Raw genomic sequence first — 113,837 nt, forward strand, 5'->3', positions numbered from 1 at the left:
CCGGTATCAGGTTCTTCTTCGTCGATGAACCATCTACCGGAGACCTCGCCACATCCCGGGCACCAACACACCCCACCCGGATTTCAAAACACGCCCTAACGCCTGGTGCCGGTCTGCTCCGCGCGCATCAGCCGGAGCTGCCGGATCTCAGCCCCGGCGGGTGAGACCCGCGGCGGCGCGCTCCACGATCAGGCAGCGGTCCTCCACGTAGTCGATGCCGGCCTCCTCGGCGATCCGCCGGGCCTGCGGCGAGACGATGCCGAGCTGCAACCACACGGCGGGGGCGCCGATCGCGACGGCCTCGCGCACCACCTCCACCGCGTCCTCGGCCGGCCGGAACACGTCGACCAGGTCGACCGGGTGCGGGATGTCGGCCAGGGACCGGTACACCGGCTCGCCAAAGAGTTCGTCGGCGGTCGGGTTGACCGGGATGATGCGCCAGCCGTACCGCTGCATCTCCAGCGGAACGCGGTGAGCGGCCTTGAAGGGATCGCGGGACGCGCCCACGACGGCGATCACGGCGGCGTCGGCGAGGATCTGCTGGGCGGAACGCACCCGACGACTGTAACCGGGTGGCGTGGCCGGCGCTTCAGAGCAGGCTCAGCTGCTCCGGTGCCGGTACAGGCTGTGGCGCGTTGCGGTGCTCGCCGGCCCCGGACCGGACCAGTCCGTGGCGACGGGCGGCGACCCGTACCCGCGCGGTCAGTTCCCGCTGGTACGACTGCGGAGCGTACGCGCCCGCCCGGAACAACTCCCGGTATCGCGGAACGAGTCGGGGATGCTCCCGCGCGAGCCAGTGCGCGTACCACTCCCGGGCGCCGGAGCGCAGGTGCAGCGGAAGCGGCGTCACGCTGGCGGCTCCTGCGGCGGCGATCGCCGCCACGGTGGCCTCGATGGACTCGTCGGTGTCGGAGAGGCCGGGCAGGATCGGCGCCATCAGTACGCCCACCTCGAAGCCGGCGTCGGCGAAGCGACGGACGGCGTCGAGCCGCCGGCTCGGACTCGGCGTGCCAGGCTCGACCGAACGCCACAGTTGTTCGTCGAGGAAGCCGACCGAGAAGGAGACGCCCACCCGGGCGACCTCGGCCGCCTGCCGCAGCAACGGCAGGTCACGCTGGATCAGTGTGCCCTTGGTCAGAATCGAGAACGGGTTGGCGAAGTCACGCAGCGCCTCGATGATCGGCGGCATGAGCCGGTAACGCCCCTCGGCCCGCTGGTAGCAGTCGACGTTGGTGCCCATCGCCACGTGCGCGCCCCGCCAACGCGGCGCGGCCAGCTCACGACGCAGCAGCTCACCAGCGTTGACCTTGACGACCACCCGCCGGTCGAAGTCCGCCCCCGCGTCGAAGTCGAGGAAGGTGTGGGTATTGCGGGCGTAGCAGTACAAGCAGGCATGGCTGCATCCGCGGTACGGGTTGACGGTCCACTCGAAGGGGACGCGGGAGGTGCCCGGGACCTTGTTGAGGATCGACTTCGCGCGCACCTCGTAGAAGGTCATGCCGGCGAAGTCGGGGGTGTCGAAGGTGCGCACGATCGCCTCGGGCAGCGCCAGCGGCAGGGGTGGCGTCGCTGGCGCTGCCCGTCCGGGAACTCCCTCGACCGGGGGAGCGGTGAGGTTCTCCCAGCGCATGGCCAGTATTCGAACACATGTCCTATCGCCGTGCAAGTGACCCGCCGGACACCCGCGTGTGGGTCGGCCGCCGTGGGGGGAGGATGAAGGCATGTCGACCTTCGTCTACGACGGGGACTGCGCCTTCTGCACCCGCTGCGCGGAGTTCATCGAGCGCCGGATCCCCACCGGCGCCCGCGTGGTGCCCTGGCAGTTCGCCGACCTCGACACGCTCGGCCTGACCGAGGCGGAGTGCGAGGAGGCGGTGCAGTGGGTCGGCTCCGACGGCAGCCGGGCCGCGGGCCCGGACGCCATCGCCGCGTTGCTCGGCAGCAGTGGCCGGCTGTGGCGGATCGCCGGGGCCGGGCTACGGATCCCGCCGATACGCGCCGCAGCCTGGCCCGCGTACCGCTGGGTGGCCCGCAACCGGCACCGGATGCCCGGCGGTACGGCCGCCTGCTCGCTGCCCCAGGAGACCCGGGACCGCCTCTACGGCCCCTCCCGCGGCTGACAACGCGCCAACGCGGAACAACGCCCGCACGCTCCGCGGCGTTCCAGGTCGCGCGCCGCGATCTTGGACACTTTCGGTTGAGCCCAAGACGCGAACGAAAAACTGTCAAGGTCTACGGGTCGGCCCGTCAGGGCGCCATCCGGTCCCGCGTTCCCGCGGTCGGCGCGGTGTCCGGCCCGCCCCCCGAAGCGGAGGCGGCATCGACAGGCGGGGCATCGGCCTCTGGCGTTGGGCTCCCACTCGGCGGGGTGTCGGCCGACGGCGGGTCCGAGTCGAGCCTTCGCTGATCGGGCGTCGAGCTGCGGGCCAACAGCCGGCGCAGCGCGATCACCGGGCGGATCTTCTCCAGCGGCAGGAAGCTGGTCATGGCGACCAGGTGTGGTGCGAACGAGATGGTGATGGTCGCGATGGTCACCGCGTGGAACGAGTAGAAGAAGCCGACCGCGGCGATCCGCCAGCGCTCGGGCAGCACGAAGACCAGGGGGCTGAGCAGTTCGAAGGCGAGGATGCCGAACTGGGCGACGAGCAGTAGGTGGGGGACCTGGGCGATCAGGTCGGCCAGCTCGGTGCCACGTCGGATGATCGCCTTGGCGAGCACCGAGCCGGTCGCCCAGTCCAGACCGCCGAAGCGGAACTTGGCCCAGGCGGCGAGGAAGTAGGTACAGATCACCGAGATCTGGGTGACCCGCAGCGCCCAGCCGCCGGCTTCCGTCCTGGTCGGGTCACCGTGCCGGGCCCGGCCGGCGGTGGGCAGCACGGCCAGCGCGACGAGCAGGGCGAACCGGTCGTGGTCCACCTTGCCGTAGCTCATCGCGATGATCATCCACTCCAGGTAGAGCGCGAAGACCGTCCAACCCAGCAGTCGAGGTGCCCGCCCGGTCGCGGCGAGCAGGGCCAGCAGCAGCAGGGCCCAGAAGATCACGCTCACCAGCGTCGCGGTCGGGGTGGGCAGCGGCAGTACGCGGCCGACGAAGAGCGGCTGGTACAGGTTGCCGGGCACGTCGACGCGGTCGCGCACCCACGGGGTGAAGATCACCAGGTCGGCGGCGACGAAGAGGTAGACCAGGGTGCGGAAGGCGGCGACGCGACCGCGCGGCACCGCCTCGGTGAGCCAGCGGATCATGGCGTGACCTGCCAGCTGACGACGGTCTCGTCGACCCAGCGGCCGGTCGGCCGGCGGTCGGTGATGTCGTGCCAGCGGATCACGATACGGACCTCGGCCAGGTCCGGTGCGTCGGGATTACGTCGGCCGTACGCCTCGGCGACCTCGCGCAACCGGCTGGGGTCGGCAACGTACCTGCTCTGCTGGCCTTCGATCTCGGCCCGGCGGATTCCGGTCGCTCCCTCGCCCAGGTCGACGAGGTTGCCGCCGAGGTCGACCCCCTCCACCCGGGTGTCCGGGGCGTCGGCGTCGGCCGGATCCGAGGTGGAGTACATCCGGAAGGGGCCGAACGGGAAGTGGTCGTCCTGGCCCCAGATCGTGCCGGCGAGCAGGACTGCCAGGCCGAGTGCCGTCACCGCCACCCGGACCGTGCGGCCGCGGCTCGTCAACGCATCCATCGCGTGCCGAAGATACGGCACCGGTGCTCGCGGGAGTGGTCCGGTCGGCCCGGCTGTGTCCCACCTGTGACGGGTTTGCTGTCAGGCGGTGGCGCTGACGCCGACGGCCGGCCCCACTGGGGCCGGCCGTCATGTCGGTGTTCGGTCAGTGCTTGTGTTCGGCGAGCTTCTTGCGCACGTCCTCCATGTCGAGCGCCCGAACCTGCTCGATGAGGTTCTCCAGGGCCGACTCGGGCAGCGCACCCGGCTGGGCGAAGACGATCACGCCGTCGCGGATCGCCATGATGGTCGGGATGGACCGGATGTCGAACTTGGCGGCGATCTCCTGCTGCGCCTCCGTGTCCACCTTGCCGAAGGTGATGTCCTCGTGCTTGTCGGAAGAACGCTCGTACACCGGAGCGAACCGCTTGCAGGGACCGCACCAGTCGGCCCAGAAGTCAACCAGCACGATGCCGTTGCCCTCGGTCACCTGGTCGAAATTTGCCGTGGTCAGCTCGACGGTTGCCATGTGAGTCTCTCCGATCACGCGGAACAGCTGTGTCTGGTGGAACCCGGGCGTACCCCTTCGCATTCCCGCCGTGGTGCCACCGTAACCCTGGCCACGGTCCGGTTGGGGTCTTTGTCCGCATCGATCATCGTCGGTCTCCAGCAGCGTCCGCAGATCGCACATGCATGTCGCATTTGCGTGACCGCCCGTGATGGGAGCGTTTCCAGTGAGATCAACCCCTTGACCGGGTACGTAGCAGTAACTTTGCCCTTGACTAGCGGCGATTCGACCTGCGGAGATCGCTTTTTGGCCGATGATCGGTCACTCAGCGTAATGTAACAAAAAGATAAATGTGACCTCGGTCTCTGTGCAGCCGGATGGGCGTACGGCAGAATCTTGAGACATCAGAGCGTGGGCGGCGGGTGCCGGGGAGGGCCCCGCCGCTCATTGCGTCCGGCCTCGGTCCGCGGTGGCGACACGGCACGGTCGTCGCCTCGAAGAGGGCCGGCCGAGCGGCCCTCCGGCACCGAGCGGTGTGACATTTCGACGCCCGCCGCGCCCCGCCACTCACCTTAACCGTCGATAAGGCATGCTGTGCCGAACTCCGTCGCCTCCCGTCGAAGGGGACCAGGATGCAGTTCGGCCGCTACTACGAGGAGTTCGAGGTCGGCGCGGTCTACCGGCACTGGCCGGGCAAGACGGTCACCGAGTACGACGACCACCTGTTCTGCCTGCTCACCATGAACCACCACCCGCTGCACATGGACGCGCACTACGCCGAGACGGCGAGTCAGTTCAAGCGCAACGTCGTGGTCGGCAACTACATCTACTCGCTGCTGCTCGGGATGTCGGTGCCGGACGTCAGCGGCAAGGCCATCGCGAACCTGGAAATCGAGTCGCTGCGCCACGTCGCCCCCACCTTCCACGGCGACACGATCTACGGCGAGACCACCGTGCTGGACAAGCGGGAGTCCTCCTCGAAGCCGGATCGGGGCGTGGTCGCGGTGGAGACCCGCGGCTACAACCAGGACGGCACGCTGGTCTGCGTCTTCCGGCGCAAGGTGATGGTCCCCAAGCGGGAGTACGCGGCTGCGGCCGTGCCCGACGGCGTCGATCCCGAGCGGCCCAGCTTCCCCGAGCCCCGCTGAGCGAGCGGCCCAACTTCCCTGAGCGCGTATGTCGGTCTCCCGCCACCGGGAGCCCGTCGCGTCCGGTGGGCGAAGTCGCGACGGCGCGCCGTTACCGGTTCCCGCCGGAGCGGTTCGGTCCCTGGTCCGGGCGCATATGCTGGCGCCGGAGGTCCCGCCATGAGCGAGCGAATCACCACCGCCACCACGTATTCCGCCACCGAGTGGGACCTGCTCACGAGCCTGCCCGGGCGGGTGATCGTGGCGGCTGCCGAGCCGGGCCCGGGACGTCCGCACCGGGGGGTGGCCGCGGGGCTGGCCGGGCTGGACGCGGTGGCGGCCGGGCGGGCCTTCGACAGTGACCTGGTCCGGGCCGTGGTCGCCGCGATCTACGCCCGGGACGACGGAACGTCTCCGCCCGCGGCCCAGCTCGCCGACCTGGTGGACCTGCTCGCCGCCTGCCGGGCCGTGGTGCGGGTGCTGGACCGTCGGGCCGATCCGGCTGACTCGGCCGCCTACCGGCAGTGGGTGCAGTCGGTGGCCGCCCGCGTCTGCCGTACCGCGTCCTCGCTGGTGCCCGGCGGCGTGCTCGCTCCCGTCGACCGTCGCTTCCTCGACCGGCTCGGCGACGCGCTCGCCCTGCGCTGACCGACACGGTCCGCGTGGCCGGCGCGGGCTGGCGGTGTACGACGCAGGCCGGCGGTGGCCGGCGCGGGCTGGCGGTGGCCGGCCGGTGGGCGGTGATCCGGGTGGCGGGGCGTAACCTGCGTGACCGTGACCGGTGAGCAGCTAGACGTCGGCGTGGGGCCCTGGCCCGGAGATCCGCCGGAGGACCCCCGCTACGACCCGGAGCTGCTCGCCACGGGGGATCGGCGCAACGTGGTCGACCGGTACCGGTACTGGCGGCGCGAGGCGGTCGTGGCCGACCTGGACCGGCGCCGGCACGACTTCCACGTGGCGATCGAGAACTGGCAGCACGACCTCAACATCGGCACGGTGGTCCGCAACGCCAACGCGTTTCTCGCGGCCGAGGTGCACATCGTGGGTCGACGCCGCTGGAACCGGCGCGGTGCCATGGTCACCGATCGCTACCAGCACGTACGCCACCACGAGACGATTGAGCAGTTGGTCGCCTGGGCGGCGGAGCGCGACCTGCCCCTGGTCGGGATCGACAACCTGCCCGGCTGTCGACCGTTGGAGACCGCCACGCTGCCCCGCCGGTGCGTGCTGCTCTTCGGCCAGGAGGGCCCGGGCTTGTCCGACACCGCGCGCTCCGGGTGCGACCAGCTCTTCTCCATCGCCCAGTACGGCTCGACCCGCTCGATCAACGCGGGGGTGGCGAGCGGAATCGCCATGCACGCCTGGATCCGCGCCCACGCCGACCCGCCACCCTCCACAGCCGCGGTCGATCATGAAGTTGTTGCCGCGACACGCCGGGAGGCCGGGAAACAACTTCATGATCGTGCCCCGGAGGCGGGTGGTGGATCCGGATCGGGACGGGGGTAATGAGGGTGCTCGGCTTGACGGGGCGCGGCCGTGGAGTGACGGTGGAGTGGTGACGGTTGCGGTGAGTTGTCCCAGATGCGGTGGGTCGGTCCGGCCGCCGGACCTGATGCACGCCGAGTCCCGCTGCCCCGACTGCGGCCCGGTCGCCCCGCTGCACGTTCCCGAGCACATCGGCGCGGAGATTGTGGCGAGCGTGGTGGGGCAGATCCAGGCTGCGGCGCAGGCGCAGCAGGCGGTGGCACCGCTGTGGTGCCCGTGGCCGCTGCCTCCGGGTTGGACCACGACCGGCGTGGCGTGGGCCGGTGACGATCGGCTCGGGGTGCGTGCCACGGCGGTCGCCTGCGCCGGTCCCGCACCGCTGGGCGGTGGGCCTGCGGACCTGGTCTTCGTGGCCGAGGAACCAGGCGTGGGCCTGGGTGCGCGCTACGCCGGGGTGCTCGGGCCGGACGCCGGGCCGGAGCTGGCCGAGGCGCTGACCGAACCGGGGCCGGGACACCCCGGGCATGTCGGACGCGCCGGGATCAGAGTGGCCGGACACCCGACTCCACTGTGGCTGGTGAACTCGCTGCCGGATCGAAGCGCGTACGCCGGCGAGGCTCGGGGAATGTGGCTGTATGCGATAGCCTGGCCGGCGAGTGCGGGGCATCTGCTCGCGGAGGACGTGCTACTGCACGACCTGGTCGAGTGGACGCCATCCGAGCTCGTGTACGGCGCACCATCTCCGTACCTGCACGGGAAGGCTTGACAAGCGTCCCGGAATGTCGGAGAACGGACGCAGATATTCACGGTAAGACACCACGCTGATACTCTGGGTGCCGCTGCGGTAATGGGACCCGGCGCCGCGCGAGAGGATGGCCCGCCATGGTCAAGAAGGTCCTCACCTGGGCCGGAATCGCATTCTTGATCTTCTTCGTCGCCTACCGGCCAAATTCCGCCGCGGACGTGTTCAAGTCGCTGGGCGGCGGCATCATGGACATCGCCCAGGGCTTCGGCGACTTCTTCACCTCACTGGTCGCCTAGCCTCCGATGGGAAGCCCCTCCGGCCCGCCCTTCGATCCCGACGACCCCGACCGGGCCCGCCGGGAACGCGACACCGAGCCGATCCCTCGGATCGATCCCGACGACGGGCCGGGCTACGGCTCCGGCCCCCGCCTCTCCGACGGTCCGTCCTTCTCCGACGACGCCGGCTACGGCGACGGTCCGGGGTACGCCGGCGAAGGCCGGTCGGGTCGCGCCTGGGTGCGCGACCCGGAGGCCGGCCATCTGCCGCCGCAGATCTCCGAGGAGGAGCTGGCCGGCCTGCGGACCGACGCCAGCGGTGCCACCCCGCGCCGGGTGCTGCCGCTGGAGGACGAACCCAGCTCGCTGGTCGCCCGGTACCTCTTCCCCACCGAGCGGTACCGAGGCGAGTGGAAACGACACTGGATCCACCTCGCCACGCCGATCATCGTCGGCATCGCCGCCACCTTCGTGCTCGGCTACCTCTCCGGCTTCCTCGCCGGACAGGACGTCGGCGCGCTCACCACGATCGCGGTGCTGCTCTGGTTCGCGGTGATGGGATGGGTGGCGTGGCGGGTCGCGGACTGGTGGTACGACCGGTTCATCCTGACCAACAAACGGGTCATGGTGGTCAACGGGATCATCACCCGGCGGGTGGCGATGATGCCCCTGGTCCGGGTGACCGACATGAAGTACGAACAGACGCCGGCCGGTCGGGCGCTCAACTACGGCACCTTCGTGCTGGAGTCCGCCGGTCAGGAGCAGGCGCTGCGCGAGGTCAAGAATCTGCCCAACCCCAACGAGCTGTACCTGCGCGTCGTCGAGGAGATGTACGAGCCGCAGGCGGTCGAGGCCCGGCTGGGCAAGGAGCAGGACGAGGCCAAGGCCGACGACGGGGCCTGAAGACTCTCGGCCGAACATCGGAGACGTTGCGCACCTTCCGTCCTCGACCCGCTGGTCACGCTGTGGCAGGCTGCGGCAGGATCAGGCACGGAGGTGGTGTGTGGCCAGCAGCAACCCGCTGGAAGAGGAGTTCCGTGACTTCGTCGCGGCCCGCTCCGGCGCTCTGCTGCGGACCGCGTACCTGCTCACCGGGGACTGGGGTACGGCCGAGGACCTCCTCCAGACGGCGCTGACCAAGACGTACCTGGCGTGGAAGCGACTGGGCGGGATCGAGGCGATCGAGCCGTACGCCCGACGCGTCATGGTCAACACGTCGACGAGCTGGTGGCGGCGGCGCTGGCACGGCGAGCGCCCGACCGAGGTGCTGCCCGAACAGGCCGCCACCGACGAGATCGAGCGCCAGTTGGACCGGGACGTGCTCTGGCGGCACCTGCGCGCGCTGCCCGCCCGGCAGCGCGCGGTGCTGGTGCTGCGGTTCTACGAGGACATGTCGGAGGCGCAGACCGCCGCCCTGCTCGAGATCTCGCCGGGCACCGTGAAGAGCCAGACCTCCCGGGCCCTGGCCACGCTGCGCCGACGGATCGGCGCGGAAGAAGCCTTCGAACTGCGCGCCGGGCGGCCCGACCCGGCCGCGCAGCCGGCCGGACCGGTGCAGCGGGTCGAGCCGCCGGCCAGCCGGACCGCGAGCGGGAAGCCGCAACCGGCGGACGCCGGTCGGTCGGGGAGAGCGCCACGTCAGGTGAGGGGTGGAACCCCCGCCGACTGGGCCGCCCCGGCCAGCGGAGCGGGTTCCAGCGACGCGGCGACCTCGCGCGCCACGGCGGCCGCCAGTGCGTCGACGGACCCGCGTGGTGCCGTGGCGACCGCCGGTGCTGCGGCGGACCCGCAGTGCGCCACGGCCTCCCGGGACGGAGATGCTTCGCCCGGCTCGCCCACCCCGACCCGAGCCGGTGGGCGCAACGACCCGGCGTCCGTGCCGGTGGCGCAGCCGGGCGGCGCGTTGGTCGGTGAACGACGGTGAGGCAGGTACCGACAGCTCATGACAACCTGAGCCGCTCCCCGGATCGTTCATTGGACGTGCCGCGCAACGAGCTGGAAGGTGCCCTCCGGGAGATGTTGTCCCAGCGGGCGGCAGCCGCGCGCGCGGTCGCCGGCGATCCGGCCGGTGCGGCGATCCGACGGGCCAACCGGATCCAGCGGCGCCGCGCGGTGGCCGGGATGGGCCTGGCCGCGCTGGCGATCGCGGTGGTCAGTGTGGGCAGTGTGCAGCTACGCGTCGACCGCCCGCCGGCGGGCGGCACGGTGGTGATCGGCGACCCGGATCAGGCACCGTTCGTCAACCGCACGATTCCGCCACCCGGCCCGGACACCGGGCCCCCGCTGGCCGAGGTCGACCTGGTGGTGGACGGGTCGATCGCCACCGCCCAGGGCCGACGGGTGCAGCTGCACGGCACCGGCGTGGTGGAACGGGCGCATCGCCTCACCGATGGGCGTGGCTGGTTGGCCGTCGGGGCACCGACCCTGGCCGGGCGATTCCTGTGGGCGGTGGCCCCGGACGGTACCGCGCAGGTGCTGCTGGCCGGTGCCGACGAGATCGTGCTGGACCGGGACGGTCGGCAGGTCGCCTGGAAGCAGGGCGGGGTGTTGGCCGCCGCCGGGATCGTCAACGGCGAACTCGCCACCACCGTACGGGCCGAGGCGCCCGCCGAGGCGGTACCGCTGCGGTTCGTCGACGGTGCCGTGGTGGTGAGGCTGGCACCCGACCGCCCCGGGCACGTCCTGTGGGCGCTGCGCCCCGGCCCACTGGACCAGGGCGGCGACCGGGCCAGCACCCACGTCTTCGGCGAGCTGCCCGACGGACGTCTGGTCGGCGAGGTCACCGAGGACGGCGGACGTTCCGCCTGTCTGATCCTGCTCGACCCGGCTCGGGATCTCGCACCCGCCCAGGTCGACTGCGGGCCGCAGCTGCGCGGTGACGGCCTGGGCTCGGTGTCACCCGACGGGCGTTGGCTGCTGGTCAACGGGCGGTCCGAGGGTGAGGACTCGGCGCTGCTGGTGGAGCTGGCGAAGCTCGGCCCGGCCACCGAGGCGCGGCCGGCCGGGCCGGCGATGAAGGGCGCCGTGGTCTGGAAGGCGCCCGACACCGCCTACTACGCCGACGCCGCTGGCGGCCTGGTGCGGGTGGCCGTCGACCGGGTGGCCGCCGGCCGTCCCGCCGCGCCGTCCGCCCTCCCCGGCCTTCCCGCCGGCGAGCTGCCGGTGGTGGTGAGCGGTGGCTGACCGGGCATCCGGTGACGCCGGGTGATGACCTCCCGGATCGACCTGCACACGCACTCCACGGCCAGCGACGGCACTTTGAGCCCGGCCGAACTGGTTCGCGCCGCAGCCCAGGCGGGCCTGGACGTGGTGGCGCTCACCGACCATGACACCACCGACGGTTGGGAACCGGCGCTGCGTGCCCTGCCACCCGGACTCGGCCTGGTCCGTGGCGCGGAACTCTCCTGCCGGTGGGGCGGCGAGCGGCCCCCGGTGTCGCTGCACCTGCTGGCGTACCTCTTCGATCCGGAACACCCGGAACTCGTCGCCGAGCTGACCCGGATGCGGGCGGCCCGGTCGGCACGGGGAGAACGGATGGTGGCGCTGTTGCGGGCCGACGGCATCGACGTGGACTGGGCACAGATCCTCGCCCTGGCCGGCGGCGGAACGGTGGGCCGACCGCACATCGCGCAGGCACTCATCCGGGCCGGTCTGGTCGCCACCACCACCGAGGCGTTCGGGCCGGACTGGCTGGGGGAGCGGTACCGGCTGCCCAAGGAGGACATCGACGTGTTCCGGGCCGTCCGGCTGATCCGGGCGGCGGGTGGCGTGCCGGTGTTCGCCCATCCGCGAGCCAGTCGACGCGGCCGGATCGTGCCGGACGAGCTGATCGCCGACCTGGCCGCGGCGGGACTGGCCGGCCTGGAGGCCGACCACGAGGACCATTCGCCCGCCGAGCGGGCGCACGTACGCGGACTGGCCGCCGAGTTGGGCCTGCTGGTCACCGGTTCGTCGGACTTCCACGGCACCCACAAGACGGTCCAGCTGGGCGCCTTCACCACCGGCGTCGAGGCGTACGAGAGGATCGTCGCCCTCTCCTCCGGGGTGACCGAGGTCGCTTCGCGCTGACCTGGGTTTCGGCTACCACGGTCACGGCTACGGTGACCGGGTGGATCTCAAGCTCTTCGGCGAGGTCTTCGTGACCCTGCTGGTGATCGTCGACCCGCCCGGCATGATGCCGATCTTCCTGGCGTTGACCGGCCCGCTGTCGGCGCGGGAGCGGAACCGGGCGGCCTGGCAGGCGGTCGCGCTGGCACTCGGCGTGATCGTGATCTTCGCGGTGGCGGGTCAGACCCTGCTCGCCTACCTTCACGTCGACCTGCCGGCACTGCAGGCGGCCGGCGGACTGCTGCTGATCCTGGTCGCGCTGGAGCTGCTCACCGGCAAGACCGACGACCCGACCAAGCAGGCCACGGCCAACATCGCCCTGGTACCGCTGGGCACGCCGTTGCTGGCCGGGCCCGGCGCGATCGTGGCGACGATGCTCTTCGTCCAGCGGGCCGACGGCGCGGGCGACTACTCGGCGATCGCCGCCGCCATCGTCGCGGTGATGCTGACGGTCTGGATCGTGCTGCGCTTCTCCGGCGGCATCGTGAAGGTGCTGCGGCCGGGTGGGATCGAGGTGCTCACCCGGATCGCCGGCCTGCTGCTGGCCGCGATCGCCGTTCAGCTCATCGCGGATGCGATCGCGGCCTTCGTGGCCCAGTACAACGGCGTCGGCTGACCGGCTCGTCGGTTCTGTCGGGGGTGGATGGCAGGATCAGCATGTGCGACGAGCCTCCCCAGCCGGACGACCCGCCGCCGGTGGCCGCGCGCCCCGGTCGCGCGACGCGCAGCCCGAGCAGCTCGGCTTCGAGGGCATGCCGGAGCGGCTGTTCGTCTGCACGCCGAGCCGGCTCGGCGCGTACGCCGACTGTCCACGGCGCTACCGTTACTCCTACGTCGACCGTCCGGCGCCGCCGAAGGGCCCGCCCTGGGCGCACAACTCTCTCGGCGCCAGCGTGCACACCGCCCTGAAGAACTGGTACGCGCTGCCTGCCGACCGGCGTCACCCGGAGGTCCTGCCCACCCTGCTCAAGGGCACCTGGGTGCGCGACGGCTACCGCGACGACGAGCAGGAACGCGTGGCCTACCGGCGGGCGCTGGGTTGGCTGGAGGCGTATGTCGGCGGGCTTGATCCGGCCGACGAGCCCCTCGGGGTCGAGCGGGTGGTCGCGGTGAAGACCGGGGTGCTGGCCTTCAACGGCCGCGCCGACCGGATCGACTCGCGGCCCGGCCCGCACGGGCCCGAGCTGGTGATCGTCGACTACAAGACCGGCCGCACCGGGCTGGACGGCGACGACGCACGCGGCTCGCAGGCGCTGGCGCTCTACGCGTACGCCGCCGAGCGGGTGTTCCGCCGGCCGTGCCGCCGGGTCGAGCTGCACCATCTGCCCAGCGGCACCGTCGCCGCGCACGAGCACAGCGTCGAGTCACTGGCGCGGCAGGTGAGCCGTGCCGAGGAGACCGCCCGCGACATCATGGCCGCCGAACGCTCGGTCGCCGACGGCGCTGATCCGGACGAGGTCTTTCCGACCGCCGCCGGGCCGCGCTGCGCCTGGTGCGACTACCGGCGCGGCTGCCCCGCGGGTGCGGCCACGCCCGGCAAGGAGCCGTGGGCCGCGGTCGAACGGCTCGCCGCGCCCGCATCCGAGCAGGACTGACGTTCAGGTGGTGTCGAGGCGGTGCTCAACTGGGCGGCGCGCTCCTTGGCGGCGCGCTGCATGGGGCCTTCCCGCCAGTCGCGGGGCAGCGCGGTGAGGGCCAGCCGCAGTGCGCGTACGGTCACGTCGGCCGACAGCGCGGTGGTCGGCAGGCCCAGTCCGCCGTACAGCCGCCGTGCCCACCCGGGAAGAAGCGCGAGCGCGGTACCGGCGATCCCCAGGTACGCCCAGCGGGGCGGGCCGAGGTTCAGCCCGATCCGGGCCGGCAGGCTGAGCTTCCACGGCAGCGGCGGGGCGGTCAGGAACAGGGCGGTCTCGGCGGCCTCGCGGGTCATCCGCAGCTCGGGCCGGATCCGCTGGTAGTAGTCGGCCACCTCGGCGGCGGTGCCGGGTACGGTCTCCGGGTCCAGCCCGACGAGAGCGGCGGTGCGCCGCTGTTCGGTGTAGTAGCGGTCCACCTCGTCGGCGTCCAGTGGGACGCCGGCCCGCCGCGCGGTGTCGAGGAACGACTCGACCTCGGTGACGTGGACCCAGCGCAGCAGGTCCGGCTCGTCGATCCGGAACCGCTCACCGGTGGCCGGATCAACGGCCGTCATCCGGGCGTGCAGTCGGCGTAGTCGCTGTCCGGCCCGCTCCGCCTCCAAGGTCGTGCCGTAGACGGTGGTCCCCACGTAGTCGGCGGTGCGGATCAGGCGTCCCCAGGCGTCCCGGCGGTAGTTGCTGTTCTGTGCCACGCCGGCCATCGCCCGTGGGTGCAACGCCTGGAGGTAGAGCGAACGCAGACCGGCGACGAACAGAATCGGCTCCTGGTGCAGCTTCCAGGTGACCGAACCGGGACCGAACAGGCCGACGTCGACGGTGTCCACCAGTCAAGGGTGCCACGCCCACCGGCTGAACCCGTTCGATCGGAGCTGCGTGTGCAGCAGCGAGGCGTTGGGCGATCAACCAGTGGCCCGTACGCTGACTCCCACGATCACCTTCGGAGGTGCCGATGTTCGAGAAGGCGCTGGGCCTACCCCTACACGTGCTGGTCGTGCACGCGGTCGTCGTCTTCGTGCCGCTGCTGGTGCTGCTCGCCATCGCGTACATCCTGCTGCCCCGCTTCCGCGCTCGGCTGGACTGGGCGGTGGCCGGCCTGGCGGTGGTCGCGCCGATCACCGCATGGGTCGCCATGGAGTCCGGGAGGGCGCTCGAGGCCCGGCAGATCGCGCGGGGCTTCTCCGGCGAGATCCTCGACAAGATCAGTGAGCATGCGGCGCACGGCGAGATCCTGTTCCGCGTCACGCTGGGGCTCGGCCTGGCGGTCATCCTGCTGCTGGTCGCCACCAGCAACCATCCCCGGGTGCCGAGGCTGCCCGGCTGGGTGCCTGCGGTGCTGTCGGTCGTGGTGCTGGGGCTGGGCGTCGCCGCCCTGGTCTACGTCTGGTTGAGCGGCCACTCCGGTGCGGAGATGGTCTGGGGCAACACCTTCGAGTAGGCCGTCCGGGATCGGCTCAGAACAGTAGCCGGGTGCAGAGCAGGCAGCTGAGCACCACCATGACGGCCCCGGCGACCGCGCCGACGGCCCAGGTGACCCGCTGCGCCCGTTGTTCCCGCGCGTCCAGGTCGATCATGTCCTGCGCCGGCAGTTGGCGCGGCGGCGCCGGCTGCAGGTGCACGGGAGGCCGCCAGCCGGGCGGTGGCGCGATGGTCGGTGGCGGCCCGCCGTACCCGACTGCCGGGTCCGCTGCCGAGCCACCGGCGATCCGACCAACTCCGCCGCTCGGGTTGGTGGTGCCGCTCGCGCCGGTGGGGTTGACGGACCCCGCCCGGTCGGCGGCCGCGCCGGAGGCGGACGAAGCGGTGGGCGGGGGGTGGTCGGCGTCCGCCGGTGCCGGCGTGCCGTCCGGTGAGGCGCCGGACCCGTCGCCGGTGGCGGGCCGGCGCCAGGCAGCGTCTGGGTCCGGTCCGGGTCGCGGGGTCGTCACGCCGTCCGACGCTACCAACCACCCCACCGCGACCCGGTCAGGCCGCGCCCGGACCGGTCATGATCCGGACAACTTCCCTGATACTGCTGCCTCCGGCGGACGGGAGGCAGCAGTATCGCCGAAGTTGCTCGGGTGCGGCGAGCGGTCGGCGGCGAGCAGTGGCTGCGTTAGTCTTGCGGCTCGTGAGGATGAGCGAACCGGGTGGGCGGGGCGATGATGACCGCGCGGTCGAGTTGACCGACGACTTCGTCGTGCTGCCGGAGCAGACCGCCGACGACACCGACCATGGTTGGGGCGAGCGGGCCGGCGGCAACGACGACCGGCTGCTCGCCGAGCGTCCGCCGCACTGGGACTGAGCGCCTCCCCCGCACCGGGACCGCCCGCGCCCTCCGTGCCCTCCGTGCTGGGACCGGGTCCGTCGCACCGGGCTGAGCGCGCCCGCCGCGCTGGGACTGGATGCCGGGCGCGGCGGGCTGGGCGGGCCGTGACTCAGGACGTGCTGGCTGCGGCCGGCGCCTTGCTCGTGCCGCCGGATGAACCGCCCGACGAACCGGAGGAACCGCCCGAGGAGCCGCTCGCCGAGCCGGAGCCGGACGAGGTGGACCCGGTGGACGAGGAGTTCGAGCCGGTCGAGCCCGAGGACGACGACTCCGACTTGCCGCTGGAACCGCTCGACGTGGTGTCCGAGGCGGAGGAGCGGGAGTCGGTGCGGTAGAAGCCCGAGCCCTTGAAGACGATGCCGACCGAGTTGAACAGCTTGCGCAGTCGTCCCTCGCACGCCGGGCAGTCGGTCAGCGGCTCGTCAGAGAAGGACTGCACCGCCTCGAGCTGGTGACCGCACGCGGTGCAGGCGTACTGGTACGTGGGCACGTTCTCCTCCGGATCTGGCACGGCCGGTTGGCACTCGACGTATTCGAGTGCCAATGGTGCGTCATCGGCCCCCGGTTCGTCCAGCGGAAGTGTGGGGCACGACACCCGAGAGGGTCGTCAGGCCGTCAGCCGGCGTGACGACCGCCCGTACCGGCCGGTCGTGCGGCTCGGCCGGCAACTGGTCCAGCAGCTCCCCGTCGTGCAGCGGCACCACCGTGAGGATGCTCGCCGGCACCCGCGCGAGGGCCCGGTCGTACGAGCCGCCGCCGCGACCCAGGCGTACGCCGCGACGGTCCACCGCCAGCGCCGGCACCACCACCAGCTCGGCGGCGGCAATCGCGGTGACACCGAGCCGGGGCCCGGTCGGCTCCCGCACACCCCGCCCGGCGGCGACCATCGCCTGCGGCCCGTCCCAGGCGGCCCAGTCCAGGTCGAGGTCGTCGCGAAGCACCGGCAGCAGCAGGTCCGCCCCGGCGGGCAGCGCGTCGGCGAGCGCCGCCGGCAGGTCCGGGCCGCCCGGCTCCCGGCCGACCGGGGCGTACGCGGCCACCCGGCGCGGCCGCAGCCGGCGTACCAGGGAGGTCAGCTCGGCCTGGACGCGTGCTGCAGCGGTCGCGCGCTCGGCTTCGGTGCGGGCCCGGCGGCGCGCCAGCAGCCCGATGCGCACGGCCCGCTTCGCGTCATGCGTCACTTCCGCTCCTTCAGCAAATTCCGGCACGCAACACTCCTCACGCAACGCTTGCCTCACCGTCGCTCTGTGTCAGCATCGCAGGCAACGGTCACGCAACTTCCGGGGGGAAGGGGAAGCGTTGACGCTACGCGGGCGGTTGACCGCAGCCTTCCTGGCGGTGGCGTTCGGCCCAGTCCTGCTCGGTGCCGTCTTCGTCGCCTCCACCGTCGCGGCGGTCGACCGCACCCGCGCCACCGAGCGCCTGGCGGTCGCCGCCACTGCCGTGCGTACCTCGATCGACGCCCTCTGCCAGCAGCTGCGTGCCGCCGCCGACGCGGTCGCCGTCACCGCCGACCACGCCGGGACCGCCGTGCAGGTGGTCAGCCGGGGCCTGGCCGCCGCGGTGCTCGTCACCGACGTGACCGGCCGGGTCAGCTACGCCACCCCGGACGCACCGCCGGCTCCCTGGCGGGACTGCGCGGCGCCGGCGTTGCCCGGTGGACCGGTCAGCGCCCTGGTGGTCCGGGTGGAGCTGCGCGACGCCGCCGGCACGGCCCTGGGCACGGTGGCTGCCGCACAACCGGTCGACCCGGCCCTCGTCGCGCGACTCGCCGCGGTGACCGGGGTCGCGGTGACCCTGCTCGACGGCGCCGCGCCCGTGCAGGTGGCGCACACCACCGAGTCCGCCAACGGTCGGGCCGCGGTGCTCGCCGCCGCTGCGTCCCTGCGCGACGAGCATGTCACCGGCACCAGCGACGGCCGGTACGTGCGCCGCGCCGGCCCGGCCGTCGGGCAGCCGCTGCCCCTGGTGCTCTCGGTACCCAGCGACCAACCACCCGGCCTGCACGCGGTGCTGGTCGCCGTGGTGCTGCTGGCGGCTCTGCTGGGGGTGGCCGCCGCCTGGCGGCTGGCGCGGGTCACCACCCGTCCGCTGGTGGAACTCGCCGGTGCGGCGGACCGGGTCGCCACTGGAGACCTCACCGCCCGGGTACCGGTACGCAGCGGCGACGAGATCGGTCGGCTGGCCGTTGCGTTCAACCGGATGACCCGGGAGACGGGTGGCTACCTGGCGGCGCTGGCCAGCAGCCGGGACCAGCTGCGCGGACACCTGGCGGTACTCGGCGACACCCTGGCCAGCACGCACGACCTGCCCCGGATCCTGCGGGTGATCCTGCACAGCGCGCTCGCCGCGACCGGGGCGCGGGCGGGCGCGGTGCTGCTCACCGAGCACGGTGAACTGCTCGTCGCCCGCTGCAGCGCGGGGCTCGACGGGCGTTGGCCCGGTACCGAACCGCTGCGGGTGCCGCTGGGCAGCGGAATGCTCGGTGCGGTCGCGGCGACCGGTCAGCCCCGCCGGGGCCGGGTGGAACCGACCGCCGCGACCTCGGACGAGCCGCGCTGCCGGACGTACATCGCGGTGCCGTTCGCCGCTCCCGAGGCGACCGGTGGCGATGCGCCGGGCATGGCCCCGACCGCCGCCCCGGGCCGGCCGACGGAGGCGGTGCTCGGCGTGCTGGCCCTCTACGACCGCCTCGGCGGTGCGGAGTTCGACGACGACGACCTCGCCACCCTGCGCACCTTCGCCCGGCACGCCGCGGTCGCGGTTCACAACGTGCGGGTACACGAGGAGGCGCAACGGTTGTCCCTCACCGACCCGTTGACCGGGCTGTGGAACTACCGCTACCTGCGCGAGTCGCTGCGCCGGGAGGTGGAGCGGGCCAGCAGGTTCGGCCGCATGGTCAGCGTCCTCGCCCTCGACCTGGACCGCTTCAAGAAGGTCAACGACACGTACGGGCACGCGGCCGGGGACACCGTGCTGGCCGAGTTCGCCCGGCGGGTACGCGGCGAGATCCGCGAGGTGGACCTCGCCTTCCGTCGGGGTGGGGAGGAGTTCGTCGTACTGCTGCCGGAGACCGACGCGCGGGGCGCGACCATCGTCGCCGAGCGGCTCGGCGCGGCCGTCCGCGACACCCCGGTGGCGGTGGTGGGGCACGCCGGGGTACGGGAGGCGATCCCGGTGACCGTTTCCGCGGGCATCGCCGTGTTCCCCGACCACGCCGACACCGGCCCTCAGGTGCTGGAGGCGGCGGACGAGGCGCTCTACGCCGCGAAGGCCGCCGGCCGGGACACCTGGCGGCTGGCACCGCCCAGGCCGGCGTCACCGATCCGGGAGGTGCCGGTGCCGTCGGCGGCCCGCAGCCCCGCCGACGGCCTGCCCCGCGCCGGCCCTGGCGACCTGGCCACCGGCGACCCGCCTGCCGGGCGGGGCACCATCGGCACCGGCAGAACCGGTCCGGCGGGCGGCGCGTCTTCCGGTCCTCACCCGCCGAGTCACGGCCATGGCCGATAGTCTCGCGACATGTCGGAGCACTCAGCGAACCCCTCAACGGCCGCCGCCACCGGCCGTCCCCGTGCCGTCAAGGCCGTCATCCCGGCCGCCGGCCTGGCGACCCGGTTCCTGCCGGCCACCAAGGCGGTACCCAAGGAACTGCTGCCGGTCGTCGACCGTCCGGTGTTGCAGTACATCGTCGAGGAGGCCGCCCAGGCCGGCATCGGCGACGTGCTGCTCATCACCGGCCGGGGCAAGACGTCGATGGTGGACCACTTCGACCGTCGCCCCGACCTGGAGGAACGGCTCGCGGAGAAGCCCGACCTGCTCGCCGCCGTCAAGCGGACCGAGGAACTGGCCTCCATCTACACCTGCCGTCAGCCGGAGCAACTCGGGCTCGGCCACGCGGTCGGGTACGCCGAGTCGCACGTCGGCGACCAGCCGTTCGCGGTGCTGCTCGGCGACGAATTCGTCAATCTCGCGGAGCCGCTGCTGCCGGCCATGCTGGAGCTTCAGGCGCGTACGGGCGGTGTGGTGCTCGCCTTCTTCGAGGTCGACCCGGCGGAGACGAAGCGGTACGGGATCGCCTCGGTCGAGCCGGCCGAGTCCGAGCTGACCGACATCGGCGAGGTCGTCAAGGTGACCGGCATGGTGGAGAAGCCGAAGCCGGAGGACGCGCCGAGCAACCTGGCCGTGCTCGGGCGGTACGTACTGCCCGGCAGCATCTTCGACGCCATCCGCCGGACCAAGCCGGGCAGCGGTGGGGAGATCCAGCTGACCGACGCGATGGAGATCCTGCGTACCGAGGGCACACCCGTGCACGCGATCGTCTACCGCGGCATCCGCTACGACACCGGTATGCCCCTGGGCTACCTGCAGACCGTGGTTCAGATCGCCGCCGAACGCGAGGATCTCGGCGGTGAGTTCCGCAAGTGGCTGGCCGAGTTCGTCAACTCCGACGCGTCGGGCGGTCCGAATACATGACCGCGACGGCCGACGCCGAGGCGGCCGAAAACGGGTTGACGCCGCTCGCCGACTACCTGGGCAGCGTGCTGCGCAGGTTGCGCGCGCTGCCTCCGCTCGACCTCGACCTCACCCAGGCGTACGGCAACGTCCTCGCCGAGGACGTCGTCGCACCGCACTCGTTCCCGGCCTTCGACCAGGCGGCCGTGGACGGGTACGCCGCGCGCTGGGAGGACATCTCAGGCGGTGGCCGGGGCGTGGGTTACGTCCCGGCCCAGGCCAGCCGGCCGGGCGGTCGCACCGTACGGCTCAACGTCGTCGGTGACCTCGGTGCGGCGAGCTGGCGACCGGTACGGCTCACCCCGGGTTCGTGCTTCTCGGTCGCTGCCGGCGCGCCCCTGCCCATCGCCGCCGACGTGGTCGTTCCCGTGGAGTGGACCGACCAGGGCATGGCGGCGGTGGAGATCTTCCGGGTGCCGAAACGGGGCTACGGGGTACGCCGGACCGGCGAGGAGGTGGCCGCGGGCGCCCTGCTCGCCCGCTCCGGCACCTACGTGTCACCGGCACTGGTGGCGGTGCTGGCGGCCACCGGCATCGGTCACGTGGTGGTCCGCCCGAGCCCCCGGGTGGTCATCGTGGCCACCGGCGACGAACTGGTCGACGTGGGTCGGGGCAGCCAGCCCGGCCAGGTCGTCGACGCCAACTCGCACGCCCTGACGGCCGCGGCGGCGGAGGCGGGTGCGCTGGCGTACCGGGTGGGCATCTGCGACGACGATCCGGAGGGGCTGCGCGGGCTGCTGGAGGACCAGACCCTGCGCGCCGACCTGATCATCACGACCGGCGGCACCGGCACCGGGCCGGGGGACATGGTCCGCCGGATCCTGTCCCGGCGGGAGGGAAGCCGGGCCGGCCCGGTCACCTTCACCGACGTGGCGCTCTATCCGGGCACCGCCCTCGGCTTCGGCACCGTCGGCGCCGAGGAGGTGCCGGTCGTCTGCCTGCCCGGCGACCCAGGTGCCGCGATGATCGGCTTCGAGGTGCTGGCCCGGCCCGCGATCAACCTGCTGGCCGGCGCCGAACCGGTGTTTCGCCCCAGCGTACGGGCGCATCTGCTGGAGACCGTCTCCTCGCCCGCCGGGTTACGGGAGTTCCGGCCGGCACACGTCGCCGAGCGGCGCGGTGGGGGTTACACTGTGCAGCCGCTCAACGGCGGCCCGTTCACGCTCTCCGGCCTGGCCGAGGCGAACGGCCTTCTCGTTCTCGGTGAGCGGGTGACCGCCGCCGCCGCCGGCTCCACCGTGGACGTGTTGCTGCTGGACCGTCGCAGGTGACTGGTGGTGACGCTCGGGAGTGGAGGTTCGGTGTTCCGACGGGCGCCTGGCTGGCCGGCGGTGCTCTCCGACGGTCCGGTGCTGCTGCGGCCGTACCGGCGGTCGGACGCGGCGGCCTGGTCGCAGGTGCGCCGCGCCAACCGTGACTGGCTCGCTCCCTGGGAGTCGTCGGTACCCGGTGACTGGGACGACCTGAACTCGCCGGCCACCTTCCGCTGGGTCTATCGGGACCAACGACGCTCGGCACGGACGGGCGAAGGGATGCCGTTCGCGGTCTGTCTTCACGAGGACGGTGTGGAGCGGTTCGTCGGCCACATCAACGTGGGCAACATCGTGCGCCGCGCGTTCTGCTCCGGATACGTCGGCTACTGGGTGGACCGTCGGGTCGCTGGCCGGGGTGTCATTCCCACCGCGTTGGCGCTGGCGGTCGACCACGCGTTCGGTCCCGGCGGACTACATCGGATCGAGGTCAACATCCGCCCCGAGAACCGTCCGTCGCGCCGGGTGGTGGAGAAGCTCGGCTTCCGCGAGGAGGCGTACCACGCGCGCTACATGCACATCGACGGCGCCTGGCGCGACCACATCGGATACGCGATGACCAGCGAGGAGATCGCTGCCGAAGGTGGCCTGCTGGCCCGCTGGCACCGGCTGCGCGCCCGCACCCCGTGAGCCGTCCCACGTGCGGGATCGGCGCGGCGCGGCGGTTCCGGCGACGGTGACCCGTAACCTCAGGTAACTGCAAGCTGCGGCAGGCGCTGCCCGCCCCGCATGATTCACGTCGCCGACGCCGATCGGTGAAAGATCCTGCGGCCGGTCGGCGCTTGCTCCGAATCTGGTGACGGGAGGGGTGAGGGTGCCGACCTCGGTGCTCCTCGCCGTCCTCGCCGCCGCCGGGCTGCTCGCCCTCGCTCCGGCGCTGGTCCGCCGGTACGACGCCGCCGAGCGGCTGGTGGCGGAGCGGGCGCAGTCGACGGCGCGGGTGCTCCAGCGCCGCCGACGGCGGCGCACTGTCCCCGGCCGGCGCCCGGTCAACCCCTCCCGCGCTCTGGTTATCACTCTCAGCGAGGACACCGGCTCGGGAGAACTGGCCGCCCCGGTCTCCGGCCCGCCGGCTCTGCGCCGCTCGGTCCCTCCCACGCCGCGCCGGTCGGCCGACACGGCCGGATCGCCGCGTTCAGGGGCCGCCGGTGAGTCAGGATCGGACTCCTCCCGTGCGACGGGCGAGCGGCCGTTGCCACGCCGCTCCGGCCGGCCGAGCCGGTTGCGTGCCGTACCGGAGGGTCGGGGTCGACCGCGCCGCCGCCCCGACCGGCGGCACCACCACACTCCCGCCATCTACCGCCGTCGTCGGGTGCTCGCCGCGCTGGTGCTGCTCAACGCCGTCGAGTTGATCGGCGTGCTGGTTGTCGGCCCCGGATTCTGGATCAGCTTCGGCGTCACCGCCACCCTGCTGATCGTGTACGTCGTACATCTGCGGGCCCGCGCGGTGGCCGACCGCCGGCGACGCCGCGCCGCAGCTCGCGAGGCCGCGTGGCTAGCCGCCCGCCAGGCCGAGGTGCGCCGGGAACAGGCCCGTCGGGCAGCGGCTCGCCGCGAGGCGCAGCGCCGCCTGGCAGCCCAGCGGGAGTCCGTGCGGCGCAGCGCGATGGGCCTGGACCGCCCCGCCGACCTGCCGCAGGCCGCCAACGGCGGCTCGGTTTCCTACCGCCGAGCCGGCGGCCTACGCGGCCGCCCCTACGAGACCGGCCCCGGCTCCCACACCGCCTGACGCCGCTCGTCGCGCCGGGGCTGCGCTCCGCGCCGGTGGGTGCGCTCCGGCTCCGCGCCGGGTGGGATGAGGCGCTCGGGCTCCGCGCCGGGGGGACGAGGCGACAAGTTCGGGGAAAGTGCTGCCTCAGCCGGTCTGGTGGCAGCAACATCGGGGAAACTGCGCGGATCTTGCTGGGGCCGGCGCGGCGGGGTGGTTCGCGGCGGAAGCGCTCGACCTGTTAGCCTTGTCGCCGGCCCGCCCGGTGACAGCCGGGTGGGACCGACGCCGGTAGACCGGCGGAGGGGCTGTGGCGCAGACCGGTAGCGCACCTCGTTCGCATCGAGGGGGTCAGGGGTTCAAATCCCCTCAGCTCCACCCAGCTCAAAGGCCGTTTCCCGTGATGGGAGACGGCCTTTTTCGATCTTGTGCAGCAGGTTGAGTCGCCTCTTCCTGGCGTTCCTCTCCGAATTTCGTCTGGCCAGGGAGGCAAGCGCGCCGGGTCTCGGCGCGATGGTCGACGGCGACGGTGCCGGCAAGGCGGATCGGACGGGAGCAGCCGGCGTCGTCAGTCGAACAGCCGGTCGAGCGCTTCCTGTTCGAGGTCGCGCCAGCGCTGGGAGTCCTTCAGCGCCTTGGCGATCTCCTTATCGTCGAGGTGGTGGGCACCCTCCTCGCGGATGCACGCGACGCTGAACGGCCCACCGACCGACGGCGAGGTCCGATCCAGCGCCTCCAGCACCCGTACCACGCCCACCACGCCGTACTCGACGGTGCGCGTGGTCATCCGGAAGTGGGACAGTAGCGCGCCGGCCTGCTGGGCCATGGGCGCGCCGGAGCCGACGGCGTGGAAGCCCACGTCCTCGTAGCGGCCGATGAGCCCGTTGGGGTTGATCTCCACGATCCACGGCCCGCCCTGGCTGTAGCCGGCCGCGAGCAGGTACGCCGACACCCCGCCGCCGTCGTCCTCGCCGGGTACGTCCGGGATGTAGCTCTCGTAGTGCTTCTTGAAGACGGGCAGGACGCGCTCCCGCAACTCGTCGCCGATGTCGGGTGCTTCGAGGATGGCGGTGGCCGAGTCCTGGAGGAGGGGGCGCAGGTCGTTGAGTACTCCCCGCGCGCCGCTGCCGCCCCAGGCGGCGCAGGAGCCCAGCGGGTGCAGCTTCTGGGCGGGGAAGCTCAGACCGCGGTCGCTGTCGGTGATCTGGGAGTCCGCGCCGATCACCACCCCGTCGCTGCAGACGACGGCGAGTACGACGGTCATGGCGTCCTCCTGGGCAGGGGTACGGGGGTTGGGCGCGAGGTACCCGGCATCCCGCCTGCCTACACCCCGACCGGTGCCGCAACCCCCATCGAGGAGAACTCGGTCCTGGCGGGGGAGTGCGCGAGAACGGCCGTGGGTAGACAACGGCCATGACGACGAGCAAGGACGCGATTCTGGTAGGTGGCCCGAGCGACGACACGCTGGTCACGGGGGACGGTGCCGGCCTGGTCGAGGTGCAGATCGATGGCCTGATCCACCGCTACATCCGTACCACCGAGCAGCGGCAGCGTGACGGTGCCGCGCTGACGGTCTACAACTACGACGGCGCGGTGGCACCGGAGGGCGGCGAGTCGGGTTCGGAGAACGCGAGCGAGCGTGCGGCCTCCCCGCTGGCCTCCGGTCTGGCCACCGACCTGCCATCCGACGAGCCCGGCGAGGCGTCGCGGGCCACCGGAGCGTGAGTTCTGGGCCGGTCGAGGCCCGCGGGTGATTTGTAAGCCGGTCGTTCGACAGCGGCGATGATCGTGACGAGTCACGGTCATCGCCGTTGCCGGGCGCGGGGCCGATCGGGCGGGGCGGCACCGCCGAGCCGGCGTACGCGACAGCGACGGTCAGCCCTCGGCCTGCTCCGGGGCGCCACGGCGGGCGGCTGCGGGGCCCGGTACCGCTGCGGGCGCGGGTTGCTCCGGCGCAACCCGTTGCTCAGGCGCGACGCCCTCTGCGCCCACGGAGCCGGCCGGCCGGGCGGGGGCCGGAATCTGTTGGTCCGCTGCCCCGGTGCCCTGCCGCAGGGCGGTGCGGGCCAGCACCTGTTGCAGGGTGACGGTCCGCTCAGAGCGGCCCCGCCCGATGAAGCTGACGAACCAGTGCAGGACGGCCGTGACCCGGTTCTTGAAGCCGACCAGGTACAGCAGGTGTACGGCGAGCCAGAGCAGCCACCCGGTGAAGCCGGCCAGCCGCAGCCGCCCGACGGTGGCCACCGCCGAGAAGCGCGAGATGGTGGCCATGCTGCCCTTGTCGCGGTACCGGAAGGGCTGACGCGCCGGTTCGCCGCGCACCTGTCGGATGATCTGCCGGGCCGCGTGCTGCCCGCCCTGGATCGCCACCTGGGCGACGCCCGGCAGCCGGTCCAGCGCCATCAGGTCGCCGATGACGAACACCTCCGGGTACCCGGGGAGGGTGCAGTCGGGCTCGACCTTGACCCGGCCGGCACGGTCGGTCTCGGCGCCCGCTGCGGCAGCCAGGCGCGCGCCCAGCGGGGATCCCGACACCCCGGCCGCCCAGATCTTCGTCATGCATGCGATCCGGCTCCGCTGACCGTCGCGGTCGACCAGATCGATGCCGGTGTCGTCCACCCCCACCACGGTCGTGCCGAGCGTCACCTCGATGCCGAGGCGGCGCAACTGTCGCAGTGCCTTGGTCGACAGTTGTTCGCCGAACGTGCCGAGTACGGAGTCGGCCGCGTCCAGCAGCACGATTCGTGCCGTGCGCGGGTCGATCCGCCGGAACTCGCCCGGCAGGGTCCGGTGCGCCAGCTCGGCGATCTGCCCGGCCATCTCCACGCCGGTCGGTCCGGCACCGACCACGACGAACGTCATCCACCGTTCGATCGCCGCCGGGTCGGACTCCAGCTCCGCCAGCTCGAACGCCCCGAAGATCCGCCCGCGCAGTTCGAGCGCGTCGTCGATGCTCTTCATGCCGGGCGCGTGTTCGGCGAACTCGTCGTGACCGAAGTACGACTGTGCCGCGCCGGCCGCGACGATCAGGCTGTCGTACTCCGTGCTGAAGGTGGTCAGCGGAGCGTTCGCGGTGACGGTGCGGTGTTCCAGGTCGATGTCGGTGACCTCACCGAGCAGGACCTCGACGTTGCGCTGTCGGCGCAGGATCTCACGGGTCGCCGGTGCCACCTCGCCGGGCGAGAGGATGCCGGTGGCGACCTGGTAGAGCAGCGGTTGGAACAGGTGGTGGGTGGTGCGCGCGACCATGGTGACGTCCACCGGCGCGCGGCGCAGTGCCTTGGCCGCGAACAGACCGCCGAAGCCGGAGCCGACGATCACCACCCGGTGCCGCCGCTGTCCGGTCTCCGCGCCGTTCGCGGTCCTGCTGTCCTTCACTGCGTCCTCCGTCCGGTTGACCTGCGCCATCGGCACGACCCGTGAGCCGTGCCCGGCCTAGCCGCGGCGTCTGGTGATCTTCCTGACGGCGGCGAACGCGATTCCCCCGGCCAGCAGCCACGGTGCCGCCACGATGATCGGGTCGAGCGGGTGGTGCGCCCGGTCGGCGCGCCGCCCACGGGTACGCGAGGCGAGTCCGTGATGAGAGAACTCGCTGAGCACTCCGGTCTGGGTGATCGGGTTGTCGGGCCGCCCGCTCAGGAACGACCGGAAGACGCTCTCGGCGGTGTCCACCCGGTCGGCGGCCAGCAGGAGCAGCCAGTGCGCGGCCCGTCCCTCGCTGTAGGTGCGGTAGGCGTACCTGCGGATCACCCCGGAGAGCCCTCTGGGCGGGCAGGACGTGCCGAAGACCGGGGTGAGGAACTTGTGCTCGATCGACCTCTCCCGGGGCCATTTCTCGGGCTGCCGTTCCGGGAACTGCCACCGCGCGCCGTTGAGGTTCGGGTCGAACTTCTCCCGCGGCACCGAGGGGCGGTCCTTCGGGTCCAGGTCGGCACCCCACCCGGGGATGCGGGCGCGTAGCTCGTCACTGGAGTGGGCCAGGGGCGGTTTGTCGGGCGTGTACGGCATCTCCGGCTCCCGGTCTGGTCAGGCGGCGTTCGGGACGATCAGCGGCTTGATGCATCCATCGAGCTTGGCGGAGAAGATGTGGTAGGCCTCCGCGATGTGCTCCAGCGGGATCCGGTGGGTCACGATGTCGCTGGGTTTGAGGTAGCCGTTGCGGATGTGCTCGAACAGGCGAGGCCACTGTCGCTTCACCGGGCACTGGTTCATTCTCAGGGTCAGCCCCTTGTTCATCGCGTCGCCGAACTTCACCGCGCTGAACATCGGCCCGTACGCGCCCATCACCGAGACGGTGCCGCCTTTGCGTACCGAGTCGATCGCCCAGTTGAGGGCGACCGGCGAGCCTCCCTGCAACTTCAGCTTCGCGGCGGTCACGTGCTGGAGGAAGTTTCCGTCGGCCTCGGCGCCGACCGCGTCGATGGCCACGTCGGCACCGAGGTGGTCGGTGATCTTCTTGAGATGCACGACGATGTCGCCGTACTCGGCGAAGTTGTACGTCTCGGCGTGGGCGAACGAGGCCGCCTTCGCCAGGCGGTAGTCGAGATGGTCGATGACGATGACCCGACCGGCTCCCATGAACCACGCCGACTTCGCGGCGTACAGGCCCACCGGCCCGGCGCCGAACACCACCACGACGTCGCCTTCGACGATCTCACCGAGCTGCGCCCCGAAGTATCCGGTGGCGAGTGCGTCGGTGAGCAGGACGGCGTCGTCGTCGTCCATCCATTCGGGAATGATGCTCGGACCGACGTCGGCGAAGGGCACGCGGACGTACTCGGCCTGGCCGCCGTCGTAGCCGCCGCAGGTGTGGGAGTAGCCGTAGATGCCGCCCACCGCCGTCGCGTTCGGGTTGACGTTGTGGCAGTTGCTGAACAGGCCCCGGGCGCAGTAGAAGCACGAGCCGCAGAAGACGTTGAAGGGTACCATCACCCGGTCGTTCGGTTTGACGTTCTGGACCGACGGGCCCACCTCGTCGACCACGCCGATGAACTCGTGGCCGAAGGTCGTCCCGACCCGGGTGTCGGGCATCATCCCGTGGTAGAGGTGCAGGTCCGAGCCGCAGATCGCGGCGCGCGTAACCCGTACGATCGCATCATTGGGGTGTTCGATCGACGGGCGGTCCTTTTCCTCCACCCGGATCCGGTACGGGCCGCGATAGACCATTGCTCGCATCAAGCTGCCTCCTGGGCCAGTGCGCTGATGGACCACTCAAATCCCTGGCCCTCGGCAGCCTGATACCCCCGGGATCCACCCGAAAACTGCGCCTTCGCCCCTGAACCGCGCGGTGGTTCGTCGCCAACCAGCTCGAGTGGGCGGGAGTGATCACCTCTGCGAGGGGTAGGAGGCATCCGCCCGAAGGGGGCGAAGCGGCGACGTGTGGAGGAAACATGACCGACAGCAAGATGAACGGCGACGTGGTCGACGTCCTGATCAGCGATCACCGCGACATCGTCGCCCTGGTCGGTGAGATCAAGTCGGTGACCGATCCGATGATCCGGCGGGACCTGACCGACACGGTCATCAGTGAGCTGGTACGGCACGCCGTCGCGGAGGAGATGTACGTGTACCCGGCGATGCGCAAGCACCTGGCGGACGGTGAGAACGCCGTCCGGCACGACATCGAGGAGCACGACGAACTCGAGCGGACCATGAAGCGGCTCGAGGCGCTCGACGTGTCCGATGCCGAGTTCGACGACGCCCTGCGACGCCTGGAGAACCTGCTGGCGGACCACGTGCGGGACGAGGAGACGGAGCAGTTCCCCGAGTTGCGCCGCAGGGTGCCCCGCGAGGAGTTGGTGGAGCTGGCCGGCAAGGTGGAGACGGCCAAGAAGCTGGCGCCGACGCGACCTCACCCAGGCGCACCGAACAGCGAACTGTTTCACAAGCTGGTCGGCCCCGGGGTGGGCATGGTGGATCGGCTGCGGGACAAGATGACCGGGCGCGCTACTCGCTGAGGGCAACGGTCAGCGCCGCCGGGCGGACGGCGACCTCGCCTACGCGGGTCTCCGCCGTCCGGCGGCCGGCTCCGACGCGGCCGGTCGACATAGATGCGCGTCTGTTGACAGCGGGAGAATGTTAACGCTATCAATGAGGCCAGGCGAGTGCCTTCGGCTGGCGGGCCCCGGTCTGGTGCCACCACGGGTCCGCCGTACGGATGACCCGGTTTCCGGGCGGCGAGAGGGCGGTAACCATGGCGCGTGCACGGCTCCGTGTCAGCAGAGGTGCGGCCGCGCTCGCCGCGCTGGTCATGGCGGCGACGGCCGTGCTGGTGGCGCCGGCCGCCCCGGCGCGGGCCGCCGCCGTCACCTTCACCAACCCGATCGCCGAGCAGCGCGCCGACCCGCATGTTCACCGGCACACCGACGGCTACTACTACCTCACCGCGACGGTGCCGGAGTACGACCGCATCGTGCTGCGTCGCGCCACCACCCTCCAGGGCCTCGCGACCGCGACCGAGCGGGTGATCTGGCGTCGTCACAGCAGCGGCGAGATGGGCGCGCACATCTGGGCCCCGGAGATCCATTTCATCGACGGCCGGTGGTACATCTACTTCGCCGCCGGGCGCACCGACGACATCTGGGCCATCCGGCCGTACGTGCTGGAGAGCAGCGCCGCGAACCCGCTCGACGGGCCGTGGGTCGAGCGGGGCCAGCTTCAGCCCGCCCGCAGCAGCTTCTCCCTCGACGCCACCACCTTCGTGCACAACGGCCAGCGCTACCTGGCCTGGGCGGAGTACGCCGGCAGCAACTCGAACATCTACCTGGCTCGGGCGGTCAACCCGTGGACGTACGCGGGCACCCCGACCCTGATCGCCACCCCCACATACGCCTGGGAGACCCGGGGGTACCGGGTGAACGAGGGGCCGGCGGTGCTGATCCGCAACGGGCGGGTGTTCATGACCTACTCGGCGAGCGCCACCGACGCCAGTTACGCCGTCGGGCTGCTCACCGCCTCGGCGAACAGCGACCTGCTGAACCCGGCGTCGTGGAGCAAGCGGGCCACGCCGGTGCTGGCCAGCGACAGCCGGACCGGCCAGTACGGTCCCGGGCACAACTCGTTCACCGTCGCGGAGGACGGCAGCGACGTGATCGTCTACCACTCCCGCAACTACGAGCGGTATCTCGGCAACGGCTACGACCCGCTGAACGACCCCAACCGGCGTACCCGGATCCAGCGGGTCTACTGGAACGCCGACGGCACGCCGAACTTCGGGGTACCGGTGCCGGACGGTCTGACGCCGGTCCGGCTGCGCTCGCACGACCTGCCGGAACGCTACCTTCGGCACTGGGAGTTCCGGGTCCGGCTGGAGCCCAACGTCACCAACCTGGCCGACTCGCAGTTCCGGATCGTCGCCGGGCTGTCCAACGCATCGGCGATCTCGTTGGAGTCGACCAACTACCCCGGCTACTACCTGCGACACCGCAACCATCAGCTCTGGGTGGAGCGCACCGACGGGTCGAACCTGTTCCGGCAGGACGCCACGTTCACCCGCCGAGCCGGCCTCGCGGACCCGGCGAAGATGTCGTTGGAGTCGGTCAACTTCCCCGGCCAGTACGTCCGACACCGCGACGGGCTGCTCTTCCTGGAAGCCGTATCGGACGTGGCGGGGCGGGCGTCGGCCACCTTCGCCCTGGAGTAGACGGTCGCGGCCGCGCCGGACCGGACTGTCGGAGGGCGTACCTAGACTCCCCCGACATGGCGACGGTGACCTTTGTGGACGAGAGCACGGCCGGTGCCCGTACCCCCGCGTGGGCCCTGCAGATCTTCGAGGAGCGGCTGACGCTGCGCGAGCTGATCCGGCGGCGGATCCACCAGGAGGTGGCCGAGCACAACGCGGCCAGCCCGGAGCCACGCAGGCTGCTGGTGCAGCCCACCTCGACCGAGCGGGCCCTCAACGGGGACCGGGGCGAGCGCCCTCGCCGCCGCGTCGACCCGCAGCGGCAGATCGCCCTCGCCGAGGAGGCGTTCCGCCGCAACGGCTTCGTGGTGCTGGTCGACGACCGGCAGATCGAGGAGCTGGACGACGAGGTCGACCTGCGCCGCGACACCCAGGTCACCTTCCTCAAGCTCGTCCCGTTGGTCGGTGGCTGATGACCACCACCACCGACACCGTCTGGTATGCGACCCGCGCCCGCGACCTGGTCGCCGCGAACGATCTGGACGCCCTGGCAGCTCACCTCTACACGCACGCCCGCCTCTGCCGGGACGATCCGGAGGTACGCGCCGCGCTGCGCGCGCTGTCCCGTCCGGACGTGGCGCGTCTCGTGCAGGCCATGGCCACCCTGGTGCGGCAGGACCGGGTCCACACCTGGCCGCCGCGCGATCTGATCGGGCAGCTGGCCCGACGACTGCCCACCGAGCTGGCACCGGAGCAGCTTCAGGATTTCGCCGCGTTCGCCGTCGAGGAGCCGTACGCGTTGTCGCCGACGGCGCTGGAGACCGTGGCCCGGGGTCTGGCCGCCAGCGGCCCGATCTCCGCGGAGCTGATGGACGTGCTGGTCGACCGGTCCGACGAGAGTCAGCGGCTGCGACAGTTCGTCGTCGAACTGGCCGGGCCGCGTCTCGACCCGGCGGATGCCTGGGCCCGGCAGCTCCTCACCGAGCTGCCCACCCTGGATCCGGCATGGCGGCAGCTGTTCGCCCACGCCAGCACCGCCACCACGGCCCGCCCGACGGCCGGCTGGTCGACCACGGCGGCCCGGCTACTCGCCGAGGTCGACCTGAGCGAGGCCGGGCAGATCTTCGACCGGTGGCTGGCCACCGCCACCCGCACCCCGCCGGATCAGCCGAGTTCGGTGAACGCCGACCTGCTGCGCGGCCTGCTCTGGCTGGTCGAGCGGACCGGGCCGACGCCCGAGCAGGTACGCCGCATCGGCGGCCTGGTCGAAGCGATGCTGCGCCGTCTGCCCGGCGTCGGGCCGGCCTGCCCGAAGGTGGCCAACGCCGCGGTCGGGGTGCTCGGGCGACTCGACGGCGATCCGGCGCTGGCGCAACTCGCCCGCCTCTCGGCCCGGGTCACCTACAAGGGCACCCGCAAGGAGATCGACAAGGCGCTCGACGCGCGCGCCGCCGCCCTCGGCATCGGTCGCGACGAGATCGAGGAGCTGGCCGTACCGGACTACGGCCTGACCGGAGTGGGCCGGCACGAGGCGCTCCTCGGCGGCTGCCGGGCCGAGCTGTCGATCGTGTCCACCAGCGTCGTCCTGGACTGGTACACCGAGTCCGGCCGGCAGGTGAAGAGCGCGCCGGCGGTGGTACGCCGGGAGCATGCGGTGGAGCTGGCCGAGCTGAAGGGCCTGGTCAAGGAGATCACCAGCATGCTCGCCGCACAGGTGGCCCGGCTGGACCGGCTCTTCCTGGCCCAGCGCACCTGGAAGCTGGCTGACTGGCGGCAGCGCTACCTGGACCATCCTCTGGTCGGCGCGCTGGCCCGCCGGCTGCTCTGGCTGGTCGACGGGGTGCCCTGCGGTTGGGCCGACGACGCGCTGCGCACCGTGGACGACACCCCGGTCATCGCGGTCGCCGACGCCGAGGTCCGGATCTGGCACCCGATAGACCGGCCGGTGGCGGAGGTCGTCGGCTGGCGGCAGTGGTTGGAGCGGCGTGGGATCGTCCAGCCGTTCAAGCAGGCACATCGGGAGGTCTACCTGCTCACCCCGGCGGAGGAGGCCACCGCCACGTACTCCAACCGGTTCGCCGGGCACATCCTGCGCCAGCACCAGTTTCACGCCCTGGCCGCGGTCCGGGGCTGGATGGACCGGCTCCGGCTCATGGTCGACGACTCCTACCCGCCGACCTTCCGGGAGCTGCCCGGGTGGGGGCTGCGCGCCGAGTACTGGGTGGAGGGCATCGGCGACGAATGGGACACCGACACCACCGAAAGCGGATCGTATCTGCGGCTCGTCACCGACCAGGTGCGCTTCTACCCGATCGCCGCCGCGCAGAACTGGTCACATGCCTCCGGTGGTGGCTACTCGGCGGAGCGGTGGACGGACGCCCGGCCGGCCGACCCGCTGCCGCTCGACCGGGTTCCACCGCTGGTGTTCAGCGAGATCATGCGGGATGTCGACCTCTTCGTCGGGGTGGCCAGCGTCGGCAACGACCCGACCTGGTCGGACGGGGGACCGCAGGGACGCTTCCGGGACTACTGGTCGTCGTACAGCTTCGGGGAGCTGTCCGCGACCGCCGAGACCCGCCGGGAGCTGCTGACCCGGCTGCTGCCGCGGCTGGCGGTGGGGCAGCGGGCCCACATCGACGGCCGGTTCCTGGTGGTCCGGGGTGACCTGCGCACCTACCGGATCCACCTGGGCTCGGGCAACATCCTGATGAGCCCGAACGACGAGTACCTCTGCATCGTGCCGGAGCGTGGCGCGAGCCGGACGGGGGAGCAGCAGTTCCTGCCGTTCGAGGGGGACGGCATGCTCGCGGTCATTCTCAGCAAGGCGATCATGCTGGCGAAGGACACCGCGATCACCGATGCGTCGATCACCCGCCAGATCGGCTCCGCCGGTTAGCGGAGGCGCGGGATCGCGGTGCCGGTGCTCTGCCGCGCGATACCGTGATCGGGTGCGAGGCGAAGCGGCCACCACCGGGCGATGGCTCCGGTTCATGCTGCTGGCGTGCACCCTGTTCGGGCTGGCCGCGATGCACAGCCTGGGCCACGACCCGATCCTCGGGCACGCCGGGCACGCCGGACACGGCGGCCAGGCCGTGCACGGCGGCCAGGCCGCGCTGGCCGTGCCCATCGCCGTCGGCGACTGTCACGGCGACCGGTGTGTGGCACAGGCGGCGCCCACCACGGAGCAGCCGGGACCCGGGCACCTGTCGGGCTGGGCGGTCTGCCTGGCGATCGCCGCCGGCTTCGCATTCGCCGTCGTGCTCGCCGTCCGTCTCCTTCGGCGTACGCGGAGCCTGCTGCGACGGGACCGTCGGTGCGCCCGGGCCCGGGGCGGCCGCGCCCCGCCGGCGTTTCCCCTGATCGGCTTGACCACGGCCTCGGTGTCGGTGCTGCGGATATAGGAGCGACCGGCGCGCACCCCGAGCGGGTGACCGCGCCGACACGTTTCCGTCCACCGACTTGGAAAGGCCCTGTGACAACCATGAATCGCACCTACCCACGCCGCTTCCTCCGGTTCGGCGTGAGCCTCACCGTTGCGATCGGCCTCGCCGGCTGCGGCTCCGGCCACTCGCCCGGCACCGGCCACACCATGCCAGGCAACCCGTCGGCAAGCGCGATCAGCGGGGACTCCGCCACCAGCAACGCGGCCGACGTGATGTTCGCGCAGATGATGATTCCCCACCACGAGCAGGCGGTGGAGATGTCCGACCTGGCGGCAACCCGTGCCGCCGACCCGGAGGTGAAGCAGCTCGCCACGCAGATCAAGAATGCTCAGGCGCCGGAGATAGCCCAAATGCAGGGCTGGCTGACGCTGTGGGGGGCACCGATGCCGATGGCCGACGGTGACGGCCACGGGATGCCCGAGATGGACCACGAGATGCCGGGCATGATGTCCGAGGCCGACATGGCCCGGCTCGCGGCCGCCTCCGGCACCGAGTTCGACCGGCAGTTCCTCACCATGATGATCGCCCATCACGAGGGGGCCATCACGATGGGCGAGGAGGAGGCCGCTCAGGGTGCCAATCCGGATGCCAGAGCGCTGGCGCAGCGGATCGTCACCACGCAGCAGGCCGAGATCGACACCATGAAGAAGATCCTCGCCCGGCTGTGACGCCGTACCCGGTGCCCGGGCCTTGCGCCGCCCGGGCACCGGGTCGCGCCAAGGCCGAAGGGTCCCACTGTCGGTGGCGGCCCTAGGACCGCCGGCAGGTCGCGTCGGGCACCTCGGCGCGACCTGCCGGCGGGGCTCACCCGATGGTGGGGCGCCGGGTGAGGGCGAAGCCGACCACGCCCGCGACCGCGGCCAGCATCCCGCCGGCAGTGGTCCAGATCCAGCGGGAGCCGGCCTCGGGCAGCCAGCCGGTGAGGCTCAGCTTCCAGCCGTCGTCCTCGTCGTCCTGCGGGGCGGCCGTCGGTTCGGCGTCGAGGACGGTGCCGGCGTTGGTCGGTGGCACCAGCGCCGCCTCCAACGTGCCGTCGTCGGCGGAGACCCCAGCGTCGTCGATGGTGGAGACCAGTAGGTCCACGTCGATCGGCAGGCCGAGATCGGGCTCGGGGACGTCGACCACGGACAGCCGTACGTAGTACGTGCCGGGCAGTGGGTCGCCGGACCACGGCTCGGCCCACGGACGCACCCGCCGCAGGGTGCAGCCGATGCCGACGGTACGCGCCGAAGCGTCGGCGGTGGGCGTCTGCGCGCCCGCCGTGCACGCCTGCCGGCGGCGCAGCCCGTCGAAGACCTCGACCGACCAGATGGATCGGCCGCTACGGTTCTGCGCCAGCGTCACCGTCGCGGTGATCTCGTGGATCTCACCCGCGTCGGCCGCGAACGACCAGTAGAGGTACTCACCGGTCGAGGCGCCGACCCGGACGGGTTGCCCGGCGGCGACCGGAGTGGCGCTCAGGAACGAGGTGCCCGCCTTGGTGACGGTGGCGGCACCGGGGGAAGGGGTGGGGGTGGGCGCGGCCAGGGCCGTGCCAGGGGCCAGGGCGACACCGGCGGCGATCAACGCGGCAACGGTTGCCGAACGGGTGAGCATCTCTCAGTTCCTCCAGGTGGCTACCCACCAGCGGGTGAGCAGGCCGGCGACGAGCCCGGTGAGCAGACCGGCCAGGGTCAACAGGAGCAGCAGCACCCAGCCACGGCCCAGGTCCGGCCCGTTCGGGGCGGACGACGCGGCGACCACGTCGACGGTCAGTTCGACGGGCATGCCCGGATCGGCCGCGGTGCCCGCCCGGGGCGAGAACATGTTGCTGACCACCAGGCAGACGGTGGTGACGGCCGGTGCCGCGCTGGCCGCCGGAGTCGCCTCGGCTTCCTCGTCGCGCTCGGCGTCGTCCCCGGCCGACCAGCGCAGGCCGGCGGAGATCACATCGGTGCGCCCACTGCCGGCGTCCACGCCGCGGACGAGTTCCCGTCCGTCGGTCGCGGTGGCCCGCAGCAGTACGCCGTAGTCGGGATTGACGGGTCGGTCGAGCGCCACGCTGACCGAGGCCCGCAGCTCCTGTTCCGGTCGCACCGGCACCCGGTACCAGCGGTGCTCGGAGAAGGTCTCCCGGTCGGTGTACACGCCGGGCGAGAGCAGCGGCGCGCCCTGGCAGGCCTCCGCCCCGTCGACCTTCGCCGGGGTGGTGGCGTACGTGTCGCGGGCCCGGTCCACCAGTTGCTTCAGCCGGTCGGTCAGATCCTCGGCGCTCTGCGCGGCGGTGTAGGTGCCGCCGGTGGCTGCGGCGATGCAGAGCAACTGCCGGCGTACCTTCTCGTCCGGCGCGAGGCCGAGGGTGTCGACCACCAGGGTGGTGCCCTGGGCGGCCAGTTCCCGGGCCACCTGACAGGGGTCTGGCGGGGCGCAGGTGTCCTCGCCGTCGGTGATCAGCACGATCCGTCGGGCGGTGGTGCCGGTCCCGAGGTCCTTGGCAGCTTCGCGCAGGGCGAGCCCGACCGGGGTGAAGCCGGTCGGGCGCAGTGTCGCCACGGCCGCCTTGGCCTTCGCCCGGTCGACCGGGCCGACCGGCACGATCTGCTGGGTGTCCAGGCACCCCTGCTGCTTGTCCTTGCCCCGGTAGGTGGCGCCCAGTACCCGGATGCCCAGCTGTGTCTCGTCGGGCAGGGCGTCCACCACCTCGCCGAACGCCTGCTGGGCGACGGAGATCCGGCTGCGCCCGTCGATGTCGGTGGCCCGCATCGAGCCGCTCACGTCCAGCACCAGCTGGACCCGCGGTGGCTCGGCGGAAGGTTCCGCCCGGTCGTCGGCGAGTGCCGGCACCGGGCCGGCCAGCGTGGTCGCCGTCAGCAGCCCGAGGAGGACGGCTGACGACCATCTCTTGTTGATCACCGGGCGGAGTGTAGCCGCGTCCACAGGGGACGGAGATTGCGGTCACCGTGACTCGGTCCGGCCGCGCCGGCCGAGGTGAACTCCCGGTGTCGCGGCTACCGGGCGGGGAGCGCGGCGGCGGTGCGTACGATCTCGGCCTCGACCGTGAAACGGCCGGCGACCTGCGCGGGCGCGTGGTCGGTGGGTGCGTCGGCGACCCGGGCGGGTGAGATCCGCGCGGTGAAGGTGCCGGCGTCGGGGTCGAGGTGCACCAGCGCGTCATGGAAGTCGAGCCAACTCCCGACGGTCGGATGCCACACCTTGTAGACGGTCTCCTTCGCACTGAAGATCACCGCTGGCCAGGAGATGCCCGGCGGCAACCGCCGGACCTGTTCCTCCTCCTCGGGCAGGCAGATCAGCCGGCGTACCCCCGCGCTGAGTTCGCGGTGCTGCTCGGCGTCCATGCCGACCGCCCGGAACTCGTCGCTACGCGCGACCGCTGCGGCACAGTAGCCACGGGTGTGCGTGATGGTGCCGACCGTTCCCGCCGGCCAGACCGGCGAGCGGTCGGCGGCGGCCGGTACGGCGACCGGTGGCAGTCCGAGCGCGGCCATCGCACGCCGAGCGCAGACCCGCCCGGCGGTGAAGTCGCGGCGGCGACTGTCCACCGCGCGCTCCCCGAGACAGGCCGCTTCGACGGCGTGCAGCCGACCGGACCAGTCGTCTGGACCCGCCACGGCCACCGCGACGGCGGGCGGAAGCAGATCACGCACCGGCGAATCCGGCATAGTGCTTTCGGCCACCGGTACCGGTCCAGGTGACCGGCGACGATGAGCGCTTCCGGTTGATGCAATGCCTACGGCGGGTGGCGACGGCCATGGTTGGTCAACGTACCGCAACGGTGTAACGCCAGAGCGTCCCCGGACGCTTTATGGGCGCATGGGCATGTTCGACCGGCGGTGGGTGGCACGCCCGCCGTCCCCGGTGGAGGCGGAAGGGAGCGCGATGACGGGTGTTACGGATCGCTCGGGTGTCACGGTGGCGGAGGCGGACGGGACCGCGCCGTCCGCGCGGACGGGTGAGCACGCCCCGGTGACCCCCGAATGGACGTGTGGCACCTGTGGCGCCGAATGGCCCTGCGAACCCAAACGCGAGCAGCTGCTGGCCGAGTACGGCGTGGACCGGGCGATGCTCAGCGTCTACCTTGGCTCCTGCCTCGCCGCGGCCGTCGAGGATCTGCACGTCGCCGGCTCGACGTCGTTGCAGGATCGTTTCTTCGGTTGGCTGCCACCTCGCCAGAAGCGGTCGTGAGGCTGGGCCGGGGCGACCGTCCAGTTTGGACCGGACCGCGGATGCGAGTCGATGTCTTCAGGTGCTGAGGGGCTGGCCGGAACGGTTCAGCCGAGCGGCGGTCGGTGGCTGATGGGCGGCGCAGAGTCCGCGTGGCGTCACTCAGCGGTAACAACCGCCCGGTTCTGCTGTCGCATTCGGCATACGTCGGAAATCTGACTTGCGCCGCCCCGTTGTGCCCCCGGTCGTGGGTGGTTAAGCTGCTGGTGCGCGCCCCAATCGCCCGCTTCCCCCGTGGCAGGCGATCGGGGCGCGTCCTAATCTCCAACGAAGGGCCCGTACGCCTCGGCGTACGGGCCCTTCGTGATCTCGGAGCCTGATCGAGGAGGCCCGCCCGCAGCGGGCCTCCTCGATCACGCGTTCAGATCCAGCGGCCGTCCAGCCACATCCGTGCCGACCAGTCCTCGTACGGCAGCGTCCAGCCCACGAAGATCGGATAGAAGTACGCGAAGCAGAGGACGACCAGCACGACGTACGCGCCGGCTATCACGCCACCGACCAGCCGACGGTCCCGGCTCGCCTCCTCGTCGGGGCCGGTCACCGCCAGGGTGCCGCTCGGTCCCGCCGGTGAGGCGATGGCACCCAGCACGTAGACCACGGCGAGGACCAGGAACGGCAGCGCGGGCGCGGCGTAGAAGGAGAACATCGTCCGGCCGTCGACGGCGAACCAGAACCAGGGCAGCAGCCCGGCCGCCACGGTGAGCAGGATCGCGCCGGCCCGCCAGTCCCGCCGGGCCAGGCCGAGCCATACCAGCGCGACCAGTGCGGGCAGGAACGACCACCACAGCAGCGGGGTGCCCAGCAGCAGCACCTCCTCGGCGCAGGTCGGCGCCCCGCAGGGGCCGTCACCGGTCCAGTGGAACGCCACCGGCCGGCCCAGCAGCAGCCACTGCCACGGCCACGACTGGTACTTGTGCGGATCGTCGAGCTGGTTGTGGAAGCCGAGGGCGGCCTGGTGGTACTGCACCAGGTTCCACAGCGGGCCGACGAGGGGTGCGTCGCTGAGCCCGGCGTCCGGGTACCGCTCGGCGAGCCGGTAGTAGCCCTCCTGGCCGAACAGCCAGCCCGACCACGTCGCGACGTAGGTGACAGCCATCAGCAGGCCGGCGAGCACCATCCAGGGCACGCCGTCGAGCAGGGTGTCCCGCCACGGCCGCGGCACCCCGGCCGAACGCCGGGCGCCGACGTCCCAGAGGAGCATCAGCAGCGCGAAGACGGGTACGAAGAACAGCGCGCTCCACTTCACCGCTAAGGCGCAGCCGAGCAGCACTCCGGTCGCCAGTCGCCACCAGGGCCAGTTCCGCCAGCCGCCGGGTGGACGACCGACGCGCCCCCGGGCGGTCGGGTCCAGCCCGGAGTCCAGTGCCCGCGCCCAGCGACGGCGGGTGGCGTCCCGGTCCAGCACCAGCGCGCCGAAGGCGGCCAACACGAAGAAGAGCAGGAAGATGTCGAGCAGCGCGGTGCGGGAGAGCACCAGGTGGAACCCGTCGACCGCGAGCAGCAGGCCGGCGGCGCAGCCGAGCACCGTGGAGCGGAACATCCGGCGGCCGATGCGGACCAGCAACAGCACCGACAGGGTGCCGAGCAGCGCCGCCGAGAAACGCCAACCGAACTCCGGCGCGGTGGTGAACAGGTGGCCGGGCACCGAGATGCCGTGCTCGGCGTCGGCGTAGCCGAAGGCCCACTCACCGAAACCGATCAACCACTTGCCCAGCGGCGGGTGGACCACGTACGACGGACCGCCGTTCGAGTAGTTCCACTCCACACCCTTGTCGAGCAGCCCCCAGGCATCCCGGGCGTAGTAGATCTCATCGAAGATCTTCCCAGGAGGATGGCTGAGATTGGCGAACCGCAGTACCGCCGCGATGACCACCACCACCGCTGTGGCCAGCCAGGACCGGGCGTCCAGCCCGGCCTCCACGGTGGCCAGCCGACGGCGGATCGCGGCCGGCACACCACCGGGTGCCGGGTCGGTTGGAGAGTCCGGTGTCCCCCTCGGCTCCGGCGGCTGGTCCGGGCTCGCGCTCTGTGCTGTCGACGCACTCGTCACCCGGCGATCGTAGGCTGCGGAGGGGGTCGCTGGGGTCTGTCGTCCCCGTATCCGGTACGTCCATCGATGAAGGAGTGCGCACCAGTGGGTGAAATGTCCGAAACGGGCCGCCTGATACTGCTCGGTGCGCCGCTCGGCAACCCCGCCGACGCCTCCACCCGGCTGCGGGACGTGCTCGCCACCGCCGACGTGGTCGCCGCCGAGGACACCCGCCGGCTGAGCCGGCTCGCCCGCGACCTCGACGTGACCGTCCCCGGTCGGATCGTCTCCTACTTCGAGGGCAACGAGGAGCGGCGTACCCCGGAACTGGTCGAGGTGCTCACCGCGGGGTACGTCGTCGCGCTGGTCACCGACGGCGGGATGCCCAGCGTCTCCGACCCCGGCTACCGACTGGTCCGGGCCGCCCTGGACGCCGGGGTGCCGGTCACCGCCGCGCCCGGACCCAGTGCCGTCACCACCGCCCTCGCCCTGTCCGGGTTGCCCTGCGACCGGTTCTGTTTCGAGGGGTTCCTGCCGCGTGGGCCCGGCGCCCGCCGGGCCCGGCTGCGGGCACTGGCCGCCGAGGAGCGCACCCTGGTCCTCTTCGAGGCGCCGCACCGGGTCGCCGCCGCGCTGACCGATCTGGCCGACGCGTTCGGCGCCGACCGGCCTGCCGCGCTCTGCCGCGAGCTGACCAAGACCTACGAGGAGGTGCTGCGCCGCCCCCTCGGTGAGCTGGCCCGGTGGGCCGCGGACGGCGACCCGCGTGGCGAGATCACTCTCGTCGTGGCCGGTGCCCCCGCCGCGCCGACCGTCCGCCCCGACGACGACGCGTTGCGCGCCGAGGTGGCCGAGCGGGAAGCGGCGGGACGCAGCCGCCGGGACGCGATCACCGACGTGGCGACCACGTACGGGCTGCGCCGCCGCGACGTCTACGCGATCGTGCACCGACCGTGAGCTGCCCGGCGTCACCAGCCTGAGCTGCCCTCGACGTCCCCAGGTGTCACCAGGCGGCGACCAGGAAGCCGACGGTGGTCAGCAACGGGCCGGCCAGCGAGGCGGCCACCGCCAAACGCCGCTCGCCCCGGTCGGCCAGCCGGGTCGCACCGGTCCAGCGGGCGATGCCCACCGCACAGCCCAGCACCCCGAGCAGACCGAGCAGCCAGCGCAACTGGGCGCCCACCCCTCGGTCGGCGTACGCGACGTGGCCGTCCGCGCCGGTCACCCTCGCGGGCAGGGCCGAACCCGGCACCGCGCGGTCCCCGGGCACCCCGCTGACCCGTACGCCATGGGTCCGGAACTCCTCGTCCGCCGCGGTGAAGATGCCCCGGCACCGCTGGGTCAGGCCGTCGCCGGTGCACCTGGTGACGACCACCGTCCCGGAGGTCGCGTGCCCGACGGCGAGCCAGAGCGGGCCGGCGCTGACCCAGGCGAAGAAGGCTGCCGCCAGGCTCAACCCGACCATCACCGACAGGCCCGCCAGAGGATCCGGCGGATGGTTGCTCCGTTCCCGGTGCCGGCGCACCGGCCGGATCCGGCGCCACCACGGATCGCCCTCGCCGGTCGCCTCCGGTCGCACCGGCGTGCCGTCCCAGTGCACCTCCTCGATCGGTGCCCAGAAGGTGTCCTCGTCCGGCGTACCGTCGTCGCGGGACCGGCCCCGGCGGCCCCGGCGGCCGGCCGGCCGGACCGGGACCCGCCGTGGCAGCGTGTCCGCCGGCGCGCCGGTGGTCGGCTCCACCTCGACGTCGGCGCGCCGCAACTCGACGGTGGCGGGATCGGCCCGTTCCGGCCCGGCCGCGTCGCCCTCGCCGTCCGGTGCGACCGAGGGCACCGCGCGGGGTTGTGGGGCCACCACCTGGGTACGCGGCGGCGCGGTGGGGTCCGGCGCGGCGTCGATGGGAAGGCCGTCGGAGTGCTCTCGGGCCGCTCGGCTGCCAGTCACGCGTTTCATTGGACACCGGTGAGGGAGGCTGATCGGGCAGCTCAGGCAGCGTGTCGGCGACATTTCGGACCAGCTGTCGGCGGTGGCCGGACCGCCACGTCGACCAGGGGACCCTATTGGTTCGCGGGCACCGCGCGAGGGTCACTAGGCTTTCTGTCCATGAGTCACGTTCTCGCGGCGGTGGCCTGGCCGTACGCCAACGGCCCGCGCCACATCGGCCACGTCTCCGGTTTCGGCGTTCCCTCCGACGTCTTCGCCCGGTACATGCGGATGGCCGGCCACGACGTGCTCATGGTCTCCGGCACCGACGAGCACGGCACCCCGATCCAGGTGCAGGCCGACGCCGAGGGTCTGAAGCCGCGTGAGCTGGCCGACCGGTACAACCGGGTGATCGTGGAGGACCTGCACAGCCTCGGCCTCTCCTACGACCTGTTCACCCGCACCACCACCGGCAACCACTACGCGGTGGTGCAGCAGCTGTTCGAGGGGATGCACCGCAACGGCTACATCGTGCCGAAGACCACCATGGGCGCCATCTCGCCGTCGACCGGCCGGACCCTGCCCGACCGGTACATCGAGGGCACCTGCCCGATCTGCGGGTACGACAGCGCCCGGGGAGACCAGTGCGACAACTGCGGCAACCAGCTCGACCCGATCGACCTGATCAACCCACGGTCGAAAATCAACGGAGAGACGCCGGAGTTCGTCGAGACCGAGCACTTCTTCCTCGACCTGCCCGCCCTGGCCGACGTCCTGCGCCAGTGGCTGGACACCCGGGAAGGCTGGCGGCCCAACGTGCTGCGCTTCTCGCGGAACCTGCTGGACGACCTGCACCCCCGGGCCATCACCCGTGACCTGGAGTGGGGGGTGCCGATCCCGCTCGACGGCTGGCGTGAACGCACCGACAAGCGGATCTACGTGTGGTTCGACGCCGTCATCGGCTACCTGTCCGCGTCCATCGAGTGGGCCCGCCGCTCCGGCGACCCGGAAGCCTGGCGCAGGTGGTGGTCCACCGACGGCGCGGGTAAGGACGCCCAGGCCTACTACTTCATGGGCAAGGACAACATCGTCTTCCACTCGGTGATCTGGCCCGCGCTGCTCGCCGGCTACTCCGGTGAGGGCGACCGGGGTGGCGAGCCGGGCCAGCTCGGACGGCTCAACCTGCCCACCGAGGTGGTGTCCAGCGAGTTCCTGACCATGGAGGGACGCAAGTTCTCCTCCTCCCGCCGGGTGGTCATCTACGTCCGGGACTTCCTCGAACGGTACGACGCCGACGCGTTGCGCTACTTCATCGCGGTCGCCGGCCCGGAGAACAACGACACCGACTTCACCTGGGCCGAGTTCCTGCGCCGCAACAACGACGAGTTGGTCGCCGGCTGGGGCAACCTGGTCAACCGCTCCGTCTCCATGGCGGCGAAGAACTTCGGTGAGATCCCGCCGATCGGCCCGGACGGGCTGACCGAGGCCGACGAGGCGCTGCTGGCCGTCGCCCGCGCCGGGTTCGCCACGGTCGGCGACCTGATCGCCAAGCACCGGCAGAAGCAGGCCATCGGTGAGGCGATGAAGGTGGTCGCCGAGGCCAACAAGTACCTCTCCGAGCAGGCGCCGTGGAAGCTCAAGGACGCCGCGGACAAGCCCCGGATGGGCACCATCCTGCACGTCGCCCTCCAGGTGGTCAGCGACGCCAACACGCTGCTCACCCCGTTCCTGCCGCACTCCGCACAGAAGATCCACGAGCTGCTCGGCGGCACCGGGGTGCACGCCCCGATGCCGGTGATCGAGGAGGTCGCCGACCTCGACGCGGGGCCCGCCTACCCGGTGCTGACCGGGGACTACACCCAGGGCGCACGGTGGGAGTCGGTGCCGCTCGCGGTGGGCCGGGCGCTCGCGCCGCCCAAGCCGGTGTTCCGCAAGCTGGACCCCTCGATCGTGGACGAGGAACTGGCCCGGCTGGAGAGCTGACGCCGCGTCACCATGGACGGGCGCGACCCGGTCTGGGTCGCGCCCGTCGCGTGACCGGGGGCTCTTCTCTGGTGATCCGCGCGGCTGGCCGGTGGCCGCTGGCCGCACGGGTCAGGCGCGGGCCATGGCCGGCGAGCCGATGAACTCCATGATCGCCTGGTTGACCTCGTTGGCGTTGGTCCAAGGGGTGCCGTGCGGGGCGCCCTTGAGGGTTACCAGCCGGCTGTCGGCGAGCATCGGCTGCAACCGCTGACCGGTCTTCGGGTACGGCAGCACGTTGTCCTTGTCGCCCTGCACGATCAGCACCGGCACGTCGATCCGCGACACGTCGGCCCGGAAGTCGGTGCCCCAGGCGTCCACACAGTCGTACGTGCCCTTGGCGGAGGCCAATGCCCCGATGTTCCAGTGCGCCCGGTATGCCTCCTCGCTGACCAGCTTCCCCCGGTTCTCGTCGTAGTTGAAGAAGGTGTCGCAGAACTGGGTGAGGTAGGCGAACCGATCCTGCGCGATGGCCTGCTTGAAGCCCTCGAAGATGCTGGCCTCGACCCCCTCCGGGTTGTCCGGCGCCTGCCGCAGATAGGGCGCCAGCGGAGCCAGCAGCACCGCCCGGTCCACCCGCTCCGAGCCGTACGCGCCCAGGTAACGGGTCACCTCGCCGGTACCCATCGAGTGGCCGACCAGGATCGCGTTGCGCAGATCCAGCTCGGTCATCAGCACGTCGAGGTCGGCCGCGAACGTGTCGTAGTCGTACCCGAACGTCGGCTGCGCCGAGTTGCCGAAACCACGCCGGTCGTACGTGATCACCCGGTACCCGGCCTCCAGCAGCGGTCCGGAGACCTTCTCCCAGGTGGCCCCGTTGAAGGGGAAGCCGTGAATCAGCACGATCGGCTGGCCCGAGCCATGGTCCTCGTAGTACAGGTCGATGGGCGCGGAGTTCTCCGTGCCGACGGTGATGAAGGGCATTTCGTCCTCCTGTCGAGGGTCGGAGACCGAGCCTTCCCCGACGGGCATCCGATATTCCTGCGCCCGTTCCGACGCCAACCCAGGTCAGAGGAGATACGGGTGGTCCACCACCTGGTCGTCGGTGACCTCACCACCCGGCGCCCACGTCTCGTAGACGCCCCGTTCGTGGCACTGTGCCCCGGTGGCGGCCACCGAGTCCGGATCCGGGCGTCGCAGCCGCAACCGCAGCCAGCCCGCCTCCTCGCGCAGCACCAGACACGGCACCCCCCGCCAGGCCGCCAGGCGCAACCGTCGGCCGACCCCGTCGACCGGGTACCGGGCGGCCCGGGTCAGCGCCAGCACCCGGAAGCCACCGGGCAGATCGGCGACCGCCTCGTACTCCGCGCCCGCGTACGTGCCCACCAACCGGGTCGAGCGCGGAGCCTCCCCGGTCGGCACGTACTCCTGATCCGGCGACAGGCCCGGCACCGCGGCGAGCAGGTGCCGCCACTGCGGTCCCACCATCCGCAGCCAACCCCGCTGCTCAGCCTGGTAGGCGTACAGCACCACCTCCAGGCCCTCCGCCGGATAGGCCAGCAGCGTCGCGTTCGCCGGCATCGGCAGGTCGGCGAAGTCCCGGGTGACGAACTCGGGAATCAGATGGTGGTTGCTCGGCGTGAAGCCGGTACCCAGCACCGCCGGCCCCAACCGGTCCCGGGCACCCAGCGCCGACAGACCGCGGTACGCCGCACCGGCCGGCACGTCGTAGTCGCCCGGGTCGGCGGCGCGCCACCGCAGCGCGTACGTCACGTCCGCACCGTCCCGGCCATCGCCGCCGTCGGTACGCAGCACACTGGTGGTCGTCGGGGTACGTAGATGCGCCACGTCGTGTTCCCGGTAGCAGAAGCCGTGCGGCAGCCAGCCCCGCACGTACCCGGCGAGCTGCCGGGCGGAGAGGATCTTCAGCATCCGGGTGCCCCGTCGTACGCCGGCCGACGCGCGTACCGCGGTGATCAGCGGGTCGTCCGCGGCGACCGGCTGCTGGGCGAGCCGGTGCACCTCCGACCAGCCCCGCTCGCGGTGCAACGGCACCAGCAGTGGCGACTCCGGATCCTCGGCCTGCTCGGTGGCCCCGTACACGGCGGTGACCTCGGTGACGTGCACGAACCGCCGCCACGGCAGTGCCGAGTTCGGCCGGGGCGACCACTCGAAGCCGGTCGCCTCGTCGGCGCTGAACAGTTCGTACGCCGCCCCTCGGGCGATCTCCTCCGCCGGATAGACCGCGCCGCCGAACGCCACCCGCAGACCGGTCCGCTCCGACGCCGTACCGCCGGCCGAGGAAAGCTCGCTTCGCGCGTCCACTCCGCGACGGTAGGGGTGCGCGGCGTAGTCGAGGTGAACTCCGGGTGGCGCCCGGGTGGACTCGTCGCGTGTGTGATCCTGTCGAGGAGATGAGCGAGCCGACGAAGTCCCGAAGCCAGCGCGCGGCCCGCCGCGCCGGAGAGTTCCCACCCGCCCCCGAGCCGCTGCCCCTACCGGTACTGGACAGCCACACCCACCTCGACATCACGGTCAACGAGGCCGGTGTGCCCGGCGACGGCGACGGCGCCGACCCGGTCGCGGCGGCCATCGACGTCGCGGCCGCCGTGGGCGTCGACCGGCTGGTGCAGGTCGGTGTCGACGTCGCCTCCTCCCGCTGGGGCGCCGAACTGGCCGGCAGACACCCGGCGGTGGTGGCCACCGTCGCGCTGCACCCCAACGAGGCGCCCCGGCTGGCCGACCTCGACGGGGCGCTGCGCGAGATCGAGGCACTGGCGGGCCAGGACCGGGTCCGCGGAGTCGGCGAGACCGGGATGGACCGCTACCGCACCGGCGACGAGGGCCGCGCCGCGCAGGAGGAGAGCTTCCGCGCCCACATCGCCATCGCCAAGCGGTACCGCAGGACCCTGGTCATCCACGACCGGGACGCGCACGCCGACGTGCTGCGCATCCTCGACGACGAAGGCGCGCCGGACACGGTGGTGATGCACTGCTTCTCCGGAGACGCCGAGTTCGCCGCCGAGTGCGTCCGCCGGGGATTCCTGCTCAGCTTCGCCGGCACCGTCACCTTCGCCAGCGCCGGGGCACTGCGCGAGGCCGCCGCGTTGACCCCGCTCGACCAGATCCTGGTGGAGACCGACGCGCCCTACCTCACCCCGGTCCCGCACCGCGGGCGACCCAACGCGTCGTACCTGATCCCGCTTACCGTCCGGGCCCTCGCCACGACCACCGGCCACGACCTCGACGAGCTGTGCGCCGCCATCTCCGCCACCGGCGACCGGGCCTTCGGGCCGTGGCGCTGACCAAGCTCACGGCGACGTTAAAAGGGGGCCCTTCCTATACGCCAGGCGTTATCAGGGGGCCCTTCCTTGCACCGTAGGCTGTCGGGTTATGGCCGCAGACCTGCTCGGCCCGGCGGAGATCCGGGACCTCGCCGCCCGGCTCGGCGTCGCGCCCACCAAGAAGCTCGGCCAGAACTTCGTGCACGACCCGAACACCGTCCGCCGGATCGTCACCACCGCCGGGCTCACCCCCGACGACGTGGCACTCGAGGTCGGCCCCGGGCTGGGCTCGCTCACCCTGGCCCTGCTCCCCGTCGCCGCCCACGTGCACGCCGTCGAGATCGACTCCACGCTGGCCGGGGCGCTCGCCGACACCGCCGCCCGACACGCCGGTGCCGACGCCACCCGGCTCACCGTGCACCACGCCGACGCCCTCCGGATCACCGCCGCCGACCTGGCCGACCCGGCACCCACCGCGCTGGTGGCGAACCTGCCCTACAACGTCGCCGTACCCGTGGTGCTGCACCTGCTCGCCGAACTGCCCAGCCTCCGGCACGGGCTGGTCATGGTGCAGAAGGAGGTCGCCGACCGGCTCGTCGCCGGTCCCGGCTCCAAGGTGTACGGCGTGCCGTCGGTCAAGCTCGCCTGGCACGCCCGCGCCCGCGCCGCCGGGAAGGTGCCACCGAACGTGTTCTGGCCGGTGCCCAACGTCGACTCCGGCCTGGTGGCCTTCACCCGCCGCGAACCGCCCCGCCCCGACGTCCCCCGCGCACAGGTCTTCTCGGTGGTGGACGCGGCCTTCGCCCAGCGACGCAAGACGCTGCGCGCCGCCCTGGCCGGCTGGGCCGGCGGCGCCGACCGGGCCGCCGAAGCGCTCACCGCCGCCGGAATCGACCCCGGCGCGCGCGGGGAGTCACTCACCGTCGAGCAGTTCGCCGCCGTGGCCGCGTCGGCCCCGAGCCGTACGCGGGCAGCGCAGTAGGCTGAGGCCGTGTCCGCCGAGGAGGTGTACCAGTGACCGCACAGCCGATCGACCCCGACGGGTCCGGCATGTGGGGGCCCGGCACCCGACGCGAGGACCGGTTGGAGAAGCCCGCCGACTACGCCGACGCCGGTATCCCGCACGACTGGCGGATCGAGCAGAATCCCGTGCACGTGTACGCGTACGACCTCGTCGACGGCCGGTACGAGCTGGCCGCCGACCCCGCCGAGGAGCTGATCGTGACCAAGCCGTTCGACGTGCGGTTGCCCGTCCGGGACATCACCCCGTGACCGAGGCCTGGCGTCCCGACGACGACGAGCCGCGCGGGGCCAGCGGCCCGGTCCGGGTACGGGTGCCCGCCAAGGTCAACCTGCACCTGGGCGTCGGCCCGCTGCGCCGGGACGGCTACCACGAGCTGAACACCGTCTACCACGCGATCTCGATCTACGACGAGCTGACCGCGCGGCGCGGCGACACGCTGACCCTCACCATGGAGGGCGAGGGCACCGGCGAACTCGCCCTCGACGACTCGAACCTGATCATCCGGGCCGCCCACGCCCTCGCCGGGTACGCCGGCGTGATGCCGCACGCCCGCCTGCACCTGCGCAAGCAGATCCCGTTGGCCGGTGGACTGGCCGGCGGCAGCGCCGACGCCGCCGCCGCGCTGGTCGCCTGCGACGCGCTGTGGGGCACCGGCCTGTCCCGCGACGAGCTGGCCGGCATCGCCGCCGACCTCGGGTCGGACGTGCCCTTCCTGATCCACGGCGGCACCGCGCTGGGCACCGGCCGGGGCGAGGCGGTCAGCCCGGTGCTGGCCCGCCCCACCTCCTGGCACTGGGTGGTCGCCATCGCCGACGGTGGCCTGTCCACCCCGCAGGCGTACCGGGAACTCGACCGGCTACGCGAGACCGGAGCCGCCGGACCGCCCCTGGGCAGCACCGACGGTCTGCTCGCCGCGCTGCGGCAACGCGACCCCCGGGTGCTCGCCGCCACCCTCGGCAACGACCTCCAGGACGCCGCCCTGGCGATGCGGCCGTCGCTGGCGACCACCCTGAAGGCCGGCGAGGCGGCCGGTGCACTGGCTGGCATCGTCTCCGGCTCGGGACCCACCTGCGTGTTCCTCGCCGCCGACGCCGCCGACGCCGAACGCGTCGCCGCCGAACTGGAGGCCGCCGGGGTGTGCCGGCAGGCCCGCACCGCCCACGGTCCGGTGCACGGCGCGCGGATCACCTGAGGGCCTGCCCGGCCCCGGCCACCGCGCGTCGCCTCCGCGTACCCTGGAATGACAGGCGTCCCCAGGTGCCAGCCGGCACCGGGACGCCTTGATCATGGAAGGTGGGTACGTGGCCAACATCGTCAACCTGGACCGGGTGTCCAAGGGCTACGGGGCGGCCGGGCCCCTGCTCACCGACGTCTCGCTCGGCCTGGACGACGCCGACCGGGTCGGCGTCGTCGGGCTCAACGGTGCCGGCAAGTCCACCCTGCTACGACTGTTGACCCGCATCGAACAGCCCGACGACGGACGGGTCACCCACCGGCGTGACCTGCGGGTCGCCTGGCTTCCGCAGAACCTCACCCTCAGCCCCGACGCCACCGTCCGCGACGTCGTCCTCGGCACCGAGTGGCTCGCCGAGAGCATGGGCGCGGAGCACGAATGGGCCGGCGACGCCGGAGTACGCGCCATCCTCGACGGACTCGGCATGCCCCACCTGGGTCTCGACGCCCCGGTCGGGCCGATGTCCGGTGGCGAGCGCCGTCGGGTGGCCCTGGCCGCCCTGCTGGTTCGTGACGCCGACCTGCTCATCCTCGACGAGCCCACCAACCACCTGGACGTCGGTGGCGTCGACTGGCTGGCCCGGCACCTGCTCGGCCGCAAGGGCGCACTGGTCGTGGTCACCCACGACCGGTGGTTCCTCGACGCCGTCTGCACCACCACCTGGGAGGTCGCCGACCAGACCGTCCGCGCCTACGAGGGTGGCTACGCGGCCTGGACCCTCGCCCGCGCCGAACGGGAACGGGTCGCCGCCGCCACCGAGGCCCGCCGGCAGAACCTGCTCCGCAAGGAGATCGCCTGGCTGCGCCGCGGTGCGCCGGCTCGAACCTCGAAGCCGAAGTTCCGGATCGACGCCGCCAACGCGCTCATCGCCGACGTGCCGCCACCGCGCGACACCATGTCGCTGCAACGGCTCGCCACCGCCCGACTCGGCAAGCAGGTGTACGACCTGGAACAGGTCCGGCTGCACGCCGGTCCCAAGACCATCCTCGACGGTGTCACCTGGCAGGTCGGCCCCGGTGACCGGGTCGCCATCCTCGGCGCCAACGGCGCGGGCAAGACCACCCTGCTGCGGTTGCTCGCCGGCGTCACCCGGCCCGACGGCGGGCGGATGATCACCGGTAGCACCGTACGGCCCGCCTTTCTCTCCCAGGAACTCGCCGAACTGCCCAGCGAACTGCGCGTCCTCGAAGCTGTCGAGGAAGTCGCCCGGCGGGTGCGGCTCGGCGACCGGGAGATCTCCGCCGCCCAGCTCGCCGAGGTGTTCGGCTTCGACGACCGGCGTCTCTGGACCCCGGTCGGTGACCTTTCCGGTGGTGAGCGCCGCCGGCTGCAGATGCTGCGACTGCTCGCCAGTGAACCGAACGTGCTGCTGCTCGACGAGCCCACCAACGACCTCGACACCGACACCCTGGCCGCGTTGGAGGACCTGCTCGACTCCTGGCCCGGCACGATCGTGGTGGCCAGCCACGACCGTTACCTCATCGAGCGGGTGGCCGACTCGGCGTACGGGCTCTTCGGTGACGGCCGGCTGGTGCACCTGCCCGGCGGCGTCGACGAATACCTCACCCGTGCCGGCGATCGACCGGGGCCGGGCCGAACCCCGACACCTGCCACGGCGACCACCGCACCGGCCGACGGCGGCGGGATGAGCGCCGCCGAGGCCCGACAGGCCCGCAAGGAACTCACCCGCCTCGAACGACAGGTCGGCAAGCTGGAGCAGAAGGAGGCCGCGCTGCTCGACCAGCTCGCCGCGAACGCCACCGACTACACCAAGGTCGCGGAGCTGGACGCCCAGCTCACCCAGGTTCGCAGTGAGCGGGAGGAAGCCGAGCAGGCCTGGCTCACCCTGGCCGACGAGATCCCCGCGAGCTGAACCGGCCCACCTGGCCGCGGCCCGACCTGGCGTTCCAGGGACCCCGTGTGCGGCGTCACACCGCAGGATGCGGGAGAATCGCCGTCGACCCCTCACCCCAAGGCGTTGGAGACACAGACATGGCCCACACCCCCGTCAACCACCCCGCGCGGCCGATCTACCGGGCGATCGGCGGGCTGATCGGTCTGTACCTGGTGGTCTTCGGTGTGATCGGCTTCCTCGCCAGCACCGGCGAGCCCTTCTTCGGCCGCAGCGACACCCAGGCTCTGGGTCAGGGCACGAACCTCGGCTTCTCGCTGTTCAGCATCGTGGTCGGTGCGATCGTGCTGGCCGGCACCGCCATCGGCCGCAACCTCGACGTGCTGATCAACCAGTGGTCTGCGTACCTGATCATGGTGGTCAGCCTGGCTGGACTCGCCTTCATCCGGACCGAGGCCAACATCTTCAACCTGAGCGTCGCCACGGTCGTCGTGCACATGGTGCTCGGCCTGGCGCTGCTGATGGCCGGCATGTACGGCAAGGTCGGCAGCGACGAGGAGCACGAGGCGTGGCAGAAGGCTCGGCTCGTGCTCTGAGGTCGTCTCGGTTCCGGTTGGGGTTTTTGCCGGAGCCCGACCCGCTCCGGGCGGTCAGGCCTGATCCCTGCGCGGGTCGGGCTCCGGCGAAAACCTGTCGTGGTTCCGCTTCGAGTGAGACGCACGGCCGGAGGGTAGGGGAAATCTTTCGGTGGGCCTGCGGGCCGAGGACCCGGGTCTGGGTTGGCTGAGGCTCGGCGTTTGGGCGGCGCGGGCGGCGTGGGTGGGGAACAATGCCCTTGTTGTTCCCTTTTGGTGTGGAGGCGTCGATGGCGCACTTTCCGATCAACCACCCGGCGCGGCCGTTCTACCGGGCGCTGTCCGGCCTGGTCGGGCTCTACATCCTGCTCTTCGGCGTCTGGGGCACCGCCGTCACCTGGGGTGACCCGCTCTTCGGCCGGGGCGGCAACTGGGCGCTCGGCCTCCGTACCAACCTGGCCTTCTCGCTGGTCTCCATCGTCTTCGGGGCCGTGCTCATCGTCGGCGCGTCCCGGCGCGGCAACCTCGGCCACTACATGAACCTCACCGCCGGGGCCGTCTTCCTGGTCACCAGCATCCTGATGATGTCGGTGCTCCAGACCAGCGCGAACTTCCTGAACTTCTCCATGTCGACGGTGATCGTCTCGATGCTCTTCGGGCTGATCCTGCTCGGCACCGGCCTCTACGACAAGGTCGGCCCGCCCGAGGACGCCGAGGCCGAGCGCAGCCGCCGGAACCATCCGGTCGCCGAGGCCCACCGTCGCCGTTGACCGACACCCCGGGCGGACCGTTGGACGGTCAGCGTCCGCGTACGGTGATCAGGTCGGGCCTGGCCTCCAGGTGCGACAGTCCGTTCCAGGAGAGATTCACCAGGTGCGCGGCCACCGTCTCCTTGCGCGGCTTGCGTACCTCCAACCACCAGCGGCCGGTCAACGCCACCATGCCCACCAGCGCCTGCGCGTACAACTCGGCGAGCTTCGGGTCGTAGCCGCGACTGGAGAACTCCGCGCCGAGAATGTGCTCCACCTGGTGCGCGACGTCGTTCATCACGCTGCTGAAGTTGCCCGTGGCCGAGAGCACCGGCGACTCCCGCACCAGCACCCGGAACCCGCTGGTCTCCTCCTCGATGTAGCCGAGCAGGGCCAGTGCGGCCTGCTCCAGCAACTCCCGGGGATGCCCTGCGGTCAGCGCCGTGGTGATCCGGTCCAGCAGCGATCGGACCTCCCGGTCCACCACCACCGCGTAGAGCCCCTCCTTGCCACCGAAGTGCTCGTAGACCACGGGCTTGGAAACCTTCGCGCGCGACGCCACCTCCTCGATGGAGGTGGCGTCGAAGCCGCGCTCGGCGAAGATCTGCCGACCGATCGAGATCAGCTGCTCACGGCGCTGGGCAGCGGACATGCGTACCCGGGAGGTCGGCTTCGCCGACGTGGCCGGCACCGCCCGCCGTCGCCGCTTGCCGCCTTCCGCGCTTGGAGCCTCGGCCATCTCGTCACCTCGCTGGCGCTCGGTGACGCCCTGTCGTGGGATGCTGCCTGCCTTCTGCCCGGTCACCCGAACATACTGCCAGGTAACTTGCGGGCTGGCGGCCCGGTCAGCGTCAGGCCGCCGGCCTCACCAGCTTCGCCGCGATCCGCTCCGGTTTCGGCCAGCGCACGTCCCAGGCCGCGCCCACCTTCTCGAACAACCAGATCACCCGGGCCGAGATGTCGATCTGCCCCCGCAAGACGCCGTGCCGCGCACTCGTCGGGTCGGCGTGGTGCAGGTTGTGCCAGCTCTCCCCGAAGGACAGCAGCGCCAATGGCCAGAAGTTCGCCGCCCGGTCGCCGTGGCGCATCATGAACGGACGCTCCCCGTACACGTGACACACCGAGTTGATCGACCAGGTGACGTGGTGCAGCAGCGAGATGCGGACCAGGCCGGCCCAGAACAACGCGGTCAACGCGCCCTGCCAGGACCACGTCAACAGCCAGCCCATCACCGCCGGACCGAGCACCGACACGATCACCAGTACGGGGAAGAACCGGTCCATCCGCCGGATGTCCCGGTCGGCCAGCAGGTCCGGCGCGAAGCGCTCCCGATTGGACAGTTCCCGGCCGAACAGCCAACCCATGTGCGCGTGGAACAGCCCCTTGGTCAGGCCGCGCACGGTGGCGCCGAAGCGCCACGGCGAGTGCGGGTCCCCCTCCAGGTCGGAGAAGGCGTGGTGCCGCCGGTGGTCGGCCACCCACTGGATGATCTCACCCTGCACGGCGAGCGAGCCGGAGGCGGCCATGGCGATGCGCAACCACCGCTTCGCCTTGAACGAACCGTGGGTGAAGTAGCGGTGGTAGCCGACCGTGATGCCCAGGCCCGACACCACGTACCAGAACGCGGCGATGCCCACGTCGACCCAGCTGAGCCAGCCGCCCCACGCCACCGGCACGGCGGCGATCAGCGCCGCGAACGGAATCACCACGAACGACCAGAGCGCGATCAGGATGCCGCGTGACTGGGTGCCCTGGGTGAGGGGTTTCGGGCCGATCGGGTGAGGGTCGAGAAGGGCGTGGGACATGGCACCTCACAGGAACTCGGATCGCAATCTACGCCTACGTCACCGTAACTTACGAGCCCGGAAGATCACATCAGACAGCGATGCGAATGGATGCCGGAGGTGTCGTACGTCTGTCCCAACCTGCACCACATGACTGATTTCGACGCGACCCGCCGTCCGAAGGCCAGGCCGGCTCTGCGCGCCGAGGCGGAGGCGCTGCGGACGACTGGCCAGTCGGTACCGGAGATCGCGCGACGGCTGGGGGTTAGTCGGTCAACGGCGTACCTCTGGGTTCGGCATATTCCGCTCAGCCGGGACCCAGAGGAGGAGCGGGAACGTCGGCGTGCTCACTCAAAGTCCATGACGGATGCGCAGTGGGGGGAGCACCGCCGGGTCCGGGACGCCGCGCGGACTGAAACGATCAACGCCACCGCTGCGTGGGTCAAGAGCCTGCGTTATCGCGAGCTGGTGTTGGTCGGTGCGGCGCTCTACTGGGCCGAGGGCACCAAGGCCAAGCCTTGGCGACCGCACGACTGCCGGGTGCGTTTCGTGAACAGCGACCCGGCGTTGATCGGCTTGTTCGTCCAGTTCGTGGAGGCGCTGGGTGAGCGGCGCGAGGCATTGCGCTACCGAGTCGCGATACACGAGTCCGCCGACGTGGGGGAGGCGGTCAGGTGGTGGGCCGGCCAGGTGGGCGTATCGGCTGAGGCGTTCAAGCCGACGACATTGAAGCGGCATCGCCCCACGACCGTGCGTCGCAACACCGAAGAGACGTATCGGGGCTGTCTGAGTGTCGAGGTGCCCAGGTCCCGTCGGTTGTATTGGAAGATCGAAGGGATCATGAAGGGGATGAGCGATGGTGGCGGAACTGCGGGGCGCTAAAGTGTAGGAGTCCTACAGGCGGAGAGGTTTTGTCCGCTTTGATCTATCCCGGGTCGTCTAATGGCAGGACGTCAGGTTTTGGTCCTGATTATAGGGGTTCGAATCCTCTCCCGGGAGCTTCCGCTGATCTGTGGCTGATGTCTGGTTAGCATGGCCGCGAGACTGTCCGCGTTCCGACGGGAGCCACGTCGTGTCCGAGCCCTACCCCCGCACCGTCGTCGTGCTCGCCGCCGGTGAGGGCAAGCGGATGAAGTCCTCGTTGCCCAAGGTGCTGCACCCGCTGCTCGGTCGGACCCTGGTGGGCCACGTCCTCAACGCGGCCGACCCACTGGCCGCGGCGCGCACCCTGGTGGTGGTCGGGCACGGCGCGGACCAGGTCCGCGCCCATCTGGCCGAGATCGCTCCGGAGGCCACGGCGGTCCTGCAGGCGGAGCAGCTCGGCACCGGTCACGCGGTGCGGATCGCGTTGGAGGCCGCCCCGGAGGTCACCGGCACCGTGGTGGTGCTCAACGGCGACGTGCCGCTGCTGCGGCCCGAGACGGTCGTCGAGCTGGTGACCGCCCACGAGAGCGAGGGTGCCGCGGCGACCGTGCTGGCCGCCGAGGTGCCGGATCCGACCGGGCTCGGGCGGATCGTGCGGGACGCGTCCGGGCGCCTGGAGCAGATCGTCGAGCAGCGGGACGCCACCTCCGCCCAGCTTGCCGTCCGGGAGATCAACGCTGGCATCTACGCGTTCGACGCGGCCCGGCTGCGGGACGTGCTCGGCAAGCTGTCGACCGACAACGACCAGGGCGAGGAGTACCTGACCGACGTCTTCCGGATGCTGGTCTCCGCCGGCGAACCGGTGGGTGTGCACCTGGCGGCCGACCACACCGAGACGCTCGGTTGCAACGACCGGGTCGAGTTGGCGGCGCTGCGTCGCCTGCTGCGCGACCGGGTCAACGAGCGTTGGATGCGTACCGGGGTGAGCCTGCTCGACCCCGAAACCACCTGGATCGACGTGACTGTGGCCCTGGACCGCGACGCGGTGGTGGATCAGAACACCCAACTGCGTGGCGGTTCGGTGGTGGGTGCGGGCGCGGTGGTGGGGCCCGACGTGACGTTGATCGACACGGTGGTGGGGCCCGGGGCGACGGTGCTGCGCAGTCACGCGGTCGGCGCCGAGGTGGGTGCGGGCGCCAGCGTCGGGCCGTACGCGTACCTGCGGCCGGATGCGCGGTTGGCGGAGCGGTCGAAGGTCGGCACGTTCGTCGAGGTGAAGAACTCCGAGTTGGGGGCCGGTGCGAAGGTGCCGCACCTGTCGTACGTGGGTGACGCGACGATCGGCGCGCGGGCGAACATCGGCGCGGCGACGATCTTCGTGAACTACGACGGGGTGAACAAGCACCGCACGGTGGTCGGCGAGGCGGCGTTCGTGGGCTGTGACACGAGCCTGATCGCGCCGGTCGAGGTGGGTGCCGGGGCGTACGTGGCGGCGGGCAGCGCGATCAGCAAGGACGTGCCGCCGGGGGCGCTGGGAGTCACCCGGGCGCCGCAGCGCAGCGTGGAGGGGTGGGTGACGCGCAAGCGCCCGGGCACGGCTTCCGCGGAGGCCGCCGAGCGTGCCCTCCGGGGCGTGCAGGATGCTCCGGCCGAGACGTCGGCCGCAAGTGAAGGTGAGGCAATGCACGGAGCTGCCGAGCCGGTCGGCGGTACGGTGGGGTCGGGAGATACTGCAACCGACTAGTCCCCCGGCCGACCGTCTCCGTAGGTCGGGTACCGACGACAAAAACGGGAGCAGACGGGCCCATGGGCAGCATCGTCGCTGAAAACCGCAAGAGCCTGATGCTCTTCTCCGGGCGTGGCTTTCCGGAGCTGGCCAAGGAGATCGGTGAGGTGCTCGGCGTCGCGCCGACGCCGGCCGACGCGTACGAGTTCGCCAACGGCGAGATCTTCGTACGGTTCAAGGACTCGGTGCGTGGTTCGGACGCCTTCGTGGTGCAGTCGGTCACGCACGGGGTGAACACGTGGGTCATGGAGACCCTGATCATGGTCGACGCCCTGAAGCGCGGTTCGGCGAAGCGGATCACGGTGGTCCTGCCGTTCTATCCGTACTCCCGGCAGGACAAGAAGCACCGCGGCCGGGAGCCGATCTCGGCGCGGCTGGTCGCCGACCTGCTCAAGACGGCCGGGGCGAACCGGATCCTCACCGTGGACCTGCACACCGCGCAGATCCAGGGCTTCTTCGACGGCCCGGTGGACCACCTCTTCGCGATGGACATCCTGGCCGAGTACGTGGAGCGCAAGTACGCCGGCCGGCCGATGACCGTGGTGGCGCCGGACTCGGGACGGGTTCGGGTGGCCGAGCGGTGGACGGACCGGCTGGGTGGTTGCCCGCTGGCGTTCATCCACAAGACCCGGGATCCGTTGAAGCCGAACCAGGTGGTGGCGAACCGGGTGGTCGGTGAGGTCGAGGGTCGGGTCTGCCTGATCGTCGACGACATGATCGACACGGGTGGCACGATCTGCCGGGCGGCGGACATCCTGAAGGAGTCGGGAGCGGCCGACGTGATCGTGGCGTCCACCCACGCGCTGCTGTCCGACCCGGCGACGGAGCGGTTGAAGAACAGCCCGATCAGCGAGGTGGTGGTGACCAACACGCTTCCGCTGCCGCCGGAGAAGCAGCTCGACAAGCTCACCGTGCTGTCGATCGCGCCGCTGCTGGCCCGGGCGATCCGCGAGGTCTTCGACGACGGCTCGGTGACCACCCTCTTCGGTGGGCTGAGCTGAGCGGGGTCGACGGCTGAGCCGTCGGGCCGGTGCCGGGGGCGGGTACGGGGACTGCCGGAAACCCGGGAAATCCCTCGGGTAGACTGGTGCGGTTGCCACGGCGAGGGTGCCCTGCGGGCCGCTGAGAAGCGCCGCACGGAGGCACCGTGATCGACGCGGTGCTCCGGGCAGTCTTCTGACGCATGAGCCCCTGCGAGCCCCCCGCCCAGCACCGCCAGACGACAAGCTGCCGCAGCGAAGCATCAGGAGTTTCCCCGTGTCCGAGGTAAAGATCAGCGCCGAGCCCCGCACCGAGTTCGGCAAGGGTGGTGCCCGTCGTACCCGCCGGGCCGGCAAGGTGCCCGCCGTGCTGTACGGCCATGGCGAGAAGCCCAAGCACATCGCGCTGCCGGCCCGAGAGTTCGCGGCCGCGATCCGCAAGGGCGGCGCCAACCAGCTCTTCGCCATCGACGTGAGCGACGGCACTCAGGCGCTGGCGCTGCCGAAGGCGATTCAGCGTGACCCGATCAAGGACACGTTCGAGCACGTCGACCTGCTGCTGGTGCGTCGGGGCGAGAAGGTCACGGTGGACGTTCCGGTCCAGCTCACCGGCGAGGCCGCCCGCGACACCCTGATCGTGCACGACCACGACACCCTTTCGGTGACCGCCGACGCGACCAAGGTGCCGGATCACCTGGAGGCGTCGATCGAGGGTGCCGAGGCAGGTTCCCAGGTGACCGCCAGTGACGTGACGTTGCCGGCGGGTGTGGAGCTGGCCGCCGACCCGGAGCTGGCCATCGCCACGGTCACCGCCGCGCCGACCGCCGAGCAGCTGGAGGCGACGCTGCCCGAGGTCGAGACGGCCACCGAGGAGGCCGAGGCCGAGGTCGGCGAGGTCACCGAGGGTGCCGCCGAGGGTGCCGAGGAGCCGGCCGCCGAGGGCGAGGCCGGCACCGAGGGTCGTACCGAGGCCTGATCGTCTCGCGGTTCAGTTTGCGACAGGCGTCCCCGGTTCGTCGGGGGCGCCTGTCGGCGTATCGGATGATCGGCGGTGCGGGCGGGGGCGGCCGCCGGCGTGAGCGGGAGGTGCGGCGGTGACGGACGAGACCGGGCCGTGGCTCGTGGTCGGCCTGGGTAACCCGGGCCGGGAGTACGCGGGCAATCGGCACAACGTCGGGTTCATGGTCGCCGAGCTGCTGGCCGGTCGGTTGGGTGGGAAGTTCGGCCGGCACCGGCGGGCCGTGGCGGAGGTCGCGGAGGGGCGGCTCGGGTTGGGGGGGCCGAAGCTGGTGCTGGCCAAGCCGCTGACCTACATGAATCTTTCCGGAGGCCCGGTGGTCAGCCTGGCGCAGTTCTACAAGGTGCCGCCGGGTCGGGTGATCGCGGTGCATGACGAGTTGGACATCGGATACGGCCAGCTGCGGGTCAAGTGCGGCGGTGGTGAGGGCGGGCACAACGGCCTGCGATCGATGTCGAAGTCGTTGGGCACGAAGGATTACGTGCGGGTGCGGTTCGGGATCGGTCGACCGCCGGGGCGGCAGGATCCGGCGGACTACGTGCTGTCGGATTTCGGCACGGTGGAGCGCAAGGAGTTGGACTTCCTGGTGGACCGGGCGGCGGACATGGTGGAATCCGTGGTCAACCGAGGTGTGGAGCCCACTCAGAACCTTTATCACGGGGTTTGAGGCGACGGGAGCGGAAGCATGAGCGGTCCACCGATGATCGACGGCGCGTTCGCGCGGTGGCTGGCGGATCGGGCCGGGCAGGCGTTGCTCGGCCTGCGGGCCGAGATGGGGTTCGCGGACGCGGGCGCGTTGAAGTCGGCGGGGGACAAGGTCTCACACGACCTGATCCGTACCGAGCTGGCGAGGTGGCGCCCGGGTGACGCGGTGCTCTCCGAGGAGGACGAGGGTTCCCGGCTGGCCCGGTCGGCCGAGGCGAACACCGGTGTCGTCTCCCGGTTGGCCGCCGACCGGGTCTGGATCATCGATCCGTTGGACGGTACGCGGGAGTTCAGCGAGGAGGGGCGCGCGGACTGGGCGGTGCACGTGGCCCTCTGGGCGCGTAGCGCGGCCACTCCGCACGGTCTGGTCGCCGGTGCGGTCGGGTTGCCGGCCCAGCATCGGGTGCTGGGTACGGACCTTCCGCCGGCCTATCCGCCGATGACGCCGGAGGCGGCGAGGGCCGGTGGTGCCTGGCGGTTGCGGTTGGCGGCGAGTCGCAGCCGGCCGCCGGTGTTCCTGACCGATCTCGCCGAGGAGGTCGGGGCGCAGTTGGTGCCGATGGGTTCCGCCGGGGCGAAGATCGCGGCTGTGGTCACCGGTGAGGTGGACGCCTACATCCACGCCGGCGGGCAGTACGAGTGGGACTCGGCGGCACCGGTGGCTGTGGCGACGGCCACCGGACTGCACGCTTCCCGGATCGACGGTTCTGCGCTGAAATACAACGAGGCGGATCCTCGCCTGCCTGATCTGCTGGTGTGCCGCAAGGATCTCGCCAGCCGGTTACTTGCAGCGCTGCAGCGGCATTGCGGGTAGCCTGTCGCTACTTTCTGACATCCCCGACCGGAAAGGTCTGGAAAGCGGATGACCGAGCGAATCGAGCCGGTGTCATGACCAGCGCGGCGTACCAGGTCACCCATCTCGACGCGCTGGAGGCGGAGAGCATCTTCGTGATGCGCGAGGTGGTCGCCGAGATGGAGCGGCCGGTGCTGCTCTTCTCCGGCGGCAAGGACTCGATCGTCATGCTCCGGCTGGCGCAGAAGGCGTTCGCGCCGGGCCACATTCCGTTTCCGGTGATGCACGTCGACACCGGGCACAACTTTCCCGAGGTGCTGGACTATCGCGACCAGCGGGTGGCTGAGCTGAGCCTGCAACTGGTGGTGGCCAGCGTGCCGGAGGCCCTGGCCAGCGGCCTGGTCCGGGAGTCCGCCGACGGGATGCGTAACCGGATCCAGACGCCGGTGCTGCTGGAGGCGGTGGAGAAGCACCGCTTCAACGCCCTGTTCGGGGGCGCCCGGCGGGACGAGGAGAAGGCGCGGGCGAAGGAGCGGATGTTCAGCTTCCGCGACGAGTTCGGCCAGTGGGACCCGAAGAACCAGCGGCCCGAGTTGTGGGCGCTCTACAACGGCCGGCACCACCCGGGCGAGTCGATCCGGGTCTTTCCGCTGTCCAACTGGACCGAGTTGGACGTGTGGCACTACATCGCCCGGGAGCGCATCGAGTTGCCGTCGATCTACTACGCGCACGAGCGCGAGGTGGTCGAGCGCGACGGGATGCTCTACGCGGTCAACGAGTTTCTGCCGGCGCGCGCCGGTGAGGAGCGGTTCAAGGCCCGGGTGCGGTATCGCACGGTGGGCGACGCCTCCTGCACGGCGGCGGTCCGTTCCGACGCGGACACGGTCGAGAAGGTCATCGAGGAGGTCGCCGCGACCCGGATCACCGAGCGTGGGGCGACCCGGGGCGACGACCGGGTCAGCGAGGCCGCGATGGAGGACCGTAAGCGGGAGGGCTACTTCTGATGACCACCGAGACGCTCGCGTCGGCCCCGTCCGTGGCGGAGGGCCGGCCGATGGACCTGCTGCGCTTCGCCACGGCCGGAAGCGTGGACGACGGCAAGTCGACCCTGATCGGTCGGCTGCTCTACGACACGAAGTCGTTGTTCACCGACCAGTTGGCGGCGGTGGAGGCGGTCAGCGCGGCTCGGGGCGACGAGTACACGAACCTGGCGCTGCTCACCGACGGCCTGCGGGCGGAGCGGGAGCAGGGCATCACGATCGATGTGGCGTACCGCTACTTCGCCACGCCCCGGCGCAAGTTCATCATCGCCGACACCCCGGGGCACATCCAGTACACCCGGAACATGGTCACCGGGGCCTCCACCGCGGATCTGGCGCTGATCCTGGTGGATGCCCGCAAGGGCCTGGTCGAGCAGTCCCGCCGGCACGCCTTCCTCTGCTCCCTGCTGCGCGTGCCGCACCTGGTGCTCTGCGTCAACAAGATGGATCTGGTCGACTTCTCGCAGGAGGTCTTCGAGCGGATCGCCGACGAGTTCACCGCCTTCGCCGCGAAGTTGGACGTGCCGGACCTGACGGTGGTGCCGATCTCCGCGTTGCGCGGCGACAACATCGTCAGCCGTTCGGAGAACATGCCCTGGTACGAGGGCCCGGCGCTGCTGCACCACCTGGAGCGGGTGCACATCGCCAGCGACCGCAACCTGGTCGACGTCCGCTTCCCGGTGCAGTACGTGATCCGCCCGCAGTCGACCACCGTCACCGATTACCGGGGCTACGCCGGCCAGGTGGCCTCGGGGGTGCTCAAGCCGGGTGACGAGGTGATGGTGCTCCCGTCGGGCTTCACCAGCCGGATCGCCGCGGTGGAGACCGCCGACGGGCCGGTCGCGGAGGCGTTCCCGCCGATGTCGGTGACGGTACGTCTGGAAGACGAGATCGACATCTCCCGCGGTGACATGATCTGCCGGCCGAACAACGCGCCGGCGGTGGCCCAGGACATCGAGGCGATGGTCTGCTGGATGGACGAGACCCGTCCGTTGCAGGTCGGCGGCAAGTACGCGATCAAGCACACGACCCGCTCGGCTCGGGCGATCGTTCGCGGCCTGCACTACCGTCTCGACATCAACTCGCTGCACCGGGACGAGTCGGCGAACGAGTTGCGGCTCAACGAGATCGGCCGGGTCCGCCTGCGGACCACCGTCCCCCTGCTGGCCGACGAGTACCGCCGCAACCGCACCACCGGTGGCTTCATCATCATCGACGAGACCACCAACCGCACCGTCGGCGCCGGAATGATCGTCGAAACCGCCTGACGCCCCCCTCCTCCTCCGATCCCCTCCTTGCTGCCGCAGGTTGATCATGAAGTTGTTGCCGGTGTTGATCGATGAATTCGATAACAACTTCATGATCAACCGGGCGGGTTGGTGGGGGAGTCAGTCGAGGCGGGTGGCACCGGCGGAGGGCACGGCGGTGGTGAGGGTGGGCGCGGTGTAGCCGCAGTCGGCGGACGCGGCGGTGACGGCCGCAGCCACCTGGTCGGCCTGATCAGCGTCGATCAGGGCCAGCACGCAGCCGCCGAAGCCGCCGCCGGTCATCCGGGCGCCCAGTGCCCCGGCGGCCAGCGCGGCCTCGACCGCCGTGTCGACCTCGGGCACGGTGATGGCGAAGTCGTCCCGCATGGAGGCATGCGAGGCGGTGAGCAGCGGCCCGATCTGCCGGACCCGGTTGTCGCGGAGCAGCGCCACGGCGTCGAGCACGCGTTGGTCCTCGGTGACCACGTGGCGGACCCGACGCCGGATCTCGTCGTCGGGCAGCCGCGCCAACGCGTCGTCGAGGTCGGCGACGGGCACGTCCCGCAGGGCGGGTACGCCGAGCAGGGCTGCGGCCTTCTCGCAGCTGGCGCGACGGGAGGCGTACTCGCCGTCGGCGTGCCGGTGGGGGGCGCGGCTGTCGATCACCAGTATCGAGAGGCCGGCACGGTCGAGGTCGAAGGGGATGTGTTCCACCCGCTCGGTACGGCAGTCGAGGAAGAGCGCGTGCCCGGTGCGGCAGCGGATCGCCGCCGACTGGTCCATGATTCCGGTGGGCGCGCCGACGTAGTGGTTCTCGGCCCGCTGGGCCAGCCGGGGCTGCTGTTCCGCCGGTACCGCCAGCCCGCCCAGGTCGACCAGGGCGGTGAGCACGGCGGCCTCCAGTGCGGCGGAGGAGGAGAGCCCGGCACCGAGCGGCACGTCGGAGGCGACGGCGAGCCGGGCGCCGGGCACCTGGTGGCCCGCTTCCCGGAGCGCCCACACCACCCCGGCCACGTACGCGGCCCAGCCGGTGACCCGGCCGGGGTCGGTTACCTCGGCGGCGCCGAAGTCGACCGTCTCGCCGGTCAACTCCGACCAGACCGTCCAGCGTCCGGCCGGCTGCGGCGCGGCGGCGACGACGGTACGCAGCGGGAGCGCGAACGGCAGCACGAAACCGTCGTTGTAGTCGGTGTGCTCGCCGATCAGGTTGACCCGGCCGGGGGCCGCCCAGCGGCCGTTGGGTGCCGCGCCGTACACGCGCTGGAAGCCGGTCCCGGCGCGCTCGGCCACGTCGGGGCGGTTCACCGCTCCAGGACCTGCGCGCGGTAGAAGGCCCAGGCGTCGCTGACCATGTCGTGCAGGGTGGGCTTGCGGGGCTCCCAGCCCAGCTCGGCGCGGGCCAGGGTGGAGGAGGCGACCAGTTCGGCCGGGTCTCCCTCGCGGCGGGGCGCCACCTCGACCGGCACCGGATGCCCGGTGACCTCGCGGACGACCTCGACCACCTGCCGGTTGGTGAAGCCGTTGCCGTTTCCGAGGTTGTAGATGCGGTGCTGCCCGCCGGTGGCCGCGTCGAGGGCGAGCAGGTGGGCGCGGGCCAGGTCGGAGACGTGGATGTAGTCGCGGACGCAGGTGCCGTCGACGGTGGGGTAGTCGTCGCCGAAGAGTTGCAGCTTGTCCCGCCGTTCGGCGGCCACCTCCAGCGCGATCGGGATGAGGTGGGTCTCTGGGTCGTGCCGCTCGCCGAGGGCGACGTCTCCGTCCAAGTGGGCACCGGCGACGTTGAAGTAGCGCAGCGAGACGGCGGCGAGGCCGTGCCCGATCGACTCGGAGGTGAGCGCCATGTCGGCGGCGAGCTTCGTCGCCCCGTACGTGTTGGTGGGCGCCTTGACGGCGGTCTCCGGGATGGGCAGCTCGGTGGGGTTGCCGTAGACGGCGGCGGTGGAGGAGAACACCAGCCGTGGTACGCCGGCGGCGCGCACCGCGTCGATCAGCGCCAGCGTGCCGACGGTGTTGTTGTGCCAGTACCGCTCGGGGGCGACCATCGACTCACCGGCCGCGATGAGCGCGGCGAAGTGCAGCACGCCGTCGAAGCCGGCCTGCGGGGTGAGCACCGTGGCCGCGTCGTGGATGCCGGCCTCGACGTGGGTGGCCTCGGGGGCAAGCGCGACCCGGTGGCCGGTGCGCAGGTCGTCCAGGACGACCACCTCGTGCCCGGCGTCGAGCAGCATCCGGGTCACCACGCTGCCGATGAAGCCGGCGCCACCGGTGACGAGCAGTTTCACGTCGGTTCCTCCTGCCTGGCCGGCACGGGTCGCGGCCTCGTGGTGGTCACCCTACGGTGGCGGACCGTGGCCACGCCCACCCCACGGGCACCCCATTGCAGCACGAACGATCAATTCTGAACAGAGTCGAACATGTCGGCGGCGGGGCGGAGCTGACTACCATCATTTCCATGCGGGCCTCGCGTCGGCGCGTACCCCGGCGGCGTGGCCACGACCTGCCCCGCCGTCAGCCAGGTCCGCTGGCCCGAGCGGTCGCCCGGGTCGTGGTCCGGGCCGCCGACGGCACCCTGCGGCTGGTCACCGACCTGCTCGGCGCCGGTCCGGCCGCCGGTCGGGAGCGGATCAGCGAGGCGGAGCTGCGGGACCTGGTCGCCGCCAACACCGTTCTCGATCCGGTGGGACGTCGGATCATCGACGAGGTGCTGGTGGCGGGTGCGAGCCTGGTACGCGAGGTGATGATGCCCCGCACCGAGGTGGTCTTCCTCTCCGCGGCACTGACCATCGCCGAGGCGGAACCGCTGGTGCGGGCCGGCCCGCACACCCGCTATCCGGTGGTCGACGGCACCCACGACGACGTGGTCGGCGTCGTGCACCTGCGTGACCTGCTGCTCGGCCCGGACCGGGTACCGGGCACCACGGTCGGCGCGCTGGCCCGCGAGGTCAAGCGTCTGCCGGCCAGCAAACGGGTGCTCGCCGCGCTGACCGAGATGCGACGGGAGGGGCACCACCTGGCGGTGGTGGTCGACGAGTACGGGGGCACCGCCGGCATCGTCACCTGCGAGGACCTCATCGAGGAACTGGTCGGTGAGATCCACGACGAGTACGCCGACCCGCCCGGACCCGCGTACCGCGGGCTGCCGGCGGTGGTGGACGGCCGGCTCAACCTCGCCGACTTCGCCGAACGTACCGGCGTGCCGTTACCGCCGGGACCGTACGAGACGGTGGGCGGGTTTGTGATGGCGGCGCTGGGACGGCTGCCAGCGCCGGGCGACGAGGTGCCGGTCGCCGTCGATCCGGTGGGAGCGCCGGCCGGCGGCTGGTTGCTCCGGGTGCTGTCCCTGGAGGGTCGGCGGGTGGCCCGCCTCGCGGTCACCGTCGCTCGCCTGCCGGAACAGCGGCGCGAGGTGGCGACGGCCACCGACCGGCCTCGACCCGCCGGCCCGTCATGACGTACGCCGGACGTTGCTGACAGAATTGCCGGCATGTCCGACGTTCCCGTCCGTCCCCGCGTCTTCTCCGGCATCCAGCCGACGGCCGACTCGTTCCACCTCGGCAACTACCTCGGCGCGGTACGGCACTGGGTGGCGCTGCAGGAGTCGCACGACGCGTTCTACTGCGTGGTCGACCTGCACGCCATCACCGCCGGGCACGACCCGAAGCTGCTGCACCAGCGTTCCCGGGTGGCCGCCGCGCAGTTGCTCGCGGTCGGGCTGGACCCGGAACGCTGCACCCTGTTCGTGCAGTCCCAGGTGCCCGAGCACGCCCAGTTGGCCTGGGTGCTCGGCTGCATCACCGGGTTCGGCGAGGCCAGCCGGATGACCCAGTTCAAGGACAAGTCGCAGAAGCAGGGCAACGAACGGTCCAGCGTCGGGCTGTTCACCTACCCGATCCTGCAGGCCGCCGACATCCTGCTCTACCAGGCCAACGCCGTGCCGGTGGGGGAGGACCAGCGGCAGCACCTGGAGCTCTCCCGCGATCTGGCACAGCGGTTCAACTCGCTGTTCGGCAGGACATTCACGGTCCCGGCGCCGCACATCGTCAAGGAGACCGCGAAGATCACCGATCTGCAGGATCCGACCGCCAAGATGTCGAAGTCCTCCTCCTCGCCGGCCGGCATCGTCGACCTGCTCGAGGACCCGGCTCGTTCGGCGAAGAAGATCAGGTCGGCGGTGACCGACACCGGGCGGGAGATCGTCTTCGACGAGGAGACCAAGCCCGGGATCTCGAACCTGCTCACCATCTTCTCGGCGCTGAGCGGGCGTGGCATCGACGACCTGGTCGCGGCATACGACGGCAGGGGTTACGGCGACCTGAAGAAGGATCTCGCCGAGGTGGTCCGGGAGTTCGTCGAACCCATCCAGGCGCGCACCCGTTCGTACCTCGATGACCCCACCCAACTGGACAAGCTCCTCGCCGCCGGGGCGGAGAAGGCCCGCGCGGTGGCGGTGCCGACGCTGCGCACCGCGTACGAGCGGGTGGGCTTCTTCCCGCCGGTACGCGGCGGGTGACCGCCCACGCGCGGGCGACGGTGCGGGCAGGGGTCGATGGCCGAAGGGGTGGCGCAAGGCGTGGATCAGGGGACCGGAGCGCCGGCTGTCGGCGACACCGTCCAGATCGGCATCGCGGTGGACATCCCGGAGCCGTGGGGCAGCGTGCTGACCCGGCGTCGGCTGGAGTCCGGTGACCCCAACACGGTGCGGGCCCACGTCACCCTGCTCGGGCCGACCGAGATCCCGGTGAGCGCTCTGCCGGCCGTGGAGCGGCATCTCGCCCAGGTCGCCGCCGCCCACCTGCCGTTCACCCTGCACCTGCGGGGCACCGGCACCTTCCGGCCGGTGACCCAGGTGGTCTTCGTCGCGGTCGCCGCCGGCATCAGCGAGTGCGAACTGCTGGCCGCCGCGATCAACGCCGCCCCCCAGCTACGTCGGGAACTGCGGTTTCCCTACCATCCACATGTCACGGTGGCCCAGGACGTCGCGCCGGAGGCGTTGGACCAGGCGTACGAGGACCTGGCGGACTTCTCCGCGATGTTCGAGGTGGACTGCTTCACGCTCTTCTCGCACAGCGGGCAGACGCGGTGGCAGCCACGCCGGGACTTCCGGCTGGGCGGTTGAGCACCTCGGTCGGCACGTCGTACCCGGCACGCGGTGACGACGGATCGGCGAGGATGACGACGTGAACGTTCTGGGTCGGGTCGAGGCGGCCGTCGACCGCCGGCTCACGGCCGCGCGCCGCCGCTCCCCGGTCTTCGGCCACCTGTGGCGCGCCGGGGTGCTCTACACCGACCTCCAGGGCGGCCGGCTGGCCGCCGCGATCGCGTACTACGGCTTCTTCGCGGTCTTCGCGCTGGCCCTGGTCGCGTACGCGATCTTCGGCGCGATCCTGGAGGACAACGACGAGGTACGCGCGGCGGCGGAGGAGTTCCTCGGTGAGAACCTGCCGTTCCTCGACCCGGCGCAGGTCGCCGACAGCAGCGGCACCGCCGGGCTGGTCGGCCTGTTGATCCTGGTGTTGACCGGCATCGGGTGGGTCGAGGCGATCCGATCCTCGCAACGGCTGATCCACGGCCTCGATCAGCACCCGGGAAACCTGGTCGTCCGCCGGCTGGTGGACCTGGGCGTGCTGGTGGTCGTCTTCGTGCTCCTCGGTGTCTCGGTGGCGGCCGTGGACGCGCTGGAGTCGCTGCTGCGTTTCCTGCTGCGCAGCACCGGCTCGCTGGCACTGACCACGGTCAGTGCCCTGCTCAGCGTGCTGGTCAACGCGGTGCTCGCCACCCTGCTGCTGGTCGCGGTGCCCCGGCTGCGGATGAGCCGGTCCCGGCTGCGACCGGTGGTGCTCATCGTCGCGGTCGGCATCACCCTGCTCAACACCGTCGGCCGGTTCTGGGTGGGGCGGATCGAGCACAATCCGGCGTACACGGTCGTGGCCACCGCCGTCGGCCTGTTGGTCTACCTCTACCTGCTCAACCAACTGGTGCTCTTCGGCGCCGCGCTGGCGGCGACGAGCCGGCGGGGTCGGACCGTCGACCTGGCCGGTCGGCGCCCACCGGTCGACCTTGACGTGGACACCGATCCCGGTGCCCCGGGTGGAGCGGGCTGAGCGGCCGCCGGCCCTCGATGTTGTGCCGAACCCGCCCCCACCTGGTCGAACACCGGCGATGATGGGCCCGTGGGGGCACTCGTGACGTTGGACCTGCCGGCCGACTCGCCGATGCTGGAGCTGCCGTGGATCATCACGTTCGGTCCGCTCGGTGACGCCGACGACTGGGAGCCGGTGGTCTGCGGCCCCTACGAGCGACCACACGCGTTGGCTCTGGCCGAGGCGGTGGTCGCCGAGGAACAGCTGATGGCGGTGGTGGAGCCGCTGGTGCCGGCGGTGTCGGTGGAGCAGATCCGCGGTGAGATCGCCGCCGCGCAACTCGCGGCACAGGACGAGGTGGCGCGGGTGGACCAGGCCGACCTCTACGGCGACTACGAGGACACCATCGACGAGGAGGAACTGGAGGCGGCCGAGCACGACCGGGCGGCCGGACCGCTGCCGGCGCCGGACACCGCCGAACTGCGTGCCGGGTTCGCCCGGATCGCCGCCCAGCTCACCAGCGGCTGAGCCGGCAAGGCAGCCGTCGCCGGACGGACCAACGGTACCGGTGCCCGGGGGATCGCCCCGGGCACCGGCACCACCGCACCCCCCACCACAAGGGGTCGCCTGCCGGCCGCCCGGCGGCGCGGAGCACGCCGGACGGCCGGGGCCGATGCCCGCTCTTACCCGTTCAGCGCCGCTCGAACCAGACGGCCGCGTCGACCGGGAGCAGGTACCCGCCGTCGCGCTCGGTGAGCGTCGCGCTGGCGACGAGCGGGCTGCCGTATCCGTCGATCAGCACCGGCGCGTCGCTGATGTTCACGACGCAGGTCAGTACGGTGTCGTCGGCCTCCCGATGGAAGGCGAGCACCCCCGGACCGGTCTCCAGCCAGGTGATGCCGCCGGTGCCGGCCAACGCCGGATGGGTGTGGCGGATCCGCAGCGCCGCGCGGTACAGCTCCAGCGTGGAGCCGGGCGTACCGGTCTGGGCGGCCACCGAGAGGGCACGCCAGGTCGCCGGGGCCGGCAGCCAGCTCAGCTCACTGCCGGCCGGCCCGAAGCCGTACGGTGCCAGTTCGCCGCTCCACGGAATCGGCACCCGGCAGCCGTCCCGGCTCTCGCCGGTGCGCAGGAAGGCCGGGTCCTGGCGCAGTTCGTCGGGCAGGTCGAGCACCTCGGGCAGGCCCAGCTCCTCCCCCTGGTAGAGGTAGGCGCAGCCGGGCAGGGCGAGCATCAGCAGGGCGGCGGCGCGGGCCCGACGCAACCCGACCTCGCCGTCACCGTAGCGGGTGACGTGCCGCTGCCGGTCGTGGTTGGACAGCACCCAGGTGGTCGGTGCGCCGACGATGGTGGACTCGGCCAGCGCTGTGTCGATCACCTTCCGGAACGAGTCGGCCGACCAGGTGGCGTCGAGGAAGTCGAAGCTGAACGCCTGGTGCAGCTCGTCGGCGCCGATGTAGCGGGCCAGTCGCTGCGGTGTTTCGGCCCACGCCTCGGCGACCGCCATCCGGCCGCCGGGGTAGCTGTCCAGGATGGGCCGCCAGGCCCGGTAGATGTCGTGCACCTCGTCCTGGTCGAAGTAGGGCAGCCGACCCTTGCCGAGCAGTTCCGACTGGCGCCGCCCGGTGGTCATCGAGTTGAAGCCGACGTCCGGCAGCCCTTCGGCCTTGATCATGCCGTGGGCCACGTCGATCCGGAATCCGTCGACGCCGCGGTCCAGCCAGAAGCGGAGTACGTCCTCGAACTCGGCGCGCACCTCGGGGTGCCGCCAGTTCAGGTCGGGTTGGGCCGGGTCGAACAGGTGCAGGTACCACTGCCCGTCGGGGACCCGGGTCCAGGCCGGGCCGCCGAAGATGCTCTCCCAGTCGTTGGGGGGCTCTTCGCCGTGCTCGCCCTTGCCGTCGGCGAAGAGGTAGCGCGCCCGTTCCGGCGAACCGGGGGCCGCGGCCAACGCCGCGGTGAACCACGGGTGCTGGTCGGAGGTGTGGTTGGGCACGATGTCGACGATGATCCGCAGGCCGAGCGCGTGGGCGTCGGTGATCATCGCCTCGAAGTCGGCGAGGTTGCCGAACATCGGGTCCACGTCGCGGTAGTCGGCGACGTCGTAGCCGCCGTCGACCATGGGTGAGGTGTAGAAGGGGGTCAGCCAGAGCGCGTCGACGCCCAGCTCCCGCAGGTAGGGCAGGCGTTCCCGGATGCCCTGGAGGTCACCGATGCCGTCGCCGTTGGAGTCGGCGAAGCTGCGGACGTAGACCTGGTAGACGACGGCGGACCGCCACCAGTCGGCGTCGGAGGTCAGCGGCGAGGGAGTGCTGACGGTCATCGGGTGTTCCCCGTTCTGTGGCGCGGGACGGCGGCACCCGGCGTGGGTGAGGTGGGGACGCACGGGTGTCTGAGAAGAATGCCGCGCCAGCTCTGCAAGAGTCAAGCATTTCTTGCGCAAGAAGAGCCGATGATGCTCCCGGTGCGGGCGACGTCACGCCGGGACGGCGAGCGCGGGCGGCGCGGGCCGCTGCCGGCCCGGTCCGCTCGCGGCGTCCTGCCGCGCCGCGGCCGTCGACCCCCGCACCACCAGCTCCGGCCGGAACAGGTACTCCGAGTGCGGGGCGGCGTGGCCGTTGATCTCGTCGACCAGGGCCCGCACCGCGGCGACCGCCATCGCGGCCACAGGCTGGCGCATGGTGGTCAGCGGCGGGTCGGTGAAGGCCATCAGGGGTGAGTCGTCGTAGCCGACCACCGAGAGGTCCGCCGGCACGGAGAGCCCTCGCTGGCGGGCGGCCCGGATGGCGCCGAGGGCCATCAGGTCCGAGCCGCAGACGATGCCGGTGGCGCCCCGCTCGATCAACCGACCGGCGGCCGCCTCCCCACCCTCGACGCCGAACAGCGACAGCTCGGTCAGCTCGGCCAGTTCGTCCTCGCCGATCCCGGCGAGGCGCTCCATCGCCGCCTTGTAGCCGCTGACCTTGCGTTGGACCGGTACGAAACGGTCGGGGCCGGTGATCAGGCCGATCCGTCGGTGGCCGAGGGCCACCAGGTGGGCCACGGCCAGCTCGGCGGCCTCCCGGTCGTCGCAGGAGACGAAGGGTGCGGAGATGCCCGGCGCGTAGCCGTTGATCATCACGATCGGCAGCGGGCGGGCGAGCAGGGTCCGGTACCGGTCGTGGTCGGCGGCGGTGTCGGCGTGCAGCCCGGAGACGAAGACGATGCCGGAGACCTGCCGGTCCAACAGCATCTCGACGTACTCGTCCTCGCGCACTCCGCCGGGGGTCTGCGTGCACAGCACCGGGGTGTAGCCGGTGGGGGCCAGGGCCGACTCGATGATTTGGGCGAACGCCGGGAAGATCGGGTTGTCCAGCTCGGGTACGACCAGGCCGACCAGCCCGGCGCTGCGCTTGCGCAGTCGGGCGGGGCGTTCGTAACCGAGCACGTCGAGGGCGGTCAGGACGGCCTGCCGGGTCTCGGGTGCCACGCCGGGGCGGTCGTTGAGCACCCGCGACACCGTGGCCTCGCTGACGTCGGCCTGCTGGGCGATGTCGGACAGGCGAGCGCGCATGGCGGCACTGTAGCTCACCGGAAGTTCTTGCGCATTGGTCGGCAAGAACTTGCAGGATCGAGCAGCCATCGTCGGGAGCGTGCCCACGGAGCTTGCCGTCACCGCGCCGTACGGGGACTATGAGTGCGCGGCGGGTGTGCGAAGAGTGACTCCGGCTGGGAGTTCGGTCACCACACTCGGGTGCGAAATGCCCAGACAGACACACTTGTCGGGCACTGAAGTTGCGGATGAGGCACGGTTGTTGCAAGGGCATTCGCAAGGGGTTTCGAGTTACGAAACTTCTTGCTACTGTCCCCGCCGTTACCCGGCAGGCAACTTAGGAGCGAACATGCGCCGCACAGCCAGGGGGATCGCCGTACTCGCCTCTGCCACCCTCGCCCTTTCCGTCGCCGCGTGCGGCGGGGAGGAGAAGGCGGCCGAGGAGCAGCCGGCGGTCGACCCCGCCTCCCTCACCGCAGAACTGACCTGGTGGGACACCTCGGATCCGCAGAACGAGGGCCCGGCGTTCAAGGAGCTGATCGCCAAGTTCAACCAGACCTACCCGAACGTCAAGATCAACTACCAGTCGGTCCCGTTCGGTGAGGCGCAGAACAAGTTCAAGACCGCCGCGCAGGCCAAGACCGGCGCGCCGGACATTCTGCGGGCCGAGGTTGCCTGGGTGCCCGAGTTCGCCTCACTGGGTTACCTCTACGCGCTGGACGGCTCGGAGTTGCTCGCCGACGAGTCCGACTTCCTGGAGACCCCGCTCGCCTCGAACAAGTTCGACGGCAAGACCTACGGCGTTCCCCAGGTCACCGACAGCCTCGCGCTGATGTACAACAAGGAACTGCTGAGCCAGGCCGGCATCAGCGAGCCCCCGAAGACCTGGGCCGAGCTGAAGACCGCGGCGCAGACCGTCAAGGAGAAGACCGACGCCGAGGGTGTCTACATCAACCCGGCCGGCTACTTCCTGCTGCCCTTCATGTACGGGGAGGGTGGCGACCTGGTCGACACCGCCAGCAAGAAGATCATCGTCAACTCGGAGCAGAACGCGGCCGGACTGGCGATCGCCAAGGACCTGATCGACAGCGGCGCGGCGGCCAAGCCGTCCGCCAACGACGGCTACGGCACCATGATGACCCTCTTCAAGGAGAAGAAGGTCGCCATGATCATCAACGGGCCGTGGGAGGTCAACAACGTCAAGTCGGCACCCGACTTCGGCGGCCTGGAGAACCTGGGCATCGCGCCGGTGCCGGGTGGCTCGGCCAAGGCCGGCGGCCCGGTCGGTGGCCACAACTACGTGATCTGGTCCGGCATGCCGCAGGAGAAGGTCGACGCCGCTGTCGCGTTCGTCAAGTTCATGAGTTCCGCCGAGTCGCAGGCCTTCCTGTCGGAGAAGCTCGGCCTGCTGCCCACCCGGACCTCCGCGTACCAGGTCGACGCGGTCAAGAACAACGCCGTCGTCGCCGCGTTCCAGGCGGTCAACGAGGCCGCCGTGGGTCGTCCGTGGATCCCCGAGGCCGGCCAGTTCTTCGGTCCGCTCGACCAGATGGCCACCGAGGTCCTGATTCAGAACAAGGACCCGAAGGCCGCGCTGGACACCGTCGCGAAGAAGTACAAGGCCGAGGTCGTTCCCTCCTACGAGAACTGACCTCACCGCCGGCCACGGCCGGTGACCTCTCGGCACCCGGCAGGGTCGCGCGACCGTAACGGTCCGTGGCCCTGCCGGACCTCTCCTCTGGAGCGCAGCTGATGACCACCGTGACAGCCGATCCGGCGCCGCCCTCGCCGCCGTCCGGCCGATCCGCTCGTCCGTCCCGGCTGCGTCGCAGCTGGGAGAAGCACTGGTACGCCTGGGCGATGGTCCTGCCCGTCGTCATCGTCCTGGCGGTTCTGATCTTCTACCCGCTGTTCCGCGGGATCTGGCTCTCCTTCACCAACCTCAACGAGGCGAACCAGGTCGCCGAGATCTGCACAAGGTCGATCACCGGGAGTGAGGTCTGCCGGGAGAACCCCAACAAGTGGGAGTTCATCGGCCTCGACAACTACGTACGGGTGCTCACCGGCGAGGTCGGCGAGTTCTGGCAGTGGACCGGCACCACGCTGATCTGGACGTTCGTCTGCGTGGCCTTCCACTTCGGGCTGGGCCTCGGCCTGGCCACCATGCTCAACCGCCCGATGCGGTTCCGGGGCCTCTACCGGGTGCTGCTGGTGCTGCCCTGGGCGGTGCCGGCCTTCGTCAGCGCGTTCGCCTGGAAGTTCATCTTCAACGAGCGCTTCGGCCTGGCCAACGCGCTGCTCACCGCGCTCGGCATCGATCCGGTGTCCTGGTTCGCCGACCGGTGGACCGCGCTGCTCACCGCGATCGTCACCAACATCTGGCTGGGTGTGCCGTTCATGATGGTGGCGCTGCTCGGCGGCATGCAGACCATCCCGTCCGAGCTCTACGAGGCGGCCGAGATCGACGGTGCCTCGGCCTGGCAACGGTTCCGGAACATCACCCTGCCCGGCCTGCGGCCGGTCAGCATGACGGTGATCCTGCTCGGCACCATCTGGACGTTCAACATGTTCCCGATCATCTTCCTGGTGACCGAGGGGCAGCCGGCCGGGCAGAGCGAGATTCTGGTGACCGGGGCCTACCGGGCGGCCTTCGAGGGCATCCGCAACTACTCGCTGGCCTCGACCTACGGCGTCCTGATCCTGTCCATCCTGCTGGTGTTCTCGGTGTTCTACCGGCGAGCACTGCGCAAGCAAGGCGAGGTGTGGTGACATGAGCCAGGTGACGTCGCCGCCTCCGGCGGCCCAAGCGGTCGCCGGTCCGGCCCTGGCGAAGACCCGGACGGTGCAACGGCCCGGACGCAGCCGACGCAGCCCGGCGAGGTCCTTCCTGCTGCACGGCACGCTGATCCTGGCCTCGTTGATCGCGATCGGGCCGATCGCCTGGGTGCTGCTCTCCTCGCTCAAGCCCGGGTACGCGATCCAGAGCAGCGAGCTGACCCTGTTCCGGGACACCACGCTGGCCAACTACGGCTACGTGCTGACCGAGACGAACTTTCCGAGGTGGTTCCTGAACTCGGTGGTCGTCGCGGCCTTCACCATGGCCATCGGCATCTTCCTGTCGGCCACCACCGGGTACGCGGTGTCCCGGTTCAACTTCCCGGGTCGCCGACCGCTGATGATGGTCTTCCTGGTCACCCAGATGTTCCCGGTGGCCATCCTGATCGTGCCGATCTACACGATCATGGCCCGGCTGGGGCTGATCAACACCATGCCCGCGCTGATCATCGCGTACCTGACCATCGCGGTGCCGTTCTGCGCCTGGATGTTGAAGGGCTACTTCGACTCCATTCCGACCTCGCTGGACGAGGCGGCGGCGCTGGACGGGTGCGGTCCGTTCGCCACCTTCTGGCGGGTGGTGCTGCCGTTGGCCCGCCCGGCCGTGGCGGTCACCGCCTTCTACACCTTCCTCACCGCGTGGGGCGAGGTGGCGTACGCGTCGGCCTTCATCCAGACCGACAACAAGTTCACCCTGGCGTACGGGCTCCAGCAGTTCGTGCCGCAGTTCAACCCGCAGTGGGAGTACCTCACGGCCGCGGCGGTCCTGGTCACCCTGCCGGCCGGGCTGGTCTTCTTCTTCGCCCAGAAGCACCTGGTCTCCGGCCTGACCGCCGGCGGCACGAAGGGCTGACCGGAACCGCCTCTACTACAAACCGTCGTTGATAGGGCAGGATGGGTCGGGTGGAAGCACTTCGACTCATCCTTCTCTACGTTCACCTGATCGGGTTCGCGCTGCTGCTGGGTGGCGCGATCGCCCAATACATCACCGGCAAGATCCGGATCAACCTGGCCATGCTGTGGGGGTCGGTGATCGGTCTGCTGACCGGCATCGGCCTGAGTGCGCCACTGCGCGACGGCGACGAGCCGGCACCCGCCAAACTTGTGACGAAGCTGGTGCTCGCTCTGCTGATCTTCGTCATGGTCTTCTTCTCCCGCAAGCGTGCGGAGGTCAACCGGGGGCACTTCCTCGCCATCGTGGGATTGACCCTGGTCAACGCGGCCGTGGCGGTCTTCTGGAGGTGACCGTCGGGCCGGGCGGCCGGCCATCGGAAACGGACTTTCCGGACACTCGTCCGCCCACCTGCCGACACCCTGAGTGATCTGCCCCACCCGAGCATTACGTAGGGGTAACAGGCCTCCAACAGTCCTGCACGATTGTCGGTCGGCAGGTGGGCGCGGGCGTACGCTCTGCTCCCGTAACGTGGGACGCCGGCGGCAAGGCGCAGGCCGGTTCAAGGGCTGCCACCGCGTACAACGCGGTGTGCAATGGGAAGGAGACGTCTTGCGCTCGGTGCGTGGGATGCGGATCGCCTCGATCATCGCGGCGGGTGGGCTCGTACTGAGCGCCGCCGCCTGTGGCGAGGCGCCGGATGAGGACAACAACGCCGGCTCCGGCGGCGAGAAGTACACCGCCTGTATGGTCACCGATGTCGGCGGCATCGACGACAAGTCGTTCAACGCCTCCGCCTGGAAGGGTCTGGAGGACGCCAAGGCGGAGAACGGCGACATCGACATCAAGTACGTCGCGTCCAAGGCCGAGGCGGACTACGAGCCGAACCTCACCCAGTACGTCAACCAGGACTGCGACTTCATCCTGGCCGTCGGTGGACTGATGGGCGACGCCACCAAGAAGATCGCCGAGGCGAACCCGGACCAGCAGTTCGGCATCGTCGACGCGGACCCCGGCGTGGCCAACGTCTACCCGATGCAGTTCGACACCGCCCAGGCCGGCTTCCTCGCCGGCTACGTGGCCGCCGGCATGACCGAGAGCGGCAAGGTGGGCACCTACGGCGGTCTGAAGATCCCGCCGGTGACCATCTTCATGGACGGCTACGCCGACGGGGTCGCCTACTACAACGAGGCCAAGGGCAAGAACGTCCAGGTTCTCGGTTGGAACAAGGAGACCCAGAACGGCTCCTTCACCAACGACTTCGTCAAGCAGGACGAGGGCAAGAAGGTCAGCGACGCGCTGGTCGCCCAGGGCGCGGACATCATCATGCCGGTCGCCGGCGGCGCCGGCCTCGGCACCACCGGTGCGGCCCAGGCCTCCAACGGCAAGTACAACACCATCTGGGTGGACGTCGACGGCTGCGAGAGCACCCCGAACTGCCCGGCGATCATCACCACCGTGGTGAAGAACATCCCGGGCGCGGTCAAGGAGGCCGTGCTCAAGGCCGCCGGTGGCGAGAAGCTCGAGGCGAGCCCGGGCTTCATCGGCACCCTGGCCAACGAGGGTGTGTCGATCGCTCCGTACCACGACTTCGAGGACAAGGTTCCGGCCGAGCTGAAGGCCGAGGTCGACAAGCTGAAGGCGGACATCGCCGCCGGCACCGTCAAGGTCGAGTCGGCCGCCCAGCCGAAGTGACCCGTCGCCGGCCGCCCCCGGTGAGACGATCACCGGGGGCGGCCGGCGAGCACTGCCACACATGATCCGGCCGCTGTGGCGCGGGGGAGACCCGCCGTGCCGCAGCGGCCGATCCGCGCCACCGGTCCGGCCGACGCCGGGCCCGCTCGCCAGCAGCTACGCTGCACCATCGCTTCGCACTCCAGGAGGTTGCGCTGAGACTCGAACTGCGCGGCATCACCAAGCGGTTCGGTGATCTGGTCGCCAACGACCACATCGACCTGACGGTGGAGCCTGGAGAGATTCACGCCCTGCTCGGCGAGAACGGCGCGGGCAAGTCGACCCTGATGAACGTGCTCTATGGGCTCTACCAGCCCGACGAGGGCGAGATCCTGGTCGACGGCGAGCCGTTGAAGCTGCGCGGCCCGTCCGACGCGATCGCGGCCGGCATCGGCATGGTGCACCAGCACTTCATGCTCGTGCCCGTCTTCACCGTCACCGAGAACATCATGCTCGGCGCCGAGCAGGTGCGCGGCGGCATCACCGGGTTCCTGGACCGGCGCCGCGCCCGGCGCGAGGTCGCCGAGGTCTCCCAGCGGTACAACCTGCGCGTCGACCCGGACGCGGTGATCGAGGATCTGCCGGTCGGCGTCCAGCAGCGGGTGGAGATCGTCAAGGCGCTCACCCGGGACGTGGACCTGCTCATCCTGGACGAGCCCACCGCGGTGCTCACTCCGCAGGAGACCGAGGAACTGCTCACCGTGATGCGGGCGCTCAAGGCCGCCGGCAAGTCGATCGTCTTCATCACCCACAAGCTCGGCGAGGTCAAGGCGATCGCCGATCGGATCACGGTGATCCGGCGCGGGAAGACCGTGGGCACGGCGTCGCCCGAGGCCAGCCGCGACGAGTTGGCCGCGCTGATGGTCGGCCGTACCGTCCGGCTCACCGTGGACAAGGCCCCGGCCACCCCGGGTGAGCCCGTGCTGGAGGTCTCCGGCCTGGTCGTCGACGACGACCGCCAGGTCCGCGCAGTGGACGGCGTCGACCTGACCGTACGCGCGGGCGAGGTGCTCGGCGTCGCGGGCGTGCAGGGCAACGGCCAGACCGAGCTGATCGAGGCGATCATGGGGCTGCGCCCGGTGCTCGCCGGCACGGTCACCCTCGACGGGCAGCGGGTCGACGGCTGGTCGACCAAGAAGGTGCTCCGGGCGGGTGTCGGCTACGTGCCGGAGGACCGCAGCGTCGACGGTCTGGTCAAGGAGTTCAGCGTCGCGGAGAACCTGGTGCTCGACATGTACGACCGGCCGCCCTTCGGCCGGGGCCTGTCGCTGCGACCGAACGAGATCGCCACGTCGGCGCGGGAACGGATCGAGCAGTTCGACGTACGCACCTCCTCGGCCGAGGCTGCGGTCGGCACCCTCTCCGGCGGCAACCAGCAGAAGGTGATCGTGGCTCGGGAGCTGTCCCGGCCGCTCAAGCTCTTCATCGCCGCCCAGCCGACCCGGGGCGTGGATGTCGGCTCGATCGAGTTCATCCACAGCCGGATCATCCGCGAGCGCGACATCGGCACCGCCGTGCTGGTGGTCTCCAGCGAACTCGACGAGGTGATCGGCCTGGCCGACCGGATCGCGGTGATGTACCGCGGTCGCATCATCGGCATCGTCGGCCCGGACACCCCTCGCGAGGAGATCGGCCTGCTGATGGCGGGCATCGGTGCCGACGCGACGACCGGCTCGCCGGACGCCGGGGAACCGCCGACGGCGACCACCGACCGGGAGGTGGTGGCCACCACCGACGCGGACGCCGCGTCCGACGTCGGCACCCCGGCCACCACCGACCGCGACGTCCCGGCCACCACCGACGGCGTGGCGCCGGTCGAGGGTCCCGGCAACGAGAACGAGAAGGACCGATGAGCGAGCGAACCATCAGGCACGGCGGGCCTGCACGGAGCGGAGCGGAGTTGCCGGCATGAGTGACCCGAACGCCCAGTCGGGTTCCCCGGACAAGGAACCGGCGAGTGAGGACCAGGCCACCCGCACCGCGCTCGGCAACACCGAACGGGCCGAGGCGGCCACCACGCCCGGCGGGCCCGGACCGCGCCCGACGCTGGGGCGGCTCTTCCTGGAGAACCTCTGGGCCGCCAACACCTTCACGGTGACCCTGCTCTCGCTGGTGCTGGCGATGATCGTCGGTGCCGTCCTGATGATCATCTCCGACCCGGAGGTGCTGGCCACCTACGGCTACATCACCGCCCGCCCGTCGGACGCGATCAACGCCAGTTGGACGCTGGTCAGCGAGGCGTACGCGAACCTGTTCAAGGGCTCGGTCTTCGACCCGGCCGCGACCACCGTCAACCAGGCGCTCAGCCCGATCTCGGAAACGCTCACCTACACCGCGCCGCTGGTCTTCACCGGCCTGTCGGTGGCCCTGGCGTTCCGCGGCGGCCTGTTCAACATCGGTGCCCAGGGGCAGGCCACCATGGGCGTCATCCTGGCCGCGCTGGCCGGCTTCCTGCTGCCGCTGCCGCCCGGGCTGCACCTGCTGGTCGCCGTCCTGGCCGGGGCGCTCGGCGGGGCGGTCTGGGGTTTCATCCCCGGCATCCTCAAGGCGCGCACGGGTGCCCACGAGGTGATCAACACGATCATGCTCAACTACATCGCGGTCTACTTCCTCACCTGGCTGATCGTGCAGAACGGGGTGCAGGACCCGAACCGTACCGACGCGATCAGCCGGCCGGTGGACGCCTCCGCGCAACTGCCGAGACTCTTCGGCGACGGGTTGCGCGCCCACGCCGGCATCATCCTGGCCGTCCTGGCCACCTGGGCGGTCGCCTGGTTGCTCAACCGCTCCACGCTCGGCTTCGAGCTGCGGGCCGTGGGCGCCAACCCGGACGCCGCCCGCACCGCCGGCATCAGCGTCACCCGGACGTACGTGTTGATCATGGTCTTCGCCGGAATTCTGGCCGGCCTCGGTGGCTCGCAGATGGTGCTCGGCACCACCGCCGCGGCCCTGACCCCCCTGGTGGTCGCCCAGATCGGCTTCGACGGCATCCTGGTCGCCCTGCTGGGCCGGGTGAAACCCTGGGGCGTGGCGCTGGCCGCGCTGCTGTTCGGTGCGTTGCAGGCCGGCGGCAACCGGATGCAGTCGTACTCGGGGATCTCGCTGGAGCTGGTCACCGTGCTCCAGGCCCTGATCGTCATCTTCATCGCCGCGCCGGCCCTGGTGAAGGCGATCTTCCAGCTCCGGGCCGCGCGGGCCGCCCGGCTGCAGACGAGCCTCGCGAAGGGCTGGTGAGGCATGTCCACCACGGCTGTTCCCGACGTCGCGGTCGCGCCCGTCGACGAGGGCTTCTGGACCCGTACCCGCAAGGTCGGCCTGGTGCTGCTGGCCCTCGGCCTGCTGGCCACCGTGCTGTTCGGTGCCCTCGCCACCGGCGAGCAGGCCCGCTTCACGCTCAGCGAGGACGCCGCCGGTGCCGCACTGGAGGTCAACGGCACCATCGGGGCGATCGTCTTCGGCCTGATCACGATCGCCGCCGGCGGTGTGATGTTCGCCGGCCTGTCGAAGCGCTGGTTCGTGCCGCTGCTCGCCGTCGGCCTGGTCGCCTTCGTGCTCTCCTTCCTGTGCTGGCAGGTCTCCGCCGCGCCGACCGGGCAGAACTTCATGCCACTGGTCAACATCGTGCGGGGCACCTTCCTGCTCGCCCTGCCGCTGATCTTCGGCGCGCTGGCCGGTGTGCTCTGTGAGCGGTCCGGCGTGGTCAACGTCGCCATCGAGGGGCAGCTGCTGATGGGCGCCTTCAGCGGCGCGCTGTTCGGCAGCATCTCCGGCAGCGTCTGGGTGGGACTCCTCGCCGCCGCCATCGGCGGGTCGTTCATCTCGCTGCTGCTGGCCGTGTTCAGCATCCGTTACCTGGTCGACCAGGTGGTCATGGGCATCGTGCTGAACCTGCTGGCGGTCGGCATCACCGGCTTCCTCTACGAGCGGCTGATGCAGACCGACGCGGCGCGTTACAACAGCGCGCCGCGCTTCAGCAACTGGGAGATCCCGCTGCTGGCGGATATCCCGGTGCTCGGGCCGGCGCTGTTCCGGGGCAACATCTTCCTCTACCTGGCGCTGCTGCTGGTGCTCGTGATCCACATCGCCCTGTTCCGTACCCGGTGGGGGCTGCGGACCCGGTCGGTCGGTGAGCACCCGACGGCGGCGGACACGCTGGGTGTGAAGGTGCTCGGCCTGCGCTACCGCAACGTGATCATGGCCGGTGCCGTCGCCGGTATCGGTGGTGCCTCCTACACGCTGGCCCTCTTCTCGTTCACCAAGAACATGATCGGCGGCAAGGGCTTCATCGCCCTGGCCGCACTGATCTTCGGACGGTGGAGCCCGACCGGCGCGCTGCTCGCCGCGCTCTTCTTCGGTTTCGCCGACCAGCTGGCCACCTACCTGGGTGCGATCAACAGTGTGATCCCGGGCCAGTTCCTGGCGATGCTGCCGTACCTGGCGACGATCCTGGCCGTGGCCGGGCTGGTCGGTCGGGTGCGGGCACCCGCCGCCGACGGCAAGCCGTACATCAAGGGCTGACCCAGGGGGAGCGGACCATGGAGATCGACTGGGAGCGGCTGCGGAACGCCGCCACCGAGGTGATGCGGCACGCGTACGTGCCGTACTCGAAGTTCCCGGTGGGAGCGGCGGCACTGGTCGACGACGGACGGGTCGTGGTCGGTTGCAACGTCGAGAACGCCGCGTACGGCGTGGTGCTCTGCGCCGAGTGCGGGGTGGTCTCCTCGCTGCACGCCACCGGCGGTGGTCGGATCGTCGCGTTGTCCTGCGTCGACGCCACCGGTGAGCCGTTGATGCCATGTGGGCGCTGCCGGCAGCTGCTGTGGGAGCAGGGCGGGCCGGAGTGCCTCATCGAGGCCAAGGGCGGCCCGTTGCGGATGGCCGAGCTGCTGCCGCACGCCTTCGACGTGGCGGACATCGAGGCGGTCACCGGGGAGCGGCCGGTGCCGGTGGTTCCCGACCGGCTGGCCGCGTGGCGCGGGCGGGGCACCGTCTTCGTGCACCCCGACCTCTCCGCCGGGCAGCAGGTGTGGACGGCCTACTGGGAGCGTTCTGCCGGCGACGACGCGGGCGCCGAGACCGGGGTGCTGGAGGAGGGGCCGAGCTGGGAAGAGCCGGCGGAGGCGATCGGCTGGGGGTTGGCGCGTACGCCCCGGGTGGTGGTGGTCGACGCGTCCGGCACGATCTTCTGGGCCGGTGAGGGTGAGCCGCCGGCGGAGATCCCGGTTCGCTGGGGCGGTTGAGCTTGGGGGATGGGCCGACCGTACCCGGCTCCGGGCGGTCAGGCTTGATCCCTCCGCCGGGCACGGTCGGCCCATCCCCTCGGTGGGCGCGCTGGGCGAACCGGTATCGCCATTCGACTAGGAAAGATCGATCTGATGAGTGCTTTTGCGGCGGTTGATGTTATTCGGGTGAAGCGGGACGGCGGGGTGTTGTCCGACGCGCAGATCGACTGGGTGGTGGACGCGTACACCCGGGGGGCGGTGGCCGACGAGCAGATGTCGGCGCTGGCCATGGCGATCCTGCTGAACGGGATGACCGGTCCGGAGATCGCGCGGTGGACGGCTGCGATGATCGCCAGCGGCGAGCGGCTCGACCTTTCGTCGGTGGCCCGGCCGACCGTCGACAAGCACTCGACCGGCGGGGTCGGTGACAAGATCACCCTGCCGCTCACCCCGCTGGTCGCGGCCTGCGGGGCAGCGGTTCCACAGCTCTCCGGGCGCGGGCTCGGGCACACCGGCGGCACGCTGGACAAGCTGGAGTCGATCCCGGGCTGGCGGGCGGCGTTGAGCAACGAGGAGTTCATCGGCCAACTGCGCGACGTCGGCGCGGTGATCTGCGCCGCCGGGTCGGGCCTGGCTCCGGCCGACCGCAAGCTGTACGCGCTGCGCGACGTCACCGGCACCGTCGAGGCCATTCCGCTGATCGCCAGCTCGATCATGAGCAAGAAGATCGCCGAGGGAACCGGCGCGTTGGTGCTGGACGTGAAGGTGGGTTCCGGCGCGTTCATGAAGTCGGTCGACGACGCCCGGGAACTGGCCCGGACCATGGTGGAGCTGGGCGGCGCGCACGGGGTGAAGACCGTCGCCCTGCTCACCGACATGTCGACCCCCCTCGGACGGGCCATCGGCAACGGCATCGAAGTGACCGAGTCGGTGGAGGTGCTCGCCGGTGGCGGGCCCGCCGACGTGGTGGAGCTGACCCTGGCGCTGGCCCGGGAGATGCTCGACGCGGCCGGCCTCCCCGACGCGGATCCCGCCGCCGCGCTCGCCGACGGGCGGGCCATGGACGTGTGGCGGTCGATGATCCGGGCGCAGGGTGGGGATCCGGACGCGCGGATGCCCACCGCGCCGGAGGTCGAGGTGGTCCGCGCCGACACGGACGGTCACGTCGCGGCGGTCGACGCGTACGCCATGGGGGTGGCCGCGTGGCGGCTCGGCGCGGGTCGGGCTCGCAAGGAGGACCCGGTGAGCGTGCCGGCCGGGGTGTTGCTGCACAAGCGTCCGGGCGACCCGGTACGCGTCGGGGAGCCCCTCTACGAGCTGCGGGCCGAGCGGGCCGAGTTGATCCCGGCGGCGCTGGCGGAGGCCGCCCGGGCGGTGACCGTCGCCGCCCGACCGCCGGCCGTCCGACCGCTCGTGATCGAACGCGTCGAGTGACGAAACCCTGGCCCGGCCCATGGTGCCGGAGCGTGAGGGCCGCTATTCTCCCAGGCCAGGGGGGACTGTCGGCGCCGAGACATCGTTATCAGACAGGGATGTTGCCGTGATCGTGCCTGCCCCTGACCCCCGCGAGGTGCGTGAGGCGAGCCTGGAGGAGCTGTCCCGGTTGCGGCTGCCCCTGCCGCCACCCCAGTTTCCGCTGGTCTGGGAGCCAGGAGACGACATCGAGCTACGGCCGACGGCGGAGATCGAGGCCCGTATCGCGGTGTTGCACCTGATCCTGGCGCGCTGCTTCGGGATGCCACCCCAGGCCGCGATGAGCTGGCTGCTCGCCTCGCATCTGGTGGAGATGGTCACTCCGCCGGAGTTCCAGTTCGTCACCGGGGCCAAGGGCGACCACCGCTCCTTCGTGCTGCACCATGACGCCCTGTTCTCGCTGGCCTGGGTGCTGGGCCTGACCAAGCAACTGGATCCGACCATGCCGACCGACGACCGGCTGGTGGAGCGGCTGCCCCACATTGCCGAGGGGGAGACCTTCCGGCAGTGGCGCTCGCGGATCCTGGCCGCGCCACAGCATCCGGCGGACGCGGCGGCCCTGCTCGATCTGCACTACTGCCTGGACTGGGCGTACCTGGAGGTGAGCCGCGCCGGGCGGGCACTGCCGGGTCTGGTGGACGCCAACGCGATCGGCCAGCGGCGGTGGGCGCTGGAGTGGGCGGTGATCCTGCGCGGGCCGTACCACGACGAGCCCCCGGGCTGGGAAGAGGTCGACCTCTCCACCTAGCTCAGCTAACGGTCAGCGTGGCCGGTGGACGCCGAGGCGTACCGCCACGGTCACCCGGACCGGTTCGCCCAGCGCGGCGATGCGATCGGCCAGACCCGCCTGGTCGGTGTGCCAGGCGCTCGGACCCATGCCCACCAGCGTGCTGACCTCCGAGTCGGTCAAGGTCAGCTCCTGCCGGTGCACGGTGGTCGACTCCTCGGTGAAGTGTCCACCGAGGCTGGCGGCGATCCGCTCGGCCTTGGCCGGGTCGACCCGGAGCAGGCTCAGCGGGTCGACCAGTTCGGCGAGATGGTCGGCGGCCGGGGTCACCACCAGCAGCCGTCCGGCCGGGTCGAGGACCCGGCGGAACTCGGCGCCGTTGCGGGGTGCGAAGACGTTCAGCAGCACCGCCGCCGAGGCGTCCGCCAGTGGTAGCCGCCGCCAGGTGTCGGCGAGGGCCGCCGTCATCCGGGGGTGCGCCCGCGCGGCCCGGCGCAGGGCCGGCTTGGAAACGTCCAGGGCGAGACCGGTCGCCTGGGGAAGCGCCGTCAGCACCGCCGCCAGGTGCCGGCCCGTGCCGGCGCCGGCATCCACCACCAGTGGGTACCCGCCGACGCCGGTCGCGAGGCTCGGGGCGCCGGCGGCTGCGGTTCGGGGCCCGGTGCCCAGGGCGAGGCGGGCCGCGTCGGCCAGTGCGGCGGAGATCAGGTCGTAGTGGCCGGCGGCCAGGAAGTCCGCCCGGGCGACGACCATCTCGGCGCTGTCCCCGGCGTGCCGAGTGCGGCCGGCGAGCAGGTTGACGTAGCCCTGTCGGGCGATGTCGAAGCTGTGCCGGCGAGGGCAGCACAGGGCCCGGGCGTCACCGGTGACCGCCTCGGCGAGCGGCTCGCGGCAGACGGGGCAACGCAACCGCTCCACCACCCGGGGGTCCATCACGGCTGTCTCACACGTCGAGTCTAGGTAGGTGTCCGGCCGGGTCCACGGTCGGCGGTCGGACGTCGCGGACTAGGGTCGGAGCATGGGTTGCGAGCAGGACGAGCGGCGATGAGCACGGGCATCGGGTACGAGGACATCGTCAGGGCGCCGAAGGCGCTGCTGCACGACCACCTGGACGGCGGCCTGCGGCCCGCGACGATCGTCGACCTGGCCGCGGAGGTCGGTCATGAGCTGCCCACCACCGATCCCGCCGAGTTGGGGCGCTGGTTCGCGGCGGCCGCCGACTCGGGCTCCCTGGAGCGCTACCTGGAGACCTTCGCCCACACCGTCGCCGTGATGCAGACCGCTTCCGCCCTGCGCCGAGTGGCCCGGGAGTGTGCTCTGGACCTGGCCGCCGACGGGGTGGTCTACGCCGAGGTGCGGTTCGCTCCGGAGCAGCACCTGGAAAAGGACCTGACCCTCGACGAGGTGGTCGAGGCGGTGCTGGCCGGATTCGTCGAGGGCAGCACGCTCGCCGCCGAGGCCGGTACCCCGATCAGGGTCGGCACACTGCTCACCGCCATGCGGCACGCGGCCCGGTCACAGGAGATCGCCGAGTTGGCCGTACGGCACCGCGATCACGGTGTGGTGGGCTTCGACATCGCGGGCGCGGAGGCCGGCTTCCCGCCCACCCGCCACCTGGACGCCTTCGAGTACCTCCAGCGGGAGAACTTCCACTTCACGATCCATGCCGGCGAGGCGTTCGGGCTGCCCTCCATCTGGCAGGCGATCCAGTGGTGCGGGGCAGATCGGCTCGGCCACGGCGTCCGCATCGTCGACGACATCACCCCCGGACCTCGGCCGCAGCTCGGGCGGCTGGCCGCCTACGTTCGGGACAAGCGGATCCCGCTCGAGCTGTGTCCGTCGTCGAACGTGCAGACCGGGGCCGCCCCGTCCATCGCGGAGCACCCGATCGGGCTGCTGCGGGACCTGCGCTTCCGGGTCACCGTCAACACCGACAACCGGTTGATGAGCGGCACCTCGATGTCCCGGGAGATGGCCCTGCTGGTCGACGCGTTCGGCTACGGCTGGCGGGAACTCCAGTGGTTCACGATCAACGCGATGAAGTCCGCCTTCATCCCGTTCGACGAGCGGCTCCGGATCATCGACGAGGTGATCAAGCCGGCGTACGCCAAGTTGCTGGGCTGAGCGCGGGCTCGCCGATGCTCAGGCCGTCGGCGGGTGGCCGGCAGCCATCAGACCGGCCACCCGGCGCAGCACGTCCCGACCCCGGGCCGCCTCCGCGCCGAGCCCGGTCTGCCGACGCAGCACGGCCGGCTCGGCACGCAGCAGCGCCACGCCCCGGGTCAGCAGCACGCGTGGGCCCTTGCGCTGCTCGGTGAGGTCCCGGGCCAGGCGGCGGAGGAAGGTGGCGCTGCGCGGCCGGCGCAGGGCGTACGCCCCGGCGAGGAACCCGCGTCGACGGCACTCCTCGACGATCTCCGCGGCGAAGATCCCTTCGGCGACGAAAAGTGGCGAACTGGTCAGCTCGAAGCGCCGAGTGGCCACCCGCCGGTCCTCATTGATCGCATACACGGGCACGTCCGCCCGCCCGTGGCGGGCCAATTGGCCAATGACCTCGATCGCCGCTTCGGCGTCCCACGAACCGGGCGACTCCCAATCGATCTGACCGTTCCGTCTCGGTAACGTTGGGTCATCGCCGTCCTTGTAGAAATCGTCCAAACAGAGCACTGGCAGCCCAGTTTGTCGCGCTATATACGACTTTCCGGAGCCGGAAGGGCCAGCTAGAAGGACGACTCGGTGCGGGTTGATCATTACTTTAAGTAACTCCGAACAGACGGACCGCGATCAAATTGCATCAACATCTCATCACACCTTCGGCTGGGGCCAACCTGGGCTTTCTCTTTCCGGAGCGGCGTGATGGAATCTCGGATGGTCCGACCCGCCGGGTCGGCTGCTGGGCGTTGTCCGGGGGCAACGCGGACGCTGCAATCACGAGGGCGGTGACGTGAGCAAACGGCCGAAGACGGCAGGTTCCCTCCTGTCGCGTCTACGCCGGCCGGCAGGTCGGCTCCGCGACATGCCGATCTGGTCCAAGCTCGGTCTCATCATGATCGTGCCGACCATCGCCACGGTCGTCGTGGGTACCAGTGGTCTGATCGACCACATGGAGTCCCTCAACGACGCCAACCGCGCCGGCGACCTCGCCGAGCTCATCGGGCACTCCGGTGAGCTGGTGGACGGTCTTCAGGACGAGCGGACCGCGGCCGTACTGCTGCTCGGCCTGGATCCGCAGCAGGCCGCCTCGCCGGCGAAGGAGGCGGCTTCCACCCGTTACAACGAGGTCTCGGCGCGGGTGGACCGGGACAAGGCCCCCTACTCGCAGCAGCGGGCGGAGCTGTCCGACCTGCCCACCAGCCTTCAGGGCCTGCTCTCCCAGATCGACGAGCGCCTCGGTGACCTGCCGGGCACCCGCAGCCAGGTGCTCAACGGCAAGTTCCGGATCACCGACGCGCTCCAGTCCTACGACGAGCTGATCAACCAGCTGCTCACCGTCCGGGACTCGGCCAGCCAGCTCGCCGGTGACAATGACCTGAGCGACCGGATGCGGGCCGCCGCCGCCGTGGCCCGGGAAAAGGAGTGGCTCTCCGTCCGCCGGGTGGTGGTCCATCGGGCGCTGATCCTGAACGGCATGAGCTCGACCCTGCGGACCGACTACATCTCCAGCGAGACCGGTCAGCAGCAGGCGCAGCAGAGCTTCAACGCCGTCGCCACCGAGGAAGAGGCGGAGTTCCACGCCCAGACCATCGGCGGCGGTGACCGCCGGCAGGCGACGATCTACATCAGCCAGGTCAACGCCGACAACTCGCAGAACCTCGCCGGCATCTCGTTCACCCCCGAGCAGTGGGACGCGGCGCTGGTCGCCAACGGCAAGCTGATCCGCTCGGTGGAGCAGAAGTTCGACTCCGACGTGGTGACCCAGGCCGGCGAACTCCGCTCCGACGTGCAGCGCACGGTGTTCCTGGAGACCGGCCTGCTGCTCACGATGTTGCTGCTGGCCATCTTCCTGGCGTTCCTGGTGGCCCGCTCGATGGCCCGTTCGCTGCGTGAGTTGCGCCAGGGCGCGCTCTCCATCGCCCAGTACGGGCTGCCCCAGGCCGTGGCCCGGCTGCGTGACCCGCAGGTCACCGGGCAGCTCTCGCCGGTGCAGCTGGCCAACCAGATCGCCGAACCCCTGCCGGTCCGCAGCAAGGACGAGTTCGGCCAGGTGACCGAGGCGTTCAACGCCGTCCACCTGGAGGCGGTCCGCACCGCCGCCGAGCAGGCGGCCCTGCGGGCGTCGGTCGCGACCATGTTCGTCAACCTGGCCCGCCGGTCCCAGATCCTGGTCGACCGGTTGATCGGTCACCTTGACCGGCTGGAGCGCGGCGAGGAGGACCCGGACCGGTTGGCCGAGCTCTTCCAGCTCGACCACCTCGCCACCCGGATGCGCCGCAACGACGAGAACCTGCTGGTTCTCGCCGGTGCCGACTCGACCCGTGTGCAGCGGGAGCCGGCCGCGCTGATCGACGTGCTGCGGGCCGCCCAGTCCGAGGTCGAGCACTACACCCGGATCGAGTTCGGAGTGATCGACCGGGACATCGAGGTCGCCGCGCACGCGGTCAACGACCTCGTGCACCTCGTCGCCGAGCTGTTCGACAACGCGACCGCCTTCTCGCCGCCGGACTCGCAGGTGCTGGTCGAGGCCCGCCGGGTCGGCGATCGTGCCTCGCTGTACGTGGAGGACCGGGGTATCGGCATCAGCGGCGAGCAGCTGGCCGACCTCAACGAGCGGCTGGCCACGCCGCCACAGGTGGACGTCGCCGTCTCCCGGATGATGGGCCTGGTCGTGGTCGCCCGCCTGGCCTCCCGGCACGGCGTCAAGGTCGAGCTGCGGCCCGGCAGCGACCGGGGGACCGTCGCCGAGGTGACGCTGCCGCCGACCGTGCTGGTGCCTCGGGCGCTGTCCGGCCGTGGGCAGCAGGCTGCGGCACTGCCGCCCGCGGCGACCCCGTCGTCCGGGCCGACCCCGGCGTTCGGCGCGCTGGCCGCGCTCGGCACCGGCGCTCCCACGCCGTCCGTGCCACCCTCGCGTACCCCGGGTGGATCGGGTAACCAGGTCACCCTCGGCGGGCGGCCCTTCGACCCGGCCAGCCGTAACGGTTCCGGCCCGCCGGCCGTCGTGGGCGGCGCAGGCAACCTGCCCGCCTGGTCGGACCTCACCGGTGCCAGCGGCACCGGCGGCAACGGCAACGGCAACGGCTACGGCTCGCTGACGTCCAACGGACACCAGATCGACCCGCTGCCGCAGCGCCGATCCACCGACGAGCCGGGCGGCCAGCCGCCCGCCATCCCGCGTCAGCTGCCGAGCAGCCCCGAGGCCCGGCCGTACGCGCCGCCGGCCGTGTCGGCTCCGCCGGTGCCTCCGGTTTCGTCGCCACCGGTCTCCGGCACGCCGTACTCCGCCCCGCCGGTTTCAGCGGCCCCGGTCTCCGGCCACCCGGTGTCGGCCTCACCCGTCTCCGGCTCGCCGGTGTCGACGCCGCCCGCCGGTCCGCTGCCGCAGCGGCCCGTCTCGGCGGTACCCACCGCCGGTGCGGCCTCGGCACCCCCGGCATGGCCGCCGGTGGCCGGGGAACCGGCCGCGCCGCCGGTGCCCGAGCGGCTGGCCGCCGCTCTGGACATGACCACCGAGCTGCCTCGGGTGCAACGCCAGACCCCGGCCGCGCGGCCGGCCCCGGCGCAGCACCAGCCGACCACGCCCACGCCGCCGCAGGCGCAGAACCGGCAGCGGTACGCCGACGAGACGATGGAGCTGCCGATCTTCCGGGAGCTGGAGTCGGCGTGGTTCCGTACCCGCCGCCCGGGTCCGGAGGAGTCGGCCGGCGCACGTCAGTCGGCGACCGCCGGTGCGACGACCCAGCAGCTCTCCACGGTCGACGTCGCGAATCGGCCCGTCCAGCAGACCCAGACCGGGACGACAGGTAACGCACCAATGGCACAGACTCCGACGGCGGCGGGCACGTCCGGCGGGAACGGCGCGGCAGCGGGCGGCGGACGCCGTCCCGGGGCTGCCGACAGCACGCCCCCGCAGCGCCCGACGCCACAGGAGAACATCTGGCAGACCGCGGCCGACGACGGTTGGCGGGCGGCCTCCGCCGCCAGCCAGGCGCCGGTGGTCGGCACCACCGAGACCGGGCTGCCGAAGCGCACGCCGATGGCGCAGCTCGTGCCGGGGGCGGTGGAGAAGCCGACCACCTCGGTGCAGCGCCGCAACCCGGAATCGGTACGCGGTCTGCTCTCCGCCTACCACCGGGGTGTCCAGCGGGGACGTAGTCACCCCTCGGACAGCAACCCGACCGGCCCGGAGGGAACTCCGGGCGGGCAGCAATCCTCGCAGTCTGGCTCTGGCCCGGTGGCCGGGAGCGGGCAGAAGGAGCAAGAAGGATGACTAGTACGCAGGATCTCGGTTGGCTGCTGGCCAACTTCGCCGATCGGGTGCCCGGTGTCGCGCATGCTGTCGCCGTCTCCGCGGACGGCCTGCTCCTGGCGTCGTCACGAGACCTTCCGCGGGACCGGGCGGACCAGCTGGCGGCGATCGCCTCCGGTCTGGTCAGCCTGACCCAGGGTGCGGCCCGCTGCTTCGAGGGAGGCGCCGTGCTGCAGACCGTGGTCGAGATGGACAATGGCTTCCTGTTCCTGATGTCGATTTCCGACGGCTCGTCGTTCGCGGTGCTCGCGGCGCGCAGTTGCGACGTGGGACAGGTCGGGTACGAGATGGCCCTGCTCGTCGACCGGGTGGGCGACGCACTGACCCCGCAGCCGCGTACGGCTGTGGGGATGATGGGCTGATCGTCGCGCCAGCCGGTGGGGCAGGCGGGGCGACAACACTGCATACGACGGGTTGCACCGGTGGGAACCGGTGCCGGGTACGAAGGAGGTGAGCGGCGACATGGCTGATCGTGACGAGCCGACGGGCGCATTGGTCCGTCCATATGCCGTGACCCGCGGTCGTACCCGTCCCCGCCTCGACATCGCCCTGGAGGCGCTGGTCGAGACGACGGTGCGCGGTCGGGCCGCTGCCACTGGCAATGGTGGCCAAGGCCGTGAGCACCAGTACATCGCCGCGCTGTGTGACGGACGCGTGCAGTCTCTCGCCGAGATCGCGGCGCGAATGCAGCTTCCGCTCGGCGTGGCCCGGGTGCTCATCGCCGACATGGCGACGGACGGCCTGGTCGCGGTCCACGAGCCGACCATCCTGGACGACTCGGACGACGCGGTGGGCACTGAACTGCTGGAGAGGGTGCTGAGTGGACTTCGCAGGCTCTGACATGTCGCACCGCCCGCCGACCCCGAGCGGGCGCGTGACGTCGGCGAAGATCGTTATCGCCGGTGGATTCGGCGTCGGCAAGACGACGCTGGTCGGCTCGGTCTCGGAGATCACGCCGCTGACCACCGAGGCCATCATGACCTCCGCCGGGGTCGGCGTCGACGACACCCGGCAGGTGCCGGGTAAGACGACGACCACGGTGGCCATGGACTTCGGCCGTATCTCGATCGACCGCGACCTGATCCTGTACCTGTTCGGTACGCCGGGTCAGACCCGCTTCTGGTTCATGTGGGATGAACTGGTCCGGGGCGCGATCGGCGCGGTCGTGCTGGTGGACACTCGTCGGCTGGCCGACTGCTTCGCGGCGATCGACTTCTTCGAGCACCGGCGGCTGCCGTACCTGGTGGCCATCAACTGCTTCGACGGGATGCAGTACCACGACCCGCAGGACGTTCGGGAGGCGCTCGCCATCTCCAGCGACGTGCCGGTGGTGGCCTGCGACGCCCGTAACCGGGAGTCGACGAAGCACGTGCTGATCTCGCTGGTCGAGTACGTGCTCACGATGCGTCGCTCCCGGGCCGTCGCGCCCGCCTGACGAGCGTTCCGACGCCCGGTGGCGGCTACCGCCGACACCGGGCGTCGGTTGCTGGCCGGAGCACAGAAGTGGGCGCCCCCCCAGGGGCGCCCACTGTCGTCAGCTGAGCCGGTTCCAGGCCCCACCGTCGACGCGGTACACGCCGAGCGAGTGGCGTTCCATCCCGCTGTGCCGGATGGGCGTGAACGAGTACATCCCGGCCATACCGTCGGTGACCTGGTTCTGCAGGTACGCCCGCAACCGCCCACGGTCCACACTGTCGGCCAACCGGGCCGCCGTGCTGATCAGCAGCAGCGCGTCCGAGGCGTACGGGGCGAAGCCGCGGTAGGCGCCGTGCTGGCGGATGTACGCCGAGACGAGATCGCGGTAGGCGCGCCCGGCGGCGCTGCTGTTGGCGATGGTGGAGCCGCCCAGCGAGGACGGGTGGACCGCGTACGAACCCTCGACGGCCGGCAGGTTCGGCCCGTCCAGGGTCTCCTCGGCCACCGCCCCGGCGTCGAAGAACAGCTCACCGTCGTGTCCGGCGGCGCGTAGCGCCCGTGCGGCGACTCCGGAGTTGGGGGCGGTGGCCCAGACCACCACACCGTCCGCGCGGGCCGCCACGGCCTGTTCTGCGGCGCGGGCCGCGCCGGTCCTGGTGGCGGGCAGCCGTACGGTGCGGGCCAGGCCCACCCCCGCAGTGCGCAGTGCCCCGGTCATGGCCCGCACGCCGGAGTCGCCGTGCAGTCCCTCCTCGGCCAGCAGCACCACGCTGCGCAGGCCTTCGGCGTCAATGAGCTGAGCGAGCCGCCGGGCCACGTCACCGGCGTCCGGGGTGACCTTGTAGATGAACGCCCGTTGGGCGAGCGGCACGGCGATGGAGTCGCCGAACGCCAGCGAGACGAACGGCAGCCGCAGCTTCTGCGCCACCCCGATGACGGACATCGAGGTCTCCGCCAGGGTCGCCCCGAGCAGTGCGTGCACATCGTCGCGGCGGCCCAGTTCGGTCGCCTGCTGGGCCGCCAGCCGGGGATCGCTGCGGTTGTCCAGCACCTCGACGCGTACCGTCCGGCGGAGGTTGCCGACCGCCACACCCTTCTCGTTGAGGGCCGCCGCGCTGATCTCCAGCGCGCGCTGCTGAACCACGCCCAGCGCCGCGCCCGGGCCGCTCAGCTCCAGCGTGGCGCCGACGACCAGCTCGTGACCGGGGGTGGGCCGGGTGACGACGTCCTCCCGCCCGTCCCCGCGCCCGCAGGCGCCCAGCAGGAGAGTGCCCGCCGCCGCGGCCAGTACGCCACGTCGGGTGATCACGGATGGGCCGGTTACCGGTGTCGCCATGAGTCGCCTTCCCGCCCGGCGACCTGCCGCCGGCTGTTCCCGCGGGTATGCTCCCGGCCTCGCCGACCCGACGTCAAATTATTCGGGTGTGGGCAGAAACACGCAGGTGAGAGGCCCTATGGGAGCGGTTCGGCGGCGCTTCAACCGCCTGTCGACGGCCTCCACGGCGACGGTGGTCAGGAGCGGTAGCCGGCGGAACGGTACTCGTACTCCCGGTCGTCGTCGCGGTCGCCGGTGTCGCGGCTGAAGTCCCAGCCGCCGGCGGACTCCCGCCCGGGGCGCCCGCCGACCGCGAACCCACCGATCTCCTGCCCCCGGCGCCAGCCGCGGAAATAGCCGGTGGTGTTCTCGGCCAGGCTGGCGGCGTCCCGCACTATCCGCAGCGGACGCTCCTCGCGCAACGGCGAGCCGGGCACCAGATTGGCCTGCGGTACGCGCTTGGGCAGCCCTGCCGTCGTCTCGGCACCCACCGCGGGGCGGGCGGCCTGTTCGGCGGCCTGCCAGCCGCTGTCCGCCGTGGTCGACCAGTCCAGGTCGGCCTCCTCGCCGTGCCCCACGAACCAGGCGGAGCGGGCCTGCGCGAAGATCAGCAGGTCCCCGTCACCCTCGTCGGAGACCGGTGGCGGCCGGTGCTCGACCGGCGGCGCCGGCCGGCGGGCCGGCGGGAGTTCCAGCCGCTCGGCCTCCCGGTTGCCGCGTTCCGGGCCACCCCGGTCGACGAGCCGTAGCGACGGCGTCTCCGGCGGCTGCTCCGTCCCGTTGCGCAACGCACGGTCGGCCAGCGGTGGTGGCTCGACCAGCCGCAGCACGGGTGGCTCCGGTGGCAGGTCGTCGGCGAGCCACGGCGGGGTCACCCGGCGGTCCGCGCCGTGGTCGGTGGGGGTCTCCGGGGCACTGCGCCGGCCACGCTCCTCGTACGAGCCGACGACCGGGTTGCGCGCCGAGGTGTCGGCCGGATTCTCCGGGTTGTTGACCAGCGGCCAGTTGGAGCGGGACCCGGGAGGAGCGGTCTTCTCCTGCTCCGGGCGGGGCGTCGGCACCGGGACACTGAGGTCGGTGGCGCTGAAACCGCCGGTCGGGGCCGGTTGTTCGCCGTTGGTCTTCGGGCGCGGCGGAATGACGGTGCGCTGACGCTCGGCGCGCGCACTGTTGATCGCGGCGGTGGTGAGGGTCGGCCGGAACGGCTCACCCGCGTCGGCGGGCGGGATCGACCCGCGCTGGGCCGGCGCGATCGGGGTGATCCCGGGCGGCGGCGGAGGCGGTGCGGAGATCGGCCGGTTCGTGGGCGCGTCACCGCGTGACGGCAGTGACTCGCCCCGCGACGGTGCGGCAGGTTGACCGGCGAGGGCGGCCGGCGTCACCGGGGCGGGAGCGACCGGCGGCGGAGCCACCGGTGCCGGAGCCACCGGTGGTGGCCCGAGGGGCCGTGGGGAGGGCGGCAGGGCACCGCCCGGCACCGGCTCCGGCCGGCTGCGGCGGCCGCCGGTGGGCTCGGGCCGGTCGGGACGCACCGAACGCAGACCGGTCGCGGTGCCGGGGGCGGTCGTGGACAGCTCGCCGACCTGCTCGCCGCGTCGTGCGGCGGCCCGCCGGCCGGACGCCTGCACCGGCCCGGCGGTGCGGGCACGCAATGCGTCCACAAGCGCCTCACAGCCCACGTTGCAGGCCCGCACCGAGGCGACCGTCTGCCGGATGGTCTCCGCGGCGGCGGAGGTGAGGGCCCGGTTGACCGTGGCGCGCCGGGGAGTCTCGGAGATGGCGACGCGCAGCGCGGTGACCGCCTCGTCGATCGCCTCCGCGTCGCCCACGCCCTCCGCGGCGAGCTGTGCGGTGACGGCGTCCGCCGTGACGGCGGCGTCGCGACCCCGCCCGGCCGCGTCGGTGAGCATGCCCGGCTCGGGCAGCGCGTCCAACACGGCCAGCGGGATCGGCTCGGCCGGGTCGGGGTAGGCGCGCAGTGCGGCCGGGTAGAGCTCACGGAGCACCTCGCGCAGCGCGACCGCGGCCGAGTGCCGTCCACTGGTCAGCGCGGCGTGCGCGGCGAGGACCTGCTTGTACCCGGCGAGATCACGGGGGGCCGGCAGGGTCACCGCCGACAGTGCCCCCGCCTGTAGCGAACGGGCGAGACCGATGGCGCGCCGGACGGCCGGCGGTGACTGCATCTCCTCCAGCGAGTCGTCGTCGGCGAACCGTTCGGCGAAGTCGTCGACCGAGTCGTCGTCGGCGATCGCCAGCGGGCGACCGGCGGCAATGAGCAGAGAGGTGATCGTGTGGTCGTCGCTGTCGGCGGCAATCGCCGCACCGCTCGGCCCGCCTGAGCGCTCCACGAGCAGCGTGACCAGCCGGGCGTAACCCGTCGGGTCGTCGCCGATCTCGCAGACATGCAGCAGACGGCCTGCGTCGTCGACCACCGCGGACGTCAGCGCCGAGCCGGCCGAGACCGGTCGGTCGGCCGGGTCCGCCGAGGTCAGACCGCAGTACACGCGCACGAGCGCCACGGCGTCGTCCTCCTCCCGGAACACAGGGCTTTCTCTGCCAGAGACTGATGCTCCCTGGTGCGGGTCAGTCGCGCCAGTCCACGACCGCAGAGATCTTCCCGACAATGGTCCGCCAACCCAGACTTGCGGTTTGTGCCCCGATTTTCTTCAGCCTACGCCGTCCCATGAAGCCGCCGATGCCGCCGCCGACCGAGGCCCGCAGAGCCTCGTCCAGATCGTCGAGACTGGAGCCGGAGGAGAGCATGTCCAGCACCGCGGGCAACCGCAGGGCGTACGCGAGGTCACGGGCGACCTCGCCGGCCTCGATGAGCAGCGTGGAATCCCAGGCGTCGTGCCCGCCACGGAGGTTCTCCACCACGAGGTCGAGCTCGTAGACGTCCTCGTCCAGCGGCGCGATGTCGGCCGGTTCCACCCGTTCGGACAGTTCATCCCAACTGTCCAGCTGAGACAGGTCGTTGGGTGCGCCGGAACGGACGAAACTGACCAGGGACTCGGGCGTCTTGAACAGCAGCAGCCGGCCCCGGTGGCTCAGGAAGACCGGCACCTCCTCGTCGCCCGCCTCGTCGGCCGTGGCCTCGTCGGCGTCGTCCTTCCCGTCGGCGGTGGCGTCGCCGTCCCGCGCCCGCTTCTCGTCGTCCTCGCTATCGGCGAATTCCCGGGCGACCTCCTCGTCGAGGATGACGACGTCGCCCTCCTCGTCCTCCTCGGCCTCGACGACCTGCCGGCGGGCGAGGAACGGGTCGTCGGCGTCACGCTCGGCCACGTCGGTCGGCGTCAGCTCGTTGGCGGGCCGGTACGCCCGCAGGGTGAAGCCGGTGCCGGCCGGCAGGGCGATCTCCACCGGGTCGATCCGCAGCTCGTCCCAGAGCGCGCGGTTCGCGGCCTCCGCCGGGGCGGCGTCGGGCACGGAGTCGGCCGGCTCGGCGTCCGACTCGATGGTGCCGGTCGTGTCATCGAGCTCGGGCTCGTCGGCGTCCGGCCGTTGGGGCGACTGGCGGGCCACGGTGACCTCCGTGTGCGTCGGGCTACCACCCGCCGGCGCTGCTGCCGGTGAGTGACTCTGGGCACATACCCTAGTTGGCTGCGCTCGGTAACCGCTGGCCGCACCCCGGTGGCGTCATCGGGCGGCTAACAAGTAGCGTTTCTACGTATGAACGCCCAGGCGCTGCACGGACACCTCGACGCCCTGCTCCTGGCCGTGCTGGAGCGGGGGGCCAGGCACGGCTACGCCATCATCGAGGCCCTGCGGGCGCGTAGCGACGGTCGCCTCGACCTGCCCACCGGAACGGTGTACCCGGCGTTGCGGCGACTTGAGCGCGCCGGCCTCGTGGCCAGCGCGTGGAGCACCGTCAACGGGCGGGAACGGCGGACCTACGAACTCACCGACGCCGGGCATCGGGCGCTGGCCGACCAGCGCTCCGGGTGGCGCGAGTTCAGCGCGACGGTCGGCCGTTTCCTGGACCCCGGCAGCGCACCCACCACGGCGGGCTGAGCGTCAGCGGGTGGCCAGCAGCCAGGTGCGGGCGGCGCTGCCCAGCCAGACGTGGGCCGCGGTACCGGCGACCATGCCGACGATCATCGGCGGCCAGGTGAGGGCCGCGTCCCACAGCAGGATCGACCAGGTGAACAAACCCGCCCCGGCCAACGCCCCCAGGACGGCGGTCCCGGTCAGCGCGGCACCCACGCTGCGCGCCACGCTGGTCAGCGCGGGACGCGCCGACCGGGCGGTGGCCGTGACCAGCACCAGCCCGACCAGGCCGAGCAGGAACGCCCCCGCCCAGATCCACTCCACCGACTGCGACAACAGCAGGTAACCGGCGGGTGGTCGCGGGCCGGTGCTCCAGCTCGACCCGCGCCAGGTCAGGTCGCCGGCGATCGAGGCGGTCGCGGCGAACGCGACCACCCGTAGGGACAGCCCACGCAGCGCGGCCACCGCCAGCTCGGCCTGGTAGGCCGGGGCCAGCTGATCCGGCGTACCGAAATCGGCGACCGCCTGCCGCGACGCCGCACCAGGGGACAGGCCGCTGTCCCGGTACGCCTCGACGGCGTCGAGCAGCCCGTGACGTGCCTCGGTCATCAGGTCGGCCCGCAGCCGGCGCGGTCCACGCAGTCGACCGGCGAGCTGCCGCAGGTGTTCCTCGACCAACACGTCGTCCCTGACCGGCATGGCCCAACCCTGCCATGTCGGGCAGGGCGACGGCCTCCGGGAGATCCCCGAGGCGGCTCCGACCGATCAGCCCGACACCGCGAGGTAGCCGTGCTCGGCGGCCTGCTGCAACACCCACTGCTCGCGGTACCAGCCGGGCGTCGCCACCAGCTCGGCGTGCCGGCCCCGCTGCACGACCCGGCCGGCCTCCAGCACCAGAATCTCGTCCAGTTCGGCGAGGCCGCTGAGCCGGTGGGTGATCAGCAGTACCGAGTGCCCGGCAGGGGTCGCGGCCAGGACGGTGGCCAGCACCTGGTCGGCGGCGACCGGGTCGAGACCCTCCGTCGGCTCGTCGAGCACCAGTACGCCGGGCGCGGCGAGCAGGGCGCGGGCCAGGGCGAGCCGCTGCCGTTGACCACCCGAGAGCTGCCCGCCCTCCTCGCCGACCACCGTGTCCCAGCCCTCCGGCTGGGCCCGTACCCAATCCGCCAGCCCCGCGGCCGAGGCGGCCGCGACCAACGCGTCCTCGTCCGCGGCGGGACGGCCGAGCAGCAGGTTGTCCCGGACGGTGGCGTGGAACACGTACGCCTCGGCGAGCAGCCCGCCGACGAGCCGGGGCAGTTCCTCCGGCGGATACGCCGAGACGTCCCGTCCAGCCAGGGTCACCCGGCCGGCGACGGGGGAGACCGCGCCGGTCAGGACCGCGGCCAGGGTGCTCTTGCCGGCTCCGCTCGGCCCGACGACCGCCACCCGCCGACCGGGTGGCAGATCGAGGTCGAAGCCGTCGAGTGCGGCCGGAGCGCCGGTCCGGTACCGCACCGTCACGCCCTCGAACCGCACCGCCGGTGCCGACTCGGCGGTCCCCCCGTCGGCGGGGACGGCGACGGTGTCACGCCGGCCAGGGGTGCCAGCCGTGGGCCGGCCGGCGGAGGTCCCGGCGACGACCCCGGAGCCGGCGTCGGTCGGTTCCAGGAGCTGGGCGACCCGCGTCAGGCCGGACCGCAGCCCGGTCCACTGCCGGGCGACGCCGACCAGGGCCAGCGCGATCTCGATGGCGGCGAGCGTGCCGACGGCCAGGACGCCGACCAGCACCCCGTCCACGCCCGCCCGGAGGGCCACGAGCACCACCGCGCCGGCGGTCAACCCGGCCACCAGCACTCCGGCGGCGTCGACGGCGAAGCCGAGCGCGGCGAGCCGTCGCTCCAGCCGGGCCAGGCGCCGGGCCCGCCGATCGGCCGCCGCCAGCGCGTTCCCCGTCGCACCGAAGGCGGCCAGGTCGGCAGCGCCGTGGGTGAGGTCGACCGCGTCGGTGGCGAGCGCGCCGCGCAGCGGCGCCACCTCCGCGCTCGCCCGTCGGGTCAGCACGGTCGCCAGCGTCGGTAGGGCCACGGCGGCCACCAGCAGGCCGGCGGCGAGCGCGAACGCGGCCGGCAACGAGACGAGCGCGGTCAGACTGACGGCCAGCACGCTCACCAGCCCGGCCGCGGCGGCCGGCACGACCACCCGCAGCAGCAGGTCCTGCACCGCCTCCACGTCGGAGACGAGCCGGCTCAACGCGTCCCCGCTTCGCGGTGGGGCGCCGCGCCGGGCGGCCAGGGTGTCGAAGACCCGCGTCCGGACGTCGGTGACCAGGCGGAGCACCGCGTCGTGTCCGGCCAGGCGCTCGGTGTACCGCAGGACGCCCCGGCTGACCGCCAGCGCTCGTACCGCCACGATCGCCACGGTGAGCCGATCCAGCGGCGGCTGACCGGCGGCGGTCATCAGCAGCCAGGTCGCGGTCGCCATCAGGGCCAGCCCGGCGAACTCGGTGGCCGCGGCGAGCAACCCGGCACCGATCAGGCGCTTCAGGTAGGGCCGGGCGAGCCGCAGCACGATCAGCTCGGGCGGACGTCCGCTGCTCATCGCGCCTCCTCGCCACGCTCGACGCCACCACGAGGCACCACCACGCTGGGCCGGATGATCCGCTCGCTCATCCCTGCTCCCCGGCCGGTACCGGTGTCAGTTCGGTGACCCGCCCGTCCTCGACCCGCAGGATGCGGTCGACATCGGTCAGCAGCGCGGGCCGGTGCGCCACCAGCAGCGCGGTGCGGTCGGTGACCAGCCTGCGGGTCGCCGACAGCACCGCCGCCTCGGCGGCCGCGTCGAGGCGCGCGGTCGGCTCGTCGAGCAGCACCACCGGCGCGTCCCGCAGAAACGCCCGGGCCAGCGCCACTCGTTGCCGCTGCCCGCTGGACAGACCATGTCCCCGCTCGCCGAGCAGGGTGTCCAGCCCGTCGGGCAGGGCGGCGACCACCTCGTCCAGCGCGGCGGCGCGGACCGCGGCGTCGAGGGCGGCCGGCGGGGCGTCGGGACTGCCGAGTCGGATGTTGTCGGCCAGCGACGTGGCGAACAGGTGGGCGCGCTGCGGCACCCACGCCACCTGTCGCCGCCAGTCGTCGAGGTCGGCGTCGGCCAGGTCCACCCCGCCGACGGTGATCCGGCCGCCGGTCGGGCTCACGAAGCCGAGCAGCAGGTTGAGCAGGGTGCTCTTGCCGGCACCGCTCGGCCCGATGATCGCGATGCGCTCGCCGGGCCGGATGGTCAGCGAGACGTCCCGCAGCGCCGTGGTGCGCTCGTACGCGACGGTCACCGACTCGAAGCGGATCTCGGACCGGCCGTCCGGCCGTACGCCCGCCTGGGCCGCCCGGGCCGGGGGCGCCGAGCCGCTGAGGGTCAGCGCCTCGTCCAGCGCGGTGAGACCCTCCATGCTGGCGTGGAACCGGCTGCCGGCCGCCCGCAGCGGCAGGTACGCCTCCGGGGTCAGCAGCAGCACCAGCAGCGCGGTCTGCAGGGCCAGCCCGCCGCCGAGCAGCCGGATGCCGACCGGAACGGCGACCAGCGCCACCGACAGGGTGGCGACGAGTTCGAGCACCAGCGCGGAGAGAAAGGCGATCCGCAGCGTCTTCATGGTGGCCACCCGGTGACCGTCGGCCATCCGCCGTACCGCGTCGGTCTGCGCCCGGGCCCGCCCGAACGCGCGCAGCGTGGGCAGCCCCGCCACCATGTCCAGGAAGTGCCCGCCGAGCAGGGACAGCCGTCGCCACTGGCGCTCGGTGGCGGCCTGCGCCTGCCAGCCGAGCAGGGCCCCGAAGATCGGGATGAGCGGCAGCGTCAGTGCGATGATCACCGCCGAACTCCAGTCGGCGAGGAGGACCCGAGCCAGCACCGCCACCGGCACGGTGACGCTCAGCACGAGTTGCGGCAGATAGCCGGTGAAGTACGCGTCCAGCGCGTCCAGCCCGCGACCGGCGAGCGTTGCCAGTTGCCCCGCCCGCTGGCCGGCGACCCAGCCGGGCCCGTGCCGGGCGACCGCCCCCAACAGGTCGGCCCGCAGCGCCGCCTTGACCGTGGCGGCCGCCCGCGCCGACACCGTGCCCTGCGCCCAGACCACCAGCGAGCGGGCCGCGACGGCGGCCACGAGACCGGCCAGCGCGGCCCGGTCCAGTCGCCCGGTGAAGGCCGTGGCCAGCAGCACGGCCAGGGCGGTGGCCTGCGCCACGACGAGCCCGGCGGCGAGCACGCCGAGCAGCGCGAGCAGCGCGAGATCGCGTCGGGCGGCAGGGACCCGGCGCAGCAGGCGCGGGTCGAAGGGGCGGCGGTTCACCAGTACACCGGTGCCCTGCCGTCGGTCCGTCCCCGGAAAATCCACCAGCACATCGCCTGGAAGCCTAGTAGGGCCGGCAGGAGCGGTACCGTCAGCCAGCCCAGCAGCCGCAGGGTCGCCGCGCTGGCCGCCGCTTCGGTAACCGTCAGTGACGCGCTCGGCTCCACGGTCGACACCAGCACGTAGGGCCAGAGGGTCGCCCCGATCAGCAGCACCGGCAGTGCGAGCGCCGTCGCGGTGGCGGCGAAGGCCAGGCCGGGCCGTCGCCGTCCGAGCGCCGCCCGCCCCGCGAGCAGCGCGCCGACCAGCAGCACCACCAGCAGTACGCCGATCGAGGGGCGCTGCGCCGTGTCGCGTACCCGGTCGGAGAGCAGGCCGACGACGCCGGCCGCGCCGACCGCGATGATCGCGCTGAGGATCATCCGGCGGGCCAACGGCCGCAGCCGGTCGCCCTCGACGGCGGGCAAGCGGAGCGTGAGGAAGGTCGCACCGTGCGCCGTGACCAGTGCGACCACGGCCAGCCCGGTGGCGGCGGCGAACGGGGTGAACAGGTGCGTCACCCCCGCCACGTGTCCGTCGGTCCGCAGCGGCACGCCCTGGAGCAGTCCGGCGAGCACCACACCCCAGCCGAGCGCGGCGAGCAGGCTGCCGACCACGATGATCCGGTCCCAGGTGGCGCGGGCCCACCGGCTGCCCGGTCGGCTGCGCAACTGCACTCCGGCGGTCACCAGGATCACCCCGGTCAGCGCGGCGGCCACCGCCGGGTAGCTGCCGGCGAGCAGTTCCCCTTCCAACACGGGGAACGCGCCGAACAGGATGCCGACGGCCGCCACCAACCACACCTCGTTACCGAGGAAGAACGGCCCGACGGCGTTGAGGGCGGCGCGTCGGCGATGCGCGTCGGCGCCCCGGGCGAGCAGCAGGCCGACGCCGTAGTCGTAGCCGCCGAGCACCAGGTAGCCGGCGAAGAAGAGGCCGAGCAGGACGTACCAGGCGAGTTCCATCTCCGGGCTCCTCAGATGAAGGCGGGTTCGGGGCGCGGGTCGTCGGCCGGCGGCTGGGCCGGTGGGCGGCCGAGCGCGGGGTCGGCCGCACCCCGGGCGGCGTACCGGGCCAGCAGCACCCAGTTGGCGACGGCGAGCGTGCCGAGCAGCAGGGTGAAGCCGGTCAGCGACGTCACCATCAGCCAGGGACCGACCGGCGAGACCGCCTGCTCCACCGGCAGCAGCCCGTACGCCACCCAGGGATGGCGGCCGACCTCGCGGGCGATCCAGCCGAGGATCAGGGCCACGAACGGCAGGGGCAGGGTGAGCATCAGCAGCCAGAGCGGGAACCGGAGGCGGATGATCCAGTCCCGCCAGAGCAGCGGTACGAACAGCCAGAGCAGGCCGAGCGCGAAGCCTATGAGGATCATGAAGCCGAGACCGACGTTGGACAGCGTGGGCGGCAGATAGTCGCCGGGACCGAACCGGGCGGTCCAGTCGGCGACCAGGACGTCGGCCTCCGGGTTGCCGCCGAACTTGGTGGGCTGCACATCGCCCACGGGCCCGAACTGGGCGAAGCCGAACCCCTGGACGAGGCTGATCGCGAGTGCGGCGGTGACCAGTCCGATCCGCAGCGAGGTGCGGAACAGCGCATGGTCGTTGGTGCGCCGGTCGAGGTGCCAGGCACTGACCGCCGCCATCAGCAGACCACCGGTCAGCAGGGCCGCCGAGACCACGTGCCCGAGCGCCATCCACAGGGCGGGGTTGGTCAGCAGTGCCGAGAAGTCGGTCAGGTGAGCGACCCCGTCACGTACCTCGTAGCCGACCGGGTTCTGCAGCCAGGAGTTGGCCACCATGATCCAGAACGCCGAGGCGTACGCGGTGATCGCGACGCCGTAGAGCAACGCGAGGTGGACGCCGCGGCGCAGCCGGTGCCAGCCGAAGATCCACATGCCGAGGAAGGTCGACTCCAGGAAGAAGGCGACCAGGGTCTCGATCGCCAGCGGGGCCCCGAAGACGTTGCCGACATAGCGCGACAGCCCGCTCCAGTTCAGCCCGAACTGGAACTCCATCACGATGCCGGTGGCGATGCCGAGCACGTAATTGATCACGTACAGCTGGCCCCAGAAGCGGGTCAGCCGCTCCCAGCGGTGATGGCCGGTGACCACCCAGGCGGTCTGCATCCCGACGAGCAGCGTGACCAGGCCGAGCGTGACGGCCACGAAGAGGAAGTGGACCGAGGCGGTCGTGGCGAACTGCAGGCGGGCGAGGAGCAGGGTGTCCATGACCGGCTCTCCTGGGACGGGGATCGAGGCAGATAGGGAGCCTACACGTAGGAACGCTACCTATAGGGCCGGTGGGAGCCGAGACCGGGATGATCAGGGTCAGTTCAGGGTTGTCAGCTCAGGAAGAGCGAGACCGGCAGGGCGGCCACGGTCACGGTCACGGTCAGGGCGGCGGCACCGAGCAGTCGGGGCGGGCGCTCCGTGGCCAGCAACCGCTGCACCCGTACGTCCAGGTCCCGGTCACCCATGCCGAGCGCGCCGACGGGCGTGATCCGGTTGCCGGCGGCGGCGAACCGACGCAGCGCACCCGCCAGTGGGGCCTCGGCGTGCAACTCGCGGGCCTTGTCGTCGGCGCGCATCTCGACCAGCAGGGCCACCCGCTCGTGCGCGTCGCGAACCCAGCGGAACCAGGGCAGCGCCCGGCGGAGCGCGGTGAACGGCAGCAGCACCAGGTCGTGCCGCTCCTGCGCGTGTGCGCGCTCGTGGGTCAGCACCGCCGCCAACTCGGCCCGGTCGAGCAGGCTGAGCGTGCCGGCGCTGACCACCACCCGGGGCCGCACCCCCGGAAGGCAGTACGCGGCCGCACCCGGGTGGTCGAGCACCAGCGCGCCGGGCACCGTCGGATCCCGCCGGGCGACCAGGGTGAGCAGGTCCCGGTGCCGACGCTGGGCGCGTACCGTGCCGTGGATGCTGCGTACCGTCGTGGTCAACAGCACCGCCCCGATGCCGAGACCGACGCCGACCAGCCCCAGGTGCACGGCACCGAGACCGGCGGGCAGGCTGCCCTGCCGCAGGTCGTCCACGAGCGCCAGCAGGGCGGTCCCGGTGCCCCGCTCGTACGGGGCGAGACCCATCGCGATGGGCAGGCCCATCGCGGAGAGGCCGACCCCCAAGCCGATCGCCTGCCAGCAGAGGATCGCCACCCGAGGGCTGCGCCACGTCCAGGTGGCGCGGGCCAGCACCTGAGCGATCAGCCAGCACGCCAGCATCGAGGCGGCGAAGTGCAGGGTGTGCGCCACGGCGTCGCCCTACCGCTCCGCGGCCTCGTCGGCCAGGCCCGGACGCGTCGTCCGGTCGGTCTGCGGTGCATCGACCCGGTCGGTCAACTCGCGGCCCGGATCGCCGGTCACCGCCCCGGGCGGGTCGGACGCCATCCCGGCCTCGGCGGCGAGAGCGGCGCGCAGCACGTCCGCCTCGGTGCCGGTGACCGAGCGGGCGAACCGGACCAGCGCCGCGTCCCGGCTACCACCCAGGTCGAGGGCGTCCAGCATGAGCTGGGCGATGTACGCCTCCCGGCTGGCCGAGGCACGGTAGCGCCACGCCCGACCCTCCCGCTCGCGCTGCACCATGCCCTTGCCGGCGAGCCGGTCCAACACGGTCATCACCGTGGTGTACGCCAACTCCCGCCCGTCCAGGGCGTCGGCCACCTCGCGCACCGTGACGCCGTCCGACGTGCCGGGAACCGCGTCCCACAGCACGTCCATCACCGCACGCTCAAGATCCCCCAGCCGAGTCACCCCTGAATCCTACCCCCCGTAGTAGACCCACCCCCACACCCTGCCTCAGTCCCGGGCCGTGCCAGCAACTTCGGGGATAGTGCTGCCTCACTGTTGGCTGTGCCAGCAACTTCGGGGATGTTGTCGTCGGGCGCCGGGTCACGCCGTCGACCAAGGAGCCGACGCTGGGCAGCACCCCGCCAGCCGTCACCCACCGACGGTCCGTGCCCACGTCCGGAAACCCCCAGAGCACAGACCGCTCAAGCCCCCTTGGGATGCCAGACGGTCTTCGTCTCCAGCAGGGAAGTCATCCGCGTGAGCCCAGGATCCGCCGACCAGTCGTGATCCTGCGGCACCGGCCGGAGCACCCGCTTGAGGTTCTCCGCCGCCTTGATCTCAAGGTCGGCGGCCAGCTCCGGGTCGGTCACGCCGGTCAGGTCGGTCGCGTTGACGTCCATGTGCGCGGCCAGCGTGGGCACGGTCTCGGAGAGGCGACCGGTGAGGATGTTGACCACCCCGCCCGGCAGGTCGGAGGTGGCCAGCACCTCGGCCAGGGTCACCGCCGCCAGCGGTGCCGCCGGCGAGGCGGCCACCACCACCGTGTTGCCGGTGACGATCGCCGGGGCGATCACACTGACCAGGCCGAGCAGCGCCGGTGCCTCGGGAGCCACCACCGCCACCACGCCGGTCGGCTCGGGCGCCGACAGATTGAAGTACGGCCCGGCCACCGGGTTCGCGCCCCCGTACACCTGTGAAAGCTTGTCGGACCAACCGGCGTACCAGACCCAGCGGTCGGTCGCCGCGTCCACCTCGTCGCCCGGCACCCCCAGGGCGACGAACTGCTCGCGCCGGCCCTCCAGCATCTCGGCGACCCGGTAGAGGATCTGACCCCGGTTGTACGCCGTGGCGCCGGCCCACCCCTTCACGGCGGCCCGGGCGGCCACCACGGCGTCCCGCGCGTCCTTGCGGGAGGCCAGCGACACGTTGGAGTCCTGCACGAGATACGACCGTCCCGACTCGCTACGCGGGAACTTCCCGCCGATGAAGAGCTTGTACGTCTTGCGTACCGCGACCCGCTCAGACATTGAGGTACGCCTCCAGCCCGTGCCGGCCGCCCTCGCGACCGTAGCCCGACTCCTTGTAGCCGCCGAACGGCGAGGTCGGGTCGAACTTGTTGAACGTGTTGGCCCACACCACCCCGGCGCGCAGCCGGTCGGCCATCCACAGGATCCGGGAGCCCTTCTCGGTCCAGATCCCGGCCGACAGCCCGTACGGCGTGTTGTTGGCCTTCTCCACGGCCTCGGCCGGGGTGCGGAAGGTCAGCACGGACAGCACCGGGCCGAAGATCTCCTCCCGGGCGATCCGGTGTGCCTGGGTGACCCCGGTGAAGATGGTCGGTGCGAACCAGAAGCCCTGCTGCGGCAGTTCGCAGGGCGGCGACCACTGCTGCGCGCCCTCGGCGGCACCGGCCTCGGTCAGCTCCCGGATCCGGGCGAGCTGGGCGGCCGAGTTGATGGCTCCGATGTCGGTGTTCTTGTCCAGCGGGTCGCCGACGCGCAGTCGGGCCATCCGGCGCTTGAGCGACTCCAGCACCTGCTCGGCGACGGACTCCTGGACCAGCAACCGCGAACCGGCGCAGCAGACATGCCCCTGGTTGAAGAAGATGCCGTTGACGATGCCCTCGACCGCCTGATCGACCGGGGCGTCGTCGAACACGATGTTGGCGGCCTTGCCGCCCAGCTCCAGGGTCAGCTTCTTGCGGCTGCCGGCGACCGCGCGGGCGATGGCCCGGCCGACGTCGGTGGAGCCGGTGAAGGCGACCTTGTCGACGTCGGCGTGCTCGACCAGCGCCCGGCCGGTCTCACCGGCGCCGGTGACGATGTTGACCACGCCGGCCGGCAGGTCGGCCTGCTGGCAGATCTCGGCGAAGAGCAAGGCGGTCAGCGGCGTGGTCTCGGCCGGCTTCAACACCACCGTGTTGCCGGCGGCGAGGGCGGGTGCGATCTTCCAGGCCAGCATCAGCAGCGGGAAGTTCCACGGAATGACCTGCGCCGCCACGCCGAGCGGCTTCGGGTCCGCACCGAAACCGGCGTGCGGGAGCTTGTCGGCCCAGCCGGCGTAGTAGAAGAAGTGCGCGGCGACCAGCGGCAGGTCGACGTCGCGGGACTCCCTGATCGGCTTGCCGTTGTCCAGCGACTCCAGCACGGCCAGCTCGCGGGAGCGCTCCTGGATGATCCGGGCGATGCGGAACAGGTACTTGGCCCGGTCGCGGCCCGGCATCGGACCCCAGACCTGCTCGTACGCCCGGCGGGCCGCTCGGACCGCGCGGTCGACGTCCTGGCCGCCGCCCTCGGCGATCTCGGCCAGCACCTCCTCCGAGGCCGGGTTGATCGACTTGAAGCTGCCACCGTCGGCCGGGTCGACGAACTTTCCGTCGATGAACAGCCCGTAGGAGGCTTTGATGTCCACCACCGAGCGGGACTCGGGGGCGGGTGCGTATTCGAACATCGCGGTCAGTCCAGGGTGAAGTAGTCGGGGCCGGCGTAGACGCCGGTCGTCAGCTTGGTGCGCTGCATCAGCAGGTCGTTGAGGAGGCTGGAGGCGCCGAAGCGGAACCAGTCCGGGTCCAGCCAGTCGGGGCCGACCGTCTCGTTGACCATGACGAGATACTTGATCGCGTCCTTGGTGGTCTTGATGCCGCCGGCCGGCTTCACGCCCACCTGCCGCCCGGTGGCGGCCCGGAAGTCGCGTACCGCCTCCAGCATCACCAGGGTCACCGGCAGCGTGGCGGCGACCGGAACCTTGCCGGTGGAGGTCTTGATGAAGTCACCACCCGCGAGCATCGCCAGCCAGGAGGCCCGGCGCACGTTGTCGTAGGTGGCCAGCTCGCCGGTCTCCAGGATCACCTTGAGGTGGGCGTCGCCGCAGGCTTCCTTGGTGGCGACGATCTCGTCGTACACCTCGGAGTAACGACCGGCCAGGAAGGCGCCCCGGTTGATCACCATGTCGATCTCGTCGGCGCCGGCCTCGACGGCCGCCCGGGTGTCGGCGAGCTTGATCTCCAGCGGTGCCTGGCCCGACGGGAACGCCGTCGCCACGCTGGCCAGGTGAACTCCGCTGCCGCGCAGCACCTCGGCCACGTGCGGGACCATCGCCGGGTAGACGCAGACCGCGCCGACGTGCGGGCAGGACGGGTCGGCCGGATCGGGGCGCAGTGCCTTGGCGGCGAGCGCCCGCACCTTGCCGGGCGTGTCCGCACCCTCCAGCGTCGTCAGGTCGACCATCCGGATGGCGAGGTCGATCGCCTGGGCCTTGGCGGTGGTCTTGATGGATCGGGTGCCGAGTTGGGCTGCCCGCTGCTCCGCGCCCACCTGGTCCACGCCCGGTAGGCCGTGCAGGAAGGTCCGCAGAGCGGTCTCGGATCGTCCCAGCTCGGAGAGGTCCGACCGGGCCGACGTCGCTGTCGCCGTCATGCCCCGAAGTCTACGCAGGTTGACGCCGCGTGATCTTGGCCACTGCGGTCGTCGGCGTGCTCGTGGGTGAGCGACGTCGCTGGTCGCGGCCGGGGCCCGCGCGCCGATGTGCCGGGCGGGTAGGTTGAGCGATCGTGGACGTACTCGTCATTGACCACCCGCTGGCCCAGTCCCGGTTGACCGCCATGCGGGACGAACGCACCGATTCCTCCTCGTTCCGGGCGGCGCTGCACGAACTCACCACCATGCTGGTGTACGAGGCCGCGCGCTCCTTCCCGGTGGAGCGGTACCCGGTGCAGACGCCGGTCACCGCCACCGAGGGCACCCGGCTGGCCAACCCGCCGCTGCTGGTGCCGGTGCTGCGGGCGGGACTCGGCATGGCCGACGCCGCGCTCGGGCTGCTGCCCGAGTCCTCGATGGGCTTCGTCGGGCTGGCCCGCGACGAGGAGACGTTCGAGCCGCGCGCCTACATGGAGTCCCTGCCCCGGGATCTCGCCGGGCTTCCCGTGCTGGTGCTCGACCCGATGCTGGCCACCGGGGGCTCGCTGGAACACTGCTGTCGGCTGTTGGCCGAGCGCGGCTGCACCGACATCACCGTGCTCTGCGTGCTCGCCGCACCCGCCGGCATCCAGCGGCTGGAGCGTTCCGGTCTGCCGCTGCGTCTGGTCACCGCCGCCATCGACGACGGTCTCAATGACAGCATGTTCATCGTGCCCGGCCTCGGCGATGCCGGTGACCGGCAGTTCGGCGGCATGCCCCGGTTCTGAGTGCGGTTTGTCCTGCGGGTGGTGGCGTCCAGCGGCTAGCGTCTCGGGCCATGACTGGTGTGCCGCTCGCCGAGGAACTGCTCCTGCTCGCGTACGACGACGAGACGGGTAAGGCGACCCTGCCGCGGATCAGCCTCGACCTGGGCATGGCCGCCGCGGTCCTGATCGAACTGGCCCTGGCCGGGCGGATCGCGTACGCCGACGGAGCCCTGACCGCGGTGGACCAGACGCCGACGGGGGAGCCGGTCGTCGACTCGGTGCTGGCCAGGATCGCGGCCGACACGCCGCACAGCCCCTCGTCCTGGGTGCAGCGGCTGCGGCACGGCCTGCGCGACCGGATCCTCGGCGACCTCTGCGACCAAGGGGTCGTCCGCGATGTCGACGAGACCGAGCTGGGCTTCATCCACGTGCACCGCTATCCCGTGGTTGACCCGTCGGTGGAGGAGGAGACCCGGATGCGGCTCGCCTCGGCGCTCACCGGTGCCGCTCCGGACGAGCGCACCGCGGCCCTCGCGACCCTGGTCGCCGTGCTACGGATGGAATCGACGCTCGGGGTCAGTGGAGAGGCCGCCGACGACGCCCGCCGCCGACTGGAGGAGATCGCCAGCGGCGCCGGCTTCTCCGGCGAGGTCAGCCTGGACGACTCCGTGATCCGTCCCTCGGTCGCCCTGGTGGTGGCCGCCCTGGGCCGCGCCGTCGAACACGCCCTCGGCCCCCGCCGCTGAGGTGTAAGGAAGGGCCCCCTATTAACGCCTGCTGTAGAGGAAGGGCCCCTTGTTAACACCGCGAGCGAGCGCCGGGGCGCTGGGCGGCATCCGGCGTCGGTGCATTGTTAATAAGGGGCCCTTCCTATACCGGAAACGTTAATAGGGGGCCCTTCCTTACACGCCCAGGGCGGTGGCGATTTCGGTGCGGAGGGTGGTGACGGCGGTGGCGGCGCGGGTGCGGGCCGCGGGGGTGTCGCCGTCGGTGACGGGTTCCACCACCTCGAGGTACGCCTTGAGCTTCGGTTCGGTGCCGGAGGGGCGGATCACCACCCGGGCGGTCCCGGTGCGCAGGATCACCACATCCGCCTCGGGAAGCAGGTCCTGCGCCTCGGAGACCGGCTGGCCGAGCAGGGTGGTCGGGGTGGCCGCGCGGATCCGGGCCATCGCGTCGGCGATCAGGCGCAGGTCGTCGACGCGTACCGAGAGCTGGTCGGTGTGGTGCACGCCGAACTCGGCGGCCAGCTCGTCCAGCCGGTCGGTGAGCGTACGGCCCTGCGCCTTGAGGCCGGCGGCCAGCTCGGCCACGGTCAGCGCGGCGGTGATGCCGTCCTTGTCGCGTACGTGGTCCGGGGCGACGCAGTAGCCGAGCGCCTCCTCGTAGCCGAAGACCAGCGGCTCGCTGCCGTCACCGGCCCGGACGATCCACTTGAACCCGGTCAGCGTCTCCCCGTAGGGCAGCCCGCGGGCGGCGCACATGGCCCGCAGCAGCGACGACGAGACGATGGTGGTGGCGTAGAGTCCGGTCACTCCGCGCCGCATCAGGTGGTCGGCCAGCAGCACACCCACCTCGTCCCCGCGCAGCATCCGCCAGCCCGAACCCTCGCGGACCGCGACGGCGCAGCGGTCGGCGTCGGGATCGTTGGCGATGGCCAGGTCCGCGTCGGTACCCGAGGCGAGCGCGATCAGCCGGTCCACCGCGCCGGGCTCCTCCGGGTTGGGGAAGCTGACGGTGGGGAAGTCCGGGTCCGGCTCGGCCTGGTCGGGCACCACGCCGGGCACCGGGAAACCGGCGGCCGCGAACGCGGCGGTGAGCACCGCCGCCCCGACACCGTGCAGCGGGGTGTACGCGACGGTCAGGTCCCGGGGGCCACCCGGCGGGATCACCTCGACCGCGCGTGCCACGTACGCCGCGGCCAGGTCGTCGCCGAGCACCTGGCCGGCGGGGCCGAGCGGCACCTCCGCGAGGGGACCGACCGCGCGGATGGCGGCCTCGATCCCGGCGTCGGCCGGCGGCACGATCTGCGCCCCGGCACCGAGGTCTCCACCCAGCTCGGCACCGAGGTACACCTTGTAGCCGTTGTCCTGTGGTGGGTTGTGGCTGGCGGTGACCATCACCCCGGCGACCGCCGCCAGGTGCCGCACCGCGTACGCGAGCACCGGGGTGGGCAGCGGGCGGGGCAGCAGCAGCGCCGGGCGTCCGGCGCCGGTGGCCACCCGGGCGGTCTGCTCGGCGAACGCGCGGGAGCCGTGCCGGGCGTCGTACCCGATCACCAGCGGGCCGGTGCCGCCCTGGGCGGCGAGCCAGGCGACCAGCCCGGCGGCGGCCTGGGTG

The 113,837-nt window shown here is 71.6% G+C and carries 109 protein-coding genes, 2 tRNA genes and 2 pseudogenes (1 of these 113 running past the window's edge); 71 read left to right on the forward strand and 42 right to left on the reverse strand.

Annotated elements, in window-relative coordinates:
* Window positions 1-147: 147 nt before the first annotated feature.
* Together SM447_RS14355 and SM447_RS14360 are read right to left on the reverse strand one after the other, a co-directional pair.
* Window positions 148-555, reverse strand: a complete 408-nt coding sequence (locus SM447_RS14355) for a CoA-binding protein (protein ID WP_474573291.1) — start codon at window positions 553-555, stop codon at window positions 148-150.
* Window positions 556-589: 34 nt separating this feature from the next.
* A complete protein-coding gene (locus SM447_RS14360; RefSeq protein ID WP_474573292.1) occupies window positions 590-1,630 on the reverse strand; it encodes an Rv2578c family radical SAM protein in 1,041 nt (346 codons plus the stop codon).
* Between the two features lie 91 nt (window positions 1,631-1,721).
* Here SM447_RS14360 and SM447_RS14365 point away from each other — a divergent pair, with 91 nt between their 5' ends.
* Window positions 1,722-2,120, forward strand: a complete 399-nt coding sequence (locus SM447_RS14365; RefSeq protein WP_474573293.1) for a thiol-disulfide oxidoreductase DCC family protein — start codon at window positions 1,722-1,724, stop codon at window positions 2,118-2,120.
* Between the two features lie 127 nt (window positions 2,121-2,247).
* Here the strand turns inward: SM447_RS14365 and SM447_RS14370 are convergent, their stop codons facing one another.
* The 3 genes from SM447_RS14370 to trxA all read right to left on the reverse strand — a co-directional run bounded on the left by SM447_RS14370 (window position 2,248) and on the right by trxA (window position 4,188).
* Window positions 2,248-3,243 (reverse strand): MFS transporter permease, encoded by a 996-nt coding sequence (locus tag SM447_RS14370; RefSeq protein ID WP_474573294.1) that lies wholly within the window; start codon window positions 3,241-3,243, stop codon window positions 2,248-2,250.
* Window positions 3,240-3,680, reverse strand: coding sequence for a hypothetical protein (locus SM447_RS14375; protein ID WP_474573295.1), 441 nt, complete (start codon window positions 3,678-3,680; stop codon window positions 3,240-3,242). Before SM447_RS14375 ends, SM447_RS14370 begins: the two co-directional genes overlap by 4 nt.
* Before the next feature lie 145 nt (window positions 3,681-3,825).
* Window positions 3,826-4,188, reverse strand: a complete 363-nt coding sequence (gene trxA / locus SM447_RS14380) for a thioredoxin (RefSeq protein ID WP_474573296.1) — start codon at window positions 4,186-4,188, stop codon at window positions 3,826-3,828.
* Window positions 4,189-4,799: 611 nt separating this feature from the next.
* Between trxA and SM447_RS14385 the strand changes: the two genes are divergently transcribed.
* The 11 genes and pseudogenes from SM447_RS14385 to SM447_RS14435 all read left to right on the forward strand — a co-directional run bounded on the left by SM447_RS14385 (window position 4,800) and on the right by SM447_RS14435 (window position 13,501).
* Window positions 4,800-5,315: a MaoC family dehydratase gene (locus SM447_RS14385; RefSeq protein ID WP_474573297.1), complete on the forward strand. Its 516-nt coding sequence runs from the start codon at window positions 4,800-4,802 to the stop codon at window positions 5,313-5,315.
* 159 nt (window positions 5,316-5,474) lie between these two features.
* Window positions 5,475-5,942: a hypothetical protein gene (locus SM447_RS14390; RefSeq protein WP_474573298.1), complete on the forward strand. Its 468-nt coding sequence runs from the start codon at window positions 5,475-5,477 to the stop codon at window positions 5,940-5,942.
* 126 nt (window positions 5,943-6,068) lie between these two features.
* Window positions 6,069-6,686: pseudogene (locus tag SM447_RS14395) on the forward strand (TrmH family RNA methyltransferase); the annotation flags it as partial.
* A gap of 163 nt (window positions 6,687-6,849) precedes the next feature.
* Entirely contained in the window at window positions 6,850-7,545 is a 696-nt protein-coding gene (locus SM447_RS14400; protein WP_474573299.1) for a DUF6758 family protein, read from the forward strand.
* Window positions 7,546-7,661: 116 nt separating this feature from the next.
* The gene (locus tag SM447_RS14405) at window positions 7,662-7,820 is read left to right on the forward strand and encodes a hypothetical protein (protein ID WP_007455302.1); all 159 of its coding nucleotides are present in this window, start codon (window positions 7,662-7,664) and stop codon (window positions 7,818-7,820) included.
* A 6-nt stretch (window positions 7,821-7,826) separates the two neighbouring features.
* Window positions 7,827-8,702: a PH domain-containing protein gene (locus SM447_RS14410; protein ID WP_474573300.1), complete on the forward strand. Its 876-nt coding sequence runs from the start codon at window positions 7,827-7,829 to the stop codon at window positions 8,700-8,702.
* Between the two features lie 100 nt (window positions 8,703-8,802).
* Window positions 8,803-9,723, forward strand: a complete 921-nt coding sequence (locus SM447_RS14415; protein WP_474573301.1) for a SigE family RNA polymerase sigma factor — start codon at window positions 8,803-8,805, stop codon at window positions 9,721-9,723.
* A 56-nt stretch (window positions 9,724-9,779) separates the two neighbouring features.
* On the forward strand, window positions 9,780-10,982 hold the full coding sequence (locus SM447_RS14420) for a hypothetical protein (RefSeq protein ID WP_474573302.1): 1,203 nt from the start codon (window positions 9,780-9,782) through the stop codon (window positions 10,980-10,982).
* Window positions 10,983-11,006: 24 nt separating this feature from the next.
* Entirely contained in the window at window positions 11,007-11,867 is an 861-nt protein-coding gene (locus SM447_RS14425) for a PHP domain-containing protein (protein WP_474573303.1), read from the forward strand.
* Window positions 11,868-11,907: 40 nt separating this feature from the next.
* A complete protein-coding gene (locus tag SM447_RS14430; protein ID WP_474573304.1) occupies window positions 11,908-12,522 on the forward strand; it encodes a MarC family protein in 615 nt (204 codons plus the stop codon).
* A gap of 136 nt (window positions 12,523-12,658) precedes the next feature.
* Entirely contained in the window at window positions 12,659-13,501 is an 843-nt protein-coding gene (locus SM447_RS14435; RefSeq protein ID WP_474573590.1) for a RecB family exonuclease, read from the forward strand.
* On the opposite strand, the gene SM447_RS14440 is transcribed toward SM447_RS14435, so the two are convergent.
* The gene (locus SM447_RS14440; protein WP_474573305.1) at window positions 13,405-14,367 is read right to left on the reverse strand and encodes an oxygenase MpaB family protein; all 963 of its coding nucleotides are present in this window, start codon (window positions 14,365-14,367) and stop codon (window positions 13,405-13,407) included. The two genes, SM447_RS14435 and SM447_RS14440, sit on opposite strands and share 97 nt — an antisense overlap.
* A gap of 125 nt (window positions 14,368-14,492) precedes the next feature.
* On the opposite strand from SM447_RS14440, the gene SM447_RS14445 reads away from it, so the two are divergent.
* Window positions 14,493-14,978, forward strand: coding sequence for a DUF2231 domain-containing protein (locus SM447_RS14445; protein WP_474573306.1), 486 nt, complete (start codon window positions 14,493-14,495; stop codon window positions 14,976-14,978).
* 16 nt (window positions 14,979-14,994) lie between these two features.
* On the opposite strand, the gene SM447_RS14450 is transcribed toward SM447_RS14445, so the two are convergent.
* Window positions 14,995-15,468 (reverse strand): hypothetical protein, encoded by a 474-nt coding sequence (locus SM447_RS14450; RefSeq protein WP_474573307.1) that lies wholly within the window; start codon window positions 15,466-15,468, stop codon window positions 14,995-14,997.
* Between the two features lie 182 nt (window positions 15,469-15,650).
* Between SM447_RS14450 and SM447_RS14455 the strand changes: the two genes are divergently transcribed.
* Complete coding sequence (locus SM447_RS14455; protein WP_474573611.1) at window positions 15,651-15,824, forward strand: hypothetical protein; 174 nt, start codon at window positions 15,651-15,653, stop codon at window positions 15,822-15,824.
* Between the two features lie 128 nt (window positions 15,825-15,952).
* Window positions 15,953-16,183, forward strand: coding sequence for a hypothetical protein (locus tag SM447_RS14460; protein WP_474573612.1), 231 nt, complete (start codon window positions 15,953-15,955; stop codon window positions 16,181-16,183).
* A gap of 62 nt (window positions 16,184-16,245) precedes the next feature.
* Here SM447_RS14460 and SM447_RS14465 read toward each other — a convergent pair.
* Window positions 16,246-16,443, reverse strand: a pseudogene (locus SM447_RS14465) (FmdB family zinc ribbon protein); the annotation flags it as partial.
* On the reverse strand, window positions 16,400-17,029 hold the full coding sequence (locus SM447_RS14470; RefSeq protein WP_474573308.1) for a 5-formyltetrahydrofolate cyclo-ligase: 630 nt from the start codon (window positions 17,027-17,029) through the stop codon (window positions 16,400-16,402). The pseudogene SM447_RS14465 and the gene SM447_RS14470, both read right to left, overlap by 44 nt.
* 118 nt (window positions 17,030-17,147) lie before the next feature.
* Here SM447_RS14470 and SM447_RS14475 point away from each other — a divergent pair, with 118 nt between their 5' ends.
* The 6 genes from SM447_RS14475 to SM447_RS14500 all read left to right on the forward strand — a co-directional run bounded on the left by SM447_RS14475 (window position 17,148) and on the right by SM447_RS14500 (window position 23,756).
* Window positions 17,148-19,358, forward strand: coding sequence for a GGDEF domain-containing protein (locus SM447_RS14475; protein WP_474573309.1), 2,211 nt, complete (start codon window positions 17,148-17,150; stop codon window positions 19,356-19,358).
* A gap of 9 nt (window positions 19,359-19,367) precedes the next feature.
* Complete coding sequence (locus SM447_RS14480) at window positions 19,368-20,321, forward strand: UTP--glucose-1-phosphate uridylyltransferase (protein ID WP_474573310.1); 954 nt, start codon at window positions 19,368-19,370, stop codon at window positions 20,319-20,321.
* A complete protein-coding gene (locus SM447_RS14485) occupies window positions 20,318-21,631 on the forward strand; it encodes a molybdopterin molybdotransferase MoeA (protein ID WP_474573311.1) in 1,314 nt (437 codons plus the stop codon). Before SM447_RS14480 ends, SM447_RS14485 begins: the two co-directional genes overlap by 4 nt.
* A 60-nt stretch (window positions 21,632-21,691) precedes the next feature.
* The gene (locus tag SM447_RS14490) at window positions 21,692-22,300 is read left to right on the forward strand and encodes a GNAT family N-acetyltransferase (RefSeq protein WP_474573591.1); all 609 of its coding nucleotides are present in this window, start codon (window positions 21,692-21,694) and stop codon (window positions 22,298-22,300) included.
* Between the two features lie 178 nt (window positions 22,301-22,478).
* Entirely contained in the window at window positions 22,479-23,399 is a 921-nt protein-coding gene (locus SM447_RS14495) for a divisome protein SepX/GlpR (RefSeq protein ID WP_474573312.1), read from the forward strand.
* A 283-nt stretch (window positions 23,400-23,682) separates the two neighbouring features.
* Window positions 23,683-23,756: transfer RNA gene (locus tag SM447_RS14500), tRNA-Ala, on the forward strand.
* A gap of 190 nt (window positions 23,757-23,946) precedes the next feature.
* Here the strand turns inward: SM447_RS14500 and SM447_RS14505 are convergent.
* Window positions 23,947-24,642 (reverse strand): proteasome protein, encoded by a 696-nt coding sequence (locus SM447_RS14505; RefSeq protein WP_474573313.1) that lies wholly within the window; start codon window positions 24,640-24,642, stop codon window positions 23,947-23,949.
* Between the two features lie 149 nt (window positions 24,643-24,791).
* On the opposite strand from SM447_RS14505, the gene SM447_RS14510 reads away from it, so the two are divergent.
* Window positions 24,792-25,103, forward strand: coding sequence for a hypothetical protein (locus tag SM447_RS14510; protein WP_474573314.1), 312 nt, complete (start codon window positions 24,792-24,794; stop codon window positions 25,101-25,103).
* 150 nt (window positions 25,104-25,253) lie between these two features.
* Here the strand turns inward: SM447_RS14510 and SM447_RS14515 are convergent, their stop codons facing one another.
* Genes SM447_RS14515 through SM447_RS14525 form a run of 3 tightly spaced genes read right to left on the reverse strand, consistent with a single transcriptional unit; the run spans window position 25,254 to window position 28,553 of the window.
* Window positions 25,254-26,756: an NAD(P)/FAD-dependent oxidoreductase gene (locus SM447_RS14515; protein WP_474573315.1), complete on the reverse strand. Its 1,503-nt coding sequence runs from the start codon at window positions 26,754-26,756 to the stop codon at window positions 25,254-25,256.
* 57 nt (window positions 26,757-26,813) lie between these two features.
* Window positions 26,814-27,386: a hypothetical protein gene (locus tag SM447_RS14520; protein ID WP_474573316.1), complete on the reverse strand. Its 573-nt coding sequence runs from the start codon at window positions 27,384-27,386 to the stop codon at window positions 26,814-26,816.
* Window positions 27,387-27,404: 18 nt separating this feature from the next.
* Window positions 27,405-28,553: a zinc-dependent alcohol dehydrogenase gene (locus SM447_RS14525; RefSeq protein WP_474573317.1), complete on the reverse strand. Its 1,149-nt coding sequence runs from the start codon at window positions 28,551-28,553 to the stop codon at window positions 27,405-27,407.
* Between the two features lie 215 nt (window positions 28,554-28,768).
* On the opposite strand from SM447_RS14525, the gene SM447_RS14530 reads away from it, so the two are divergent.
* From SM447_RS14530 to SM447_RS14555, 6 genes are all read left to right on the forward strand, one after another.
* Window positions 28,769-29,335, forward strand: a complete 567-nt coding sequence (locus SM447_RS14530; protein WP_474573318.1) for a hemerythrin domain-containing protein — start codon at window positions 28,769-28,771, stop codon at window positions 29,333-29,335.
* Window positions 29,336-29,571: 236 nt separating this feature from the next.
* Window positions 29,572-31,020 carry a family 43 glycosylhydrolase gene (locus SM447_RS14535; RefSeq protein ID WP_474573319.1) on the forward strand — a complete coding sequence of 483 codons (1,449 nt, stop codon included), beginning with the start codon at window positions 29,572-29,574 and terminating at the stop codon, window positions 31,018-31,020.
* 56 nt (window positions 31,021-31,076) lie between these two features.
* Window positions 31,077-31,472, forward strand: a complete 396-nt coding sequence (locus tag SM447_RS14540; RefSeq protein ID WP_474573320.1) for a hypothetical protein — start codon at window positions 31,077-31,079, stop codon at window positions 31,470-31,472.
* A complete protein-coding gene (locus SM447_RS14545; protein ID WP_474573321.1) occupies window positions 31,472-33,895 on the forward strand; it encodes a DUF4132 domain-containing protein in 2,424 nt (807 codons plus the stop codon). The genes SM447_RS14540 and SM447_RS14545 overlap by 1 nt, the downstream gene beginning before the upstream one ends.
* A 52-nt stretch (window positions 33,896-33,947) precedes the next feature.
* Window positions 33,948-34,400 carry a DUF6153 family protein gene (locus SM447_RS14550; RefSeq protein ID WP_474573322.1) on the forward strand — a complete coding sequence of 151 codons (453 nt, stop codon included), beginning with the start codon at window positions 33,948-33,950 and terminating at the stop codon, window positions 34,398-34,400.
* A gap of 80 nt (window positions 34,401-34,480) precedes the next feature.
* Complete coding sequence (locus SM447_RS14555; protein ID WP_474573592.1) at window positions 34,481-35,110, forward strand: DUF305 domain-containing protein; 630 nt, start codon at window positions 34,481-34,483, stop codon at window positions 35,108-35,110.
* A 136-nt stretch (window positions 35,111-35,246) separates the two neighbouring features.
* On the opposite strand, the gene SM447_RS14560 is transcribed toward SM447_RS14555, so the two are convergent.
* The 3 genes from SM447_RS14560 to SM447_RS14570 form a co-directional block, all read right to left on the reverse strand.
* The gene (locus SM447_RS14560) at window positions 35,247-36,038 is read right to left on the reverse strand and encodes a peptidase (RefSeq protein WP_474573323.1); all 792 of its coding nucleotides are present in this window, start codon (window positions 36,036-36,038) and stop codon (window positions 35,247-35,249) included.
* Between the two features lie 3 nt (window positions 36,039-36,041).
* A complete protein-coding gene (locus SM447_RS14565; protein WP_474573324.1) occupies window positions 36,042-37,334 on the reverse strand; it encodes a VWA domain-containing protein in 1,293 nt (430 codons plus the stop codon).
* Between the two features lie 95 nt (window positions 37,335-37,429).
* Complete coding sequence (locus SM447_RS14570) at window positions 37,430-38,086, reverse strand: 4'-phosphopantetheinyl transferase family protein (protein ID WP_474573325.1); 657 nt, start codon at window positions 38,084-38,086, stop codon at window positions 37,430-37,432.
* Window positions 38,087-38,318: 232 nt separating this feature from the next.
* Between SM447_RS14570 and SM447_RS14575 the strand changes: the two genes are divergently transcribed.
* Window positions 38,319-38,624, forward strand: coding sequence for a hypothetical protein (locus SM447_RS14575; RefSeq protein WP_474573326.1), 306 nt, complete (start codon window positions 38,319-38,321; stop codon window positions 38,622-38,624).
* A 400-nt stretch (window positions 38,625-39,024) separates the two neighbouring features.
* Here SM447_RS14575 and SM447_RS14580 read toward each other — a convergent pair whose 3' ends face one another.
* Window positions 39,025-40,617 (reverse strand): dolichyl-phosphate-mannose--protein mannosyltransferase, encoded by a 1,593-nt coding sequence (locus tag SM447_RS14580; protein ID WP_474573593.1) that lies wholly within the window; start codon window positions 40,615-40,617, stop codon window positions 39,025-39,027.
* A gap of 162 nt (window positions 40,618-40,779) precedes the next feature.
* Between SM447_RS14580 and rsmI the strand changes: the two genes are divergently transcribed.
* Window positions 40,780-41,649 carry a 16S rRNA (cytidine(1402)-2'-O)-methyltransferase gene (gene rsmI / locus SM447_RS14585; RefSeq protein ID WP_474573327.1) on the forward strand — a complete coding sequence of 290 codons (870 nt, stop codon included), beginning with the start codon at window positions 40,780-40,782 and terminating at the stop codon, window positions 41,647-41,649.
* Between the two features lie 46 nt (window positions 41,650-41,695).
* On the opposite strand, the gene SM447_RS14590 is transcribed toward rsmI, so the two are convergent.
* The gene (locus SM447_RS14590) at window positions 41,696-42,646 is read right to left on the reverse strand and encodes a hypothetical protein (protein ID WP_474573328.1); all 951 of its coding nucleotides are present in this window, start codon (window positions 42,644-42,646) and stop codon (window positions 41,696-41,698) included.
* Between the two features lie 150 nt (window positions 42,647-42,796).
* Between SM447_RS14590 and metG the strand changes: the two genes are divergently transcribed.
* Window positions 42,797-44,599, forward strand: a complete 1,803-nt coding sequence (gene metG / locus SM447_RS14595; protein WP_474573329.1) for a methionine--tRNA ligase — start codon at window positions 42,797-42,799, stop codon at window positions 44,597-44,599.
* 111 nt (window positions 44,600-44,710) lie between these two features.
* Here metG and SM447_RS14600 read toward each other — a convergent pair whose 3' ends face one another.
* Window positions 44,711-45,562 carry an alpha/beta fold hydrolase gene (locus SM447_RS14600; RefSeq protein ID WP_474573330.1) on the reverse strand — a complete coding sequence of 284 codons (852 nt, stop codon included), beginning with the start codon at window positions 45,560-45,562 and terminating at the stop codon, window positions 44,711-44,713.
* An 84-nt stretch (window positions 45,563-45,646) separates the two neighbouring features.
* On the reverse strand, window positions 45,647-46,903 hold the full coding sequence (locus tag SM447_RS14605) for a hypothetical protein (protein ID WP_474573331.1): 1,257 nt from the start codon (window positions 46,901-46,903) through the stop codon (window positions 45,647-45,649).
* Between the two features lie 89 nt (window positions 46,904-46,992).
* Between SM447_RS14605 and SM447_RS14610 the strand changes: the two genes are divergently transcribed.
* From SM447_RS14610 to SM447_RS14640, 7 genes are all read left to right on the forward strand, one after another.
* Window positions 46,993-47,883: a TatD family hydrolase gene (locus SM447_RS14610; protein WP_474573332.1), complete on the forward strand. Its 891-nt coding sequence runs from the start codon at window positions 46,993-46,995 to the stop codon at window positions 47,881-47,883.
* Between the two features lie 88 nt (window positions 47,884-47,971).
* The gene (rsmA, locus tag SM447_RS14615) at window positions 47,972-48,844 is read left to right on the forward strand and encodes a 16S rRNA (adenine(1518)-N(6)/adenine(1519)-N(6))-dimethyltransferase RsmA (protein ID WP_474573333.1); all 873 of its coding nucleotides are present in this window, start codon (window positions 47,972-47,974) and stop codon (window positions 48,842-48,844) included.
* Window positions 48,845-48,876: 32 nt separating this feature from the next.
* Entirely contained in the window at window positions 48,877-49,134 is a 258-nt protein-coding gene (locus SM447_RS14620; protein ID WP_474573334.1) for a Uma2 family endonuclease, read from the forward strand.
* Window positions 49,131-50,078: a 4-(cytidine 5'-diphospho)-2-C-methyl-D-erythritol kinase gene (locus SM447_RS14625; RefSeq protein WP_474573335.1), complete on the forward strand. Its 948-nt coding sequence runs from the start codon at window positions 49,131-49,133 to the stop codon at window positions 50,076-50,078. Before SM447_RS14620 ends, SM447_RS14625 begins: the two co-directional genes overlap by 4 nt.
* A gap of 109 nt (window positions 50,079-50,187) precedes the next feature.
* A complete protein-coding gene (locus tag SM447_RS14630; RefSeq protein ID WP_474573336.1) occupies window positions 50,188-51,993 on the forward strand; it encodes an ABC-F family ATP-binding cassette domain-containing protein in 1,806 nt (601 codons plus the stop codon).
* Between the two features lie 119 nt (window positions 51,994-52,112).
* Window positions 52,113-52,568 (forward strand): DUF4383 domain-containing protein, encoded by a 456-nt coding sequence (locus SM447_RS14635; protein WP_474573337.1) that lies wholly within the window; start codon window positions 52,113-52,115, stop codon window positions 52,566-52,568.
* 269 nt (window positions 52,569-52,837) lie between these two features.
* Window positions 52,838-53,317, forward strand: a complete 480-nt coding sequence (locus tag SM447_RS14640) for a DUF4383 domain-containing protein (RefSeq protein ID WP_474573338.1) — start codon at window positions 52,838-52,840, stop codon at window positions 53,315-53,317.
* Window positions 53,318-53,345: 28 nt separating this feature from the next.
* Here the strand turns inward: SM447_RS14640 and SM447_RS14645 are convergent, their stop codons facing one another.
* Both SM447_RS14645 and SM447_RS14650 read right to left on the reverse strand, forming a co-directional pair.
* A complete protein-coding gene (locus tag SM447_RS14645; protein WP_474573339.1) occupies window positions 53,346-54,035 on the reverse strand; it encodes a TetR family transcriptional regulator in 690 nt (229 codons plus the stop codon).
* Between the two features lie 112 nt (window positions 54,036-54,147).
* Window positions 54,148-55,101: an acyl-CoA desaturase gene (locus tag SM447_RS14650; protein ID WP_474573340.1), complete on the reverse strand. Its 954-nt coding sequence runs from the start codon at window positions 55,099-55,101 to the stop codon at window positions 54,148-54,150.
* Window positions 55,102-55,230: 129 nt separating this feature from the next.
* On the opposite strand from SM447_RS14650, the gene SM447_RS14655 reads away from it, so the two are divergent.
* From SM447_RS14655 to cysN, 9 genes are all read left to right on the forward strand, one after another.
* Window positions 55,231-55,962: a helix-turn-helix domain-containing protein gene (locus tag SM447_RS14655; protein WP_474573341.1), complete on the forward strand. Its 732-nt coding sequence runs from the start codon at window positions 55,231-55,233 to the stop codon at window positions 55,960-55,962.
* A 46-nt stretch (window positions 55,963-56,008) separates the two neighbouring features.
* Window positions 56,009-56,079: transfer RNA gene (locus SM447_RS14660), tRNA-Gln, on the forward strand.
* A gap of 73 nt (window positions 56,080-56,152) precedes the next feature.
* Window positions 56,153-57,688: a bifunctional UDP-N-acetylglucosamine diphosphorylase/glucosamine-1-phosphate N-acetyltransferase GlmU gene (gene glmU / locus SM447_RS14665; protein ID WP_474573342.1), complete on the forward strand. Its 1,536-nt coding sequence runs from the start codon at window positions 56,153-56,155 to the stop codon at window positions 57,686-57,688.
* Between the two features lie 62 nt (window positions 57,689-57,750).
* A complete protein-coding gene (locus SM447_RS14670; protein WP_474573343.1) occupies window positions 57,751-58,731 on the forward strand; it encodes a ribose-phosphate diphosphokinase in 981 nt (326 codons plus the stop codon).
* 256 nt (window positions 58,732-58,987) lie between these two features.
* Window positions 58,988-59,686 (forward strand): 50S ribosomal protein L25/general stress protein Ctc, encoded by a 699-nt coding sequence (locus tag SM447_RS14675; RefSeq protein ID WP_474573344.1) that lies wholly within the window; start codon window positions 58,988-58,990, stop codon window positions 59,684-59,686.
* Window positions 59,687-59,804: 118 nt separating this feature from the next.
* Entirely contained in the window at window positions 59,805-60,395 is a 591-nt protein-coding gene (pth, locus tag SM447_RS14680; protein ID WP_474573345.1) for an aminoacyl-tRNA hydrolase, read from the forward strand.
* An 18-nt stretch (window positions 60,396-60,413) separates the two neighbouring features.
* Entirely contained in the window at window positions 60,414-61,247 is an 834-nt protein-coding gene (locus tag SM447_RS14685; protein ID WP_474573346.1) for an inositol monophosphatase family protein, read from the forward strand.
* A gap of 74 nt (window positions 61,248-61,321) precedes the next feature.
* Window positions 61,322-62,230 carry a sulfate adenylyltransferase subunit CysD gene (cysD, locus tag SM447_RS14690; protein ID WP_474573347.1) on the forward strand — a complete coding sequence of 303 codons (909 nt, stop codon included), beginning with the start codon at window positions 61,322-61,324 and terminating at the stop codon, window positions 62,228-62,230.
* Window positions 62,230-63,534: a sulfate adenylyltransferase subunit CysN gene (cysN, locus tag SM447_RS14695; protein ID WP_474573348.1), complete on the forward strand. Its 1,305-nt coding sequence runs from the start codon at window positions 62,230-62,232 to the stop codon at window positions 63,532-63,534. The genes cysD and cysN overlap by 1 nt, the downstream gene beginning before the upstream one ends.
* Window positions 63,535-63,654: 120 nt before the next feature.
* Here the strand turns inward: cysN and galK are convergent, their stop codons facing one another.
* Both galK and galE read right to left on the reverse strand, forming a co-directional pair.
* Window positions 63,655-64,818, reverse strand: coding sequence for a galactokinase (gene galK, locus SM447_RS14700; protein ID WP_474573349.1), 1,164 nt, complete (start codon window positions 64,816-64,818; stop codon window positions 63,655-63,657).
* On the reverse strand, window positions 64,815-65,741 hold the full coding sequence (galE, locus tag SM447_RS14705) for a UDP-glucose 4-epimerase GalE (RefSeq protein WP_474573594.1): 927 nt from the start codon (window positions 65,739-65,741) through the stop codon (window positions 64,815-64,817). The genes galK and galE overlap by 4 nt, the downstream gene beginning before the upstream one ends.
* A gap of 224 nt (window positions 65,742-65,965) precedes the next feature.
* Between galE and SM447_RS14710 the strand changes: the two genes are divergently transcribed.
* The 5 genes from SM447_RS14710 (at window position 65,966) to SM447_RS14730 (ending at window position 70,121) form a co-directional block, all read left to right on the forward strand.
* Complete coding sequence (locus SM447_RS14710; protein ID WP_474573350.1) at window positions 65,966-66,964, forward strand: hemolysin family protein; 999 nt, start codon at window positions 65,966-65,968, stop codon at window positions 66,962-66,964.
* A gap of 33 nt (window positions 66,965-66,997) precedes the next feature.
* On the forward strand, window positions 66,998-68,023 hold the full coding sequence (trpS, locus tag SM447_RS14715) for a tryptophan--tRNA ligase (protein ID WP_474573351.1): 1,026 nt from the start codon (window positions 66,998-67,000) through the stop codon (window positions 68,021-68,023).
* Window positions 68,024-68,059: 36 nt separating this feature from the next.
* The gene (locus SM447_RS14720; RefSeq protein ID WP_474573352.1) at window positions 68,060-68,629 is read left to right on the forward strand and encodes a 2'-5' RNA ligase family protein; all 570 of its coding nucleotides are present in this window, start codon (window positions 68,060-68,062) and stop codon (window positions 68,627-68,629) included.
* A gap of 61 nt (window positions 68,630-68,690) precedes the next feature.
* On the forward strand, window positions 68,691-69,614 hold the full coding sequence (locus tag SM447_RS14725; protein WP_474573353.1) for a YhjD/YihY/BrkB family envelope integrity protein: 924 nt from the start codon (window positions 68,691-68,693) through the stop codon (window positions 69,612-69,614).
* A 69-nt stretch (window positions 69,615-69,683) separates the two neighbouring features.
* Entirely contained in the window at window positions 69,684-70,121 is a 438-nt protein-coding gene (locus SM447_RS14730; protein WP_474573354.1) for a hypothetical protein, read from the forward strand.
* A gap of 163 nt (window positions 70,122-70,284) precedes the next feature.
* Here the strand turns inward: SM447_RS14730 and SM447_RS14735 are convergent, their stop codons facing one another.
* On the reverse strand, window positions 70,285-71,916 hold the full coding sequence (locus tag SM447_RS14735; protein WP_474573355.1) for a glycoside hydrolase family 13 protein: 1,632 nt from the start codon (window positions 71,914-71,916) through the stop codon (window positions 70,285-70,287).
* Window positions 71,917-72,069: 153 nt separating this feature from the next.
* Window positions 72,070-73,146 (reverse strand): LacI family DNA-binding transcriptional regulator, encoded by a 1,077-nt coding sequence (locus tag SM447_RS14740; protein WP_474573356.1) that lies wholly within the window; start codon window positions 73,144-73,146, stop codon window positions 72,070-72,072.
* Between the two features lie 328 nt (window positions 73,147-73,474).
* Between SM447_RS14740 and SM447_RS14745 the strand changes: the two genes are divergently transcribed.
* The 11 genes from SM447_RS14745 to SM447_RS14795 all read left to right on the forward strand — a co-directional run bounded on the left by SM447_RS14745 (window position 73,475) and on the right by SM447_RS14795 (window position 86,029).
* Window positions 73,475-74,776, forward strand: a complete 1,302-nt coding sequence (locus SM447_RS14745; protein ID WP_474573357.1) for an extracellular solute-binding protein — start codon at window positions 73,475-73,477, stop codon at window positions 74,774-74,776.
* Window positions 74,777-74,877: 101 nt separating this feature from the next.
* Window positions 74,878-75,894 carry a carbohydrate ABC transporter permease gene (locus tag SM447_RS14750; protein ID WP_474573358.1) on the forward strand — a complete coding sequence of 339 codons (1,017 nt, stop codon included), beginning with the start codon at window positions 74,878-74,880 and terminating at the stop codon, window positions 75,892-75,894.
* A 1-nt stretch (window position 75,895) separates the two neighbouring features.
* Window positions 75,896-76,813, forward strand: a complete 918-nt coding sequence (locus SM447_RS14755; protein ID WP_474573359.1) for a sugar ABC transporter permease — start codon at window positions 75,896-75,898, stop codon at window positions 76,811-76,813.
* Window positions 76,814-76,863: 50 nt separating this feature from the next.
* Complete coding sequence (locus SM447_RS14760; protein ID WP_474573360.1) at window positions 76,864-77,205, forward strand: hypothetical protein; 342 nt, start codon at window positions 76,864-76,866, stop codon at window positions 77,203-77,205.
* A 277-nt stretch (window positions 77,206-77,482) separates the two neighbouring features.
* Complete coding sequence (locus tag SM447_RS14765; RefSeq protein WP_474573595.1) at window positions 77,483-78,547, forward strand: BMP family lipoprotein; 1,065 nt, start codon at window positions 77,483-77,485, stop codon at window positions 78,545-78,547.
* Window positions 78,548-78,801: 254 nt separating this feature from the next.
* Window positions 78,802-80,439 carry an ABC transporter ATP-binding protein gene (locus SM447_RS14770; RefSeq protein WP_474573596.1) on the forward strand — a complete coding sequence of 546 codons (1,638 nt, stop codon included), beginning with the start codon at window positions 78,802-78,804 and terminating at the stop codon, window positions 80,437-80,439.
* Between the two features lie 55 nt (window positions 80,440-80,494).
* Window positions 80,495-81,820: an ABC transporter permease gene (locus SM447_RS14775; protein WP_474573361.1), complete on the forward strand. Its 1,326-nt coding sequence runs from the start codon at window positions 80,495-80,497 to the stop codon at window positions 81,818-81,820.
* Window positions 81,821-81,823: 3 nt separating this feature from the next.
* Entirely contained in the window at window positions 81,824-83,104 is a 1,281-nt protein-coding gene (locus tag SM447_RS14780) for an ABC transporter permease (protein WP_474573362.1), read from the forward strand.
* Window positions 83,105-83,121: 17 nt separating this feature from the next.
* The gene (locus SM447_RS14785) at window positions 83,122-83,826 is read left to right on the forward strand and encodes a cytidine deaminase (RefSeq protein WP_474573363.1); all 705 of its coding nucleotides are present in this window, start codon (window positions 83,122-83,124) and stop codon (window positions 83,824-83,826) included.
* 135 nt (window positions 83,827-83,961) lie between these two features.
* Complete coding sequence (locus SM447_RS14790; protein ID WP_474573364.1) at window positions 83,962-85,242, forward strand: thymidine phosphorylase; 1,281 nt, start codon at window positions 83,962-83,964, stop codon at window positions 85,240-85,242.
* 106 nt (window positions 85,243-85,348) lie between these two features.
* Entirely contained in the window at window positions 85,349-86,029 is a 681-nt protein-coding gene (locus tag SM447_RS14795) for a DUF4272 domain-containing protein (protein WP_474573365.1), read from the forward strand.
* 12 nt (window positions 86,030-86,041) lie between these two features.
* Here the strand turns inward: SM447_RS14795 and SM447_RS14800 are convergent, their stop codons facing one another.
* Complete coding sequence (locus SM447_RS14800; protein WP_474573597.1) at window positions 86,042-86,941, reverse strand: putative RNA methyltransferase; 900 nt, start codon at window positions 86,939-86,941, stop codon at window positions 86,042-86,044.
* Window positions 86,942-87,052: 111 nt separating this feature from the next.
* On the opposite strand from SM447_RS14800, the gene SM447_RS14805 reads away from it, so the two are divergent.
* Window positions 87,053-88,132, forward strand: coding sequence for an adenosine deaminase (locus SM447_RS14805; protein WP_474573366.1), 1,080 nt, complete (start codon window positions 87,053-87,055; stop codon window positions 88,130-88,132).
* Window positions 88,133-88,150: 18 nt separating this feature from the next.
* Here SM447_RS14805 and SM447_RS14810 read toward each other — a convergent pair whose 3' ends face one another.
* Window positions 88,151-88,492: a hypothetical protein gene (locus SM447_RS14810; protein ID WP_474573367.1), complete on the reverse strand. Its 342-nt coding sequence runs from the start codon at window positions 88,490-88,492 to the stop codon at window positions 88,151-88,153.
* Between the two features lie 460 nt (window positions 88,493-88,952).
* Here SM447_RS14810 and SM447_RS14815 point away from each other — a divergent pair, with 460 nt between their 5' ends.
* From SM447_RS14815 to SM447_RS14830, 4 genes are all read left to right on the forward strand, one after another.
* Window positions 88,953-92,435, forward strand: a complete 3,483-nt coding sequence (locus SM447_RS14815) for a sensor histidine kinase (protein ID WP_474573368.1) — start codon at window positions 88,953-88,955, stop codon at window positions 92,433-92,435.
* Window positions 92,432-92,836 carry a roadblock/LC7 domain-containing protein gene (locus SM447_RS14820; RefSeq protein WP_013731521.1) on the forward strand — a complete coding sequence of 135 codons (405 nt, stop codon included), beginning with the start codon at window positions 92,432-92,434 and terminating at the stop codon, window positions 92,834-92,836. Before SM447_RS14815 ends, SM447_RS14820 begins: the two co-directional genes overlap by 4 nt.
* A gap of 100 nt (window positions 92,837-92,936) precedes the next feature.
* A complete protein-coding gene (locus SM447_RS14825; RefSeq protein ID WP_091634396.1) occupies window positions 92,937-93,314 on the forward strand; it encodes a DUF742 domain-containing protein in 378 nt (125 codons plus the stop codon).
* Window position 93,315: 1 nt separating this feature from the next.
* Window positions 93,316-93,909 (forward strand): GTP-binding protein, encoded by a 594-nt coding sequence (locus SM447_RS14830; RefSeq protein ID WP_088969745.1) that lies wholly within the window; start codon window positions 93,316-93,318, stop codon window positions 93,907-93,909.
* A 99-nt stretch (window positions 93,910-94,008) separates the two neighbouring features.
* On the opposite strand, the gene SM447_RS14835 is transcribed toward SM447_RS14830, so the two are convergent.
* From SM447_RS14835 to SM447_RS14845, 3 genes are all read right to left on the reverse strand, one after another.
* Window positions 94,009-95,199, reverse strand: coding sequence for an ABC transporter substrate-binding protein (locus tag SM447_RS14835; RefSeq protein ID WP_474573369.1), 1,191 nt, complete (start codon window positions 95,197-95,199; stop codon window positions 94,009-94,011).
* A 203-nt stretch (window positions 95,200-95,402) separates the two neighbouring features.
* Entirely contained in the window at window positions 95,403-97,748 is a 2,346-nt protein-coding gene (locus SM447_RS14840) for a transposase (protein WP_474573370.1), read from the reverse strand.
* A 40-nt stretch (window positions 97,749-97,788) separates the two neighbouring features.
* Window positions 97,789-98,727, reverse strand: coding sequence for a DNA primase (locus tag SM447_RS14845; protein WP_474573371.1), 939 nt, complete (start codon window positions 98,725-98,727; stop codon window positions 97,789-97,791).
* 147 nt (window positions 98,728-98,874) lie between these two features.
* Between SM447_RS14845 and SM447_RS14850 the strand changes: the two genes are divergently transcribed.
* Window positions 98,875-99,216 carry a PadR family transcriptional regulator gene (locus SM447_RS14850; RefSeq protein WP_474573372.1) on the forward strand — a complete coding sequence of 114 codons (342 nt, stop codon included), beginning with the start codon at window positions 98,875-98,877 and terminating at the stop codon, window positions 99,214-99,216.
* A 3-nt stretch (window positions 99,217-99,219) separates the two neighbouring features.
* Here SM447_RS14850 and SM447_RS14855 read toward each other — a convergent pair whose 3' ends face one another.
* The 10 genes from SM447_RS14855 to deoC all read right to left on the reverse strand — a co-directional run bounded on the left by SM447_RS14855 (window position 99,220) and on the right by deoC (window position 110,751).
* Window positions 99,220-99,891 (reverse strand): permease prefix domain 1-containing protein, encoded by a 672-nt coding sequence (locus SM447_RS14855; RefSeq protein ID WP_474573373.1) that lies wholly within the window; start codon window positions 99,889-99,891, stop codon window positions 99,220-99,222.
* A 66-nt stretch (window positions 99,892-99,957) separates the two neighbouring features.
* Window positions 99,958-101,772 carry a thiol reductant ABC exporter subunit CydC gene (gene cydC / locus SM447_RS14860; protein WP_474573374.1) on the reverse strand — a complete coding sequence of 605 codons (1,815 nt, stop codon included), beginning with the start codon at window positions 101,770-101,772 and terminating at the stop codon, window positions 99,958-99,960.
* 67 nt (window positions 101,773-101,839) lie between these two features.
* Entirely contained in the window at window positions 101,840-103,513 is a 1,674-nt protein-coding gene (gene cydD / locus SM447_RS14865; RefSeq protein WP_474573375.1) for a thiol reductant ABC exporter subunit CydD, read from the reverse strand.
* Entirely contained in the window at window positions 103,510-104,517 is a 1,008-nt protein-coding gene (cydB, locus tag SM447_RS14870) for a cytochrome d ubiquinol oxidase subunit II (protein ID WP_474573376.1), read from the reverse strand. Before cydB ends, cydD begins: the two co-directional genes overlap by 4 nt.
* 11 nt (window positions 104,518-104,528) lie before the next feature.
* Complete coding sequence (locus tag SM447_RS14875; protein ID WP_474573377.1) at window positions 104,529-105,782, reverse strand: cytochrome ubiquinol oxidase subunit I; 1,254 nt, start codon at window positions 105,780-105,782, stop codon at window positions 104,529-104,531.
* Window positions 105,783-105,895: 113 nt separating this feature from the next.
* Entirely contained in the window at window positions 105,896-106,801 is a 906-nt protein-coding gene (locus SM447_RS14880) for a M56 family metallopeptidase (protein WP_474573378.1), read from the reverse strand.
* Window positions 106,802-106,810: 9 nt separating this feature from the next.
* The gene (locus SM447_RS14885; RefSeq protein WP_474573379.1) at window positions 106,811-107,299 is read right to left on the reverse strand and encodes a BlaI/MecI/CopY family transcriptional regulator; all 489 of its coding nucleotides are present in this window, start codon (window positions 107,297-107,299) and stop codon (window positions 106,811-106,813) included.
* 239 nt (window positions 107,300-107,538) lie between these two features.
* On the reverse strand, window positions 107,539-108,363 hold the full coding sequence (locus tag SM447_RS14890) for an aldehyde dehydrogenase family protein (RefSeq protein WP_474573380.1): 825 nt from the start codon (window positions 108,361-108,363) through the stop codon (window positions 107,539-107,541).
* Complete coding sequence (locus SM447_RS14895; protein WP_474573381.1) at window positions 108,356-109,786, reverse strand: aldehyde dehydrogenase family protein; 1,431 nt, start codon at window positions 109,784-109,786, stop codon at window positions 108,356-108,358. Before SM447_RS14895 ends, SM447_RS14890 begins: the two co-directional genes overlap by 8 nt.
* 5 nt (window positions 109,787-109,791) lie before the next feature.
* Complete coding sequence (gene deoC / locus SM447_RS14900; RefSeq protein WP_474573382.1) at window positions 109,792-110,751, reverse strand: deoxyribose-phosphate aldolase; 960 nt, start codon at window positions 110,749-110,751, stop codon at window positions 109,792-109,794.
* 134 nt (window positions 110,752-110,885) lie between these two features.
* On the opposite strand from deoC, the gene upp reads away from it, so the two are divergent.
* Together upp and SM447_RS14910 are read left to right on the forward strand one after the other, a co-directional pair.
* Window positions 110,886-111,518, forward strand: coding sequence for a uracil phosphoribosyltransferase (upp, locus tag SM447_RS14905; RefSeq protein WP_474573383.1), 633 nt, complete (start codon window positions 110,886-110,888; stop codon window positions 111,516-111,518).
* A gap of 50 nt (window positions 111,519-111,568) precedes the next feature.
* The gene (locus SM447_RS14910; RefSeq protein WP_474573384.1) at window positions 111,569-112,243 is read left to right on the forward strand and encodes a GOLPH3/VPS74 family protein; all 675 of its coding nucleotides are present in this window, start codon (window positions 111,569-111,571) and stop codon (window positions 112,241-112,243) included.
* Window positions 112,244-112,399: 156 nt separating this feature from the next.
* Here the strand turns inward: SM447_RS14910 and SM447_RS14915 are convergent, their stop codons facing one another.
* Window positions 112,400-113,837, reverse strand: the 3' portion of a protein-coding gene (locus tag SM447_RS14915; protein ID WP_474573385.1) for a phospho-sugar mutase. It continues 227 nt past the right edge of the window; 1,438 of the gene's 1,665 nt are visible here — the last part of the coding sequence; its start codon lies off the right edge, out of view; the stop codon is at window positions 112,400-112,402.

This window comes from Micromonospora aridisoli (genome assembly GCF_056150025.1).

Excerpts from the sequence above, each read along its gene's own strand:
- SM447_RS14600 (WP_474573330.1), bottom strand. The coding sequence starts at position 45,562 with ATGCCCTTCATCACCGTCGGCACGGAGAACTCCGCGCCCATCGACCTG.
- SM447_RS14800 (WP_474573597.1), bottom strand. The coding sequence starts at position 86,941 with ATGGACCCCCGGGTGGTGGAGCGGTTGCGTTGCCCCGTCTGCCGCGAG.
- SM447_RS14555 (WP_474573592.1), top strand. The coding sequence starts at position 34,481 with ATGAATCGCACCTACCCACGCCGCTTCCTCCGGTTCGGCGTGAGCCTC.
- SM447_RS14545 (WP_474573321.1), top strand. The coding sequence starts at position 31,472 with ATGACCACCACCACCGACACCGTCTGGTATGCGACCCGCGCCCGCGAC.
- SM447_RS14365 (WP_474573293.1), top strand. The coding sequence starts at position 1,722 with ATGTCGACCTTCGTCTACGACGGGGACTGCGCCTTCTGCACCCGCTGC.
- SM447_RS14855 (WP_474573373.1), bottom strand. The coding sequence starts at position 99,891 with ATGCCGGTCAGGGACGACGTGTTGGTCGAGGAACACCTGCGGCAGCTC.
- SM447_RS14820 (WP_013731521.1), top strand. The coding sequence starts at position 92,432 with ATGACTAGTACGCAGGATCTCGGTTGGCTGCTGGCCAACTTCGCCGAT.
- cysN (WP_474573348.1), top strand. The coding sequence starts at position 62,230 with ATGACCACCGAGACGCTCGCGTCGGCCCCGTCCGTGGCGGAGGGCCGG.
- metG (WP_474573329.1), top strand. The coding sequence starts at position 42,797 with ATGAGTCACGTTCTCGCGGCGGTGGCCTGGCCGTACGCCAACGGCCCG.
- SM447_RS14805 (WP_474573366.1), top strand. The coding sequence starts at position 87,053 with ATGAGCACGGGCATCGGGTACGAGGACATCGTCAGGGCGCCGAAGGCG.
- SM447_RS14740 (WP_474573356.1), bottom strand. The coding sequence starts at position 73,146 with ATGCGCGCTCGCCTGTCCGACATCGCCCAGCAGGCCGACGTCAGCGAG.
- SM447_RS14830 (WP_088969745.1), top strand. The coding sequence starts at position 93,316 with ATGTCGCACCGCCCGCCGACCCCGAGCGGGCGCGTGACGTCGGCGAAG.
- SM447_RS14790 (WP_474573364.1), top strand. The coding sequence starts at position 83,962 with ATGAGTGCTTTTGCGGCGGTTGATGTTATTCGGGTGAAGCGGGACGGC.
- SM447_RS14825 (WP_091634396.1), top strand. The coding sequence starts at position 92,937 with ATGGCTGATCGTGACGAGCCGACGGGCGCATTGGTCCGTCCATATGCC.
- SM447_RS14645 (WP_474573339.1), bottom strand. The coding sequence starts at position 54,035 with ATGGCCGAGGCTCCAAGCGCGGAAGGCGGCAAGCGGCGACGGCGGGCG.
- SM447_RS14560 (WP_474573323.1), bottom strand. The coding sequence starts at position 36,038 with ATGCTCACCCGTTCGGCAACCGTTGCCGCGTTGATCGCCGCCGGTGTC.
- cysD (WP_474573347.1), top strand. The coding sequence starts at position 61,322 with ATGACCAGCGCGGCGTACCAGGTCACCCATCTCGACGCGCTGGAGGCG.
- rsmA (WP_474573333.1), top strand. The coding sequence starts at position 47,972 with ATGGCCGCAGACCTGCTCGGCCCGGCGGAGATCCGGGACCTCGCCGCC.
- rsmI (WP_474573327.1), top strand. The coding sequence starts at position 40,780 with ATGAAGGAGTGCGCACCAGTGGGTGAAATGTCCGAAACGGGCCGCCTG.
- SM447_RS14590 (WP_474573328.1), bottom strand. The coding sequence starts at position 42,646 with ATGAAACGCGTGACTGGCAGCCGAGCGGCCCGAGAGCACTCCGACGGC.
- cydC (WP_474573374.1), bottom strand. The coding sequence starts at position 101,772 with ATGAGCAGCGGACGTCCGCCCGAGCTGATCGTGCTGCGGCTCGCCCGG.
- SM447_RS14890 (WP_474573380.1), bottom strand. The coding sequence starts at position 108,363 with ATGTCTGAGCGGGTCGCGGTACGCAAGACGTACAAGCTCTTCATCGGC.
- SM447_RS14895 (WP_474573381.1), bottom strand. The coding sequence starts at position 109,786 with ATGTTCGAATACGCACCCGCCCCCGAGTCCCGCTCGGTGGTGGACATC.
- SM447_RS14390 (WP_474573298.1), top strand. The coding sequence starts at position 5,475 with ATGAGCGAGCGAATCACCACCGCCACCACGTATTCCGCCACCGAGTGG.
- galE (WP_474573594.1), bottom strand. The coding sequence starts at position 65,741 with ATGCTGCTCGACGCCGGGCACGAGGTGGTCGTCCTGGACGACCTGCGC.
- SM447_RS14850 (WP_474573372.1), top strand. The coding sequence starts at position 98,875 with ATGAACGCCCAGGCGCTGCACGGACACCTCGACGCCCTGCTCCTGGCC.
- SM447_RS14910 (WP_474573384.1), top strand. The coding sequence starts at position 111,569 with ATGACTGGTGTGCCGCTCGCCGAGGAACTGCTCCTGCTCGCGTACGAC.
- SM447_RS14540 (WP_474573320.1), top strand. The coding sequence starts at position 31,077 with ATGGCGACGGTGACCTTTGTGGACGAGAGCACGGCCGGTGCCCGTACC.
- SM447_RS14610 (WP_474573332.1), top strand. The coding sequence starts at position 46,993 with ATGAGCGAGCCGACGAAGTCCCGAAGCCAGCGCGCGGCCCGCCGCGCC.
- SM447_RS14425 (WP_474573303.1), top strand. The coding sequence starts at position 11,007 with ATGACCTCCCGGATCGACCTGCACACGCACTCCACGGCCAGCGACGGC.
- cydB (WP_474573376.1), bottom strand. The coding sequence starts at position 104,517 with ATGGAACTCGCCTGGTACGTCCTGCTCGGCCTCTTCTTCGCCGGCTAC.
- trxA (WP_474573296.1), bottom strand. The coding sequence starts at position 4,188 with ATGGCAACCGTCGAGCTGACCACGGCAAATTTCGACCAGGTGACCGAG.
- SM447_RS14775 (WP_474573361.1), top strand. The coding sequence starts at position 80,495 with ATGAGTGACCCGAACGCCCAGTCGGGTTCCCCGGACAAGGAACCGGCG.
- SM447_RS14480 (WP_474573310.1), top strand. The coding sequence starts at position 19,368 with ATGTCGGAGCACTCAGCGAACCCCTCAACGGCCGCCGCCACCGGCCGT.
- SM447_RS14735 (WP_474573355.1), bottom strand. The coding sequence starts at position 71,916 with ATGACCGTCAGCACTCCCTCGCCGCTGACCTCCGACGCCGACTGGTGG.
- SM447_RS14765 (WP_474573595.1), top strand. The coding sequence starts at position 77,483 with ATGCGGATCGCCTCGATCATCGCGGCGGGTGGGCTCGTACTGAGCGCC.
- SM447_RS14375 (WP_474573295.1), bottom strand. The coding sequence starts at position 3,680 with ATGGATGCGTTGACGAGCCGCGGCCGCACGGTCCGGGTGGCGGTGACG.
- SM447_RS14520 (WP_474573316.1), bottom strand. The coding sequence starts at position 27,386 with ATGCCGTACACGCCCGACAAACCGCCCCTGGCCCACTCCAGTGACGAG.
- SM447_RS14785 (WP_474573363.1), top strand. The coding sequence starts at position 83,122 with ATGGAGATCGACTGGGAGCGGCTGCGGAACGCCGCCACCGAGGTGATG.
- SM447_RS14435 (WP_474573590.1), top strand. The coding sequence starts at position 12,659 with ATGCCGGAGCGGCTGTTCGTCTGCACGCCGAGCCGGCTCGGCGCGTAC.
- trpS (WP_474573351.1), top strand. The coding sequence starts at position 66,998 with ATGTCCGACGTTCCCGTCCGTCCCCGCGTCTTCTCCGGCATCCAGCCG.
- SM447_RS14710 (WP_474573350.1), top strand. The coding sequence starts at position 65,966 with ATGCGGGCCTCGCGTCGGCGCGTACCCCGGCGGCGTGGCCACGACCTG.
- SM447_RS14385 (WP_474573297.1), top strand. The coding sequence starts at position 4,800 with ATGCAGTTCGGCCGCTACTACGAGGAGTTCGAGGTCGGCGCGGTCTAC.
- SM447_RS14525 (WP_474573317.1), bottom strand. The coding sequence starts at position 28,553 with ATGCGAGCAATGGTCTATCGCGGCCCGTACCGGATCCGGGTGGAGGAA.
- SM447_RS14535 (WP_474573319.1), top strand. The coding sequence starts at position 29,572 with ATGGCGCGTGCACGGCTCCGTGTCAGCAGAGGTGCGGCCGCGCTCGCC.
- SM447_RS14445 (WP_474573306.1), top strand. The coding sequence starts at position 14,493 with ATGTTCGAGAAGGCGCTGGGCCTACCCCTACACGTGCTGGTCGTGCAC.
- SM447_RS14530 (WP_474573318.1), top strand. The coding sequence starts at position 28,769 with ATGACCGACAGCAAGATGAACGGCGACGTGGTCGACGTCCTGATCAGC.
- SM447_RS14410 (WP_474573300.1), top strand. The coding sequence starts at position 7,827 with ATGGGAAGCCCCTCCGGCCCGCCCTTCGATCCCGACGACCCCGACCGG.
- SM447_RS14875 (WP_474573377.1), bottom strand. The coding sequence starts at position 105,782 with ATGGACACCCTGCTCCTCGCCCGCCTGCAGTTCGCCACGACCGCCTCG.
- SM447_RS14720 (WP_474573352.1), top strand. The coding sequence starts at position 68,060 with ATGGCCGAAGGGGTGGCGCAAGGCGTGGATCAGGGGACCGGAGCGCCG.
- deoC (WP_474573382.1), bottom strand. The coding sequence starts at position 110,751 with ATGACGGCGACAGCGACGTCGGCCCGGTCGGACCTCTCCGAGCTGGGA.
- SM447_RS14575 (WP_474573326.1), top strand. The coding sequence starts at position 38,319 with ATGACGGGTGTTACGGATCGCTCGGGTGTCACGGTGGCGGAGGCGGAC.
- SM447_RS14405 (WP_007455302.1), top strand. The coding sequence starts at position 7,662 with ATGGTCAAGAAGGTCCTCACCTGGGCCGGAATCGCATTCTTGATCTTC.
- SM447_RS14360 (WP_474573292.1), bottom strand. The coding sequence starts at position 1,630 with ATGCGCTGGGAGAACCTCACCGCTCCCCCGGTCGAGGGAGTTCCCGGA.
- SM447_RS14485 (WP_474573311.1), top strand. The coding sequence starts at position 20,318 with ATGACCGCGACGGCCGACGCCGAGGCGGCCGAAAACGGGTTGACGCCG.
- SM447_RS14655 (WP_474573341.1), top strand. The coding sequence starts at position 55,231 with ATGACTGATTTCGACGCGACCCGCCGTCCGAAGGCCAGGCCGGCTCTG.
- SM447_RS14640 (WP_474573338.1), top strand. The coding sequence starts at position 52,838 with ATGGCGCACTTTCCGATCAACCACCCGGCGCGGCCGTTCTACCGGGCG.
- SM447_RS14510 (WP_474573314.1), top strand. The coding sequence starts at position 24,792 with ATGACGACGAGCAAGGACGCGATTCTGGTAGGTGGCCCGAGCGACGAC.
- SM447_RS14670 (WP_474573343.1), top strand. The coding sequence starts at position 57,751 with ATGGGCAGCATCGTCGCTGAAAACCGCAAGAGCCTGATGCTCTTCTCC.
- SM447_RS14745 (WP_474573357.1), top strand. The coding sequence starts at position 73,475 with ATGCGCCGCACAGCCAGGGGGATCGCCGTACTCGCCTCTGCCACCCTC.
- SM447_RS14780 (WP_474573362.1), top strand. The coding sequence starts at position 81,824 with ATGTCCACCACGGCTGTTCCCGACGTCGCGGTCGCGCCCGTCGACGAG.
- SM447_RS14635 (WP_474573337.1), top strand. The coding sequence starts at position 52,113 with ATGGCCCACACCCCCGTCAACCACCCCGCGCGGCCGATCTACCGGGCG.
- SM447_RS14650 (WP_474573340.1), bottom strand. The coding sequence starts at position 55,101 with ATGTCCCACGCCCTTCTCGACCCTCACCCGATCGGCCCGAAACCCCTC.
- SM447_RS14750 (WP_474573358.1), top strand. The coding sequence starts at position 74,878 with ATGACCACCGTGACAGCCGATCCGGCGCCGCCCTCGCCGCCGTCCGGC.
- SM447_RS14755 (WP_474573359.1), top strand. The coding sequence starts at position 75,896 with ATGAGCCAGGTGACGTCGCCGCCTCCGGCGGCCCAAGCGGTCGCCGGT.
- SM447_RS14505 (WP_474573313.1), bottom strand. The coding sequence starts at position 24,642 with ATGACCGTCGTACTCGCCGTCGTCTGCAGCGACGGGGTGGTGATCGGC.
- SM447_RS14685 (WP_474573346.1), top strand. The coding sequence starts at position 60,414 with ATGAGCGGTCCACCGATGATCGACGGCGCGTTCGCGCGGTGGCTGGCG.
- SM447_RS14370 (WP_474573294.1), bottom strand. The coding sequence starts at position 3,243 with ATGATCCGCTGGCTCACCGAGGCGGTGCCGCGCGGTCGCGTCGCCGCC.